At 61.9% G+C, this 114273-nt stretch carries 105 protein-coding genes, 2 tRNA genes and 1 riboswitch (1 of these 108 running past the window's edge); of the genes, 47 read left to right on the plus strand and 60 right to left on the minus strand.

Going from position 1 to position 114273, the window contains the following annotated elements:
- Together CHU95_RS16550 and CHU95_RS16555 are read right to left on the minus strand one after the other, a co-directional pair.
- Positions 1-780, minus strand: partial view of a GNAT family N-acetyltransferase gene (locus CHU95_RS16550; RefSeq protein ID WP_094457450.1) — the 5' portion only. Its footprint begins 39 nt before the window's first position; the window shows 780 of its 819 coding nt (coding positions 1-780); the start codon lies at positions 778-780; the stop codon falls past the left edge of the window.
- A gap of 387 nt (positions 781-1167) precedes the next feature.
- A complete protein-coding gene (locus CHU95_RS16555) occupies positions 1168-1590 on the minus strand; it encodes a Ros/MucR family transcriptional regulator (RefSeq protein WP_094457451.1) in 423 nt (140 codons plus the stop codon).
- A gap of 91 nt (positions 1591-1681) precedes the next feature.
- Here CHU95_RS16555 and CHU95_RS16560 point away from each other — a divergent pair, with 91 nt between their 5' ends.
- The gene (locus CHU95_RS16560) at positions 1682-1936 is read left to right on the plus strand and encodes a sulfurtransferase TusA family protein (protein WP_094457452.1); all 255 of its coding nucleotides are present in this window, start codon (positions 1682-1684) and stop codon (positions 1934-1936) included.
- Between the two features lie 5 nt (positions 1937-1941).
- Here the strand turns inward: CHU95_RS16560 and CHU95_RS16565 are convergent, their stop codons facing one another.
- A complete protein-coding gene (locus CHU95_RS16565) occupies positions 1942-2406 on the minus strand; it encodes a GNAT family N-acetyltransferase (RefSeq protein WP_245838345.1) in 465 nt (154 codons plus the stop codon).
- A gap of 18 nt (positions 2407-2424) precedes the next feature.
- On the minus strand, positions 2425-3117 hold the full coding sequence (gene tsaB, locus CHU95_RS16570) for a tRNA (adenosine(37)-N6)-threonylcarbamoyltransferase complex dimerization subunit type 1 TsaB (RefSeq protein WP_094457454.1): 693 nt from the start codon (positions 3115-3117) through the stop codon (positions 2425-2427).
- A gap of 110 nt (positions 3118-3227) precedes the next feature.
- On the opposite strand from tsaB, the gene ddpX reads away from it, so the two are divergent.
- Positions 3228-3803 (plus strand): D-alanyl-D-alanine dipeptidase, encoded by a 576-nt coding sequence (gene ddpX / locus CHU95_RS16575; protein ID WP_094457455.1) that lies wholly within the window; start codon positions 3228-3230, stop codon positions 3801-3803.
- On the opposite strand, the gene truA is transcribed toward ddpX, so the two are convergent.
- Positions 3734-4537: a tRNA pseudouridine(38-40) synthase TruA gene (truA, locus tag CHU95_RS16580; protein ID WP_094457456.1), complete on the minus strand. Its 804-nt coding sequence runs from the start codon at positions 4535-4537 to the stop codon at positions 3734-3736. The two genes, ddpX and truA, sit on opposite strands and share 70 nt — an antisense overlap.
- Before the next feature lie 155 nt (positions 4538-4692).
- On the opposite strand from truA, the gene CHU95_RS23090 reads away from it, so the two are divergent.
- The gene (locus CHU95_RS23090) at positions 4693-5352 is read left to right on the plus strand and encodes a calcium-binding protein (RefSeq protein WP_094457457.1); all 660 of its coding nucleotides are present in this window, start codon (positions 4693-4695) and stop codon (positions 5350-5352) included.
- Between the two features lie 17 nt (positions 5353-5369).
- On the opposite strand, the gene CHU95_RS16590 is transcribed toward CHU95_RS23090, so the two are convergent.
- The 3 genes from CHU95_RS16590 to CHU95_RS16600 all read right to left on the minus strand — a co-directional run bounded on the left by CHU95_RS16590 (position 5370) and on the right by CHU95_RS16600 (position 7397).
- Positions 5370-6203, minus strand: a complete 834-nt coding sequence (locus CHU95_RS16590; RefSeq protein ID WP_094457458.1) for a carbon-nitrogen hydrolase family protein — start codon at positions 6201-6203, stop codon at positions 5370-5372.
- 5 nt (positions 6204-6208) lie between these two features.
- Complete coding sequence (grxC, locus tag CHU95_RS16595) at positions 6209-6478, minus strand: glutaredoxin 3 (RefSeq protein WP_094457459.1); 270 nt, start codon at positions 6476-6478, stop codon at positions 6209-6211.
- 103 nt (positions 6479-6581) lie between these two features.
- Positions 6582-7397 carry a ComF family protein gene (locus tag CHU95_RS16600; RefSeq protein WP_245838348.1) on the minus strand — a complete coding sequence of 272 codons (816 nt, stop codon included), beginning with the start codon at positions 7395-7397 and terminating at the stop codon, positions 6582-6584.
- A 174-nt stretch (positions 7398-7571) separates the two neighbouring features.
- Between CHU95_RS16600 and CHU95_RS16605 the strand changes: the two genes are divergently transcribed.
- Positions 7572-7847 carry an usg protein gene (locus tag CHU95_RS16605; protein WP_094457461.1) on the plus strand — a complete coding sequence of 92 codons (276 nt, stop codon included), beginning with the start codon at positions 7572-7574 and terminating at the stop codon, positions 7845-7847.
- Between the two features lie 2 nt (positions 7848-7849).
- Here CHU95_RS16605 and CHU95_RS16610 read toward each other — a convergent pair whose 3' ends face one another.
- Entirely contained in the window at positions 7850-8725 is an 876-nt protein-coding gene (locus CHU95_RS16610) for a hypothetical protein (RefSeq protein WP_094457462.1), read from the minus strand.
- Between the two features lie 81 nt (positions 8726-8806).
- Positions 8807-9676, minus strand: coding sequence for a hypothetical protein (locus CHU95_RS16615; protein WP_094457463.1), 870 nt, complete (start codon positions 9674-9676; stop codon positions 8807-8809).
- 150 nt (positions 9677-9826) lie between these two features.
- Between CHU95_RS16615 and CHU95_RS16620 the strand changes: the two genes are divergently transcribed.
- On the plus strand, positions 9827-10486 hold the full coding sequence (locus CHU95_RS16620) for a glutathione S-transferase family protein (protein WP_094457464.1): 660 nt from the start codon (positions 9827-9829) through the stop codon (positions 10484-10486).
- Between the two features lie 4 nt (positions 10487-10490).
- On the opposite strand, the gene CHU95_RS16625 is transcribed toward CHU95_RS16620, so the two are convergent.
- The 4 genes from CHU95_RS16625 to CHU95_RS16640 form a co-directional block, all read right to left on the minus strand.
- On the minus strand, positions 10491-11114 hold the full coding sequence (locus CHU95_RS16625) for a Smr/MutS family protein (protein ID WP_094457465.1): 624 nt from the start codon (positions 11112-11114) through the stop codon (positions 10491-10493).
- Positions 11111-11728, minus strand: a complete 618-nt coding sequence (locus CHU95_RS16630) for an LUD domain-containing protein (protein ID WP_165772229.1) — start codon at positions 11726-11728, stop codon at positions 11111-11113. The genes CHU95_RS16625 and CHU95_RS16630 overlap by 4 nt, the downstream gene beginning before the upstream one ends.
- A complete protein-coding gene (locus tag CHU95_RS16635; protein WP_094457467.1) occupies positions 11721-12842 on the minus strand; it encodes an LUD domain-containing protein in 1122 nt (373 codons plus the stop codon). Before CHU95_RS16635 ends, CHU95_RS16630 begins: the two co-directional genes overlap by 8 nt.
- Positions 12843-12963: 121 nt before the next feature.
- On the minus strand, positions 12964-15324 hold the full coding sequence (locus CHU95_RS16640; RefSeq protein WP_165772230.1) for a PAS domain-containing sensor histidine kinase: 2361 nt from the start codon (positions 15322-15324) through the stop codon (positions 12964-12966).
- Between the two features lie 218 nt (positions 15325-15542).
- On the opposite strand from CHU95_RS16640, the gene hslV reads away from it, so the two are divergent.
- Together hslV and hslU are read left to right on the plus strand one after the other, a co-directional pair.
- Positions 15543-16103, plus strand: a complete 561-nt coding sequence (gene hslV, locus CHU95_RS16645; RefSeq protein WP_094457468.1) for an ATP-dependent protease subunit HslV — start codon at positions 15543-15545, stop codon at positions 16101-16103.
- Entirely contained in the window at positions 16103-17425 is a 1323-nt protein-coding gene (hslU, locus tag CHU95_RS16650) for an ATP-dependent protease ATPase subunit HslU (RefSeq protein ID WP_094457469.1), read from the plus strand. The genes hslV and hslU overlap by 1 nt, the downstream gene beginning before the upstream one ends.
- A 103-nt stretch (positions 17426-17528) precedes the next feature.
- Here hslU and CHU95_RS16655 read toward each other — a convergent pair whose 3' ends face one another.
- Entirely contained in the window at positions 17529-19133 is a 1605-nt protein-coding gene (locus CHU95_RS16655) for a phytoene desaturase family protein (protein ID WP_094457470.1), read from the minus strand.
- On the minus strand, positions 19133-20308 hold the full coding sequence (locus CHU95_RS16660) for an aromatic ring-hydroxylating oxygenase subunit alpha (RefSeq protein WP_094457471.1): 1176 nt from the start codon (positions 20306-20308) through the stop codon (positions 19133-19135). The genes CHU95_RS16655 and CHU95_RS16660 overlap by 1 nt, the downstream gene beginning before the upstream one ends.
- 152 nt (positions 20309-20460) lie before the next feature.
- On the opposite strand from CHU95_RS16660, the gene CHU95_RS16665 reads away from it, so the two are divergent.
- On the plus strand, positions 20461-21105 hold the full coding sequence (locus CHU95_RS16665) for a TetR/AcrR family transcriptional regulator (RefSeq protein WP_094457472.1): 645 nt from the start codon (positions 20461-20463) through the stop codon (positions 21103-21105).
- Here CHU95_RS16665 and CHU95_RS16670 read toward each other — a convergent pair.
- Positions 21086-22465, minus strand: a complete 1380-nt coding sequence (locus CHU95_RS16670) for an L-serine ammonia-lyase (RefSeq protein ID WP_094457473.1) — start codon at positions 22463-22465, stop codon at positions 21086-21088. The two genes, CHU95_RS16665 and CHU95_RS16670, sit on opposite strands and share 20 nt — an antisense overlap.
- 154 nt (positions 22466-22619) lie before the next feature.
- Positions 22620-22708: riboswitch (glycine riboswitch) on the minus strand.
- Positions 22709-23186: 478 nt separating this feature from the next.
- On the opposite strand from CHU95_RS16670, the gene CHU95_RS16675 reads away from it, so the two are divergent.
- The 4 genes from CHU95_RS16675 to CHU95_RS16690 all read left to right on the plus strand — a co-directional run bounded on the left by CHU95_RS16675 (position 23187) and on the right by CHU95_RS16690 (position 26762).
- A complete protein-coding gene (locus CHU95_RS16675; protein ID WP_094457474.1) occupies positions 23187-23693 on the plus strand; it encodes a hypothetical protein in 507 nt (168 codons plus the stop codon).
- On the plus strand, positions 23690-24874 hold the full coding sequence (locus tag CHU95_RS16680; RefSeq protein WP_094457475.1) for an efflux RND transporter periplasmic adaptor subunit: 1185 nt from the start codon (positions 23690-23692) through the stop codon (positions 24872-24874). Before CHU95_RS16675 ends, CHU95_RS16680 begins: the two co-directional genes overlap by 4 nt.
- Entirely contained in the window at positions 24871-25437 is a 567-nt protein-coding gene (locus CHU95_RS16685) for an ABC transporter ATP-binding protein (protein ID WP_245838351.1), read from the plus strand. Before CHU95_RS16680 ends, CHU95_RS16685 begins: the two co-directional genes overlap by 4 nt.
- 122 nt (positions 25438-25559) lie before the next feature.
- On the plus strand, positions 25560-26762 hold the full coding sequence (locus CHU95_RS16690; RefSeq protein WP_165772231.1) for an ABC transporter permease: 1203 nt from the start codon (positions 25560-25562) through the stop codon (positions 26760-26762).
- Positions 26763-26831: 69 nt separating this feature from the next.
- Here CHU95_RS16690 and CHU95_RS16695 read toward each other — a convergent pair.
- Both CHU95_RS16695 and CHU95_RS16700 read right to left on the minus strand, forming a co-directional pair.
- Positions 26832-26908: transfer RNA gene (locus tag CHU95_RS16695), tRNA-Pro, on the minus strand.
- A gap of 265 nt (positions 26909-27173) precedes the next feature.
- A complete protein-coding gene (locus CHU95_RS16700) occupies positions 27174-28196 on the minus strand; it encodes a polyprenyl synthetase family protein (RefSeq protein ID WP_094457477.1) in 1023 nt (340 codons plus the stop codon).
- Between the two features lie 158 nt (positions 28197-28354).
- Here CHU95_RS16700 and CHU95_RS16705 point away from each other — a divergent pair, with 158 nt between their 5' ends.
- The 8 genes from CHU95_RS16705 to CHU95_RS16740 all read left to right on the plus strand — a co-directional run bounded on the left by CHU95_RS16705 (position 28355) and on the right by CHU95_RS16740 (position 35937).
- Positions 28355-28570: a putative signal transducing protein gene (locus CHU95_RS16705; protein WP_094457950.1), complete on the plus strand. Its 216-nt coding sequence runs from the start codon at positions 28355-28357 to the stop codon at positions 28568-28570.
- The gene (locus CHU95_RS16710; RefSeq protein ID WP_094457478.1) at positions 28567-29313 is read left to right on the plus strand and encodes a tRNA1(Val) (adenine(37)-N6)-methyltransferase; all 747 of its coding nucleotides are present in this window, start codon (positions 28567-28569) and stop codon (positions 29311-29313) included. Before CHU95_RS16705 ends, CHU95_RS16710 begins: the two co-directional genes overlap by 4 nt.
- A gap of 157 nt (positions 29314-29470) precedes the next feature.
- Positions 29471-30256 carry a S49 family peptidase gene (locus tag CHU95_RS16715; RefSeq protein ID WP_245838353.1) on the plus strand — a complete coding sequence of 262 codons (786 nt, stop codon included), beginning with the start codon at positions 29471-29473 and terminating at the stop codon, positions 30254-30256.
- Between the two features lie 52 nt (positions 30257-30308).
- Positions 30309-30563 (plus strand): hypothetical protein, encoded by a 255-nt coding sequence (locus CHU95_RS16720; RefSeq protein ID WP_133065552.1) that lies wholly within the window; start codon positions 30309-30311, stop codon positions 30561-30563.
- An 88-nt stretch (positions 30564-30651) separates the two neighbouring features.
- Entirely contained in the window at positions 30652-31704 is a 1053-nt protein-coding gene (gene ubiA / locus CHU95_RS16725) for a 4-hydroxybenzoate octaprenyltransferase (protein ID WP_094457481.1), read from the plus strand.
- Complete coding sequence (locus CHU95_RS16730; protein ID WP_165772212.1) at positions 31679-32347, plus strand: class I SAM-dependent methyltransferase; 669 nt, start codon at positions 31679-31681, stop codon at positions 32345-32347. The genes ubiA and CHU95_RS16730 overlap by 26 nt, the downstream gene beginning before the upstream one ends.
- A gap of 91 nt (positions 32348-32438) precedes the next feature.
- Positions 32439-33953, plus strand: a complete 1515-nt coding sequence (locus tag CHU95_RS16735; protein ID WP_094457483.1) for a UbiD family decarboxylase — start codon at positions 32439-32441, stop codon at positions 33951-33953.
- Positions 33954-34467: 514 nt separating this feature from the next.
- Positions 34468-35937, plus strand: coding sequence for an ABC transporter substrate-binding protein (locus tag CHU95_RS16740; protein ID WP_165772232.1), 1470 nt, complete (start codon positions 34468-34470; stop codon positions 35935-35937).
- 57 nt (positions 35938-35994) lie between these two features.
- On the opposite strand, the gene CHU95_RS16745 is transcribed toward CHU95_RS16740, so the two are convergent.
- Positions 35995-36714, minus strand: coding sequence for an RlmE family RNA methyltransferase (locus CHU95_RS16745; RefSeq protein WP_094457485.1), 720 nt, complete (start codon positions 36712-36714; stop codon positions 35995-35997).
- Between the two features lie 88 nt (positions 36715-36802).
- On the minus strand, positions 36803-37921 hold the full coding sequence (locus tag CHU95_RS16750; protein WP_245838355.1) for a Ppx/GppA phosphatase family protein: 1119 nt from the start codon (positions 37919-37921) through the stop codon (positions 36803-36805).
- A gap of 216 nt (positions 37922-38137) precedes the next feature.
- On the opposite strand from CHU95_RS16750, the gene CHU95_RS16755 reads away from it, so the two are divergent.
- Positions 38138-38211, plus strand: a tRNA-Gln gene (locus tag CHU95_RS16755).
- Positions 38212-38446: 235 nt separating this feature from the next.
- Here CHU95_RS16755 and CHU95_RS16760 read toward each other — a convergent pair.
- From CHU95_RS16760 to CHU95_RS16770, 3 genes are all read right to left on the minus strand, one after another.
- Positions 38447-40324, minus strand: coding sequence for an ABC transporter ATP-binding protein (locus CHU95_RS16760; RefSeq protein WP_165772233.1), 1878 nt, complete (start codon positions 40322-40324; stop codon positions 38447-38449).
- Positions 40325-40850: 526 nt separating this feature from the next.
- Entirely contained in the window at positions 40851-41078 is a 228-nt protein-coding gene (locus tag CHU95_RS22145) for a hypothetical protein (RefSeq protein ID WP_133065553.1), read from the minus strand.
- 240 nt (positions 41079-41318) lie between these two features.
- Positions 41319-43877, minus strand: a complete 2559-nt coding sequence (locus tag CHU95_RS16770; RefSeq protein ID WP_094457488.1) for a glycoside hydrolase family 3 protein — start codon at positions 43875-43877, stop codon at positions 41319-41321.
- A gap of 666 nt (positions 43878-44543) precedes the next feature.
- Between CHU95_RS16770 and CHU95_RS16775 the strand changes: the two genes are divergently transcribed.
- Together CHU95_RS16775 and CHU95_RS16780 are read left to right on the plus strand one after the other, a co-directional pair.
- Positions 44544-47519, plus strand: a complete 2976-nt coding sequence (locus tag CHU95_RS16775) for a TonB-dependent receptor (RefSeq protein ID WP_165772234.1) — start codon at positions 44544-44546, stop codon at positions 47517-47519.
- A gap of 111 nt (positions 47520-47630) precedes the next feature.
- The gene (locus CHU95_RS16780) at positions 47631-49130 is read left to right on the plus strand and encodes a tryptophan halogenase family protein (protein ID WP_094457489.1); all 1500 of its coding nucleotides are present in this window, start codon (positions 47631-47633) and stop codon (positions 49128-49130) included.
- Positions 49131-49133: 3 nt separating this feature from the next.
- Here CHU95_RS16780 and CHU95_RS16785 read toward each other — a convergent pair whose 3' ends face one another.
- A complete protein-coding gene (locus CHU95_RS16785) occupies positions 49134-50108 on the minus strand; it encodes a magnesium transporter CorA family protein (protein ID WP_094457490.1) in 975 nt (324 codons plus the stop codon).
- 128 nt (positions 50109-50236) lie between these two features.
- On the opposite strand from CHU95_RS16785, the gene CHU95_RS16790 reads away from it, so the two are divergent.
- The 4 genes from CHU95_RS16790 (at position 50237) to CHU95_RS16805 (ending at position 52339) form a co-directional block, all read left to right on the plus strand.
- Positions 50237-50812 (plus strand): septation protein A, encoded by a 576-nt coding sequence (locus CHU95_RS16790; protein WP_342744747.1) that lies wholly within the window; start codon positions 50237-50239, stop codon positions 50810-50812.
- On the plus strand, positions 50809-51264 hold the full coding sequence (locus CHU95_RS16795; RefSeq protein ID WP_165772235.1) for a MaoC/PaaZ C-terminal domain-containing protein: 456 nt from the start codon (positions 50809-50811) through the stop codon (positions 51262-51264). The genes CHU95_RS16790 and CHU95_RS16795 overlap by 4 nt, the downstream gene beginning before the upstream one ends.
- Positions 51265-51345: 81 nt before the next feature.
- Positions 51346-51846 (plus strand): GAF domain-containing protein, encoded by a 501-nt coding sequence (locus CHU95_RS16800; protein WP_094457493.1) that lies wholly within the window; start codon positions 51346-51348, stop codon positions 51844-51846.
- Positions 51847-51994: 148 nt separating this feature from the next.
- The gene (locus CHU95_RS16805; protein ID WP_094457494.1) at positions 51995-52339 is read left to right on the plus strand and encodes a hypothetical protein; all 345 of its coding nucleotides are present in this window, start codon (positions 51995-51997) and stop codon (positions 52337-52339) included.
- Positions 52340-52417: 78 nt separating this feature from the next.
- Here CHU95_RS16805 and CHU95_RS16810 read toward each other — a convergent pair whose 3' ends face one another.
- From CHU95_RS16810 to sdhC, 4 genes are read right to left on the minus strand one after another with little or no spacing between them, the layout of a single operon-like run.
- Positions 52418-53200, minus strand: coding sequence for a succinate dehydrogenase iron-sulfur subunit (locus CHU95_RS16810; RefSeq protein ID WP_094457495.1), 783 nt, complete (start codon positions 53198-53200; stop codon positions 52418-52420).
- A 25-nt stretch (positions 53201-53225) separates the two neighbouring features.
- A complete protein-coding gene (gene sdhA / locus CHU95_RS16815) occupies positions 53226-55016 on the minus strand; it encodes a succinate dehydrogenase flavoprotein subunit (RefSeq protein ID WP_094457496.1) in 1791 nt (596 codons plus the stop codon).
- Positions 55017-55020: 4 nt separating this feature from the next.
- Positions 55021-55419, minus strand: coding sequence for a succinate dehydrogenase, hydrophobic membrane anchor protein (sdhD, locus tag CHU95_RS16820; RefSeq protein ID WP_207762527.1), 399 nt, complete (start codon positions 55417-55419; stop codon positions 55021-55023).
- An 8-nt stretch (positions 55420-55427) separates the two neighbouring features.
- Positions 55428-55826: a succinate dehydrogenase, cytochrome b556 subunit gene (gene sdhC / locus CHU95_RS16825; protein ID WP_094457497.1), complete on the minus strand. Its 399-nt coding sequence runs from the start codon at positions 55824-55826 to the stop codon at positions 55428-55430.
- Between the two features lie 258 nt (positions 55827-56084).
- Between sdhC and CHU95_RS16830 the strand changes: the two genes are divergently transcribed.
- Positions 56085-56843 carry a GNAT family N-acetyltransferase gene (locus CHU95_RS16830; RefSeq protein WP_165772236.1) on the plus strand — a complete coding sequence of 253 codons (759 nt, stop codon included), beginning with the start codon at positions 56085-56087 and terminating at the stop codon, positions 56841-56843.
- 3 nt (positions 56844-56846) lie between these two features.
- On the opposite strand, the gene CHU95_RS16835 is transcribed toward CHU95_RS16830, so the two are convergent.
- The 6 genes from CHU95_RS16835 to CHU95_RS16860 are packed head-to-tail and all read right to left on the minus strand — an operon-like array spanning position 56847 to position 62684.
- On the minus strand, positions 56847-57848 hold the full coding sequence (locus CHU95_RS16835) for a cobalamin biosynthesis protein CobD/CbiB (protein WP_245838407.1): 1002 nt from the start codon (positions 57846-57848) through the stop codon (positions 56847-56849).
- Positions 57849-57905: 57 nt separating this feature from the next.
- Positions 57906-59198, minus strand: coding sequence for a heme biosynthesis protein HemY (locus CHU95_RS16840; protein ID WP_094457500.1), 1293 nt, complete (start codon positions 59196-59198; stop codon positions 57906-57908).
- On the minus strand, positions 59198-60358 hold the full coding sequence (locus CHU95_RS16845; RefSeq protein WP_094457501.1) for a COG4223 family protein: 1161 nt from the start codon (positions 60356-60358) through the stop codon (positions 59198-59200). The genes CHU95_RS16840 and CHU95_RS16845 overlap by 1 nt, the downstream gene beginning before the upstream one ends.
- 3 nt (positions 60359-60361) lie before the next feature.
- The gene (locus CHU95_RS16850) at positions 60362-61057 is read right to left on the minus strand and encodes a uroporphyrinogen-III synthase (protein ID WP_094457502.1); all 696 of its coding nucleotides are present in this window, start codon (positions 61055-61057) and stop codon (positions 60362-60364) included.
- Positions 61054-62004 (minus strand): hydroxymethylbilane synthase, encoded by a 951-nt coding sequence (gene hemC / locus CHU95_RS16855; RefSeq protein WP_094457503.1) that lies wholly within the window; start codon positions 62002-62004, stop codon positions 61054-61056. Before hemC ends, CHU95_RS16850 begins: the two co-directional genes overlap by 4 nt.
- A 56-nt stretch (positions 62005-62060) precedes the next feature.
- Positions 62061-62684 carry a glutathione S-transferase family protein gene (locus CHU95_RS16860; protein WP_094457504.1) on the minus strand — a complete coding sequence of 208 codons (624 nt, stop codon included), beginning with the start codon at positions 62682-62684 and terminating at the stop codon, positions 62061-62063.
- A 155-nt stretch (positions 62685-62839) separates the two neighbouring features.
- Between CHU95_RS16860 and tsaD the strand changes: the two genes are divergently transcribed.
- Entirely contained in the window at positions 62840-63910 is a 1071-nt protein-coding gene (gene tsaD, locus CHU95_RS16865) for a tRNA (adenosine(37)-N6)-threonylcarbamoyltransferase complex transferase subunit TsaD (RefSeq protein WP_094457505.1), read from the plus strand.
- On the opposite strand, the gene CHU95_RS16870 is transcribed toward tsaD, so the two are convergent.
- Both CHU95_RS16870 and zapE read right to left on the minus strand, forming a co-directional pair.
- Positions 63907-64131 (minus strand): ribbon-helix-helix domain-containing protein, encoded by a 225-nt coding sequence (locus CHU95_RS16870; protein WP_094457954.1) that lies wholly within the window; start codon positions 64129-64131, stop codon positions 63907-63909. The genes tsaD and CHU95_RS16870 overlap by 4 nt on opposite strands.
- A gap of 55 nt (positions 64132-64186) precedes the next feature.
- Entirely contained in the window at positions 64187-65305 is a 1119-nt protein-coding gene (gene zapE, locus CHU95_RS16875; RefSeq protein ID WP_094457506.1) for a cell division protein ZapE, read from the minus strand.
- Between the two features lie 160 nt (positions 65306-65465).
- Between zapE and CHU95_RS16880 the strand changes: the two genes are divergently transcribed.
- Complete coding sequence (locus CHU95_RS16880; RefSeq protein WP_094457507.1) at positions 65466-66260, plus strand: substrate-binding periplasmic protein; 795 nt, start codon at positions 65466-65468, stop codon at positions 66258-66260.
- Here CHU95_RS16880 and CHU95_RS16885 read toward each other — a convergent pair whose 3' ends face one another.
- Positions 66261-67043, minus strand: a complete 783-nt coding sequence (locus CHU95_RS16885; RefSeq protein WP_165772237.1) for a substrate-binding periplasmic protein — start codon at positions 67041-67043, stop codon at positions 66261-66263. It abuts the gene before it with no gap.
- A 179-nt stretch (positions 67044-67222) separates the two neighbouring features.
- On the opposite strand from CHU95_RS16885, the gene CHU95_RS16890 reads away from it, so the two are divergent.
- Entirely contained in the window at positions 67223-68452 is a 1230-nt protein-coding gene (locus CHU95_RS16890) for a DUF2336 domain-containing protein (protein WP_133065555.1), read from the plus strand.
- A 192-nt stretch (positions 68453-68644) separates the two neighbouring features.
- Here CHU95_RS16890 and CHU95_RS16895 read toward each other — a convergent pair whose 3' ends face one another.
- Positions 68645-70348 carry a methyl-accepting chemotaxis protein gene (locus tag CHU95_RS16895; RefSeq protein ID WP_094457510.1) on the minus strand — a complete coding sequence of 568 codons (1704 nt, stop codon included), beginning with the start codon at positions 70346-70348 and terminating at the stop codon, positions 68645-68647.
- Between the two features lie 179 nt (positions 70349-70527).
- On the opposite strand from CHU95_RS16895, the gene pdxY reads away from it, so the two are divergent.
- Positions 70528-71388 (plus strand): pyridoxal kinase PdxY, encoded by an 861-nt coding sequence (pdxY, locus tag CHU95_RS16900; RefSeq protein ID WP_094457511.1) that lies wholly within the window; start codon positions 70528-70530, stop codon positions 71386-71388.
- 82 nt (positions 71389-71470) lie between these two features.
- Positions 71471-71875 (plus strand): hypothetical protein, encoded by a 405-nt coding sequence (locus tag CHU95_RS16905; RefSeq protein ID WP_094457512.1) that lies wholly within the window; start codon positions 71471-71473, stop codon positions 71873-71875.
- Positions 71876-71897: 22 nt separating this feature from the next.
- Here the strand turns inward: CHU95_RS16905 and CHU95_RS16910 are convergent, their stop codons facing one another.
- The 4 genes from CHU95_RS16910 to CHU95_RS16925 form a co-directional block, all read right to left on the minus strand.
- Positions 71898-73997, minus strand: a complete 2100-nt coding sequence (locus tag CHU95_RS16910) for a TonB-dependent receptor (protein WP_094457513.1) — start codon at positions 73995-73997, stop codon at positions 71898-71900.
- A gap of 104 nt (positions 73998-74101) precedes the next feature.
- Complete coding sequence (locus tag CHU95_RS16915; protein ID WP_133065556.1) at positions 74102-75391, minus strand: pentapeptide repeat-containing protein; 1290 nt, start codon at positions 75389-75391, stop codon at positions 74102-74104.
- A 159-nt stretch (positions 75392-75550) separates the two neighbouring features.
- Entirely contained in the window at positions 75551-75811 is a 261-nt protein-coding gene (locus CHU95_RS16920; RefSeq protein WP_094457515.1) for a hypothetical protein, read from the minus strand.
- A gap of 43 nt (positions 75812-75854) precedes the next feature.
- Positions 75855-76190, minus strand: coding sequence for an Mpo1-like protein (locus CHU95_RS16925; protein WP_094457516.1), 336 nt, complete (start codon positions 76188-76190; stop codon positions 75855-75857).
- 154 nt (positions 76191-76344) lie between these two features.
- Between CHU95_RS16925 and CHU95_RS16930 the strand changes: the two genes are divergently transcribed.
- Both CHU95_RS16930 and gpmA read left to right on the plus strand, forming a co-directional pair.
- Complete coding sequence (locus tag CHU95_RS16930; RefSeq protein ID WP_094457517.1) at positions 76345-77373, plus strand: aspartate-semialdehyde dehydrogenase; 1029 nt, start codon at positions 76345-76347, stop codon at positions 77371-77373.
- A 183-nt stretch (positions 77374-77556) separates the two neighbouring features.
- Positions 77557-78246, plus strand: coding sequence for a 2,3-diphosphoglycerate-dependent phosphoglycerate mutase (gpmA, locus tag CHU95_RS16935; protein WP_094457955.1), 690 nt, complete (start codon positions 77557-77559; stop codon positions 78244-78246).
- Positions 78247-78293: 47 nt separating this feature from the next.
- Here the strand turns inward: gpmA and CHU95_RS16940 are convergent, their stop codons facing one another.
- Complete coding sequence (locus tag CHU95_RS16940) at positions 78294-78482, minus strand: DUF1192 domain-containing protein (protein WP_094457518.1); 189 nt, start codon at positions 78480-78482, stop codon at positions 78294-78296.
- A gap of 85 nt (positions 78483-78567) precedes the next feature.
- On the opposite strand from CHU95_RS16940, the gene CHU95_RS16945 reads away from it, so the two are divergent.
- From CHU95_RS16945 to CHU95_RS16970, 6 genes are all read left to right on the plus strand, one after another.
- The gene (locus tag CHU95_RS16945; protein ID WP_094457519.1) at positions 78568-79563 is read left to right on the plus strand and encodes an NAD(P)H-quinone oxidoreductase; all 996 of its coding nucleotides are present in this window, start codon (positions 78568-78570) and stop codon (positions 79561-79563) included.
- Positions 79564-79749: 186 nt separating this feature from the next.
- Positions 79750-80352, plus strand: a complete 603-nt coding sequence (locus CHU95_RS16950) for a DUF1013 domain-containing protein (RefSeq protein ID WP_094457520.1) — start codon at positions 79750-79752, stop codon at positions 80350-80352.
- A gap of 115 nt (positions 80353-80467) precedes the next feature.
- Positions 80468-81475 carry a TIGR00266 family protein gene (locus CHU95_RS16955; RefSeq protein WP_094457956.1) on the plus strand — a complete coding sequence of 336 codons (1008 nt, stop codon included), beginning with the start codon at positions 80468-80470 and terminating at the stop codon, positions 81473-81475.
- 131 nt (positions 81476-81606) lie between these two features.
- Positions 81607-81954, plus strand: coding sequence for a hypothetical protein (locus CHU95_RS16960; RefSeq protein WP_094457521.1), 348 nt, complete (start codon positions 81607-81609; stop codon positions 81952-81954).
- Positions 81955-82054: 100 nt separating this feature from the next.
- Positions 82055-83491: a M16 family metallopeptidase gene (locus tag CHU95_RS16965; RefSeq protein WP_094457522.1), complete on the plus strand. Its 1437-nt coding sequence runs from the start codon at positions 82055-82057 to the stop codon at positions 83489-83491.
- Positions 83488-84897, plus strand: a complete 1410-nt coding sequence (locus tag CHU95_RS16970) for a M16 family metallopeptidase (RefSeq protein WP_094457523.1) — start codon at positions 83488-83490, stop codon at positions 84895-84897. The genes CHU95_RS16965 and CHU95_RS16970 overlap by 4 nt, the downstream gene beginning before the upstream one ends.
- 80 nt (positions 84898-84977) lie before the next feature.
- Here CHU95_RS16970 and purF read toward each other — a convergent pair whose 3' ends face one another.
- Genes purF through radA form a run of 3 tightly spaced genes read right to left on the minus strand, consistent with a single transcriptional unit; the run spans position 84978 to position 88628 of the window.
- Positions 84978-86429 (minus strand): amidophosphoribosyltransferase, encoded by a 1452-nt coding sequence (purF, locus tag CHU95_RS16975; RefSeq protein WP_094457524.1) that lies wholly within the window; start codon positions 86427-86429, stop codon positions 84978-84980.
- Positions 86430-86489: 60 nt separating this feature from the next.
- Positions 86490-87215: a CvpA family protein gene (locus CHU95_RS16980; protein ID WP_094457525.1), complete on the minus strand. Its 726-nt coding sequence runs from the start codon at positions 87213-87215 to the stop codon at positions 86490-86492.
- A 12-nt stretch (positions 87216-87227) separates the two neighbouring features.
- Entirely contained in the window at positions 87228-88628 is a 1401-nt protein-coding gene (gene radA / locus CHU95_RS16985; protein WP_094457526.1) for a DNA repair protein RadA, read from the minus strand.
- Positions 88629-88914: 286 nt separating this feature from the next.
- On the opposite strand from radA, the gene CHU95_RS16990 reads away from it, so the two are divergent.
- Positions 88915-90156, plus strand: a complete 1242-nt coding sequence (locus CHU95_RS16990) for a threonine ammonia-lyase (protein WP_094457957.1) — start codon at positions 88915-88917, stop codon at positions 90154-90156.
- 43 nt (positions 90157-90199) lie between these two features.
- Here CHU95_RS16990 and CHU95_RS16995 read toward each other — a convergent pair whose 3' ends face one another.
- Entirely contained in the window at positions 90200-90595 is a 396-nt protein-coding gene (locus tag CHU95_RS16995; RefSeq protein ID WP_165772238.1) for a dihydroneopterin aldolase, read from the minus strand.
- Positions 90596-90768: 173 nt separating this feature from the next.
- On the opposite strand from CHU95_RS16995, the gene CHU95_RS17000 reads away from it, so the two are divergent.
- Entirely contained in the window at positions 90769-91296 is a 528-nt protein-coding gene (locus tag CHU95_RS17000) for a hypothetical protein (RefSeq protein WP_094457528.1), read from the plus strand.
- Positions 91297-91359: 63 nt separating this feature from the next.
- Here the strand turns inward: CHU95_RS17000 and CHU95_RS17005 are convergent, their stop codons facing one another.
- Both CHU95_RS17005 and CHU95_RS17010 read right to left on the minus strand, forming a co-directional pair.
- On the minus strand, positions 91360-93384 hold the full coding sequence (locus CHU95_RS17005; protein ID WP_094457529.1) for a putative bifunctional diguanylate cyclase/phosphodiesterase: 2025 nt from the start codon (positions 93382-93384) through the stop codon (positions 91360-91362).
- Positions 93385-93671: 287 nt separating this feature from the next.
- Complete coding sequence (locus CHU95_RS17010) at positions 93672-93866, minus strand: hypothetical protein (protein ID WP_094457530.1); 195 nt, start codon at positions 93864-93866, stop codon at positions 93672-93674.
- A gap of 286 nt (positions 93867-94152) precedes the next feature.
- On the opposite strand from CHU95_RS17010, the gene pabB reads away from it, so the two are divergent.
- Positions 94153-95619 carry an aminodeoxychorismate synthase component I gene (gene pabB / locus CHU95_RS17015; RefSeq protein WP_094457958.1) on the plus strand — a complete coding sequence of 489 codons (1467 nt, stop codon included), beginning with the start codon at positions 94153-94155 and terminating at the stop codon, positions 95617-95619.
- Positions 95616-96365: an aminotransferase class IV gene (locus tag CHU95_RS17020; RefSeq protein WP_094457531.1), complete on the plus strand. Its 750-nt coding sequence runs from the start codon at positions 95616-95618 to the stop codon at positions 96363-96365. The genes pabB and CHU95_RS17020 overlap by 4 nt, the downstream gene beginning before the upstream one ends.
- Positions 96366-96380: 15 nt before the next feature.
- Here the strand turns inward: CHU95_RS17020 and CHU95_RS17025 are convergent, their stop codons facing one another.
- The 7 genes from CHU95_RS17025 to CHU95_RS17045 form a co-directional block, all read right to left on the minus strand.
- On the minus strand, positions 96381-97628 hold the full coding sequence (locus tag CHU95_RS17025) for a cytochrome P450 (protein WP_094457532.1): 1248 nt from the start codon (positions 97626-97628) through the stop codon (positions 96381-96383).
- A 91-nt stretch (positions 97629-97719) separates the two neighbouring features.
- A complete protein-coding gene (locus CHU95_RS17030; protein ID WP_094457533.1) occupies positions 97720-100617 on the minus strand; it encodes an SAM-dependent methyltransferase in 2898 nt (965 codons plus the stop codon).
- Complete coding sequence (locus tag CHU95_RS22550) at positions 100614-100757, minus strand: hypothetical protein (protein WP_165772239.1); 144 nt, start codon at positions 100755-100757, stop codon at positions 100614-100616. The genes CHU95_RS17030 and CHU95_RS22550 overlap by 4 nt, the downstream gene beginning before the upstream one ends.
- Before the next feature lie 345 nt (positions 100758-101102).
- Complete coding sequence (locus tag CHU95_RS17035; protein ID WP_094457534.1) at positions 101103-102542, minus strand: nucleoside hydrolase-like domain-containing protein; 1440 nt, start codon at positions 102540-102542, stop codon at positions 101103-101105.
- A 342-nt stretch (positions 102543-102884) separates the two neighbouring features.
- Entirely contained in the window at positions 102885-103277 is a 393-nt protein-coding gene (locus CHU95_RS17040; RefSeq protein WP_094457535.1) for a VHL beta domain-containing protein, read from the minus strand.
- Between the two features lie 137 nt (positions 103278-103414).
- Positions 103415-103759: a hypothetical protein gene (locus CHU95_RS22150; RefSeq protein WP_133065557.1), complete on the minus strand. Its 345-nt coding sequence runs from the start codon at positions 103757-103759 to the stop codon at positions 103415-103417.
- 262 nt (positions 103760-104021) lie between these two features.
- Positions 104022-104510, minus strand: coding sequence for an Lrp/AsnC ligand binding domain-containing protein (locus CHU95_RS17045; protein WP_094457536.1), 489 nt, complete (start codon positions 104508-104510; stop codon positions 104022-104024).
- A 132-nt stretch (positions 104511-104642) separates the two neighbouring features.
- Between CHU95_RS17045 and putA the strand changes: the two genes are divergently transcribed.
- Together putA and CHU95_RS17055 are read left to right on the plus strand one after the other, a co-directional pair.
- Positions 104643-107759, plus strand: coding sequence for a bifunctional proline dehydrogenase/L-glutamate gamma-semialdehyde dehydrogenase PutA (gene putA, locus CHU95_RS17050; RefSeq protein WP_094457537.1), 3117 nt, complete (start codon positions 104643-104645; stop codon positions 107757-107759).
- 262 nt (positions 107760-108021) lie between these two features.
- On the plus strand, positions 108022-108744 hold the full coding sequence (locus tag CHU95_RS17055) for a response regulator transcription factor (protein WP_094457538.1): 723 nt from the start codon (positions 108022-108024) through the stop codon (positions 108742-108744).
- 15 nt (positions 108745-108759) lie between these two features.
- On the opposite strand, the gene CHU95_RS17060 is transcribed toward CHU95_RS17055, so the two are convergent.
- The 3 genes from CHU95_RS17060 to CHU95_RS17070 form a co-directional block, all read right to left on the minus strand.
- Entirely contained in the window at positions 108760-110313 is a 1554-nt protein-coding gene (locus CHU95_RS17060; protein WP_094457539.1) for a SpoVR family protein, read from the minus strand.
- Positions 110310-111632, minus strand: a complete 1323-nt coding sequence (locus CHU95_RS17065; protein WP_094457540.1) for a YeaH/YhbH family protein — start codon at positions 111630-111632, stop codon at positions 110310-110312. Before CHU95_RS17065 ends, CHU95_RS17060 begins: the two co-directional genes overlap by 4 nt.
- Positions 111633-111704: 72 nt before the next feature.
- Positions 111705-113654 (minus strand): PrkA family serine protein kinase, encoded by a 1950-nt coding sequence (locus CHU95_RS17070; RefSeq protein ID WP_094457541.1) that lies wholly within the window; start codon positions 113652-113654, stop codon positions 111705-111707.
- Positions 113655-114273: the final 619 nt, after the last annotated feature.

Genomic DNA, 114273 nt, shown 5'->3' on the forward strand with positions numbered 1-114273 from the left:
GTACTTGTCGGTCATCATGTCCGTCTTCACGACGATGGAGACATCTGTGGTGTTGAACTGATGGTCCACGACCGCGCCTTCGCCCACAAAACCACCCAGCCGCAGATAGCCCTTGATCAGAGCCGGCACTTCATTGATGCCCCGGCGCGGGTCGATCTCATGCTCTTCCATCATCGCCATTTCGACATAGCGGTGGGGCAGGGCCACCGGGCGCAGCGCCGGCGGGGCCAGATGATGGTAGTAGAGGTAAGATAATGGCAGAGCCAGCGCCTTAGGATCGGTTCCTGGCAAGCTGGCACAGCCAAACATCAGCTTGATGTCATAATGGGCTGAATAGGCGGCGATACCACGCCAGAGCAACTGCATGGTGCCGCGGCTACGGTAATTCAGGTCCACGCAGGAGCGGCCCAGTTCCAACACTTCGCCGGGATATTCCTCAATCCGCGAGATGTCATATTCATCGGACGAGTAGAAGGACCCGGCGCGCGCCGCCGTGGCCCGGCGGATCAGCCGGTAAGTGCCGACCACGGCGTCACTGCTGCTGCCAAGGCTGCGGTCGATGACCAGCAGATGGTCGCACAGCGTATCGAACATGTCGAAGTCACGCCGTTGCGCGGCCATGTCCGCCGATGGCTTTGCCGCCATCTCCTCATAGAAGACGCGGTAGCGCAGGCGCTGGGCTGCTGTGACCTCGGCGGCGGTCTCCGCCAGACGAACCTCGAGATTGCCAGCGCGCAGTTCGCCGGAAATCAGGGCATCGGTGGAAATGATGTCAGCCATGCTCTCACATATTCTGGGTAGCCGGCACGAGACGGAAACGACCATCCTTGCCATCTGTCCCGCTTTCACGGGCAGCGGGCGCCGCAGTCACCGCCGTCATGCATTGGCATAACACGAACTGCGGCAAGCCGGTCAACCCACTGTGTCACAGGGCAGGGGCCGATCACGAAAGTTTCATGCCCCTGTCCCGCAACTATCAAAGATCTGCGGGGGTATGCGGGTAGGTGCGGCACGGTGCCATGCACAAATCACATTGGTAAAAGCGGTCATAGCCCGCGTTTCGACACATGATCCGCAGCCAGCAACGGGCCCGGAACGAGAAAGGGGCGACCCGGCAGGCCGCCCCTCTTCCCCTCGACCCGTCCGCCCGGTGGCGGGAACGGGACTTTACTCGTCGTCGCCAGCGCGGCGGGCGCGGGTGCCCAGACCAATCTGCTTGGCCAAGCGCGAACGCTGCTTGGCATAGTTCGGGGCGACCATCGGATAGTCGGGGGGGAGGCCCCAACGGTCACGATATTCTTCCGGTGACATATTGTAGGCCGTCTTCAGATGGCGCTTCAGCATCTTCAGCTTCTTGCCGTCTTCAAGACAGACGATGTATTCCGGCGTCACCGACTTCTTGATGGCAACGGCCGGCTGCGGCTTCTCGCTCTGTACCACGGGCTCTGTGCCGATGTTGGCCAGAGTCCTGTAAACTTGGTCAATCAGCGCCGGAAGATCGGTGATTGCGACTGTATTGTTCGAGACATGGGCCGCGACGATTTCCGTCGTGAGAGACAAAAGTTCGGGCGAGGAGGATGCGTTGGTCATGTATCATTGCTCCAACCAAAAAACTCGTTCGTGATATAAGTCTTATCTCAATATCATGCAATATCGATTTGGCAGAATATCAAAGGAATCGATGCTCGTGACAACCGTACCAGACCAGTTTCTCGACATAACCGCGCTTGTATGTCCGATGACATTCGTCAGGACGAAACTTGCCGTGGAACGGCTTGAGCCTGGTCAAGTCCTTGAAGTGCGTATGAATTTCGGCGAACCATCGCGCAATGTTCCGGCCAGTCTACGCGAACACGGCTATGTCGTTGCGGATCCGCAACCGGAGAATCCCGCGAGTCCGGACGGGGTTCAGCGGCTTTTGGTCAAGAAGCCTTAACCAACTCACTCTAGATCCAGGTCAATGGCCATGACGTTTGCGTCAATCGATTGGCCGCCATGCTGATAATAACCGCGCCGCTGGCCGGCACTTTGAAAGCCACACAAAGCATAAAGGCCGATTGCCGCTGTATTTGTGACAGCCACTTCTAGGAAACAGCGCGTCACACCCTGTTGCGCCAGATAGGACAGGCCCTGGCGCAGCAGCGCCTTGCCCCCCCCCTTGCCCTGCGCGGCGGGATCGGTGCCCAGGGTCAACAGCTCCCCTTCATCCAGAACATGCCGCCAGAGTGAAAGGGCCAGCGGTGTTCCTTGCACCGTCAGGATAAAGCCGGCTGTTCCGGGGGTGGCCAGCAATGACGCAAAGGCGCTCGCCGGCCATGCCGGGCCCGACAAGGCGGGATCGGCAAAGGCCCGTGCATGCAACTCCGCAAGTATTTCCGCATGGACCAGACCCGCAGGCACAATCATCGGATTGTCCAGCATGGCTCAGCCCTGCTTCGACAAGGTCACGTCGGGTGGACGCAGATAGAATGGATCGGCGACACGGTTGGCAATGCCAACCGCGTTTTGCCCGGCGGCGATCCGGGCCGTGGCAATGGCTTCTGCCGCACCTGTCGTCTCCACCACGGCCACATGGCCCGCCCATGGCCCCAGGGCCGCAGCCGCCCGCGCCGCTGCATCGCCCACGATCAGCAGCGGCGCGGGCGGAAGGTGGGCGGCCGCATAGGCCGCAAGGTCGGCTGGCAGCACGTCCGCCGGCGCGTCAAGGGGAGCGAGGTCGTCGGCAAAAGGCTGCAAAAAAAGGTCCTCACGCCGGCTCTCGATCGCGGCCAGCAGCGTGTATCTCTGCCGGACAGCGGGGTCCAGTCCGTGGACCGCAGCCTCCAATGTCGTCACCCCGACCAGCGGACAGCCGGCAGCCAATGCGAAGCCCCGCGCAGCGGCCAGCCCGACCCGCAGGCCCGTGAAGGTCCCAGGCCCCACGGTCACCCCGATACGCGACAGGTCGGAAAAGCTCTTTCCGGCATCGGCCAGTACGGTCTGAACCATGGGTACCAGCTTTTCTGCCAGCCCACGCTGCATGGTTTCCGCTCGTACAGCCAGGGTCTGCTGCGACCTTTGATCCCACAAGGCGACCGCGCAGGCGCTTGTTGCCGTATCCAGGCCAAGCGTGATCATGTGCTGCTGCTATGTTTCATCTGTTCCCTCACCCGCCGGCCCTTCAACAGCATGTGCCTAAGTGAAGAGTTGTTGGTGTAAGGTTGTCACCGCAATCACAAAGGGCACGCATGTTTTTCGTTACCATTGCCCCACCGGCATTTGATGTCGATCTTGATCTTCGCTATGCCACGGCGGACAATCTGACGGGAAGGCCGATCTTTGCGCGGCCGCTCTGCCTGCTGCATCCGGACGCCGCAGTGGCGCTGGGCCGTTCCATTCGCCTCGCCTCCGCCCAGGGACTGAGGTTGAGGATCTTTGATGGCTACCGCCCGCCTTCTGCGCAATGGGCATTGTGGACGGCGTTGCCTGACCCGACCTTCATTGCCGATCCGCGCACGGGGTCCAGCCATGGGCGCGGCGTGGCCATCGACCTGACCCTGGCCACACCCGATGGCACAGTGCTGGAGATGGGGACCGATTTCGACGATATGCGACCCCTTGCCTATCACGCTGATACCAGTATCAGTGTGGTGGCCCAGCGTAATCGGGCCTTGCTGCTGGGCATCATGGCGGCGGCGGGGTGGCAGCATTACGCCTATGAATGGTGGCATTACCAGTTGCCCGCCGCGGCCGCTTATCCGTTGGTTGAAGACGGGGCGCTGGGGCCGCCGCTTATGGGTTCGGGGAAGTCATCACCAGGGTAATAGGCGCGGGTGAAATAAAGTCCGTCGGCCGGGGCTGTTTGCCCTGCCGCCGACCGATCGCGCGCTGCCAACGCTGCCGATACATCGTCCGCATCCCAGCGGCCTTCACCCACCATTTTCAGTGTGCCGACCATGTTGCGCACCTGGTGATGCAAAAACGACCGGGCACGCGCCACGATCCTCACCTCTTCTCCCATCCGGCTGACCGTCAGTTCCGCCAGGGTTTTAACGGGACTGGCCGCCTGGCAGAGCGAGGCGCGGAAACTGCTGAAATCATGCCGGCCAATCAGGCGCTGGGCTGCCATATGCATGGCTTTTTCATCCAGCGGGTGGCTGATCAGCCAAGACCGTCCTGCATCCAGCGCCAACGGCGCTCGCCGGTTGGTGATACGGTACAGGTAGGATCGACCGATGCAGGTGAATCGGGCGTGGAAATCAGGTTCCACTGCCTCTGCTTTCAGGACGGCAATGGGATTGGGTTTCAGATGGAAATTCAAGGCGTCCCGCACCTTGTCTGCGCTGACCGGCTTTTCCAGATCAAAACTGGCGACCATGCCAGTGGCATGCACACCGCTGTCGGTGCGCCCGGCGGCATGCACGGTCACCACCTCCTGTGAGAACCGGGTCACTGCCTCTTCCAGACAACCCTGGACGGAGGGGCCATGGTCCTGTCGCTGCCATCCCAGAAAGGATGTGCCATTGAACTCGACCGTGATTTTCCAGCGTTGGGACATGGGTGCGGAGGCCTTCACTGACAAACGGCCCCAGCGATGCAACCGGTAGCGGCCTCCGTCAACAGGCTTTTCTTTCCCATGATGGCGGTCACAGTGGTAAACAGAAATACCGGATATAAATATCGCCCATACCATCGGAAGGGGAAACCGCGATCATGGCGAGAATTGAAGCTTTTTCCGAGGCGGTGGGGCAGGGTTTTGCACAAGCGTTGCTGGAGGTGACCGTCAAGAGCCTGGGCGACCTGTTTGTGGGACTGGGTAAGGCGGCGGTGGATGGCGTGCGCAACCTCAATCTGCAGCCGCAGATGGGCACCTTATTCGCCGACCGGCTGAACGGGACTGATGGCAATGATGTGATCAGCGCCGGATGGGGTAATGATACCGTGCGCGGTGGCGCCGGCACAGATCTTATCGACGGCGGCAAGGGCGATGATGTGCTGGATGGCGGGGCCGGGTCCGACATCTTGACCGGCGGGTCGGGTCGTGATCGCTTTACCTTTGCACTGTCCGATCTGCGCGCCGGCGACCGCGATGTACTGATCGATATCGGCAAGGGCGAGCGGGTGGATTTCGACGTTGCCGGCGAAACGGCCCTGCGCATCAATGGCACGGCCCTGTCGGCCCTAACGGCGGATACGGCGCTGCCGACCTTTTTGCTGGCGGGCACCACCAACATTGCCCAGATCAATGGCCATATTGTCATCGATCTGAATAATGATGGCCGCTACGATGCCGCGCAGGACCATACGATCATCATTCCGGACGGGCTGTCGGTCCGCTATGACGCAGGGGCTGACTGGTTCGTCATTGCCTGAGCAGCGGGGCGCCGCCGTTAAGGTCCCGTGAAGCGGCGGTCATGAAGCAGGCTGGGCACCATACGCCGTGCCTCTTCCACCTTGGAGAGGTCTAAGTCGGCCAGGATCACGCCGGGTTCTTCGCCCGCATCGGCCAGTACCTCTCCCCACGGGCTGATGATGACGGAATGGCCATAGGTCCCGCGCCCGCCATCATGGGTGCCGGTCTGGGCCGGCGCCAGAACGAAGCACCCTGTCTCAATTGCACGAGCCCGCAGCAGCACATGCCAATGGGCACGGCCCGTAGGCACGGTAAAGGCGGCGGGCACGGTGATGATGCTGGCGCCAGCCTTGGCCAGGGCGCGGTAAAGATAGGCAAAGCGAACATCGTAGCAGATGGACAGGCCCAGCCCACCCCAGGGTGTGGCCGCCACGACCGCCTGTTCACCGGGGCGGTAGGTGGCGCTTTCGCGATAGCTCTCACCCCCCGCCAGATCCACATCGAACATGTGGATTTTGTCGTACCGTGCCGTGATCTCGCCGTCGGGGTTGATCACAAAGGCGCGGTTGGCCACGCGCCCGTCGGGCAGCAGACAGCCCAGCGTGCCGGTCATGATCCAGGCCCCGGTTTCACGTGCCAGATCGCGGAAATGCCGAACGCCAGGATGGTCTTCCTCCGGCTTCACGCGGGCCAGGATATTCTCCCGCCCCTGCACCATCAGGGACACATTCTCCGGCAGGCAGACAAGCTGCGCGCCCTGGGCCACTGCCTGATGCACAAAGGCGCCCGCCTGTTCCAGGTTCGGCAGGATTTCCGGCCCGGCATTTACCTGAACCAGGGCGACACGGACGCTGGTGGGGCTGTCACGCATGCCGATCAGGCCCCGATGCCCAGCAGCGGGTCCAGTTTGCCTGCCTTGTCCAGCGCATGGGTATCATCGCAGCCGCCAATATGCTGCCCGTCAATGAAGACCTGCGGCACGCTGGTGCGGCCGCCGGCACGGTCTGTCATTTCCGAGCGGCGGGCCGGTTCGGCCATCACATCAATCTCGATATACTGGACGCCCTTGCTGTCCAGCAGGCGCTTGGCACGGGTGCAATAGCCACACCAGGGGCTGGTATAAATCTCGACCTTGGGCGCGCTCATCGTGACACTGATCCTGCATTCATGAAGATTTGCTGACGATACTATGAAGGTGCCGGGACCGCCGGCAAAGGGCAAGGTCTTGCAAGGCACCCTTGTTGAAGACTCAGCCTGCTTGTTCCCCTGCCTCTTCCAGGGTCACGGGTTTCACGACCCGCGACAGGGTCAGCACATCCACCGCACGTGCCCCCGCCCGGCGCAGGGTGCGGGCGCATTCGCCTACCGTGGCCCCTGTGGTGAACACATCGTCGATCAGCAGGATACGGGCATCCTTAACGCGGCCCGCACAGCGCGGGTTGATGGCGAAGGCGCTCTGCACGTTGCGGGCCCGGCCCTTTGCCGTCAGACCGCCCTGGCTAGGCGTGGCGCGGCGACGGATCAGCAGGTCGGGAATGGCCGTTCGTCCGGTCAGCCGTCCCAGTTCCAGGGCCAGCAGTGCCGACTGGTTGTAGCGGCGCTTCAGCAATCGCCATCGGTGCAACGGCACCGGAACAATGATGACATCTGATTCGAGCAGAAGAACCGCCCCCGCCCGTGCTAGCCATTGCGCAAAGGCCGGGGCGCAGTCGGTCCGATCCCCATGCTTGAAACCTAATACCAGTGACCGGCTGGCATTATCGTACACGAAGACTGATCGGCAACGGTCGAACAGGGGTGGGCGGGCGAGGCAGGCGCCGCAGACCAGATTGGTTGCGCCGTCACCTGTGAGATCATAGTCGAAGGGCAGGCCGCAGCGGGCGCAATGCGGGGCTGAAATGAAACCGATCCCCTGCCAGCAGGTGGGGCAAAGCGCGCCCGCCACACCCACCTCCACCCCGCAGCACAGGCAGCGGGGCGGCAGGACAAGGTCCAGCAACCGGGCCATACCGCTGCGCAGATGCGGCCACATGTCACCCAGACGTGTAGAAGCAGTATGAAACATGCCTTCAGGTTAACAGCCCCGCCGCCCGGCGGCAAGAAGACGAGTTTGGCAGCACTTAGCTGACCCGGCTGCTAATTCATTGATAATAAACATACTATTCACAAATCTGAAAAATGATGGCAGCCTCTTTTTGTGGGGCGGCTTGACCGCTCCGGATGTGCGGAAGGAGGTCGCATGATCATTTCCCAGTCCACCCTATCGCGGCAGTTGCAGGATTACCGCCTGACCACGGCTGAAATCCTTTATCATATGCCCGATCACCCCGGCCTGTTGCAGACCTATGTCTGGCAGGAACTTGATTTAGCGCCGCGCTACCCTGTGCTGCGCCAATTCCTAGATTTCTGGAGCCGCAATCTGGATGGCAAGCTGCATTCGGTGCGCGTGGCCAACCTGGACCTGATCAGCCCCGGCAGCCTGCGCCATGTGGACGCGCTGATGACCCTGCAATAGGATCAGGGCTGTGCGGCGGCTGTGTCGGTCAGGCGGCGGGCGATCATGCGGCGTTGCCGGTTCATATGGGTATCTACCGGCGCCTGATAGAGGCCGCGCAGCAGGGATTTATCCCATTCCGTTAGGGTCAGGGTGGCCTTCTGTCCAGATTGGAACAGGTTCAGGATGCTGGGCAATGGGGTTTCAGCATCGGCAGCGAAGCCCCCCATCACCCGCAGGCCAACATGGTCCGCCACGGCGGAAAGCGGGAGGCCACGCAGCGCGCCGGCGTCCAGAACGATCATGGTCCGGAACAGCTCGATCCGCGTCTGCTTGCCCAGTCGCGAAAGGCTGCCGGGTGCTGCGCGAATGGAACTGGCACTGGAGAGGGGGCCGGCCATGTCCAACGCATCGGGCGTATTCCCATACTTACCGTTTATCACGGTCACATGCCACATCCGAACGGCCCTATCCTGGACCAGTGCCTTGCGAACCTGGGCGATTGGTGTGGGCTTAAACAGCCGTTCCTGGCGTTCCAGCATCAGATCGACCAGCCGGTCGGGCTGGTCGGTCAGCAGCACGACGACATTGGGCCGGCAATCCGATGGTGGTGCGGGCATTTCAACCAGCTCGCTCACTGTCTGCATATGGCGGTGGAATACCCGCTCCTGCGCCGCGCTGAAGCCGCGATAGGCGACACAGATCGGGTGGTGCCAGCGGGCCAGTTGCCGTTCGCGCGTATCCGGCAAGGCTTGCCCCACAAAGGCCGCGATCTCCATTTCGTCGGGGGCCTCCACGATGATCTCGGGCAACAGTTCGGGCGATGGTGCCTGTGTTATGGCCAAGGCCGTCGCCGGCAGCAGCAGGGCAAAGCAAAGCGAGAGCCAGCGACCGACCATGTGTGATCTCCTTAAGCGGGAAATAATTTGGTATTTGTACAATTATCAGGATATATAGACCTGTCTGATCGGCGGGGCCGGTCAGGGCTGTGCAGCGGCTGTGTCGGTCAGACGGCGGGCGATTTGCCGGCGCTGGGGATCGATATGGCCAGAGACGGGAGCAGCATAGAGTTCGCGCAGCAGGGCACGGTCCCAATCTGTCAGGTTCACCGGCTGCGGACGCTCACCCTGAAACAGATTCAGGATGGTTGGAATCGTCGCCTGCTGGGTATCGGCCGCGAAGGCTCCCATCAACCGCATCCCGACATGACTGGCCACGCTTTCCACCGACTTGCCAGCCAAGGCCGGACGGTCCATTACCACCATAGCCCAAAGCAGGTCGGTGCGCATGATCTTGCCGAGCCGTGAGTTCTCGGGTGGACCGCGACGTTGCTCCACGATGGGATTGCCATATTCGTCCTGTTTCTGTGGGCCATTGTTCAGCGCCCCCGTCTTGATCGTCGTATACCAGATGCGGACGGCATGCTGCTCTCCCAACGCGGCGCGGACATCGTCGGTGGAGGCTGGCCGGAACATATAGCCATAGCGCTTCATCATCCTGTCGACCAACAGGTCCGGGTCATCGATCAGGATGATGATGACATTGGGCCGGCAACCAGAAACCGGTGCTTCGAGGCCGCCAATGGCCGCTATGGACTGTATCTGTTGCTGGAAACGCTCTGCCATGGTTGGGCTAAAGCCGCGCATGGCAACGCATAATGGGTTATGCCAGCGCGCCAGCTGGCGATTGCGGTTTTCCGGTAAAACCTGTCCCACGAAGGCGACAATCTCCTCCTCTCCCGGAGCCTCCACCACAATTTCAGGCAGCAGGTCGGGCCGTCCGTCCTGCGCCCGTGTCGGCAGTGCCAGCAGGGAAAGAAGAAGCAGGGACACACAGCGGCGGCTTGGCATGTGGGTGTATCCATTAAGGTTATCTTTATTATAGTCCTACAACCCAGTGCACCTGTAAACCTGTCCGATCGGCGGAGGCGGGGTGCCGCGATGCTTTCCCGCCGGCTTCCAGCGGCGCATGATGGGACAAAGCCATCAGAAGGAAGCGCCATGATCGATCTCTACACCGCCGCCACGCCTAACGGGCACAAGGTCTCCTGCACGCTGGAGGAACTGGGCCTGCCCTACACGCTGCATGTTGTGTCGCTCGCGAAGAACGAGCAGAAGGAACCCTGGTTCCTGGCCATGAACCCCAATGGCCGCATCCCGGTGATTGTGGACCGGGCGGAAGAGCATACGGTGTTCGAATCGGGTGCAATTATGATCTGGCTGGCGGAAAAGACAGGTCGCCTGATGCCCACCGACGCCAAAGGCCGTTCACGCGTTCTGCAATGGCTGATGTTTCAGATGGGCGGGGTAGGGCCGATGATGGGGCAGGCCAACGTCTTCCACCGCTATTTCCCGGAAAAGATCCCCGCCGCCATCGACCGTTACCAGAAAGAAGCCAAGCGGCTGCTGACCGTGCTGGACGGAAGGCTGAAGGATCATGAATTCCTGGCCGGTGATTTCTCCATCGCCGATATCGCCAATTGGTGCTGGGCCCGGACGCATGACTGGTCAGGCGTGGCCATTGATGACTTGCCGCACCTGTCACGTTGGATCGCCCAAATTGATGCCCGACCTGGCTGTGCTGCTGGTCTGCAAAAGCCGCCCAAGAATGTGACGGCGGCGGAACTGGTGCAGTCGGCGCAGAACATCGTCGTGCGCTGAAGGCTCACCCCTCGCGGCGGCGCTTCAACAACACATAATAGGCGCCGCCGCCGCCATGTTGCGGTTGGGCTTGATGCACGGACAGAATCAGCGGGCTGATGTCCGCCTCGCGAAGCCAGCGCGGCACCGACAGGCGCAGCACCCCTTCTCCCCGGGGCATCTGGCCCTTGCCGGTGATGACCAGTACCATGCGCCGGCCCATCACATGCGACCGGCGGACAAATCCGATCAGGGCTTGGTGGGCCTCGCTCTGTGTCAGGCCATGCAGGTCGATGCGTCCATCAATGCCCATCCGGCCCTTGCGCACCTTTTCGTCGGTGCGCTTATCAACCCCGGCGACACGGCCCAGGGTTGACGGTGCCAGTTGGACACTAACCTTGCCCTTTTCCTTCACCGGCACCTTGCGCAACAGTTCTGCCAGACGGTCGGCTGGCGCCTGGACCGGGGCCGCGGGCAGGGGCGGAAGGGTGCGCACTGCGGTTACGGCCGGCGCCGCTGTAACCGGTCGGGACGGCTTCGCCGGGGTGGGGCGGCGTTTGCCGGCAATTGGCGTGGCATCGCGCACCACCAGCCGCCATAATTCCAACTCGGCGTCGGTTGGGGCCTTGGGACGACGGTGATCATTCATGGAAGGGCGGCGTCCGGTTCGCCCACCAGGATGACATGCAACTGTCCGTCGCCGGCCCCTGTGGCCAGACACACACGGGATGGCATGCCAAGCCCTCTGGCCTGCTGGCGGATCGCCATGCCATGCCAAGCATCGTCAAGCGTGCCAACAATATGGTGCAAGGGCAGGATCACGATCTGTAGGGGCGGCAGGAGCAGCAGGCCAGCGGCCTGATCGGACCCGCTGGGTATCACCAGCGTCCCTGTCTCCGCAACGCCGGCCAGCGCCGCACTGACGCCGACCTGATCCCCGGTTCGCGCAACGCCGAAGCTCAGCGTCAGACGCGGCCGCCGGTCCCAGGGGATCGCCCGAAGCCAGGGACTACCGGCTACCCGCACGGTTGCGGGCATCCCAAGGGCCTTCAGATGGTCGGCCACCGCATGGGGCACGCGGGCTGTGTCGGCCACCCGCTCGACACTGGCACCGGCGGCGATGGCACGCTTTCCGAACTGCTCAATCAGGCCCAGGTTGGTCAAACCACCAGCCATGCTGACCAATGGGCGGCTGTCGGCCACCGGCCCCATACCCGCCACGGCTGTGCATACCCGCGTCAGGATCTGTTTTCGGCTATCCATGACCGGCATCCCGCCACCGCGCCTGAAAGCTGCCCCCACGCCGCTGCAAACGGCACAGCATGGAGGTTGCCCGGCGATACAGAACCGGGAAACGCGATAGGGTCCGCCAGATCCAACCGGCACGCTGAGCCAGGCCGGGAAGTGCTGCCATACTAGCGTCCAGCAGATCAGTCCGACCATTGTCCAGCAGGACCAGATGGAAATGATCCGGTCCGTCCGCCTCGTCGGTGGCGCGCGGGCCCGTAGCGAACAGTACCCGGCTTGGTCCATCAGACCCTTGCGGCAAAACCTGAAGAATCTGCCCGGCATCGGACAAGGTGGCTGCGATCTGGTCGATGGCCGCCACCACGATCTGGCAGCGGGCCAAAAGAAGATGCGCCTTGCCATCGCTGGGAAGAATGACGGCACTGCCGGTTTCTGCCACAAGAAAAAGGGCGCCGGAAATGCCGATCAGCGGAACGGACATCATTCCCGACCCGGTCATCCCATCGCGCGCCAGGGCCTCCTCCAGCCCGATCTCTATCAGCAGGGGGGAATGGTCCAGCATGGCAGGGCCAATTCCATGGTCCAGGCAGAGCTGCCGGATGAGGGATACAGCGTCTGGACCGTCACTGGCCCAATGGACCCGCCCGCCACTCTCAGTCAGTTGCGCCTCAACCGAGCGCAAATGCTGATCCAAGTGGCGCAGCGTGCGGTCCCGCGTGCGGGTCACCTGCAGTCCCGGCCTGTCCGGGCATGGTTCAGCGTGAGGGGCCAGCAGATCGGCCAGATCATGGCAGCGGGCGGCCATGTGGCGCGCCCGGTCCGCCCAGACGGGATCAACAGACAGCAATGCAGGATAGTGGTCGCGGACCATGGCCGCACAGGCACGATGGGGCACGGCGATGGACGCGCAGCCAGCGAAGGCGTTAATCATGCCCCGTGCCAGGATGGCAGCGCCCTGCCGATCCCCCCGTTCCAGCATGGTACGGCCACAGCATCCCTGCGCCGGAACAGTCACCGTATGGCCTTTCACCCGCAGTTTCTCTGCTGCTGTGAACCCGGCTTCCGGGCAGCACAGATCCACCGGACAAGTGACCAGCAGGCCGGTCGGGTGCGGGTGGGAGGATGGCATAAGTGCAAGGGTTCCGGCTGGTGTCGAAGCCGCCCCAGACTACATGATCCGATACCCGTCCGGGGCGGAAATTACGGCGGGAACAAGCCATTGATCCGCCCTGGGGGCCACCAGAACGGTGTCAGGAAGGCATCTGTGCCGGCAGGCGGCAGCGGATCGTGCTGCCGTTCTGTCCGTCGCTGTCGATCTCCACGCTGCCGCCATGCAGCTCGATGAAACTTTTCACCAGCGAAAGACCGAGACCGGCCCCGGCAGAGCCGCTATTGCCCGCACTGCCGCGTTCAAAACGTTCGAAGACCCGGCTCTGTTCTTCGTTGCCAATGCCAAGGCCTGTATCGGAAACGGCCAGCACCACCTGCTCCGCGTGACGCTCGGCTGACAGGGTTATGCGGCCGCCAGCGGGCGTAAATTTGATGGCGTTGGAGACAAGGTTAAACAACGCCTGCTTCAACCGCTTTTCATCGCCTTGCATGCTGCCGGTCTGGTCTGAGACCTCGACCCGCAGATCCAGCCCCTGTTTACGGGCCCAGTCGCGTGTCAGGCCGGCGACCGAATGCAGGAGTTGCGGGATGTCGAATGTCTCATGTTCCAACACCATGAAGCCGGCTTCGATGGTTGCCAGGTCCAGAATGTCATTCACCAGAGACAGAAGCCGGCGGCTGGCCTCCAGCACACCCTTGGCATATTCCTGCTGCCGGTTGTTGAGTGGGCCGAAATACTGGTTATGCAGTATCTCGGCGAAACCCATGATGGCGTTCAGGGGCGTGCGTAACTGGTAGGAGACATTGGCAATGAATTCCGCCTTAAGCCTGTCGGCAGCTTCCAGTGCCTCGTTGGAAGATCGCAGCGCGGTTTCCACTTTATCGCTGTCGGTCACATCCAGGCAGGAGAACAGCACAGCGCCGTCGGGAAGCGGCACCAGGGCGTAACGCAATACAGATCCGTCCATACGGCGCATGATCCCGGCATCGGCCGCCCGTTCCAGTAAACGGCCAACCAGTCGGTCCCGCTCCGCCGGCCAATCGCCGCCCGGGTCCAGGAAAGGTCGGATCAGTTCGGCCAACCGGGTGGCGTGGGGTTCGCCGCGTACCTGCTCGGCGTCCACCGACCAGACACGCTGGAACGCCGGATTGCAGAGTTTCAGGCGGCCGTCGCCGCCGAAGACGGCGACCCCTTCGGCCAGATTGTCCAGCGTCTCCTGCTGTACCGCCATCAACGTGTTGTAAGAGCTTTCCAAGGCCAGCGTGTGGGTCACATCCTCGGCTACGAACATCAGGCCGCCGAAGGGATGGGGCACAACCAGGGAGCGCAGCGTCCGCCCGTCAGGCAGATGCATCAGTTCTTCCATCGGTTCGATCAGGGAGGTGAACAGACCCACCTGTTGCTTTTTCCACCGCGGGAAATCCGCTTCCTCGGTCAGTTTGCGCCGCGCCCGCAGATCCTCCAGCACCTCCCCAAAAGTCGGTTCATCGGCCAGCCAGCCCGTATCCATGTCCCACAGCCGTGCATAGGCGTGGTTGTGGAACTTGATCCGCATGTCCGGGCCGTAAATGGCTATAGCGGACCCCAATTGGTGCAGCACCTCGCCATGCGCATCAATATGGCGGGTCAGTTCGTCCTTCAGTCCACGTTCGTGGGTGCGGTCTACGGCCATGCCGATCATGCCGCCCTGGGGTAGTGGGATCTCGGTCAGATGATACAACCGGCGATCCCCATCGACGACCAGGAACCGATCCTCGCCCTGGGCTGCGCCCACCTCTTTTGCGCGCATGGCCAGGTCGCGCGGGCCCCCGAAAAGCCCACCACCTGGCAATTCCCGCCCCGTCTCCAGCACCTGCTCCGGCGTGCTGTCCAGAAGATGGGCAAAGGCCGCGTTGCACCAGTCCAGGTCCAGCGCCGCGCCACGCCGCCACAAGGGCAAGGGTAGGGCGGACAGCAAGGTGCGCAGCCGGTCCAGTTCGGCCCCCTGCGCCGCATAGATTTCCTGTCGCCGAACCTGTTCCTGGCCCTGGACCGTGATGTCGCGCAACCAGAGGACATGCAAGGTGACCCCATTCGCCGCTTTTCCGCGCCGGCCGCTTGCCTGGAAAAATTTAGACCCATCGGCCAGCCGCACATTGATCTGAAATGCCTGACCGCTGTCCCGCAGGTGGCGAAAGGAGCCGTGCAGCGCGGCGGCATCGCTGGGCGCCAGCGCATGTTCCACATCATCCAGGCGGCGGACCTGCTCAAGGCCGAGGCACGCTGCAAATCCAGTGGAAATGGCCAGATCGCCGGCCCCACCGATGGCGAACCACGGATCGGGCGAGGCGTCCAGCAGGGCCAGCAGTCGGGCGTTTTCGCCTTCTGCCTCCAGCAGGTCCAGGTCCCGCCCACGGCCCCAGGCCAGCAGGCGAAGGAACATGGCCGCGATGGTGAGCAGCAGTGCCACGGCCATCAGGGCAAGCACCGGCGATTGCGCCTCCCACAGGGGGAGCAGCATCCAACCGATCCCTGCCAGCCCCAGCAGGGCCGCAGCGGCAATCGCGATAACGGGGGCGACAGCGGGCTTCACAAGGACGCAGTTTAGGGGGTGAAATCATTGAAATGCAAGCGGCAGCCGCAGCATCGCCCGCAGGGTGCCACCCCGTCGCGCTTGACTGCGCCCCCGGCCTCCCCACATAGCAGGCAGCGTTTGTATGTCCTTCCAAGTGAGCGGTGATGAGCAGTAATTCAAATCCCCACGACCCGATCCAATGGCATGGCACAACGATCCTATCCGTGCGTAAGGGGGGGCATGTGGTGATCGCCGGCGATGGGCAGGTGTCAATGGGGCCGACGGTGATGAAGTCGAATGCCCGCAAAGTACGCCGTTTGGCCGGTGGGTCTGTCATGGCCGGCTTTGCCGGGGCCACCGCCGATGCCTTCGCGCTGTTTGAACGGTTGGAGGCCAAACTGGAGCAGCATCCGGGTCAGTTGACCCGTGCGGCCGTGGAAATGGCCAAGGACTGGCGCACTGACCGTTACCTGCGCCGTCTGGAGGCGCTGATGGCTGTCGCCGACAAGGATGTTTCGCTGGTTATCACCGGTAACGGCGATGTTCTGGAACCGGAAGACGGCATTATTGGCATTGGATCGGGTGGTTCATACGCATTGGCCGCTGCGCGCGCGCTGATTGATATTGAAAGTTTCGATGCCGAAATGATAGCGCGGCGCGCAATGAAAGTGGCAGCCGACATCTGTGTTTATACCAACCATTCTGTCACGTTGGAGAAGATGTGATGAGTGCCGCCGCTTTCTCCCCGCGTGAGATCGTTTCGGAGCTGGATCGATACATTATCGGCCAGAATGAAGCCAAACGTGCCGTCGCCATCGCACTGCGTAATCGCTGGCGCCGGCAGCAGTTGACGGGCCAGATGCGCGAGGAAGTCTATCCCAAGAACATCTTGATGATCGGTCCTACCGGCGTCGGCAAGACAGAGATTGCGCGCCGCCTCGCCAAGCTATCCCAGGCGCCCTTCGTGAAGGTGGAAGCCACCAAGTTCACCGAAGTCGGCTATGTCGGCCGCGATGTGGAACAGATCATCCGCGATCTGGTTGAAGCCGCCATTGTGATGACCCGCACCCGTCTGCGCCAGGAAGTGGCGGCCAAGGCCGAGTTGCATGCCGAGGAACGGGTACTGGATGCGCTCGTTGGCGAACAGGCATCGTCTGAAACACGAGCGAAGTTCCGTAAACAGTTGCGTGAAGGGACCTTGAACGAGCGGGAAATCGAAATCCAGGTCGCCGACAATGCTGTTCCTGGCCTGCCGACCTTTGATGTACCCGGCATGCCGGGTGCACAGATGGGCATGGTCAATCTGGGTGATATTTTCGGCAAGGCCTTTGGCGGCGGTCGTACCAAGACCCGCAAGATGAGTGTGGCTGAAAGCTACGATCTGCTGATGGCTGAGGAGAGCGACAAGCTTCTCGACAATGAGAAGGTTGTCGCCGATGCCATCCATGCGGTGGAGCAGAACGGCATTGTCTTCCTGGACGAAATCGACAAGATCTGCGCCCGCAGCGAACATCGCGGCGGCGGCGACGTCTCACGCGAAGGGGTACAACGTGATCTGCTGCCCCTGATCGAAGGCACGGTTGTCTCCACAAAGCATGGGGCGGTAAAGACCGACCATATCCTGTTCATCGCCAGTGGCGCCTTTCATGTCGCCAAGCCCAGCGATCTTCTGCCTGAGCTGCAGGGGCGCCTGCCTATCCGGGTGAATTTGCAACCGCTGTCCCAGGCCGATTTCCGTCGTATCCTGACGGAGCCGGAATGCAGCCTGATCAAGCAATACATCGCCTTGTTGAAGACCGAGGAGGTGGACCTGGTGTTCACCGACGATGCGATCGACGAACTGGCACGGCTTGCGGCGGAAATCAACCGCACGGTGGAGAACATTGGCGCCCGTCGGCTGCACACTGTCATGGAACGGCTGTTGGAAGAGATCAGTTTCGCGGCGACCGAGAAAAGCGGCGAGGTGATCACGGTAGATGCCGATTACGTGAAGCGGCAACTTGACGGCCTGTCGCAGAACATGGACTTGTCGAAGTTCATTCTTTGATGGCTTGCTGTCTTGACAGCAGGCGCCGGCGTGCGACCGTGCCCGTCAAGACAGCCTCCTCAAGGTCCGATCCAAGGTCGGTGTGGCTCCACGCAGCCCGACCCTACACTTTGCGTGCATGGATATCAGCGATGATCTCCCGCGCGGCATTGTGGCCGGGTGCGCCGGTGACGCCACCACCGGGATGGGTGCCCGACCCGCACTGGTATAGAGCCTTGATCGGCGTGCGGTAATCGGCATGGCCCAGCATGGGGCGGGCAGAGAAAATCTGGTTAAGGTCAAGGGCACCGTGGAAGATATCGCCGCCGACCAGGCCAAAGGTGCGCTCCAGGTCAAGCGGGCTGTTGATCTGCCGGCCGATCACCGCTGCCTTGAAGTTGGGGGCATAACGGGTAACGGTCTCGATCATCAGATCGGCCACTTCCTCTCGATGGTCATCCCATGATCGCCCGTCAGGCAGGTCCGGGGCCACATGCTGACAAAACAGGCTCGCCACATGTTGGCCCTTGGGCGCCAAGCTGTCATCCAGGGTGGAAGGGATCAGCACCTCCACAATTGGCCGCTGTGACCAGCCATCGCGCCGGGCATCCATGTAGGCGCGGTCCATGTAGTCCAGGCCAGGTGCGATGATGATGCCCGCCGTGTGGTGGGGGGCGCGTGCCTTGCCAGGTAGGGCGGTGAAGTCGGGTAACTCCGAAAGAGCCACATTCATCCGGAAGGTCCCAGACCCGCAGCGCCAGTTGGTGATGCGGCGATGGAACTCCGCCGGCTGGTCATTCGCTGACACCAGTTGCCCGAACAGCAGCCGTGGGTTCAGGTTGGAGACCACCAGCCGGGCGCGCACAGCCTCACCTTTGTCCGTCACCACGCCAGTGGCCCGGCCCTTTTCGACAATCACTTCATTCACGGCGGCGTCGGTGATGATCTCGACCCCTGCCGCCGTGGCAGCCTTTGCCATGGCCTGGGTGATGGCGCCCATGCCGCCGATGGCATGACCCCAAGCCCCTTTTTTACCATTCACCTCGCCGAAAACATGGTGCAACAGCACATAGGCGGAGCCCGGTGTATAGGGGCTGGCAAAATTGCCGACGATGCTGTCAAAGCCGAAGGCGGCCTTGATGGGCATGCTGTCAAACCATCGGTCCAGATAATGGCCCGCCGACATGGCGAACAGGTCCAGCAACTCCCGCTGCAGGTCGATATCCAGCCGGTTCAACCGTCCGCCGACCTTGGCCAGTTTCAGCATTTCCGGTAAGGCCGCGAAGACGCCGCCCTGCACCAGATTGGGCGGGGTCTGCAGGACCATGTCGCGCAACACATCGGCAATAGCGCCCGTCACCCGGTCGTAATCATCCAGCCGGTCGGCATCGCGGGTGGAAAACCGGGCCACTTCCCGCTTTGTCAGGCCGTTGCCACCGGTTTGCAGGCAGCTACCGTCGTCAAATGGCAGGAAATTCGACACTTCCCGTTCCACAACCCGCAGCCCGTGCGCCGTCAACCCCATATCAGCGATGACCTTCGGGTTCAGCAGCGAGACGGTGTAGGAGGCGACCGAATTGCGAAAGCCGGGATGGAATTCCTCGGTCACAGCAGCACCACCCACCACATGCCGGCGCTCCAGCACCGTCACCTTCAGGCCGGCCTGGGCCAAATAAAAGGCGCAGACCAATCCGTTATGGCCGCCACCGATGATTACGACATCGCGCATCAACCCTGTCCTCCTGAATGTCTTCCGCTCCATCCCGGTGGCGGCGCCTGGGGAAGCCTGCTTTCGGGGATCAATGACCGCATGCGTCGGGCGAAGGATCGCAGGCTGACCTCATTGCGACCCAGCGGGCCTGTGACATAGGCGCGGCTGCCCATACCCTGCTGTACCCGTTCGATCAGTTCCTTGTCCTCCAGGCTGACCTGACGGTTGATGCGCCAATTGGCATAACGAACGGCCCGCATTTCCCGCCTGTCATCGGCATGCACATAGGCGATTTCCCGGATCACACAGTCGGTAGGGGAGACCGGTATCCATTGCATAAAATCGATCTGGTCGGGATAGATGTCGAAGGCCTGGTTGGGCCAGAGCTTGAAATAGGTCCACAGGCGCTGCCGCTCCGTCGGCAGGTGTGGAACCGACGGCAGATAGGTCTGATAGAAACGTTCCGACCGGTTCTTGGAGGGGAGATCGACCAGATGGCCCCACATCTTGTCCACCCATTCCTGCGCCTCCAGCCCGTATCCCTGGCCGAACAGCCTGGTCAGACCCGGATGGGCGACGTTGATATGCAGACTATCGGAATAGTTGTCGCCGACATTCTTCCAATTGACCGCGCGCGGTCGCAGGGTGACACGGCCCAGGGGCTGTAAAGCCTCCATCCGATAGGGTCCGATTTCGTGGCTGTAGGGTGCCATCATGGTCGCCACTGACGGACCACCATGATCTTCCAGACGGATGAAGATGAAGCCCTGCCACACTTCATGCTGCACCGGCCGGAGCGGATAATCCTCAAGCTGGAAGTCAGGAAATTCGCGGCGGTGAGGCACCCCGGTCAACCGGCCGATGCTATCATAAGTCCAGGCATGGTAGGGGCAGGTGATGCGCCGGCCGCACTGACCCGCCGGTCCGTCTAGCAACCGGGCAGCGCGGTGGCGGCAGAAATTGTGGAACGCCCGGACCTGTCCATCTTCCCCTCGCAGGACGATGACGCTTTCGCCAAGGAAGTCGAGGCTGTGATAATCGCCCGTATGCGGAATGTCATTCAGATGGCAGACAATCTGCCAGCTACGACGGAAAATTACCTCCCGCTCCACGGCCAGGAAATCGGCGTCACGGTAAATCCAGCCTGGCAGGCTGAGGTCATCCTGCGCGATGGGTGGGGCTTCACCTTGCATCGGATCTGACTCCCTTCATGCTTATTGAACATTCGTGCAAGAGCGCTGATGCTCTGTCAATGACAAGAAGCAGCCCAGCTTGACAGGCTTTGTAGACGACAGGTTGTAAAACTGCATGATAAACAGGTCCCCCGAGGAGAAGGAGGATAGGCATGGTCGCCCGCGTTCCGAAATTTTCGCGCATCCAGCCAGAAATGCGGCGAGAGGAACTGGTGGATGCGACATTGCGCTGTCTGGCACAGCATGGTCATGCCGGTGTTTCGGTCCGCAAGATCGCCGCCGCCGCCGGGGTCTCTATCGGTCTGATCAACCATTATTATCCGAGCGTCGACCAGTTGATCAGCCATGCCTATGAGAAACTGTCGGGAGGTATCGCGGCCCATTTGATGGAAGTGTCGGCGGGCGGTGCCACTCCCCGCGAGAGCCTGTCGCTGTTCATCCGCGAAAGTTTCGGCCCTGGTATCTTCGATCCACCCATGCTGGGCGTGTGGGTCGTGTTCTGGAGCATGGTGCGTCATTCTGCCGATATGCAGGCGGTACAGCAGCGCACCTATGCCCAGTACCGTCAGGTGCTCGAACGGTATCTGGGTGATCTGGCCGGGGACAGCGGGCTGCCGCCGGTGAACATCCAGGCTGCCGCCACGGCCCTGAATGCTCTGTTGGACGGGCTGTGGCTGACTTGGTGCCTGAATCCAAAAGATTTCAGCGTGGAGGAGGGCATTGCCATGTGCGAAGGCTGGGTGGATGCCTTTGCCGCCGGGGCCTTTGCGGCCCGGCTCAACATTCCGGGACGTTGACGGCGAGCCCGCCCAGCGAGGTTTCCTTATAGTGCTCGCTCATGTCTGCCCCGGTCCGTCGCATGGTTTCGATGACGCGGTCCAGTGACACATGATGCGACCCGTCCCCCATCATGGCCAAGCGTGAGGCATCCACCGCCTTGATGGCGCCCATAGCGTTGCGTTCGATACAGGGGATCTGAACAAGCCCACCGATTGGGTCGCAGGTCAGGCCCAGATTGTGTTCCATGCCGATCTCGGCTGCATTCTCGATCTGGGCAGCGCTCCCCCCCAGGGCGGCGACAAGGGCGCCAGCGGCCATGGAGCAGGCCACACCTACCTCTCCCTGACATCCTACTTCGGCAGCAGAGATGCTGGCATTGCGCTTGTACAGCCCGCCAATGGCGGCGGCCGTCAGCAGGAACCGGTGACGGCCCTCCCGCGTGCCGTTGCAAAACCGATCATAATAACGCAGCACCGCTGGCACAACGCCCGCAGCCCCGTTGGTGGGCGACGTGACGACCTTGCCTCCGGCCGCATTCTCCTCATTGACGGCAAGCGCCCAGAGGTTGATCCAGTCCAGCACTGAGAGGGGGTCCGTCAGCATACGTTCTTGTCGGGCGACGAGGTCACGATGCAGGCGCCCGGCCCGCCGCTTCACCTTCAACCCGCCGGGCAGTACTCCATCCTGGCGGATACCGCGATTGATGCAGGACTCCATGGCATCCCAAATCGCATCCAGGCCGGCGCGCACTTCGGCCTCCGTCCGAGTGGCGCATTCATTGGCCAGGATGATGTCGGGGATGGACAGGCCGGTGATGGCGGCGATGGCCAGCAGCCCATCGGCAGTTTCGTAGTAATGCGGGGGTGGGGTAGGGCCGCTGTCGCCGCCCTGGTTCAGCCGCGCCTCATCCTCATCCAGCACGAAGCCGCCGCCAATCGAGTAATAGGTGCGGGCGGCGACCAGAGTGCCCTCAGCGTCGAAGGCCCGCAGCGTCATGCCGTTGGGGTGAAAGGGCAAGCGCTCCGATCCCCGCCATTCGATATCATGGGCGGGATCGAATGCGATTTCCCGAATGCCGCCCAGAGGCAGGCGGTGATCGGTTGCGACGCTGGCAACCAGGGACTCTGCCGCGTCGGGATTGACGTCGGCGGGTTGATGTCCCGCCAGGCCAGTGATGACGGCGCTGTCGGTGGCATGGCCGCGCCCGGTCAGAGCCAGCGAGGCGTACAGCGTAATGGTCACACGGTCGGTATGCGCCAGCCACCCGGTTTCGCCCAGTCGGGCGGCGAAGCGGAAGGCGGCTGTCATCGGTCCCATCGTGTGGGAACTGCTGGGTCCGACACCGATCTTGAACAGGTCGAAAACGCTGATGGTCATGGTATTCCTCGCCCGCCCGGTGAGGGGCAGGGGTCCATGCCCCATCCGTATTCTTGCCTGAGAGCTTCGCCACCGCACACCCTGTGCAGATGGTTTTCTCCTCCGGCGGGGCGGGTGCCGGGGACCGGTCACACGCCCACTCTTCGGATATCGTCAGCCCCATGCGGTTCGGGTGCCTGAGAGATTCCGGGGCGGTTGCTCCTTCGGCGGCGGCCTTGTGCCGCGCTCTCCCGCATGGGTGTTGTGTGATCTGGCCCGAAGCAGGCGTGCCGGTCAAGCCTGTTACCGGTCCCGGCCCAATGATCCGTACTGACCATCGGACCAGGGTCACCATCCGGTGACGCGCGGAACAACCAGGGCCAGGATCATGCCGCGCATGCTCATGCGGTTCGCGTCTCCCTGGCTTTGCGGGCTCGCTTCCAGAACAGGTCCATAAAGCAGAGGGCGCTGGCAATGCTAGTGGCCACAGCAGCACGAGCGCGAACCGGATAGGTTGGAGTGTAGCTGCGTCTAAATTTTCTCTCCAATTGCATATCGGCCTGTGATATTGGTTGAAGAAGGAATCCATATGTAGTGGATATGTAATGAAAAGAACGGATCCGTTAAATAGGAATGGCCATTGCCATTATTTTCGAAATAGTCCTTTAAAAATAGGGGGCGCGTTTGATGTATTATTTAATGTTTAGCTTTGTAGAATAAACATTCCTGGAAAACCAGAGGAATGCCGATGAAATTTTTATGGCTTTCGCTGTTTGTATTTATTGGTGGGGTGGCGATCTTTGGGAATGCTTCGGCAGAAGAATTGCCACCTTCAACAGATGATCAATTTCCATCATTGATGTCGGATCGGTTGTTTGAGAGCGTAGAGCGGAGCACAAAAAAGTTATTCATTGAAAAAAATGGCGAGGAAGAGTATATTCTTATCGAATTTTCGAATGATGATAAGAAAATCCTCATTGAGCGAGAAGTTGTAATTAGTGTGTTACAGTCCTGTCGTTTCTCAGACGACAAGCGGATGGCAGAACGTGCACGTCAACAAGCATCCTCTGCAGGATGGACTCAGCGGCAGCTTAGTTACTTCCAATCTTTGCAAACGGCCTTTGGAAAGGTCTCTTGGGGCTTGCGGGTGTTAATGCCGTGTAAGGAAAAAATGAGAGTGCCCTTCAAAAATAGATATGACAGCTTAAATAGCCAAATCATGAGCATTGGCAGAGGGCACGTGCAGTGACCGAGGCAACATCAAAGTCTAAGCGATTTTCGTTTGGAAGATCATTTTGGGTCAAAATTGGGATTTTTGCAACCAAACTAGTGATTATCTGTTTAGTTGTTGCCTATCTCGTAGGCAGTCGTACGGATGCTGATTATGAAACCGCATCTGTGACGCGCGATAAGTTGGCCTTGAGTGTTTCTGCACTCGGGGTGCTGGAGCCTACGTCGCGTGTAGAGGTGGGTGTTGAAGTATCCGGTCTGGTGCGGACGGTTCTGGTGGATGTCAATGATCCCGTAAAGGACGGACAGACCCTGGCCCGGCTGGATATAGAGCAGTTCGAAATCCAGCGGGAGCAAGCGGTCGCCAATCAGCTCATCGCCGAGGGGGAACTGGCTGACGCCGAGGCGTCATTGCGGGAGACAAAATCCCGCTACGACCGGATGGCACAGCTGCGCCGCCAGGGCCATGTGGCGCAGCAGGACCTGGAGACTGTCAAGGCGGCTCTGGATAAGGCACAGGCCCGCGTAACATCGGCTGAGGGCCGTGTTCGCTTGGCCAAGGCGGCTATCCAATCTGAAAAGCTTCGGATTAACCGGGCGGCCATCCTGTCGCCGATTGATGGTTTCGTCCTGGAGCGGCGCGTGCAGCCCGGTCAGACCGTCACCTCGACTTTTCAGACACCCGTCCTGTTCGTTCTGGCCCGCGACCTGGCAGAGATGTATCTGCGGGCGGAAATCTCTGAAGCGGATATTGGGCGCGTCGCCGTGGGACAGAAGGCGACCTTCAAGGTCGATTCACATCCTGACCGTGTGTTTGAGGCGACGATCTGGCGCGTCGTGAACTCGCCAAGCGGCCGCAGCAATCTGGTGACCTATGAAGCAACGCTGATGGTGAGCAATCATGATCTGGCCTTGCGGCCTGGCATGACAGCTTCTGTTGATATCGTCACCGACACGCTTAACAACGTAGTGACAGTTCCCAATGAGGCCCTTGGGTTCAGGCCGCCGGGAAAGCAAGGTGAGGCCGTGGCGGCCGCCGCTCGCGGTCGAACGGCGCTGGTCTGGATACCTGTTGCAGATGGCGAGCCTGTTTCCCGGCCGGTTGTCCTCGGTCCCACGGATGGATTTCGGACCGCCATTCTTTCTGGTCTGACGCCGGAAGAAGTCCCCTCTGTCATTGTCGCCGCGAAGCGGCAATGACCATGGGCATCGCTTTTCGGCTCAATGCTGTAATACGCCAATATGGTGTCGGCGATGCCGCCGTTCGTGCCCTCAACGATGTGTCGTTGGAAATCAATCAGGGCGAGGTTGTTGCCCTTGTCGGCGCCAGCGGCTCTGGGAAGTCGACAGCCCTCAATCTTCTGGGATGTCTTGACACCCCGACCAGCGGCAGTGTGGAGATCCTTGGTCAGTCCCTGACAGGGCTGAGGCCGGACAAGCTGGCGGCTGTCCGGCGGGACCATATCGGATTTGTCTTCCAGAGCTTTAGTTTGCTGCCGCGCGTGACGGCGCTGGAAAATGTGGCATTGCCCCTGGCCTATCGCGGGGTTGGCGCATCTGAGCGCCGGGAACGCGCCATGGCGGCACTGGCAGCGGTTGGGTTAGAACAACGTTATGGTCATACGCCATCACAGTTGTCCGGCGGACAGCAGCAACGGGTTGCGATCGCCCGCGCGCTGGTCACGCAGCCGCCCATTCTTCTGGCGGATGAACCCACGGGAAATCTCGACTCCGTGCGAAGCCAGGAAATCGTGGAACTGTAATTCGGCATGGCCCAAGAGGCGGGGCGTACGCTTGTCATGGTGACGCATGACCCCGCCATTGCTGCCAGGGCGCCGCGCCGCATCCGGTTCGCTGATGGTCGGATCATCGAGGATCAATGACCTTGAACGACACGCTGTATCTCACGGCCTTTCGGCAGCTTTTGGCCTTCCCCTTACGGACAACCCTGACGGCGCTTGGCGTCGTGATCGGAACAATGTCGGTCATTATCATCACGGTGCTGGGTGATGGCCTGTCGGCGGCGATCGATGATGAACTGGGCGGATTGGGTTTCCAGTTTCTGTCCGTGACACCGGGGGAGCAGGCCAGGGCAGGGGTTATTGATGATGCGCGGCCATTCGACATGCAGGATGTTGACGCCTTGCGGCGGCAGATACCCGGCGTCGCCAGCGTATCGCCGTTATTGTCCCGCCGCCTTTTTGTCACCGTCAGGGGGGAAGCCCGCCGTGTCACCGTTTCGGGCGTAGGGCCGGAGTTCTTTCGCCAACGTCGTTTCGATCTGGCAAGCGGCCGGCTGTTCGACTCATCTGACCTTTCCCGCAGCCTCCCGCTCTGCGTGGTGTCGGAGGATTTTCTTTCCGGTGATGATGACGATGTTCCTGTGCCAACAGGGCTGGAAATCAGAATTGATCGTGCAGTCTGCCACGTTGTCGGGGTCACGAAGAAACAGAGCGTGATTGGCATGGCGGCAGGGAAGGACACGATCTATGTGCCTTTGCCGTTCATGCAGTCGCGGATCGCCGGTGATCGCACGGTCAGTCTGATCCAGATCGAGGCACGTGCCGATTTCCCTGCGGAAGCCGTTATAAAAGATGTTCAGATGCTTCTGCGTGAGCGCCGCAATATCCGTGGCGAAGGACAGGATTTCCGTATTGAGGACATGAATGACATGCGGCAAACCCTGTCGCGTATCACCACCTTGTTGACGGCGACGCTGGGGAGCGTGGCTCTGGTCAGCTTGCTTGTCGGCGGCATCGGTATCATGAATATCATGCTGGTATCAGTGACGGAGCGTACCCGGGAAATCGGCATAAGATTGGCCATTGGTGCCATGCCAAGCCAGATTCTGGTTCAATTCATGATCGAAGCCATGATGTTAGCGATCATAGGGGGGCTATCGGGGGCCGTTATCGGCTTGGCGATCTCCGCCATCGGGTGCGCGGCACTGGGCGTGCCTTTCATTGTCAACTATCAGACCGTTGCCTTGACGGTGGCATTCACAGCGTTGGTGGGCCTGTTCTTTGGCATTCTGCCCGCCCGACGCGCCGCCAGCATGATGCCTGCCGTGGCGCTCCGGCAAGAGTAGCTATCAGAGCCCACATGGCCTTAAATGGAAAAAGCCCCGGTTCGAGATCATCGAACCGAGGCTTTTAACTGGTCGGAGTGAGAGGATTCGAACCTCCGGCCTCTGCCTCCCGAAAGCAGCGCTCTACCAGGCTGAGCTACACTCCGTCACGCTTTCCGCAACCAACCGCCAGGGCTGTCGTTTGCGTGGGCGGCTGTATAGCGTCATCGAACGGCCCATGCAAGCCCTAGATGATGTTTAGCCCGCCTCGTCCGCCCGCATGGCAGCATCGCGCCTGCCGGTCGGTCCGAGCGATATGAAAATGGCCGGAGGGCGAACCCTTCCGGCCTTATCATTTGCCCAGTAATTCGCAGTTTTCGACAGGTCAAAAGCCGCGGATGCGATGCCGGCGCTGGATGGCCTGAATAGCGCTCAGTAATCCCGGTCGACCACGAATTCCAGCACGTCCAGCAGCGCCCGCTTCACGGGGCTGGCGGGGAACAGGCCCAGCGCGTCGCGCGCCACCGACACGTAATGGCGGGCGCGCTCCACACTGTCATGCAGGGCATTATGCTTGGCCATCAGGGCGATGGCCCGTTCCAGGTCGCCGTCGCCCTGGTCCAGGTCCTCCATGGTGCGGCGCCAGAAGGCCCGTTCCTCATCATCGCCGCGACGGAAGGCCAGCACGATGGGTAGGGTGATCTTACCCTCGCGGAAATCATCGCCGATATTCTTGCCCAGCCGCGCCTGTGCCGCCGAATAGTCCAGCACATCATCGACCAGTTGGAAGGCGATACCCAGATTCATGCCGTAAGAGCGCAGCGCATCCTCCTCGGTGGCCGGCCGGCCGGCGACGACGGCGCCAATACGGCAGGCGGCCGCGAACAGTTCCGCTGTCTTGGCCTTGATGACCTCCAGATAGGCTTCCTCACTGGTTGCCGTATCGTTCTGGGTGATCAGTTGCAGCACCTCGCCTTCGGAGATGACCGCGGATGCGTTTGACAGAATGCGCAACACATCCAGCGACCCTGCCTCAACCATCACCTGGAAGGCGCGGGAGAACAGGAAATCACCAACCAGAACAGAGGATTTGTTCCCGAAGACCGCATTGGCGCTGGCCTGTCCGCGCCGCAGGTCGCTTTCATCCACCACGTCATCATGCAGCAAAGTGGCTGTATGGATGAACTCTACGCAGGCTGCCAGCGGCTTGTGCGTTTCGCCCTGGTAACCGCACAACTTAGCAGCGGCCAGCGTCAGCACAGGGCGCAACCGCTTGCCGCCGCTGGCAATCAGATAGCCCGCCAGTTGCGGGATGAGGGCGACCGGCGATTGCATGCGATTGACAATAATGTCGTTCACATCGGCCAGATCCTCGGCTACCAGGGCAACCAGAGTATCGAGCGCATTGGTGTCCGGCTTCCGGCGCTTGGGATCAAGGGTGGTCACGGTGGCCACGGGTCAAGGCTCCATAGCGAGAAGGCGGCATGGTGATAAGCCCGGTTGACGGGCCCGAGGATTGCGGGGGAGCATAGCGGGGAAGGCTGGCGGGTCAAGGCCCAGGCGCGCCCGCGCGGGGCATGCCGGCCTTGAAACTCATAGAGATGGACCAGCCCGTGCAGCCCGTGATCCGCAGTAACGACCCGGTTGAGCTGAGTTTTGCCCAATCCGTCCTGTTCGATGCGGGGATACATTGTGTCCTTCTGGATCAGCATATGTCCGTACTGGAAGGCAGTATCGGCGCCATTCCCCGTCGGCTTTGCGTGGCGGATGACGATCTGGATGCCGCGCGGTCCCTGTTGCGCAATGCTGGATTAGGGGTGACCGCGTGACAGATTGCGGGGAAATCGATCGCACAAGCCTGCTTGGTGGGCGCGTCACTTTGTTCCAGCCGGTCACAGGGTATCGTGCGGCCATTGACCCGGTGCTTCTGGCGGCATCCGTGCCCGCGCGGATCGGGGAACGTGTTTTAGAACTGGGGTGCGGGACAGGGGCAGCGTTGTTGTGTCTGGCAGCACGATTGCCCGGCCTGGACGTTACCGGCCTGGAAATACAGCCCATGGCTGCCGACCTTGCCCGGCGGTCGGCGGCAGAGAGCGGGCTTAGTACCAATGTCCGCGTTCTGGAGGGCGACGTCGCGGCGATGCAAACGGAACTGTACCCCAACAGCTTCGATCATGTGATGAGCAATCCGCCATACTGGCCGGCCGGTCGCCACACGCCGTCGCCCAATACCCACAAAGCCCTCAGCCATGGGGATGCAGCGGGTGACCTGGATGTGTTTGTGCAGGCCGCCCTGCGTCTTCTGAAGAGTCGGGGCCGGCTGACGGTGATCTTCCCAGCCGAACGGTTGGACTATCTTCTGTCACGCCTGACCGGCCGGTTCGGCGATATCCGCATCCTGCCGCTCTGGCCGCGTTCAGGGGTGCCGGCAAAGCGGGTCATCGTCACCGGCCGGCGCGACGCCAAGGGGCCGCTCGTGCTGTTGCCAGGTCTGGTCCTGCATCAGGATGGGCAGGGATATACGCCCGCAGTGGAAGCCATCCTGCGGGATGCCGCCGCATTGCCGGTCTGATCATCGCCCCTTCGTCAACCGACCAGAACCCCGCCTTGCAGCTTTGCAATGGTCGGACCTACCGCTGGCGCTATGTCGTCCCCATCTCCGGCAAGGGGACACGGATGAAGGGTGATGAGATATGCTGCGACGGTTGAAAAGACTTGCCGGATTGCCAGTGTCGCCCCTTGTTTCGGTGCTGCGTCTTTCCGGGGTGATCGGTGGTGGCCGGCGGGGGCTGTCTCTGGAAACGCTGGAGGGCCATATTGCCGAGGCATTCGCGCCGTCGGGCCTTGCGGCCGTGGCACTGTCGATCAACTCGCCCGGCGGTTCACCGGTGCAGTCGGCCTTGATCGCTAGACGTATCCGGGCGCTGGCGGCGGAAAAATCCGTACCGGTTCTCGCCTTTGTTGAGGATGTCGCTGCCAGTGGGGGCTATTGGCTGGCCTGCGCGGCCGATGAGATCACGGCACATGGCTGCTCGATCATCGGTTCGATCGGCGTGGTTTCTGCTGGTTTCGGCTTTACCGGTTTGATCGAGAAGTTGGGGGTGGATCGCCGGGTCCATACGTCCGGCGCTTCAAAATCCATGCTGGACCCGTTCCAGGTGGAAAAGCCCGCAGAGGTCGCGCATCTGCAAAGCCTTCAGGCGGAGATGCATGAGGCATTCAAGCAATGGATCCGTGAGCGTCGCGGGGGGCGGTTGGCCGCCCCGGAGGCGGAATTGTTTGACGGGGCCTTCTGGGCCGGTCAGCAATCATTGACGCTGGGATTGATTGACCGGCTGGGCGATATGCGCAGCACCTTGCGGGAACGGTTTGGTGAAAATGTCATCATTCGTCTGGTTAACCCGCCGCGCGGACCGGGGTTGGGCCGGCTTATCGGCCTGGATGCCGGATCAATCACGGATGGGGTGATCGACAGCCTGTCTGAACGGGCGATCTTCGCGCGGTTTGGCATGTGATTTCACTTGCCCCGCCCGCCAGCTTTCCCCAATTGTGACGCTCATGATATCCTTGTCCAAAATTATCACCCTGGTCGGTATTCTGGCCATCGTCTGGTTCGCGTTCCGTCTGCTGGGTAAGGTCCAGCGGCAGCGAGCGGAGTCGTTACGCCGTCATGGCGGGGTCAAGGCGAACCCCAAGGGCGGCCCCCGTGCCCGTGAAAAGACCGACGCCGCCGACACGCAGGAAATGGCGAAATGTTCTGTCTGTGGTGTCTATGTGGCCGCTGGCAGCGGCCGTTGCGGCACACCGGGATGCCCACGCTGACCTGTTTTCGGGACAGGCGCCGCCGAACCTGCGCCGGCCTCATCCGCCCCTAGGCGCCAGCGTGGGGAAACGATAAGATAAGCGGACCATGACGCACGCTTCCGACACAAATGCCGGCCACACGGATATCCGGGCGGGCGACTGGATCGACCGGCACTTGCCGGTGGCATGGCGCCCTTATGCGCGACTGGCGCGACTTGATCGGCCCATTGGCACATGGTTGCTGCTGTTGCCCTGTTGGTGGTCTATTGCATTGGCAGCACCGGCGGGGGGCTGGCCGGACCTTTGGCTGATGCTGCTGTTCGGGATCGGTGCTGTCATTCTGCGCGGTGCCGGGTGCACCCTGAATGACATTCTGGACCGTGAACTGGACGCACGGGTAGCGCGCACGAAGGTGCGTCCGATCCCCAGTGGCCAGGTTACGGTAAAGCAGGCCATGCTTTTCCTGGTGGCCCAATTGCTGGCGGGATTTCTCATCCTGATCCAGCTCAACATGTTTGCGATTCTTCTGGGTGCGGCATCGCTGCTGCTGGTGTGTGCCTATCCGCTGATGAAACGCATCACCTGGTGGCCCCAGGCTTTCCTCGGCCTCACCTTCAACTGGGGCGCGTTGCTGGGCTGGGCGGCTGTACGGGACGAACTCGGCTGGCAGCCGATCCTACTCTATATCGGAGGTATCCTGTGGACGCTGGGCTATGACACAATCTATGCCCATCAGGATCGGGAAGATGATGCCCATGTCGGGATCAAGTCCACAGCCTTGCTGTTCGGTAATGATTCGCGGCGTTGGGTTGGCGGCTTTTATGCCGGGGCCTTTGTTTTCTGGCTGCTGGCGCTAGAACCGACAGGCATGTTCTGGGGCATTATGGTTCCGCTGCTGGTGACCGGCGCCTTGATGGTGATGCAGGTGCGAGGCTGGGACATGAATGATCCTGCGGATAGCTTGGCGACCTTCAAAGCGGCTCGATTTGTGGGCATGGCCCTGCTGGTCGCGATCATCGTGGGTATCGCCAGTCTTCCGTCAGCCTCGAACGGCGGCGGCGGCGTTGCGCCAGGTGGTCATCGCGGCCTGCCCAAACCCTATATGCAGCAACCAATGCTGCAGATGGCCGATCTTGCCACCGCCATCAGCCGCCGCTGATCCGGAAGCCTTCATCCGTGCCCATACGGCCCCGGGCCCTGTGCCGTTGCGCCCGGATATCATCTTGTGGCAGGCCACGGAGATCACGCCGATCTGGCACGCCACGGCCGATTGGCTGGAACACCATGCTGTTCCACCCCCTTTTTGGGCCTTTCCCTGGGCCGGCGGACAGGCAATCTCGCGGCTGATCGCCGACGAGCCCTCGCTAGTGGCCGGCAAGAGGGTTGTGGATTTTGCCGCCGGTTCTGGCTTGATCGCCATTGCCGCTGCGAAGGCTGGGGCAGCGCAGGTCACGGCATTGGATATTGATCCGTTTGCCGGTGCGGCAACGTTGTTGAATGCAGCGCTCAACAAGGTAAGGGTTCGCACCCTAGTTGCGGATATGATCGGACAGAAACTGCCCGGAACCGATATCATTCTCGCTGGCGATGTTTGTTACGAACAGGCTTTCGCCGAAGCGGCGTTGGCATGGTTTCGTGACCTGGCGCGTGCCGGGATCACGGTTCTGGTCGGCGATCCCGGTCGTGCCTATTTGCCATCGCAGGGTTTGTGTCGGTTGGCCAGTTACGATGTGCCAACCAGCCTGGAACTGGAGGATAGGGACGTCCGCCACACGGATGTCTGGCGAGTGCCGATGGATTGATGGGGGGCGCGACGGGCTGCCCGCTTGACCAAGCGCCCCCCGGCACCGATGTTGAGGCGCAACCCGATACCGGAATCTCCAAAGGCCCATCATGCCCTATGCCTCGCTGCGCGACTTCATGGCCCGCCTGGAACAGGAAGGACGACTGGTGCGGGTCAGAGAACCCGTTTCCACTGTGCTGGAAATGACGGAAATCCACACGAGACTGCTGGCGGAGAAGGGGCCGGCGGTGCTGTTCGAGAATGTCATTCGTGAGGACGGAACGCGCAGTCCCATGCCCGTCCTTATCAACCTGTTCGGCACCGTGGAGCGTGTAGCCTGGGGCATGGACCGGGAGCCGCACGAGTTGCGCCAAGTCGGCGAGACGCTGGCCTTTCTGAAGCAGCCAGAGCCACCGCGCGGCCTGAAGGAAGCCTTTCAGTTGCTGCCACTGGCCAAACAGGTGATGGCGATGCGGCCCGGCACCGTTTCGAAAGCGCCGTGTCAGGAGGTGGTGCTGAAGGGGGACGATGTGGATTTGTCGATCCTACCTATCCAGTCCTGTTGGCCCGGCGAACCGGCCCCGTTGATCACCTGGCCCCTGATTGTCACCAAGGGGCCGTCTGACAGTCGGGAGGATAACTTTAACCTTGGCATCTACCGCATGCAGCGCTTGGGCCGCAATAAGACCATCATGCGGTGGCTCAAGCATCGTGGCGGCGCACAACATCATCAACGCTGGAAACAGTCAGGCAAGCGGGAGCCGTTGCCCGCCGCTGCTGTGCTGGGTGCCGATCCGGGCACCATCCTGGCTGCTGTGACGCCGGTGCCGGATACCCTGTCAGAGTATCAATTCGCGGGGCTTCTGCGCGGCAAAAAGGTGGATCTGGTCGAATGCAAGACCGTGCCGCTGAAGGTGCCGGCGACGGCCGAAATCGTGCTGGAAGGGTATGTCAGCCTGGACGAATATGCCGATGAAGGACCCTATGGTGACCATACTGGCTATTACAATTCGGTTGAGCCGTTCCCGGTCTTCACTGTCACTGCCATTACCATGCGCCGTGACCCGATCTACCTTTCCACCTTCACTGGACGCCCGCCGGACGAACCCAGCGTGCTGGGCGAAGGTCTAAACGAGGTATTCATTCCGCTCTTGCAGCAGCAGTTCCCAGAGATCGTAGATTTCTGGCTCCCCCCGGAAGGTTGTTCCTACCGGATTGCCGTTGTTTCGATGCGGAAGGCTTATCCGGGCCATGCCAAGCGCGTGATGATGGGCGTCTGGTCGTTCCTGCGTCAGTTCATGTACACGAAATGGGTGATCGTGGTTGATGACGACATCAATGCACGTGACTGGAAAGATGTAATGTGGGCTGTCAGTACCCGCATGGACCCGGTGCGCGATATCACCATGATCGAGGGCACACCAATTGACTACCTGGACTTTGCCAGTCCGGAGTCTGGCCTGGGCGGCAAGGTCGGCATGGACGCCACCAACAAGCTGCCCCCCGAAACCCATCGCGAGTGGGGCGAAAAGCTGTTCATGGATCAGTCTGTTGTGGATAAGGTAAGCCAGATGTGGAGCCGTCTGGGCCTTCCAGGCAGCGGTAAACCCATTTGGCGAGGCTAGGGCAGGGCAGGCCGCAGGCGGCCTGGAGCGTCTGACATACGCGAGGTCGTTGGTCTTCGGATAACCCCCGTTACAAGGGATGTTACGCGAGATGATCCTGCCCATGACGGCAGTACGGTCTTTGTGTGTGCTGCGGTCATCAGGTTCGTGTGAGATTTCATGACGCGGGTGACAGAGGTGAATAGTTACAGGCGAACCTGTTGAACTTGTCGTCTTCTGTACCGCGACGGAAAAATGTATAGTCGCCTGGGCACATCCGAATGCGGGCGAGCCGTCGTGGGTTCGTCTTGCATAGCGCTATCGGGCGCATGGACGGCTTGATTTGGGCGGGACTGATCGGGTCCTTGCCGGGACTGGAATGATGGTGTCATCGGGAAGGGTCCGTTTGGAAAGACAAGGCGTGTGGGGCGCTGACCGTCCCCGGCTTTCCCTGATCTGGACGCTTACATTTCTCCTGGTGCTTTTCCTGGCATCGTCTGTATCGGCAGCCGAACTGCGGATCGGGGCCCCCGATTTGCCGCGTAGTCCTGACCCCCATTATGGTCTCAATTGGGGTGATCGGCTCTATTACAACCAGGTCTATGAGGGGCTGGCTGAAACCGACGGCCACACGAAGGTCCTGCCGGCCCTGGCTGAAAGTTGGGAACGGACAGATGATGGCTGGCTGTTCAGGCTGCGCAGAGATGTCCGGTTCCAGAATGGCCGCCCGCTGACGACCCGCGATGTGATTTTCAGCCTGTGCCGGGCCCGTAATCTGCCGGATGCCCCCCGCACCTTTGCCAAGGCTTTGGGCAATGTCGGGGCGTTGACGCCGCTTGATTCCCATCACTTGTTGGTCCGGTTGTTGGACGGTGACCAACGGTTCCCGCTGGGCGTTGCCACCATACCTGTGGTGTCGGCCCCCGTCGGTGCGCAGTGGCGGTTTGCATCACCAGACTGCGAGGGGACTGGACATATTGACAGCGCTGCCTTTGCCGATCCGAGCTTGCGGGCCGGTACAGGTCCCTATCAGATGACGGAGTTCACAACCGACCGTGTGGTCCTGTCTCGCAATCCCAACCATCGTGACAATCGTCAACCCTGGGCGCAGGTTGAATTGCTGCGATTGACCGAGAGCGGGCTGATCCGTGGCATTCTCGATCGGTCCGTCGATATCGTCTATGCCCCGCCTCTGGCCGCAATGGAGTTCGTGGATGCGAAGGGTGGGGTGAATTTTCATCTGATGTCATCGACATCCATCACCTTTCTTCAGTTCAACTGGCGGACCCCAGCACCGTCCCCCCTTCAGGATGTGCGGGTGCGCGAGGCGATCCGCCGTGCCATCCCGCGCGATGTGTTGTCACGCCGCTTCATGCCCGGTTTGGTGACCCCTGCCGGTCAGGTGGCCCTGCCCGGTGCCCCTGACCGGTCGCCCAGCATTCCCGATGATGAATATGACCCTACGGCGGCACGGCGCCTTTTGGCCGAGGCAGGTTATCCCGAAGGGATCAGTATCCGTATGCTGGCCAGCCCATCACAGTATAAGGTGGCCAAAATTCTCGCCTTGTTCCTGACCAAGGCCGGTATCACCACCGACGTCCGGGAGGATACGGCGGATCAGGTCGTCGCTCGGCGTCGGGCCGGTGACTATGACCTCTATTGTTTGGGCCGCATCTACAACGCCGCCGACATGCCTGAGACGTTACACACGCTGCTAGGTGGACCGGGGGCCGGTCTGTTGGCTGGGGACCGGAACTACGGCGGTTATGCCGACCTCGCGTTCGATCGGCTGGTGGCCGATGCCCGTGCTGCCCGCACGGAGAGAGCCCGCGACATGCTGGTGCGCAAGGCGGCTGAGCGTGCCTATGCCAATGTGGCCTGGATACCGGTTTTCCATACAAAGAGCGCCTGGATTACGCAGTCGCGGGTACGTATGCAGCCCCGTCTTGACCGCTCGCTGCGCTTGAACGAAATCAGCCTCGTCGAAACGGCGGGATCGCTGTAACGGTCACCATCCGGTGAAGCCCCGGGACCCTTTTGTCCTTGTCAACGGGGTGTGGGGTTATTCTTCGACTGGATTGGCGGCGGTGATACCGCGGAATCCCATGGCCACCAGGTATGTCTCGCTGCTGTCTTGCCGGCTGGCAGCGGGTTTGGCATGGCGAACGCTGGCGAAGTCCTTCTTCATCTGGGCCAGCAATTCACGCTCGGCCCCGCCCTGGAACAGCTTGCAGATGAAGGTGCCGCCCGGAGCCAGCACTTCAACTGCAAATTGATAGGCCATTTCGGCAAGGCCGGCGATACGCAGATGATCGGTCTGGGTATGGCCAGTGGTGTTAGCGGCCATGTCCGACATCACAATATCCGCTGGTCCCTGCAGCAGAGCCTTCAGACGGGACGGTGCTTCCGGGATGGTGAAATCCATCTGGAAGGTGGTGGCGCCGGGTACCGGTTCCATCTCCAGCAGGTCGATGCCGATCACCTGTCCGGTACCGCCCTTGTCCGATTTCGATTTCTCCACGGCGATCTGGGTCCAGCCGCCGGGGGCGGCCCCCAGATCCACGATGCGCTGCCCACGTTTCAAGAAACCGAATTTCTCATCCAGTTGCAGCAGTTTAAAGGCGGCGCGGCTGCGAAAACCGCGCTTCTTGGCTTCAGCGACATAGGGATCGTTCAACTGTCGTTCCAACCAGCGGGCCGACGACACCGATCGCCGCTTGGCGGTCTTCACGCGCACAGCCTGATTGCGGCCGGTGGGGATGTTGCCGGAGGACTTGGTCATGGGGAAACGCCATCAAACGATAAGGAAGATCAAGCGGGTAACATCGCTGTACTGGCAGGCGCTGACAAGCGGCGGCTGGTCAACCCAGCTAGCCGCGTCGCCGCCGGTGCCGGGCCGCAGCGGCCAGTTCACACAGGATACCCTCCCGCACACCCCGGTCAGCGATTCGTAACTGCGGCACTGGCCATTGCCGCCAGATTGCATCCAGGATGGCACAGCCCGCCACCACCAGGTCGGCCCGGTCGCGGCCAACGCAGGGCTGTCCGGCCCGACCGATATAGTCCAAGCCTAGCAACGTCTCCGAAATGGATCGCGCCTTGTCCCGATCCAGGAAGGCGCCATCAACACGGCTGCGGTCGTAGCGGGCCAGCCCCATCTGGATGCCGGCCAGGGTGGTCACAGTGCCGGACGCGCCCAACATCTGGACCCGCCCCTCCGCCACGGCCTTGGTGATGGAATTGCGGGTGTCAAAATCCCCCAACCTGTCGGCTACCCTGTCCATCATCCGCTGATAGTCATGTGGGCAGACCCGGTCGCCGCCATAGGTCTCCGTTAAGTTCACCACTCCCAACGGCACCGAGATCTGGTCGATGACACGCGGGCGGCCCCGCACCAACTCGGTCCAGATCAGTTCTGTCGACCCACCGCCAATATCAAAAACCAGCGCATAAGGGATGGTGGCATCCAGCAGCGGGGCGACACCGGCCAAGGCCAGGCGGGCTTCTTCCTTTGGGCTGATGATCTCAATCGACAGGCCGGTTTCGTCCTGCACCCGGTTCAGGAATTCCTCGCAATTATCGGCACGGCGGCAGGCTTCGGTCCCCACGGCGCGCAGATGGCTGACGCCCCGCCGCTCCATCTTGGACCGGCAGACCTTAAGGGCCTGGACCGTTCGCAGCATGGCATCGTCACACAGCCGGTCGCTGCGTGTCAGCCCCTCACCCAAGCGGACGATGCGGGAAAAGGCGTCAATGACCCGGAAGCCCTCGCGGCAGGGTTTGGCGATCAGCAGACGACAATTGTTCGTCCCCAAATCCAGGGCGGCCAGCACCGGTACGCGATTGACGCAGGCAGTGTCGGCCGTGGGGATTTCCGCCCCACCTGGCGCCGGGTCCACCCCGGTTCTGCCTGCCGCACCATTATCCACGTCGCCTGATCCCTTATGCTTGCCGCTTTCCGCCCTGCAACGGATAGGGGTGATATTCAATACACCGTCACCCTATCGTAACCGATGCCCGCCCGCCCGCAAGCGCCGTTCAAGCAGCCCTTCCTTGACCTCCAGTGGACAGGGCAGGGAGCATGGGCATGCACCCTCTTATGCATTTTTATGTGAAGAAAGGGGTTCACAACCCCGGAACCCGATGCTATAAGCCCGCCCACCCCGACGGAAGACGCGGTCCACACCGCGAAATGCCGGATCGGATGGGGGATCGTCTAACGGTAGGACAGCGGACTCTGACTCCGCCAGTCTAGGTTCGAATCCTAGTCCCCCAGCCACCTTTCAAAGGCGCCCGACTTGGTCGAGGCGCTTTTTTATTGTCTGCGCTCAGCTTGAAAAATAGGGAGCGGACCCCGTCGATCCGCCCCCTGCGAGCGACCCCGCCTCAGCCGCAGGGTCTGCTTTACAGTGCCTCACCCGCCGGCGCCGCTTCCGCGGCCGGGCTTACGTGGCACGTACCGCGCGACGGCGGTCGCCGCCATAGCCAGCTCTGCCCGTCCGGCTTCGCTGTCTTTACTCCGCCGCCGCCAGGAAACCGCCCGACTGCCGGTGCCAAAGCTGGGCGTACCGCCCCCCCAAGGTCAGCAGTTCATGATGGCTGCCTTCCTCCACCACCTGACCACCTTCCAGATACAGAATACGGTCCATTTCCGTGATGGTGGACAGGCGGTGGGCGATGGCGATCACGGTGCGGCCTTCCATCAGGGTCCACAGCGCCTCCTGGATCAGATGCTCCGACTCGCTGTCCAGCGCACTGGTTGCCTCGTCGAGGACCAGGATAGGGCTATCCTTCAACAGGGCGCGGGCAATGGCGACCCGCTGCCTTTCGCCGCCCGACAGCTTTACGCCTTGCTCCCCCACGATCGTGTCGTAGCCGGTCGGACGCTTCATAATGAACTCATCCGCATGGGCCTTCACGGCGGCGGCGCGGATTTCGTCCAGGCTGGCGCCCGGCTTGCCATAGGCGATGTTCTCCCCCACCGTGCGATGGAATACGCCCGGCTGCTGCGGCACCTCTGCCACCGCCTCGTTCAGGCTTTGCAGCGTGACATGGGCGATGTCCTGGCCGTCGATCAGCACGCGCCCATATTGCGGGTCATACTGCCGACGGATCAGCTTAACGAGCGTACTTTTGCCGGCACCTGAGCGGCCGACCAGACCCACCTTCTCCCCTGGTTTCACGGTCAGGTTCAGGCCGTTAAAGACCTTGGTCCCATCAGCAAAGCTGAAATGCACCTCCCGCAGCTCAATCCCGCCGGCCCGCACGCGCAGCGGCGGGGCGCCCACCGTGTCGGTGATTTCATGCGGGGCCGACACCAGATCCAGCGCCTCTGACAGCGTGCCCAGTTCCTCAAAAAAGGACAGCATGCGATCCGACAGGTGCCAGACGGTGTTGGAGATCTGAAATGCCAGGGTGAAGACCAGAGTAAATTCCCCGATGCTCATCCCGCCCGCCATAGTGCGGTCGATCGCCACCCAGACCAGGGCCCCCAGCAGGGCCACGATGGACAGCATCTGGAACAGGCGCATCACGACCAGGAACCAGCGCAGCCGGCGGGACCGAAACCGTTCCTCATTGATGTAATGACCCAGGAAGGAACGTTCGAACAGGGTGCGGGCGAAGCCGCGGATCAGGTCGGCATTGGTAATGGCATCGATGATGCGGCCCGAAGAACTGGAGACCGCCGCGCTCATCGTTTCGGACAGGGTAAAGCAATGCCGGGCCAGCCAGCCGGAGACCGCGACATAGACCAGCATCCATCCCGCCAGCACGGCAGAGAAGACCGGTGAGGCCGTCCAGAGCAGGGCCAGTGCCACCGTCAGCAGCACCAAGACCCGGATCACATCCCACATCAGGATTTCGATCACGCCCAGAACGGCGTTGGCGCCCTGCTTGACCTTCTGCCCCAGCTTGCCCGCGAAATTATCCTGAAAATAGCGGGGGCTGTGGCCCAGCAACCAGGAGAACATGCGCTTCTGCGCCAAAGCCCGGATGGAGGGCGAGGTGTAGATATCGACGATCTGATAGACGCGGTACATGCCCATGCTGCCCAGCCAGATGGCCAGCAGCATGACAAACCAGCCCATCACGCCCAGTCCCAACACATCATTGGCGGGCGCCCCACCGGTCGCCTGAGTCAAAGCATCGACCACGGCCTTCAGGGCATAAGGCTCAAACGCTTCAATCCCCTGACCGATGACAACGGCCAGCATCATCAGGGTCAGACGGCCGGCAAATTTCTCGCGCACCAATCCCCAGATGAAGGTAAAGGGCTTTGGCGACAAGGGCTTTGGCGGCTCCTGATCCTCCCAGGCGAAATCCTGGTCCTGACGCTCCAGACTATCAATACGCACCGCGCGCATCCCGGCGCGCAACATGGCGGCAAACATCTTCCACCCCATCTCCGGCGCCGGGCTCTCCCTGCACCGCACAATACATCCGATATCGGAAGTGATGCGGTATGGTTAGGATTCTGTCAACGGGGAAAAAACTTTCCCGACGCATCAAATGGGCTTGGGCGTCGGGGCCTGTCGGGCAGGGGCTGGAGGGCGCTGAGGGGTGTGAAACACCCTGGAACGAAGTGTTCCCGCTATTTCGGAGGTGCGGGGGTGGCAGCTCCGAAAGAACGGCGTTCATGCAACACCATGAAACAGAAACAAGGGGGGTGTTTCAGCAGAGACCGTCCGTCCCAATGATCGGATCGACGGCTGGTCCTTTATCGCCAACGTGGCCATGCCGATCTGTCCCCCACAACCGCGATGGGCCAAAGCCCGCAGGTCGCCCCGGAGGATGGTGGGCATGATGACAAAGGCATGAAGGGGGTGTTGATTGTACAAGTCTAGCAGGGTGCAGCCGGAAAGTCAGCAATTGCCGGTATCCCCGTGACCCTTCGCCCCCGTAACGGCCGCGTGCTGGTTACTGGTCCACGGCGGCTTCGGCATAGGCCTCGGCTGGGCGTTGGGGGGTGTAGTAGTAGCCGGATTCCATCTTTTCCCGCTCCGCATGGGCGGCGATGCGGTCGATGATGGGCAGGGACCAGGCGGCCGCCAGCAGGCCCGTCCATAAGGCCACGACCATGACGCGATCGGCCATTTTTTTGGCCCTGGCGCCAGTTTTTGGGCTGCTGGCAGTGACGCTGGACATTTTTGCCTCCATGACCTCCTGGTACGCCCAGGCGGTGCATCAACTATGCCAATCATTCTTTGCCGGCTTCTTAACGGGCGGGTGCCCGACCGGCGGCAAGGCTGTGACATTGTTGGGGCAGAATCCGCTGAAAGAAAAAAAGGCCGCCCGGTTGGGGCGGCCCGAAGTGGGGTGACAAGAAGAGAGAGAACCGTCGCCGTCCCCACCCGTGCCGGCGGGGACGAAACGGGTCCACCGGGCTCACTTGGCCGGGCAGACGGCGTTGCCCGGATCGGCGTCCAGCTTCAGATCGGTGACCGTCAGGCCCAGCCGACCCTCGGTGCTGATCACCACGGGTGCTTCGATGGTCGCCATCCGCGCCCCAGCGGCGGCGAAGCATTTCAGGGAAATCTTGGTGGTCTGGAAGCTGCCCGGCTTGGCGTCGGTCAGGATCTTGGTTAGGTCCAGATCGGCGCGGCAATCAGGGCCGCAGACCATGGAGAGCATGGCCTTGCCTGTCGGGGCCTGATCCACGCGGTAGCGCAGCGACAGGGTGACATCACCGTTCGACTGCCGCGACAGATCGACCGCACGGCCGGAAATAATGAACGACCCACGGCCCGTCCCGTTCCAGGTCAGTTGTTTGGCATCTTCCTGGGCGGCCACATCGACCGACTTCAGGTCCACGACTTTGCCAGGGCTGGTGCCCGTGGTGGTGGTGACGCGCAGGTCGCCCACCTGATCGGCGATGGCCAGCGACCAAGGAGCAGGAGCGCCGCCACGACGGAAGAACACGCCGGTGGAAGACCCGGAGCCGGGGGGAACGCCACTATTCTCTGACAGGGCCGCCAGATCACCCTTGTCTTTGTATGTCAGGCCATAGCCATAGGCGAACAGGGGGTCATAATTGGCATCACCCCGGTTCAGCGGCGTCTGCACGGCGGTCTTGGGCCAGGAGAAGGAGAGTTTGCCGTTGAAGTCATACTTCACCTTGCCGTCCGCACCCTTGAACAGGACGTCGGCGACACCATTGCCTTCGCTGCCCGGCAACCAGGCGGCGACGAAGGCATCGGAGGCGTTGATCTCCGGGTTCACCCACATGGGTCGGCCCGACAGGAAGACGGCAACGGTGGGGATGCCCTGCGCCTTCAGTTTCTTCAGCAAGGCCAAGTCGGACTTGTCGCCCGGCTGATATTCCAGCGTCTCCACATCGCCCTGGAATTCGGCATAGGGTTCCTCGCCAAACACCACGATGGCGACATCGGGCTTGTCCTTGAAGACCCCCGCCTTGTCATAGGTGACGGCGCCGCCGGCCGCACCCACCGCTTCCTTGATACCGTCCAGAATGCTGGTGGCACCGGGGAATTCATCGTTGCGGTTGCCGGTCCCCTGCCAGGAGATGGTCCAGCCGCCCGCCTGCTTGCCGATATTGTCGGCCCCGTCACCGGCAACCAGCACCTTGGCCTTGGGCGACAGCGGCAGGATATTGTTCTGATTCTTCAGCAGGACCAGCGATTTGCGCACCGCTTCCCGCCCGACGGCACGGTTTTCAGCGCTGCCCAAGGTGGAGATCGCAGGGACATCCTTGCGGTCCTTCGGTGCCGGCTTGTCGAACAGGCCGGCATGGAACTTCACACGCAGGATACGCCGCACAGCATCGTCCAGGCGGGCCATCGGGATGGTCCCGTCCTTCACCTGTGCCAGCGTATTCTTGTACAGCAGTTCCCAACTGTCGGACGCCATATACATGTCCAGACCCGCGATCAGCGAGGTCGGGCAGTTGAACTTGGTACAGCCCGGCACCTGATCATGGGCATTCCAGTCACCAACGATGAAGCCGTTGAAGCCCATCCGCCCCTTCAGCACATCGGTCATCAACTGCTTGTTGCCGTGATGCTTGATGCCCTGCCAGGAGCTGAAGGAGGTCATGATGGTCAGCACACCGGCATCAATGGCGGGCGGATAGCCAGCATTGTGCAGGCGGATCAGTTCTTCCTCCGTGATCTTGGCGTCGCCCTGGTCACGCCCGCCATCGGTGCCGCCATCGGCCAGGAAATGCTTGGCAGTGGCCACCGTGCGGCCCGGCTTCATCCAGTCCTTGGAGCCGATGACACCCTGAATCCCTTCCACCACAGCACCGGCATAGGCGGCCACGATCTCCGGATCCTCGGAGAAACCTTCGTAGGAACGGCCCCAGCGATCATCGCGCACCACCGACAGGGCCGGCGCGAAGGTCCAGTCGATGCCGGTGGCGGCCATCTCGCGCGCCGTGACCTCGCCCGTACGCCGCAACAGATCGCGGTCGCGGGTGGCGCCCAATCCAATATTGTGCGGGAAGATGGTCGCCGAGCCGATATTGCCGTGACCATGGACCGCGTCAACGCCGAAAATCACGGGAATCTGTACCCGGCCCGGCTTCTTTTCCATGGAAACCCGGTAGAATTCATCCGCAAGGTCCAGCCAGGCCTGCGCAGAGGCACGGTCATCGCCGCCGGGACCGGAATTACCACCCGCCAAGATTGATCCCAGCGGGTATTTGCGCAGATCTTCGGGCTTAATCGTGGAAATATCGCCCTGAATGGTCTGGCCGACCTTCTCTTCCAGGCTCATCTGCGCCATCAGCGCATCAATCTTTTTCTCAATCGCCGGATCGATCAGGCGCGGAGTCTGGGCAGCGGGCCATTTCTCTGGATGCAGGGTCTGCGCTGGTGTTGCCGGACTGTTCGCGGACAGGGCCACGCCCGCAGGCAGGGTGCCCAGCAGGGCAATCGCGCTGACAAGGCCAAAGGCGCGGGTCAGGCGCGCGGTTCGCTTCGACATCACTCTAGCATCCTCCCAATCTGCGTTCGTTGTCGCGCCGAAGCCGGAAAAGGCGGTCCTTGGCGCGTTTTGTATCTGACATCGTTGTCAGATGAAATGACATCAACCTCACGGGCTGTCAACGCCCAACTCGTAGAATTTTTCGGATTGCCTGACCATTGCCGGCGCGGAAGCCCGCAAAAGGATGGACACCGAATATGTCAACGCTGTCAGTGCTGCTGTCCCATGGGCATCCGGAAGGTCGGATCGCCCTGGAACGGGTTACCGCTACCACAAAACCGCCATCGTGTGCAAAGCGTTAGCGGGAAGGTGGGGTGCAGGCATGCCGAATTTTGTAAAATCAATTGGCAGCGATGTCAATTGCGGTTCGGCGCCGTAGAACGAATGATAAATTTGCTGCAACAGCGAAAAAATGGCGGAATGCAGCGGTATTCAGTGAGCCGCCATTGTGGTGGTTAAATCATGACAGCGTTATCAAATGCTATTGACTGCGCTGTCAATCTTCTTCAAGGTAGGCGCCGGACGATCAATCAATCCAAAAAAGGCGAATTCGTCCGGAGCCGCGAGGGAGGAGGTAAGAATGGACCCACCAAAGGTGCGTCCCCTGGGGGGGATTAAATAAAGCAAAATGCCTTAATCGGCTTAAGTCCTTACGGGAGGAAAGAGATGTCAGTCAAGCTCAAATCTGGATTCTATCTGAGCGGCGTTGCCGCCATCGCGCTGGCGACCGCCATGCCCGCCCTGGCGCAACAGGCGCCGGCGCAACCGTCCGATGCGAGTGTGTTGGACGAGATCATCGTGACCGGGTTCCGCGCGTCGCTGGCCAACGCGCTGCAAACCAAGCGTAATTCCAACGAAATCCTCGAGTCCATCACCGCCGAGGACATGGGCAAGTTCCCCGACCAGAACATCGCGGAGAGCCTGCAGCGCCTGTCGGGTGTGCAGATCGACCGTGACAATGGCCAGGGCACCAAGGTCCGCATTCGCGGTCTGGACCAGAATGTCACGCTGCTGAATGACGAGATTTTTCTGACCGGTCTGGAGATTTTCACGCTGGGTGAAGGCCAGACTCGCAATAATGACAGCCTGGAAGGCGTGCCGTCGGAACTGCTGGGCGGCGTCGATGTCTATAAGTCGCCGAATGCCCGCCTGTTAGAAGGCGGCTTGGGCGGCACGATCAATCTGAAGACCCGCAATCCGCTGGTCCTGGACCATGGCTACACGATCGCCGGTAACGTGCGTGGGGCGAAATCGTCCGGCGCCGATGGCGGCTGGAAACCGTTGGGCGCTCTGGCGGTCGGTTACAACTGGGAAGACAAGGCAGCCTTCATTGCCACCCTGTCCTATGACAAGCAGAACAGCCAGACCGATGTTCTGGGTGGCCAGAATCGCGGCAACTGGCGCTTTGCCGACCGTGGTGACCGGGCGACCGTCACCAAGAACTATTATGCCCCGGAATATCGGTATGTCACTGACCGCGAGCAGACCCGCGAGCGGATTGGTGGCTCGCTGGCCGGTGCGGTGCAACTCTCCGACAGCGTTGAACTGTCGGGTGAATGGTTCCATTCCGAACTGGACATCCTGACGTCGGAAGCGTCGCTGAAATTCCCGTTCGCCATCGAAAGCCCCGGTCTGGACACCACCCGGCCTTATACGATTGACGAGAATGGTGTGCTGATCAACGGCACCATCATCGCGAATTCGGCCGAGGCCATTTCCTATGTCCAGAATTCCAAGATCGACAGCGACAATTTCGGCCTGAAGCTGAAATATGACGATGGCGGCAATTTCCGGGGCTCCCTGCGGGGCGCCTATGCCATGGCCGATCTTTTCTCGGACAGCGCCAACAACGACGTCCGCTATACGCAGTATGGCGTGCCCACCGCCAATGCCGCCAGCCCGACCGGTTTCAGCCACCGTCCGGCCAACCCAGCGGCACCGGCCAATTACCGTTTCAACTACACCAACAATAACGGCACCTTGCCGTCTTTCAGTCTGGCGACCACGCCGGACCTCTACACCAACCCGGCCTATGGCTATTTCAAGTCACACTGGGTGTTCGGTGATCGCGCCGATCTGGAGAATTATTCGCTGCGGGCCGATGGCGAATATGATCCGGAGTTCATCGCCGATGGTGGCGTCACGCTGTTGACCGGTTATCGCTATGCCTCGCGCGATGTGGATTACACCCGTGGACGGTACCTGGCCAACCTGAGCAGCCGTGGCGAGTTGGACGGCACCCGCTTTGGTCAGAAATGGACGCCCTATGGCTATTTCATGGATGGTGCCATCGGGTTCAAGTCGTGCGAGTTGCCGGCTGGCACGCCCGGCATCCCGGCCCGCTGTAACAACCGTTTCGGCAATTCCCCGCCGGTCCTGACCCCGTTCCAGACCTTCACCGGGTCCGCGGGTCGTGTGGAAACCATCAACAATTTCTTCTCTTCCGGCGACATGGTCGGTGGCAAGATCCTGGTGCAGGATCGCAGCCAGATGAAGAATGGTGCGGAATGGATCCAGTCCCTGTATCCGACCCTGCCGTTCGCCTTCTATGAGGAGCCGCTGGAGAGCTTCCGCGTCAAGGAAAGCACCCATTCAGGTTATCTGATGGCCGACATTGGTGGTCCGGGCGATGGCTACCATATCAATGTCGGCGCCCGCCTCATCCACACCAACCTCACTGTCTATCAGAACCGCGCCACCGATCCGGACCCGGTCTATCTGGGCACCGATAGCTGGAACGGTGTGTTGCGTGACAGCGAGACGGTCGCGAACGAGCGGTCCTACACGGACATCCTGCCCAGCTTGAACATGGTGTTCGACCTGGATGAAGGCCAGAAGGTGCGCTTCGCCGCCTCGCGCGTTGTTGCCCGCCAGAACCTGTTCGATCTGGGCCGTGGTTTCCGCGTGGATTTCACCCGCAACCCGACCACCAACCTGTTCCAGGCCACAAACGGTTCGGCGGGCAACCCCGACCTGGATCCGTTCCGGGCCTCGCAGTTTGACCTTGGGTACGAATATTATTTCGGCACCCAGGGTCTGGTGTCGGCGGTCGGCTTCTGGAAGGAAGTGGACAGCTTCATCGGTACCGAGACGCGCCCCGAATTCGTCATGGACCAGGCCGGCGGTCGGCAGACCCCGATCCAGCGTCCCGTCAATGGCGAGGGGGGCCGGATCAAGGGCTTCGAACTGGGGGCTCAATATGCGTTTGACTTCGGTGTCGGGTTTAACGTGAACTATACGTTCTCGGACAGCAAGTCGCCGATTTTCAACGACTTCGATAGTGGCTTGCCCATTCCCGGTGTCGCCAAGCACGCTTTTAACGGTCAGGTCTATTACGAGTATGAGGGTCTGGAGGCGCGCGTCTCCTATACTTGGCGTAACAAGTCGTTCGCAGGCAATTTTGGCTTCGGCGACGGCGCGGTCAACCGCACGCTGGGTATTTGGAACCGCGCCTATGGTCAGTTGGACGCCCAGATCGGTTATCAGGTCACCGAACAGATCGGCCTGACCCTGGAAGCGGTCAACCTGACCAAGGAAGACCAGAGCCAGTATCTGCAGTTTGATAACCTGCCCTTCACCTATGGCTCCGGCTCGCAGCGCATCATGGCGGGTGTCCGGTTCAAGTTGGGGGGTGGTGAGTAAGTCAGGCTCAGTGCGTATTGCCCCTCCCCCGAGCAGGGGGAGGGGTTTTTAGAAATATGCTCAAAGAATAAGGCGCCAAGAATGGCAGCCATTGCGGGAGGAACACGGGTCATGGCGGGCAATCTTCCGGGCAGTATCCTGATTGTCGGGGGGGGAACGGCCGGGTGGATGGCCGCGGCCGCGCTGGCCCGTGCTGTCGGGCGGCATACCCGTATCCAACTGGTGGAAAGCAGTGCCATCGGCACTGTCGGGGTTGGGGAGGCGACGATCCCCGCCATTCGCGGCTTTAACCATATGCTGGGCCTGGATGAAGCAGATTTCCTGCGCTTCACCCAGGGGACCTATAAGCTGGGCATCGAGTTTCGTGACTGGACCCGGCTGAACCATTCCTATTTCCATCCGTTCGGGGTGCATGGCGCCAGTCTGGACGCCAATTACACGCACCAGTACTGGCTGCGCCTGAATGCCATGGGCGAGGGCGGTCGGTTGGAGGATTATTCGCTCTGCACCATCATGGCAGAGCAGGGCCGCTATATGGCGCCCGTCACGGATCCGCGTAACATCATGTCGGTGGTCGGGTCGGCCTATCATTTCGATGCCAGCCTTTATGCCGATTATCTGCGCCGCTATGCCGAACGGCTGGGCGTTGTCCGGCTGGACCGCAAGGTGGTGGATGTGGCCCTGCGCGGGGAGGACGGGTTTGTTGAGGCGGTGATCTGTGAGGGGGGAGAGCGGCTGGCCGCTGATTTCTTCATCGATTGCACCGGGTTCACCGGCCTGTTGATCGAAAAGGCACTGAAGGCCGGATATGAGGACTGGACGCACTGGCTGCCCTGCGACCGGGCCTGGGCCGTGCCATCTTCAGGCGATGGGCGCATCACGCCCTTCACCCGCTCCACCGCGCGTGAGGCCGGGTGGCAATGGCGCATTCCCCTGCGCCACCGGGTGGGCAATGGCCATGTGTTCAGCAGTGCCCATGTCAGCGAGGAACGGGCACGTGAGGTGCTGCTGGCCAATCTGGACGGGCAGCCGCTGGCCGACCCGAAGCTGCTGCGCTTTGTTACCGGGCGGCGCAAACAGGCCTGGGTGAAGAACTGCCTGTCGCTGGGGCTGGCGTCCGGGTTCCTGGAGCCGCTGGAAAGCACGTCGATCCATCTGATCCAGACGGGCATCACCAAACTGCTGGATTTTTTCCCCGGACGGCAGATCGACGGGGCGGAGGTGCGCGAATATAACGCCCTGGCGCAAGGGGAGTTCGAGGCGGTGCGGGACTTCCTGATCCTGCATTATCATGTCACGGAACGGTCCGACAGCAGCTTCTGGAACCATTGCCGGACCATGGACATCCCCGACAGCCTGAAAAGCCGGATCGAGCTTTTCCGCCGGCGGGGGCGGGTATCGACACGGGCCCGCGCCCTGTTCACCGATACAAGCTGGATTGCGGTGATGATCGGGCAGGGGATCATGCCGGAAACCTATGATCCGCTGGTCGATCTGCACCCGGTGGCGGCGGTGCGGGAGCGGATGGGGACCATGCGGGCCCGCATCCGGCAGGCGGCAGACGCCATGCCGACGCATGAGGCGTTCCTGGGCAAGCAGGCGGCGGCGTGAGGGTTACAACCAGCCCCGCCGCTTGAAATACAGGAATGGCACGATGACCGAGATCACCATCAGGGCGATGGCCAGCGGATAGCCATAGGGCCAGTCCAGTTCCGGCATGAAATGGAAATTCATGCCATAGATGCTGGCCACCAGGGTCGGCGGCAGGAAGACCACGGCTGCGACCGAGAAAATCTTCACAATGTTATTCTGCTCGATCCCCACCACGCCCAGCAGCGCGTCCAGTTGGAACGCGATGTTGGAGGAGAGGAAGGCGGTATAGTCGGCCAACGACTGCGCATCCTGGCTGAGTGTCTTCAACCGGGCGCGCAGCGCCTTGTCGTTGATCAGCTCGCGCACCGTGCCGGTGAAGGCGATGATGCGGGTCAGCGTGACAAGGCTTTCGCGTGCCTTGGCCGTCAGATCATGGGCACGCGCAATCCGTTTCAGCAGCCGGTGCTGCTCGTCGGAATTGAGATGCCCCTGATGTTCCTCTATCAGCAACTCGCGGGCGACGGCCGTCACGTCGCGGCCCGCCCCTTCCAGTACGTCGGCGATGCGGTCCAGGATGGCGTCCAGCAGGGAGATGAAGGTGGATACGCCATTTTCCAGCTTCACGCTTTGTTTCGTCACCTGATTATGAAAGCCGTAGAAGGGCTTGGGATCATCAAAGCGTAGCGTGATCAGTGTGTCGCCCGTCAGGACAAAGGTGATGTCCATGGTTTCCGGCACGGGCGCATCGGCACGGCACAGCACCGTCGCTGTCATGAAGGCGCCACCGGCCTCGCGGTAAAGACGCGAGGATAGCTCGATCTCGCGCATTTCTTCGCGAGTCGGCAATTCGATGCCAAAAGTCTGTTCCACCAGTTGCCGGTCGGCCGTGCTGGGGGTGTTCAAGTCGATCCAGCAGGACTGTCGCAAGGCCTCTGCCGACGGCACACCGTCCAGCGGTTCGTTGCGACCTTCGACTATGCGGTAGGCACGTATCATCGGCCCTCTCTCCCGCGTGAACTGCTGCTGTTCCTATGGGCTTTACCGTTTCCGATCGCCCTGGGGAAGGGCGTTTTCGTCGCGGACGCGATAAACAGTGGCTGGTACTCCGCGCCGGTTCCGGGTACATGCTGTGCCCTATGAATCCGATGCTGAAACTCGCCCTGGAAGCAGGTCCCCTGGCCCTGTTTTTCGTCATCAACACCCGCTACGGTCTGATGGCCGGCACAGGTGTTTTCATGGTCGCCACCACTGTGGCATTGACCGTTAACTGGCTGCTGGAACGACGCCTGCCGGTGATGCCGCTGGTTGGTTGTTTTTTCGTGCTGGTGTTCGGTGGGCTGACGCTGCTGCTGAACGATGAATTGTTCATCAAAATCAAGCCTACAGTTGTTAATCTGTTGCTGGCGGCCTGTCTGTTCATCGGCATGGCGTGCAAGCGCAACCTGTTGAAGGTGGTGCTGGGGGCGGCATTGGACCTGACGGATGAGGGCTGGCGTATCCTCACAGTGCGCTGGGCCTGGTTCTTTGTGCTGCTGGCCGTATTGAACGAGATTGTCTGGCGCAATTTCGGCACGGAAATGTGGGTTAACTTTAAGGTGTTCGGCATCATGCCGTTGTCGCTGATTTTCTCCATGGCGCAGATCCCGGTGATCATGAAGCATCAGCGGGCCGAGGATGGCAGCGATACGGCGGCATCGTGACGGGTGAACGTAGCTGGTTCGACGATCTGGTCGTGGGCGAGGTGCAGCGGTCACGCACCCTGACCGTAGACCGCGACGCGATGCTGGATTACGCCCGCCGCTACGATCCCTGGGATTTCCATGTGGATGAGGCGGCGGCGACCCAGAGCCATTTCGGCGGCCTGATCGCCAGTGGCGGTTATACGATCTCGCTGTCCTATATCCTTGGCCATGAAACCATGGCCAAGGATGGCAAACCCTGGGCCTTCCTGGGCGGGTTCGACTGGCAGTTGAAATTCCAGAAGCCGGTCAGGGCAGGGGATGCGTTGACCCTGACCGACACGATTCTGGAGCTGACGCCGTCGCGCAAGGGCGGGCGGGGCATCGTGAAGTTCCGCCGGGAAATGTGGAACCAGGCGGGTGAGGTCGTGCTGTCGATTGACATTGTAGGGCTGGTGGCGTCACGGGGCTAATCCCCTATCCCCCCGCATAGGCTGTGTTTTATCAGGCCACTTGTTAACCTTGATGCAACGCAGCAATCAAGGAAACCGACCATGGAACGTGCCCGCGCCGCCCTGACCGCTTTTCGTGCCAACCCGGACACGCTGGACGATCTTTATCGCGCCATTTGTCAGGATATTGTGGAGCATGTCGGGTCCAGCCGCGCGTCCATCTGGCTGTTCAACGGCGTGAAGGACGCCATCACCAGCCAGTGCCTTTTCGACAGCCGCGACGGTACTTTCAGCAGCGGTGTCACCCTGTCGGAAGATGATTTCCCGCAATATTTCGACGCTATCAAGCGCGACCTGAAGATCGTCGCCCCGGATGCCGAGCACCACCCCGCCACATCCTGCTTTGACGAGATCTACTTTACGCCGTTGGACATTCGCTCCCTTCTGGATTTTGTGATCCTGGAAGGCAGCAGCCCGGTGGCCGTGTTGTGCTGTGAGCATTGCGGGACCATCAAGGATTGGACCGACGCGGATGTAAAATACCTGCACCAGATGTCGGCCGTGCTGGGCATGACGTTCAAGGTGCGGGCCAAGGCAGGGTGAATGGCACCATCCTGTTACAATTCCGAAGCGCGGTATGTTCTCCATTTCGCAATGAATTCAGTTGGTAACGGTGGGGTAACGCTGCTTGCAGTGGCCCCAGCAGCCCTTCCATGATCCCCCCGGTTCTGATCCAAACGGGGGATTTTTTATGTCGCGCCTGGTCCGTGCATCCGCATTCGCCTTTCTGACCCTGTCCGCCGGCGGGTTGTTGGGGGCCTGTTCCATCAATGTCAATGACGGGGAATATGAGCATGGCAAGTACCATGCGCCCCGTACCGCCACCGACATCTGCCGGCGGGAAGTGGACCGTTCGTTCGGCGACCGGTATCGCATCGCCTTTGACCTGCCGGAACTGTCGACCAATGGCAATGTGCAGTCGGTGCAGCAGCCCTTCACCATGGCCAGCCGCAAGGACAGTTTCGAAGCACCGCAGCGCCGCACCCTGCGCTGCACCATCACGGATGGGGTGCTGACGCAGGCGGTGCCGAACTGAACGGTTCTGGCACTGGTGATGAAAAAGGCCGCCGGGAGCGATCCCGGCGGCCTTTCCTTTTCCAACCCTCCGCGCCGATCACGCGGCGCGGGCGGCCATCAGCTTCTTGATTTCGGCGATGGCCTTGGCGGGGTTCAGACCCTTGGGGCAGGTCTGGGTGCAGTTCATGATCGTGTGGCAGCGATAGAGGCGGAACGGGTCCTCCAGCGCGTCCAGACGCTCACCCGTCATTTCATCGCGGCTGTCAGCGATGAAGCGATAGGCCTGCAACAGCACCGCCGGACCGAGATAGCGGTCGCCATTCCACCAGTAGCTGGGGCAGGAGGTCGTGCAGCAGAAGCACAGGATGCACTCGTACAGACCGTCCAGCTTCTCCCGCTCTTCCGGGCTTTGCAGCCGTTCGCGGGAGGGGGCGGTGCTCTGCGTCTGCAGCCAGGGCTTGATGGAGGCCAATTGCGCGTAGTTCTGGTTCAGGTCGGGGACCAGATCCTTCACCACCGGCTGATGCGGCAGCGGGTAGATCTTGACGTCGCCCTTCACCTCGTCGATCGGCTTCAGGCAGGCCAGCGTGTTGCGCCCGTCGATATTCATCGCGCAGGAGCCGCAGATGCCCTCACGGCAGGAACGGCGGAAGGTCAGGGTGCTGTCCACATCGTTCTTGATGTGGATCAGCGCGTCCAGAACCATCGGACCGCACTTGTCCAGGTCGATCTCGTACTTGTCCTCACGCGGGTTGGCGCCCGAGTCCGGATCATAACGATAGATGCGGAAGGTGCGGGTGCGCTTGGCATCCGCAGAAGCCGACTTGATGGTCTTGCCGGGCACGACCTTCGAGTTGGCGGGCAGGGAGAATTCAGCCATGGATGAAGCCCTCTCAGATCGTGACTTAGTAGACGCGCTTCTTCGGCGGGAACACTTCCACCTCGTTTGTCAGGGTGTAGAGATGGACGGGGCGGTAATCGATGGTCGACTTGCCCGTCTCATCCACCCAGACGGTGGTGTGCTTCATCCAGTTCTCGTCGTCACGCTCGCTGTAATCCTCACGCGCATGGGCGCCACGGGATTCCTTGCGGTTGGCACCCGACGTGATGGTGGCGACGGCCTGGTACATCAGATTGTCCAGTTCCAGCGCTTCCACCAGATCGCTGTTCCAGATCATGGAGGTGTCGGTGACCTGCACATCCGGGCGCTTGGCCCAGACCTGCTTCATCAGTTCCACGCCTTCTTCCAGCACTTCACCGGTGCGGAACACGGCGCAGTTATTCTGCATGATCTTCTGCATTTCCAGGCGCAGATGGGCCACGCGGGTACCGCCCTTGGCAAAGCGGGCCTTGTCCAGACGGGCCAAGGCCTTGTCCGTGCTGTCGTTGGAAATGGTCTTGTGCGGGGCACCCTTTTCCACAATCTCGGCCGCGCGGATGGCGGCGGACCGGCCGAACACCACGAGGTCGAGCAGGGAGTTGGAGCCCAGGCGGTTGGCGCCATGCACCGACACGCAGGCCGCCTCGCCGATGGCCATCAGGCCGGGCACGACCTGATCGGGATTGTCGGCGGTGGGACGGATGACCTCGCCACGATAATTCGTGGGGATGCCGCCCATGTTGTAATGCACGGTCGGCAGAACCGGGATCGGCTCCTTCGTGACGTCCACACCGGCGAACACGCGGGCACTTTCCGCGATGCCGGGCAGGCGGGCATGGATGACTTCCGGGGCCAGATGTTCCAGGTGCAGGTGGATATGGTCCTTGTTGGGACCGACACCGCGCCCTTCACGGATTTCGATGGTCATCGACCGGCTGACCACGTCGCGCGAGGCCAGATCCTTAGCGGACGGGGCGTAACGCTCCATGAAGCGCTCGCCGGCGCTGTTGGTCAGATAGCCGCCTTCGCCGCGCGCACCCTCGGTGATCAGACAGCCGGAGCCGTAGATGCCCGTGGGGTGGAACTGCACGAATTCCATGTCCTGGAGCGGCAGGCCGGCGCGCAGCACCATGCCGCCACCGTCGCCCGTGCAGGTATGGGCCGAGGTGGCGGAGAAATAGGCGCGACCATAGCCACCGGTGGCCAGAACCGTCTGGTGACCGCGGAACCGATGGATGGTGCCATCGTCCAGGTTCCAGGCCAGCACGCCGCGGCACGCACCTTCCTCGTCCATCAACAGGTCGAGGGCGAAATACTCGATAAAGAATTCAGCATGGTGGCGCAGGCTCTGCTGATACAGCGTATGCAGCATGGCGTGGCCGGTACGGTCAGCCGCCGCACAGGTGCGGTAGGCCTGACCCTTGCCATATTCGGTGGTCATGCCGCCAAAGGCGCGCTGGTAGATCTTACCCTCAGCCGTCCGGCTGAACGGCACGCCCTGATGCTCCAGCTCGATGATGGCGGGGATGGCCTCGCGCACCATATACTCGATGGCGTCCTGGTCACCCAGCCAGTCCGACCCTTTGACGGTGTCGTACATGTGGTAGCGCCAGTCGTCATCGCCCATGTTGCCGAGCGCCGCCGAGATGCCGCCCTGGGCGGCCACAGTGTGGCTGCGGGTGGGGAAAACCTTGGTGATGCAGGCGGTCTTCAGCCCCTTTTCGGCCATGCCGAAAGTGGCGCGCAGGCCGGCGCCGCCAGCGCCGACGACAACCACGTCATATTCGTGGTCGATGATCTTGTAAGCGGTCGCCATGATGTCAGGCTCCGAAAGCGATCTTCAGGACGGCAAAAGCGCCGGCGAGGAACAGGGCCAGGGCCACCATTTTGGTGGCACCGATGGCGAAAACCTTCGCCAGCTTGCCATGGATATAGTCCTCGTAGACTTCCTGCATACCGTATGCGGCATGATGAAACAGAAAGCCCAGGAACAGGACGGTCAGAATGACCGGGCCGGGCTGCTTGAAGGTGGCGACCACCTGTTCATAGGGCGCGCCGATCAGGCTGATCACCAAGGTGATGAACAGGATGGTCAGCACGGCCAGAGCGGCGGATGCGATGCGGTAGCCCAGCCAGGCCTGTGCGCCCGTCTTGGCAGAACCCAGGCCGCGAGCGCGACCGATGGGGGTGCGGAAGCTGTTGGTGTCGTTGGCCATCATGTCCCCCGTCAGGCCGCGAAAGCCGCGACCCAGGTCACCAGGGTCGCCAGGATGGCGCCGCCAATGACCAGCTTGGCGCTGTAATAGGATTGCCCCAGGGTCAGCATCCTGGCCCCGTCCCAGATCAGGTGGCGCAGGCCATTCAGCAGGTGGTACCACAGCGCCGCCGTCCAGCCGAACATCAGAACCAAGCCGATGGGCGAGGCGATGAAGCCGCTGGCTGTTGCGTAGGCTTCCGGACCTGCGGCGGCGGCGGCGAGCCACCAGACCAGCAGCAGCGTACCAACGGTCAGCCCCACGCCGGTGATGCGGTGGGCGATGGAGGTCAGGGCCGGCAAGGGCAGCCGGTAGACCTGCAGGTGAGGGGACAAGGGCCGTTGCCGCTTGGCCGCAGGCGTGTCGGTCATTTCTCTTTCGTCCTTGGTGCTGGCCGGGGTTTACCCACGCCCTCCCCCCGCCAAGGGAGCTGACGTCCGATGGCGGGACCACCGGCGGCTTATGAGACAAAGAAATCGCCCGAGTGACTTACGCCGAACCCCCGGTCTCGTCAACGCTTCGGCACTGCGGTATTCGTGGTGTCCGCCCCCCGACCTTGGCATGGCCTGCCTGTTTTTCAGCATGGCAGCATGTGGATCGTTCATTTTGGGCTCAAGGATTGCCAGTTCATGCTGTCGCCCGATCAGATCGACGATATCGCCCTGCTGGAAGACCTGTCGATGACGGCTTGGCCAGCACCGCGGCGTATCCTTCACCGGGGCTGGGCGCTGTATTTTGCGGCGGGGCATACGGGCCGGGCCAATTCCGCCAATGCGGTTGTACCGCTGCGCGCCATCGACGATGCCACCATCGACATGGTGGAGACGGAATATCGCCGTCAGGGGTTACCACCGCAATTCCGTCTGACGCCACTGTCGCCGCCTGATCTGAGCGTGCGGCTGGCAGGGCGCGGCTATCATATTGCCAGCAAAAGCCTGGTGTTGTGCCGGTCCCTGGATGAGATTGCCCTTGGGACGCCCGATGCAGCGGTGCGGGTGCAGGACAGGCTGGACCAAGCCTGGATGGCGGCTTATCGCCGCATGGTGCCGGTGCCCGAGGCGGAAATGCCGGCCCTGCTGTCCATTCTGAATGCTATTGCCGCGCGTCCGCGCTTTGCAACCCTCTGGCAGGATGGGGAGCCGGTGGCTGCTTGTCTGTCGGTCCTGGACCGGGGATGGGCCGGTTTCTACAAGGTAGCGTGCCGTCCGGACCGGCGCGGGCAGGGCTTGCCGCGCCGCCTGATGACCGACATGCTGGCGCGAGCGGCGAGGGAAGGGGCCGTTGGCGCCTATCTCCAGGTCGGGGCTGACAATGCGCCCGCGCTGGCGCTGTATCGTCGGCTGGGCTTCCGTCACCTGTATGATTACGCGTATGCCAAGCGGGGCTGAGCGTCAGTAAGCGGCGGCCAGCCCGGACAGCACCACCAAACCCGCGGCAATCAGGGCGGCGATGGCGTAAAGCGCCATGGCGGCGCGTAGGTCGCGCGGGGTGGCACGGGCACGGCCACTGCCCAGCCAGGGTTCCTTGACCACACGATCGCCTTCCCGCCGAGGGCCCGCAACCGACAGGTCCAAAACCCCGGCAAAGGCGGCGATGGGCAAGGCATCGGCGCCCATTGGGTGGCCCTTTGCCGCCTTCACATCGCGCAGGCCCTTGATGGCGCTGGCGCGCGGCACAAAGGATGCGGACAGCAGGATTACCAGCGCCGCGATCAGGGCGGCCGGCAGACCCAGCAGGGAAGAGAGGCGCCGGGCTAGGGCCCCAAAATGGGCGTGACGGGGCGTGTCATGGCCGATGACACGGACAGTCCCATCCATCGCCGCCCAGGCCAGTAACCCGGCCAGCCCGAACAGCGTGTAGAACAGGGCAGGTGCCACCACCCCATGGGTCAGCGCCCGGGCTGCCCCTTCCACGGCCGCCCGCAGGGTGCCATGATCATCCAGGCTCCAGAGTTGACGGTCGGTCAGGGGGCCAACGGCCTGGCGCGCAGCTTCCACATCCCTACCCTCCACCGCCACGACGGTGCGACCCATGGCGCCCCAGGGCAAGCGCAGGGTCAGACAGCGGGCCAGGATCAGCAGTTCGACAAAACCGCCAGCCGGGATGTGGCGCACCAGCACCGACAAACAGAAGCCGACCAGCCCCCCCAGGACCAACAGCAGCAGGGTCACCAGCGACCCGCGTGCCCGACGGACCCCATCGCTGCGGTCGATCCTGTTCAGACGCCGGTCATAGAGTGCCACGGCACGGGCCACCAGGTCTGCCGGTCCCGGCATGAACCGGCGCAGCCACGCGCTGTCACCGATGCAAGCGTCAACAATCAGGGCGATCACCAGCAGCAACAGGGCATCCACCCCGCCGGAATAAGGCAGCAGCATCAGAGGGGTATCCACACGCAACGACGCATGATCCTAGCCTTTCGCAGGGGCGCCGCGAAGCCGGAAACCGTCTCAGGCTCGTCCCAGCTTTGGCCAGGTGATCGTGTCGACCGATCCACACTCGTCACAAACAGCGTGCCAGTCGCTGTGACTGGTGCCGCAACTGCTGCAGCGCCAGCGCGGATCGGCGGCGGCAGAGAGGGCCTGATTCTGGAAAGCCTGGGTTTCCGGCCCTTCGCCCTTCTCCACGCGGGCTACATCGGCCAGTCGGCGATAGACGCGGGTGGTCGGGGCCTGTTCGCGGACCTTTTCCAGATGACTGCGCGCCACACCCCATAGTTTGGCGGCGATGGCGGCCTCGGCCAGGGCGAAGTGCGCGTCTGCCTGACCGGGTTTCAGGGCCAGCAGTGCCTCATACCGCTTTACCAGCGACAACGGGTTCTGGTCTGCGGCGCTGTCCCCCCAGGCCCTAGCCAGATCGGGATGTGGTGAAAGGCGCCAAGCCTGTTCCAACACCTTGGTAGCCTTGGCATGTTTGCCGGCCTTGGCCAGCAGGCGGGCCAGCAGGGATGCCGCCGGTACACGGCCAGGGTCCATGTCGAAGGCAGCCTGTGCAGCCTGCAGTGCCGAGTCGGGCCGTCCCGAGGCATGGGCCTGACGCGCCTCTTCAATTAACAACGCAGCCCGGCGATGGCCGGCGTCTGCCTTGGGCAGGGCCTTGACCTTCTGCGCCTTGGCCAGGGTGGCGTCGGCTTCAAGCCAGTTGCCGCCGCCAGCCTCCAAGTCCGCCAGAGCCTTGGCCGGCCAATCGGCCTTGGGCCGCAATTCCAGGGCACGGCGCGCATGTTCCAGGGCCGCTGCGCGGTCGCCGCGATCCTGTGCCTGGGTCAGCAGCACACGTCGCGCCGCCAGTTCGGTCGCCGGTTTGTCCAACATAACCTTGTAATATCCGGCTGCCGCGCTCTCATCCCCGCGCAATTCGGCCGCCCGTGCCGACAGAGGCAGGGTCAATGAGGGTTCACGCAGCAGCTTCTCCGCGGCCTTGGCGGATCTGGTGGCGATATCGGCATCACCGGCTGTTGCAGCCACCCAGCCCTGGGCCAGCGCGCGAAAGCCGCCCTCTCGCCGGCTGGCATGACGGCGGCGGCCCAGCGCGCCTGGCCCGTTACGCAGGATGCGCCAGGCCCGGCCCAGGGTCGCCGCGATCCATGCGGCCAGCAGCACCAGGATGGCGGCAATGCCTACGGGCATCTCTGCCACATGGTCCAGCCATTCGATGGTGACACGACCCGGTCGTTGGGCCAGCCATACAGCGGCGGCGACGAGGATGCCGATTTTCAGAAAAAAGATCAGGGATTTGCGCATCAGCGGCTCTCCCCGTCAGCAGCCCTGTTCGGGGCAGAGCCTGTCATGCGGGTCAGTGACAGGTCGGCCAAGGTGGCCGCTGCCGCCTCGGCGGCCATGCGGGCCTGCGCCAGTTTCAGCCATTCGACGGCGGGGCCGGCGGCATGGGCCGGCAGCATCTCCATCTCCTCCACCGCGCGCGGCAGGTCCCCCGCCAGCAACGCTGCGTCCGCCCGCGCCAGCACCGCGTCGGCATCATCGCCCGCCACCTCGCCCGAGGCACGGCGGACGGTGATGATGCTGGTCAGGCGGCCCAACACACGCTCGGTCCATTCAGCCCCCTCCCGGTCGCGGTCGGCGCGCAGGACAGCGGGTGCCAACAGGCGAAAACGTTCCCGCAATTCTATATCGCCGGCCAGACCGGTTTCCGCAGAGGCCGACAACGGGGCCAGCAGGTCTTGCAGGCCCGTGTCATTGGCAGCCAGGGCCTGGGCAGCCCGCAGTTCACGCGCATAGGGACGACCGGCGGTCAGCGCCGCCTGCAACTGCCCCACGGCAATGATCAGCGCCTCGCCCACGGCGCCCATCTGGCGGCGGGTTTCCAGCATGGTCAGGCGGGGGATCACCTCCGCTGTCACTTCCTCCAGCGTCTGTACCCGATTGTTCAGCGGGGTCAGGTCGACCGGTGCCATCTTTTGGTCTTCCAATGCCGCGATCCGGTCGGCAAGTGCTTCATTCGCCGCGAGGTCGGCGGCAGGGGGCGCCGTATCGGGCGGTAATGTGATCTGTTCACGCGCGACAATCGCCGGCCCGCCTGCCAGCCGTGCCTCCAACGCATCCTGTCGTTGGCTAAGGCTGTCCAGTGTGCGGCGCAACGCCTGCTGTTCCGTTTCCACGGCGTTCAGGCGCAGGGTTAAGGGCGAGAGGTCGGCAACGGCAAGCGGCGGTGCCGTATGGTCGCGCCAGTACCCGTATCCCGACAGGCCCACCGCTCCCAGCGCCAGCAGCAAGGCAGTACCGCCCAGCAACCCGTTGCCGCGCCTGGCAGCCGGGACCGGGCTGGCGGTTGGGCTCAGGTTGGGCATGACGGGCTTGGCCGCCGCCTTCTCGGCGTTGGCCGCGATCTCGCGTTCCAGGTCAGCCAGGCTGGGGCCTTTACCCGTCTTGTCACTGTCGCTCATTCCTCAACTCCCCTTCACCGCCGGCAGCAGGGCCAGCAGGCTGGCCGCATCGGGCTGCGCCGCCACATGGGTTTCGCTGAACGCGAACCCTTCGGCGGCGCGCGCCACGGCGGCCGAAATGCACAGGGCTATCAGCCCGCCCGCAGGCGCCGACAGCCCGGCCTTTTGTGCCAACGTAACAAACACGCGGGCCGTGCGCGGTGAAAAAAGCGCCACATAGGCCACCCGCCCCGCACGCAGGGCCGTCACCGCTGTATCGGGCAGATCATCTACCGGCACCGCGCGATAGACAGCAATTCTTGTGATTTCCACGTCAGCGGGCGAAAGTTCCCCCGCCACATCCTCACCCGACAGGTGCAAGACCCGTGGTCCCCGACCCGACAACAGCCGGGACAAGGAGGTCACATCCCCGCCAGCGGCATAGACCGCCTGGAACCCCAGTTCATGGGCCAGTGCTGCCGTTCGTTCGCCAACGGCATAGACGGGCAGGGTGCGTTCAGGGCTGCGTAAAGCCAATTCCCGCAGACCATTGGCAGAGGTAACGGCGACAGCATCGAACCCTGTCAGGTCAAGGACGGGCCCCGGCACCGGCGCAATGGTCAGCAACGGGGCCATCACGGGATCATAACCCAGCGCCCTTAGCGCTGCTTCTGTCTCCGACGCCCCCGGTTCCGGCCGGGTGACCAGAACGCCCGTCACACCACCGGCCCGTCAGGGTTGATCCCGTCAAAGAAGGCGGCGGGCAGCTTGGATTTCAGTTCCTGCCCCGCATCAATGCCCATGGCCAGCGCTTCGTTCCTGTTGCCGGCGCGACCCGTCATGAACCATTGCTGCCCATCAGGCCGGATGACCAGCGCCTTCAACGACATGGCGTCACCATTGATCAGGGCCAGGGCCGCGATGGGCGTGCGGCAGGACCCGTCCAAAGTGGCCAGCACGCCGCGTTCCGCCGTCACCCGCAATTCCGTTTCGGCACAGTTCAGCGCACGGACATAGGCATTGGTGCGGTCATCACCGATGCGGGTTTCGATGCCGATGGCGCCCTGCGCCACCGCCGGCAGCATCTGTTCTTCCGACAGCACGCCTGTGGCCTTGTCGACCAGACCCAGCCGGTTCAGCCCCGCCATGGCCAGCAAGGTGGCATCCACCAGCCCTTCCTCCAGCTTGCGCAGGCGCGTCTGCACATTGCCGCGCAGTGCTGCGATACGCAGGTCGGGCCGGCGCATCAGGACGATGGCTTGGCGGCGCAGGCTGGCCGTACCGACCAGGGCACCCTCGGGCAGGTCATCCAGGCTGGCGGCCTTGGGGCTGAACCAGGCGTCGCGATGATCCTCGCGCGGCAGATAGCAGGTGATGGCCAGCCCATCGGGCAGGGCTGTCGGCACATCCTTCATCGAATGCACCGCCAGATCGACGGAGCCATCCAGCAGCGCCTGCTCAATCTCCTTGGTGAACAGCCCCTTGCCGCCCGCCGCACTTAAGGTGCGATCCAGGATGCGGTCGCCTTCGGTCTTGAAGGTGACGATCTCGACCGCCCCCGCCTCCGCCAGTTCCGGGAAGGCAGCGGCCAGACGGTCGCGGGTTTCGTGGGCCTGCGCCAACGCCAAGGGGCTGCCGCGCGTGCCGATGCGGAGAAGGGCTGTCATACCTTCCTCAATACCGCTTTCGGGGCCTTGGGGGAAGCGGCCCGATGAAAAAGCCGTTAACCCTTATCCCCCGCCTGCGCCACCGCCCGCTGGTACGCCGGGCGGGCCTGCATGGCCGACAGCAGGCGCGTGATGTTGGGGTGGGTGGCCGCCGTGACGCCGGCGCGCATCACCGACACTTCCAGGGGGAAGCTCATCATGATGTCGGCGGCGGAGAATTCAGCACCGGCGAGCCAGGGGGAACGCCCCGCCTCCTTCTCCACATAGTCCAGATGCAGGTTCACCTGCTCCTTGACCATGCCCCGGATCGGCAGGGCCAGCAGGCCCATCTTGTCCGCGATCAGCTTCAGCAGAAGCTGCGGCATCAAAGAGCCTTCGGCGTAATGCATCCAGTAGCGATAGCGCCAATGGGCGTCAGCATTATCGGCGGCAGGGGCCAGATGCGGGGCGTGGTGGGCCAGGAGATATTCGATGATCAGGCCGGTTTCGACCAGGACCTTGCCATCCACCTCTACGATGGGCAACTTGCCCAGCGGGTGAAGGTCACGCAGGGCGAGCGGCGCGCGCATGGTCTTTGTGTTCCGACGGTGCCGTACGATCTCGTAGGGCACTCCCATTTCCTCCAGTAGCCAAATCACGCGCAGCGACCGGGATATATTCAGGTGGTGAACGCGGATCATGGTGATGCTCCTGTGGAACGGGTCTTGCGGGAATAGCACGGGCGTGCGGTTTGTCAATCAACACCCCGCTCCTTCCCGGCATATTCGCCCCTGCCATGGCTGCAATGTCCCGCCGCCCTTGCCGCCGGGCCGGTGGACGCTTAGGTTCTGGCCCCATGAAAGTCCTTGGCATCGAAACCAGTTGTGATGAAACCGCCGCCGCCATCGTCGAGGATGATGGCGAGGGGCCGGGTCGTGTCCTGTCCAATGTGGTGTTAAGCCAACTGGACGATCACCGCCCCTATGGCGGCGTGGTGCCGGAAATTGCGGCCCGCGCGCATCTCCAACATCTGGATCGGCTGGTGCGTCAGGCCTTGGATGAGGCGGGCCTGGGCCTGTCGGACCTGGACGGTATTGCCGCCACCGCCGGGCCGGGCCTGATCGGCGGGGTGATGGTGGGGGTGATGACGGCCAAGGCCATGGCCGCCGTGACGGGCCTGCCCTTCATGGCCGTCAACCATCTGGAAGGCCACGCCCTGACGGCCCGGCTGACGCATGGGGTGACCTTCCCCTTCCTGCTGCTGCTGGTTTCCGGCGGCCATTGCCAGTTGCTGGCCGTGGAGGGTGTGGGACGGTACCGCCGTCTGGGCACCACCATCGATGATGCAGTGGGCGAGGCCTTTGATAAATCCGCCAAGATCATGGGCCTGGGCTATCCCGGCGGCCCGCTGATGGAAAAGGCAGCAGCAGGTGCTGCCGACCCTGGGCGCTTCGACCTGCCCGTGCCCATGAAGGGTCGGCCCGATTGTGATTTCAGCTTTTCCGGCCTGAAGACCGCCGTGCGCCGGCACGTTGAAAATCTGGGCGGCACCCTGACAGACGCCGACCGTGCCGATCTGGCCGCGTCTTTCCACCAAGCTGTGGGCGACAGTCTGATTGACCGCTGCACCAAGGCGCTGAAATATTTCAAGGAAGCTTTTCCCGACGGTAAGACCCTGGTGGTGGCCGGCGGGGTGGCCGCCAATCAGGTGCTGCGCGCCCGCCTGATGGATCTGTGCCGGCGCCACCGATTCGACTTTGTGGCTCCGCCGTTGGGCCTGTGTACGGACAATGGCGCGATGATCGCCTGGGCCGGGTTGGAAAGGTTGCGCCTGGGTCTGACCGACGGGCTGGATTTCGCTCCGCGCCCGCGCTGGCCCCTGGACCCCGGCGCCAAGGCAGCGCCCTTTGCCGGGGTCAAAGCCTAGACCGGCTTGCTGCCAGGCGGCCGGAAGGCGGCCAGGATATGGACGCGCAGGGCACTGGACAGGTTGCCAGTGCGGGTCGCATCCACCCGTTCGATCAGGGCGTTGACCGACAGGCCCTCAGCCGCTGCCAGCTCCTTCAGGGCATCCCAGAATGGGGCTTCAAGGGTGACACTGGTCGGGTGGCCAGCAATCATGACGGAGCGTTTGCGGACCTCGGTCATCATACAGTTCCTTCAAGGGACGGGCGCCGCCGTCCGGCCTGTTGGTGTCGTCCGCTCAGGTCAGATGCTCCCGCGCCAGATAATCCTGGCTCTGCATTTCCATCAGCCGGCTGACCGTGCGCTGGAATTCGTAGGCGTGGGTGCCCTCGGCATAAATACGCTCCGGCGCGACCTCCGCCGCGATGATGGTATTCACCTTGTGCTCATACAGGGCGTCGATCAGGGTCATGAAGCGCTTGGCCTCGTTGCGCAATGCTTCCGGCAGACGCGGCACCCGGTCGATCAGGACCGTGTGATAATGTGTGGCGATGGACAAATAGTCACCGGCGCCTAGGGGACGGGCGCAGAGCTCGTCAAAGGTGAACCAGGCGACACCTTTGGCGCTGCGCGGCACCTCGACCTTGCGGCCTTGCACCGTCAGGGAGGTGGTAGTGGCTGCTGCCCCGTCGGTCAGGTCGGCAAAGGTGTCGGCCATGGCCTGTGCCGTGGAAGGACCCAGCGGGTAATGGTAAACCTTGGCTCCCATCAAGCGCGCCAGACGATAGTCGCGCGCCGAAGCCAGATGCAGCACATCCAGCCTGTCCTTCAGCAGGGCAATGAAGGGCAGGAATAACGGGCGGTTCAGCCCGTCCTTGTACAGGTCATCGGGGGGCCAGTTGCTGGTCGCGACCACAACAACCCCCAGATCGAACAGGGCGGTAAACAGACGGCCCAGGATCATCGCGTTGGTGATGTCGGTGACGTGGAATTCATCGAAGCAGAGAAGCCAGCCATCGGCCGCGATCTCCTTCGCCACCTCGACGACCTCTTCCCCCGGTTTCACCCGGCCTTCGCTGCGCATTGCATGCATGCGTTCATGCACCTTCAACATGAAGGCATGAAAATGCACACGGACCTTATGTTCCACCGGTGCGGTTTCATAGAACAGGTCCATCAGCATGGATTTGCCGCGACCGACATCGCCATAGATGTACAGACCCTGCGGGGCAGGGTCGGGGCGTCGGGCAAGGCCCAGGCGGGCACGCCAGCCGGTAGGGCCCGTGGCGGGACGATAGCCCTTCAGGGCATGCCAAAGGCTTTCCAGCTTTTCCGCCGCCAGTTCCTGCGCCGGGTCCGCCTTCAGCGTGCCGGTGCCGCGGCGGGCGCGGTAGACGGAAAGAGGGCCGTCGGTCATGGCGCGATCACAAGCAAGGTCAATGACTTCACTGCCCACTGGTAAAGGGCGCATTGCCATCTCGCAAGTGCCGCAACCTGGACCCTGATCTGTGGCTTCCTCGGGTATGCGGAAATTGGTCGTTACATTTTAAACAAATTCGTGTGAAATTCTCCCCGTCATGAATGTGTCAATCCGCCTCTTTCTGGCCGCGCTTGCGGTCGTTTTTGTGTTGGCCGGTGCCGTTGCGCCTGTTCGGGGCGAGGGGGCGTCTGCCTGCATCCTGCGCTTTGCCTGGACCGAGTTCCCGCCCTATCAGACACTGGGCGCAGATGGGAAGCCATCCGGGATTGATGTGGATCTGGTGAACGAAATCGGGCGACGCATGCCCTGTGCCATCCAGTGGGAACTGGCCCCGCGTCCGCGGGCAGTCCTGCTGGTCCAGGAAGGCAAGGTCGATGCCGTGGTCGGTGTCGCCCGCACGGCAGAGCGCGATACGTTTGGCATCTATTCTCCGCCGGTGCGGGAGGGGCGTAATGTCCTGATCGTGCGCAAGGGGGCCACGTCACGCTTTGCCTATGACAGCCTGACGGCGCTTGCCGGCAGCGCGTTCCGTCTGGGTGTTGTTTCCGGTAGCCGTTATAGTCAGGAATTCGAGGATCTGACCCGCAGCGGGGCGCTGGCTGACAATGTCATTCCTGTTCAGAACGGGGAAAGTGCCATGGCCATGTTGATGCGGGACAGGATCGACGGGTTCCTGGACGGGCACCGCACCGCCCTGTCCCGCGCAGCGCAACTGGGCCTGGCGGATGAGATCGAAGTGCATCCGATGTTCGTGAGCGAACACAAAGCGTATGTGCTGTTCAGCCGCGCGGCTGCTGTCGATCCTGCCCTGATAACCCAGTTCAACGCCGTGCTGTTGGGCATGCAGGCCGATGGCACCCTTGCCCGGATCATGACCAGTTACGGAAGCTGATCAACGCGCATTGGCCATCACGGGAGCCCAGTCGCCCAGCCCGTAGCGGGCCAGAATTCGTGACAGTTTGCCGGATTTGCGCAAACTCTTGATCCCGGTATCCAGCCTTGCCGCCCGTGCCGTGCCGTTGTTTCCAGGGGCAAAGGCGATATAGAGCGGTGTACCCCCATCGATGGCCTGCATTTCAACCAACCCGTCAATGCCTTCGGCCACCAGCGCGAATTCTGCCACGTTCATGTCCTCAATCACCACATCGACACGGCCAGCCAGCAGCTTCTTCAGGTTTTGGTCAGTGACATCTTCTCCGGCTGCCAGTTCCAGCCGGCTGGTGTCCCCGGCATGGGCTTTGATGTAATCGTCCAGCACTTTTCCGTATGAATAGTCGAGAACAGCCGCCAGACGCTTGCCCTCCAGGCTGTTCGCATCGGTGTAGCGCCATTGGTCCCCGCGTCGGACAATCATCACATTGGTGGTGAGGCCGATGCTTTCCTGACCAAAAACCAGCCCGTCCGCGTCGGCGATCGTTGCGCCCGCCACCGCATCGATACGGCCGGCGCGCGCCTCCTCAACGGCGCGGGTCCAGGGCAGAAGTTGGTAATCCAGCCCGCTTTCATCGGCGAAGATTTCCTGCATGATCTCTACCATGTAGCCGGGTTTGTCTGCCACCGGCTCACAATTATAGGGGCACCAAGCATCGGCGCGCAGGCGGATCGGTTCGGCGGCGGCGGCCGTGCCGCCCAGCACCGAGATCATGATCAGAAGGGCCATGCAAGCACGCATCATCGTTGCTCCATTGATCCGGTTTGTTCGCATCTGCGGTGGTGATTTAGCAGTTGCAACATCCTAGCAGCGGAATGTTGCGGCTTTCCTGTCGCTCCAGTGCGGAAGCAAGTTGAAAGCCGGCCAAGGATAGGGGATCGTGACGCCATGTCTGTCGTTGCCCCACCCAGCCCCTGTGCGTGATGAAAGACCGGCCCGATACAGCGTTGCCGGCCGAGGCCTATGAGCGGGCGAAGGAACTGGCGGTCAGGGGCGACCCGGCACAGCGGGCAGAATTGGCCCTGCGCCCGGAAACGCCGCCGGAACTGCTCTATTATCTGGCCGACGATGATGAAGCGCTGGTTCGTCGCGCTGTTGCTTTTCGCACCGAAACGCCGGTACAGGCGGCGCCGCGGCTGGCCCGCGACATGGATACCGATGTACGGGTGCTGTTATCGCGCAAGCTGGCCCGCGCCCTGCCGCACCTGACCGGGGCTGAACATTCCGCGATCCGCGATCTGGCGCATCATGCCCTGACGATGCTAGCCGCCGATCAGGTGGTGCGGGTCCGCGCCGCCCTGGCCGGAGCCTTACGGGACGTGGCCTCGGCCCCACCCGGCCTGATCGCACAGCTCGCCCGCGATGTGGCACGGGAGGTGGCGGAACCGATCCTGCGCGGATGTGTCAACCTCTCAGATGACGAACTGGTTTCGATCATCGCCGCGCAGCCAGTGCCATGGGTGCTGGAAGCCATAGCCCGGCGTGATCATGTCTCCGCGCCGGTCGCCGAGGCGGTGGCCGCCACAGGAGACCCGGTGGCCACCGCCAGCCTTCTGGCCAATCCGGGGGCGGCCCTGTCTGACCGCACCATGGGCCAACTGATGGAGAAGCCGCTGGCCGCCATAGACATGTCGCGTACGACGGCCAAACCGCTGCTGCCCCCGTCGCTGCTGGGCAAACTGGCCCGGATTGTTGAGGACAGCATTCGCGGTGAACTGGCCGGGCAGGGTTTTGACAAGCAGGACCGCCAAGAGGTGGTCGAGGTCACACAGCGGCGTCTGGATTGGGCACGCGACTATGTGAAACGCGAGCCGCCGGATGCCAAGGCGGCCCGACTGAAGGCGGAAGGCAAGCTGGACGAGGCGGCCCTGTGGGATGCGCTGTCCTGGGGGGATAAACCCTTTGTCCGCGAAGCGCTGGCGCTACGAGCCGATCTGCCGTCCGAACTGGTGCAGCGTGTCATTGATACGCAGAGTGCGCGGGCCATCACGGCGCTGGCCTGGCGGGCAGGCCTGTCGATGCGTTGTGCCCGGCTGTTGCAACTGAAATCAGGCCTGCCGCCGACCAAACTGCTGAATGCGCGGCATGGGGTGGAGTATCCGATGAACGAGGCTGAGATGCGCTGGCAACTCGGCCTGTTTGGGGTGGAGTAGGGCGCGGAAGACCATGTGGGCGCAGTGATGGTGACCGCCAACGCGCATGGCCGTCCGGTTCCCCATGCGCCTGTGCTGCGTTCATGGTGTGGCCTAGCGTGGCCTGGACAGCACCATCGACCATCGACCATCGCTGCCGGAGCGGTTTTCCGGGTTCAGGAAAACCGCTCAGCCCACCCCGTCTCCGCCGCGTTAAGCGCCCGCCCGCACCGATGCCAGGAACCGGTCCACCTGTTGCCGCAGCGTGCCGGCATGGTCGGTTAACTCCGCCGACGCTGTCAGCAACTGCTGGGATTCTGCGCCGGTACGGCTGGTGCCCTCGCGGACATCGACCACAGCCATGGTGACCGTTTCCACCCCGCCAGAGGCGTGGCGGGCGCTGCGGGCGATTTCAGTGGTGGCCGCGTTCTGCTCCTCCACGGCGGAAGCGATGGCGATGGAGATTCGGTTCACCTGTTCCACAATCGTGCCGATCCCTTTGATCGCGTTCACCGCTTCGCCCGTCGCGGACTGAATTTCGGCGATACGCTGGGCGATATCGTCGGTGGCACGGGCTGTCTGGCTGGCCAGTGATTTCACTTCCGACGCCACAACAGCAAATCCCTTGCCGGCCTCTCCAGCGCGGGCAGCCTCGATGGTGGCGTTAAGGGCCAGAAGGTTGGTCTGGCTGGCAATATCACTGATCAGGCCCAGCACCTCGCCAATACGGTCAGCCTTGGTCGACAGACCATCCACGATGGCATTGGTGCGGGCCGCCTGTTGTGCAGCCTGACGTGTGCGCTCGGTACTCTCGTCGATCTGGCGGGCAATTTCCTGGATGGAGCTTGCCAACTGGCCGGCGGCGGTGGCCACGGCCTGTACATTGTCGGTGGCCTCTGTAGAGGAACTTTCCACGGTATCGACCTTCTCCGCCGCAGTGGCCGCAGTGGTCAACAGCAGTTCGGCGGATTGGCGCACCGTGGTGGACGAGGTGCTGACGGCTGCGACGACAGCGCTCACCTCATCTTCAAACCGGCGGGCGAGGGCCTGCATTTCAGCCTGACGGGTCTGTTTGGCGCGTTCCTCAGCGGCCGCCTGTTCGCGGCGCAAGGCATCGGCTTCCAAGGCATTGTGTTTGAAGACCTCAACAGCGCGGGTGATCTCCCCCACTTCGTTTGCCGTTTTGTTCGCCGGGATTTCCGTGGACAGGTTGCCATCAGCCAGCCGCAGCATGGCATCGGTCAGCCGGCGCAGCGGGGCCAGCGAATTCACCGTCCACCAGGCCATACCGCCACCCAAGGCCAGGCAGAAAGCGCAGACAATCAGCATCAACTCTGAAAAGCCACGGGCCTGGGCGCGTGTTTCATTGCCGATGAGGCCGTTGTCACGCTCTTCTTTGTCGATAAAACGATTGATCCGGGCCAGCCATTCAGACAGGTCAAGGCGCACCGTGGATAGCAGCAACTCCCGCGCTTCGGCGTCCTGTCCAGCCTGCCGCAATTCGATCACCTTGTTGATGCCAGGCAATGTCTTGGCTTCAATCTCCTTGATCGCATCCAGGATCTGCCGTTCCTCGGGCAGGATATCGCCGCGGGTCGCGAACATCTCATCCATGGCTTCGGCCGAAATGGCGTAGGCGGCTTCCAACCTGCGGATTTCGGCAACGACCAAGTCAATCTTACTGGTATCCACCAGGACAACATCCCGCAGGGCGATGGCGCGGTCATGGACGGAGCCACGGAAATTGATGGCATGGCGCTGTTTGACGCCGTTGACCTCGTTGATTTTGGTCAGACTGTTATCGATCAGGCTGACCTTTTGCACCCCTATGCCTGTCAGCAGGACAAGCAGTGCCAGCAACACGCCAAAGCCGATCAGCACACGGGTTTTGATCGTAGCATCACGCAAAATGCGCATGGAACGCTCTCTTCTCGCAACAATGAGCCCGGATGGGCAAAATCAGCCTGCAAACTGATAATGAATCTCAGTACGGCACAGTGATGCGCCGCACAGTCACTCCGTCACGGATTTGCCATTGCAGCCCTGTCGCGGGCCGGCGTAGCAAGAAACATGGCTAACCTTGAAAGGGGGAGCGAGTGCGGACCATCCTGACCATCCAGTCGCATGTCGCCTTTGGGCATGTTGGCAACCGTGCTGCTGTCTTTCCCCTGGAAAGGCTGGGTTTTGATGCCATTGCCATCAATACGGTGCAGTTTTCCAACCATACAGGCTATGGCGCCTGGACGGGCATGGTGCTGCCGCCCGACCATATTGCTGATGTCCTGCATGGTGTGGAGGCGCGGGGGGCTCTGGCAGCGGTGCATGCCGTGCTGACCGGCTATATGGGGGATGCAACCCTGGGCGATGTCGTCCTGTCCGCGGTGGCCCGGGTGAAGCAGGGTAATGGGCAGGCAATCTATTGCTGCGACCCGGTGATGGGCGATGTCGGGCGTGGTTTTTTTGTGCGGCCCGGTATTCCGGAATTTTTCCGTGACCGGGCTGTGCCGCAGGCCGACATCATCACCCCCAACCAGTTCGAGCTGGAATATCTGACCGGTTGCGCCGTTACCGATCTGCCATCGGCGCTGGCGGCGACGCAGGCGGCCCGGAAGCTGGGGCCGCGCTGGGTGGTAGTCACCAGCCTGACACGCGCCGATGCATCGGATGACCGGATTGAGATGCTGCTGGACGGGCCGGACGGAGCCTTTCTGGTCGCCACACCGCGACTGGACCTGTCGCCCTTGCCCAATGGGGCGGGTGATTGTGTGGCAGCGCTTTTTCTGGCCAAATTCCTGGAAACAGGGGATGGTCAGTTGGCCCTGTCACACGCGGCATCAGCCATCTATGCCGTATTCAAGGCTACGCGCGACGCCGGGCAGCGGGAGTTGCAGATCATCGCAGCCCAGGATCAGTTGGTGCAGCCCGCCCGTTTTTTCAGCGCCAGCCGTGTCAACTGATGTCCGTGAAGGGTGCAGACTTGCCGGGTGTTTCCGGCAGGTCTATTGAATTGAAGCCGCAGCCCGAAGGAGCGCCAAACGGATGTCTCGCCTGACCCTCGCCCCCCTCGTCCTGATCATGGGCCTGTTGTCCGTTCCCGCCACCCAGGCCCAGCCGGTCGCCCAGCGCCCGCCGCAGGGCGAGTTTGGGTGCGAGGTGCAGAAGGACAATCCGTGCCAGGGGCGGGTTGATTTTACCGTGGGCAAAAGTTTTGAGTTCAAAATTCCCGGACCCGGCGATGTGACATTCGAGAACAAGGGCAACAAGCGCTGTGTTCTGGAATATTCCATCACTGAAAGCACATTGGCCGCGACCGGCCGTCAGCTTTCGCTGGGGCCCGGTCAGAATCAGGTGCTGTCGGTGCGCGACCAGGGCGGCATGGTCATCCGCTTTTTCAATCGTGGCATCGGTTCCAACGTGTGCGACCTGACCGTCGGCCTCAGTTGAGGCCGACGGGGGCGCATGGTCGTTAGAAGCCGGCCCGCAGAGACAGGCGGAAATCCCGGCCGGGCTGCGGCAATACATCTTTCAGGAAGGAGGTGGCCAGACGCACCTCTTCATTCGTCAGATTGCGCAGTTCCAGCAGCAGGGTAATGTCCTGGTCGGCAAAGGGATGCCAGTCCATCGAGGCGTTGAACACCAGGGAGCTGTCGGTCGGCAGTTCAAGGGCGGCGGTGCGCTTCTGCTTGTCGGTCCACACCCCTTCGAACCGGGCCGCGACCGTGGCCAATTCCAGGCCCAGCCCGGCGCGGGCCGACAGGGCCGGGATACGCGGCAGGGGTGTGTTGGCGTCACGGTCTGTGGCACGGACATAATCCACACCGCCATCCAGGGTCACCGTCACCTGATCATTGCGCAGCACGGTGGTTTCTGCCTCTAACTCGATACCCCAGAATCGAGCATCAGTGGCAGAGAACTGGGCGACCGGCAGGCCATCCTCCTCCGCACCCGTCAGGCGCTCGTAGATATACTGGTCATAGTCTATCACGAACAGGTTGACGGACCCGTTAACCGGTCCCCCGGACTTCTTTAAAGTCGCCTCCACGCCCAGCCCGGTCTCTTTGCCCAACGTGCTGTCCCCGCGTTCATAGGTGCTGGTGGCCAGATGGGCGCCGTCGGACAGCAGTTCTTCTGCATTTGGGGCGCGCTCGGTACGCGACAGGCTGACCCCGGTCATCCACCCCCCACCCCACTGGCGCGAGGCGCCGGCGGAGACGGACACAGTGGTGAAATCACGGTCGAAATCGACGCTGGATGCCTGCACGTTCTGGCGTTCCAGCCGGACGCCGCCTTCCACGGCAAACGGCGCCAGGTCTAGGCGCTGCAGGGTGAAGATACCCATCTGGTCGGTGTCGCTGTGCGGGACAAAGGCTTCATCGCCGATGGCCTGGAAATCGCGGCTGTTGGCCTGCACGCCGACTGCGCCTGACAGGTTGCCCAGTGCCCGCTGTACCAGCTCAATGCGGCCTTCCCAGCCCTTGTTCAGGAACCGCGTCCCCGTTTCGCTGCCTTCCAGCTCTTTGTGCTTGTAATCGGCCCAGCCGAAACGTACCCGCGTTGTTTCAAACGGGCCCAGGGGCTGGTTGACCTCTCCCATCAGGTCCAGACGGGTCTGCCCGAGATCAATCCGGACCGGACCTTCCTCGCCTTCTTCCTCTGCATGCGTTTCCCCTTCCTCATGCCCGTGGTCGGCATGGGAATGGCCGGCGGAGATGCCGTAATTGCTCTCCAACCGGCTGGCGGAGGCCCCGAAGAAGCCCCAGTCCGCGATGTAGGACAGGCCACTGGTCGCGCCTTTCTGGATCAGGTCACTGTTGGCGACGCGGCCCTCGGCCTCCTCCTCGTCGTGGTCGCCATGTTCTTCGCCCTCCGCATCCCGGAGAATGGCCGATTCCAGGAGACCGGGAACCTCGTAATCGCCGGTCTGGCGATAGAATCCGTCCAGATGCAGGACAAAGGGGCCGTCCAGACGGGCATCCACGCCCGCTGCCAATGACCGCTCGTTCGCGTTGGTGCCGATGCCGATGCGCGCAAAGCCATCCACGCCATCCTTGGGTTCGGCAACGGGGATCCGGCCATCAAGGATATTGATGACGCCACCGGCGGCATTGTTACCATAGAGCAGGGTCGCGGGACCGCGCACGACTTCAACACGCTTTGCCGTGGCAAGGTCCAAGGCAGGCGCATGATCGGGGCTTGTGGTGCTGGCATCAATACTGCCAATGCCACCGGACAGGACACGGATGCGGTCACCGCCCTGGCCGCGAATGATCGGACGGGAAGCGCCAGCACCGAAACCCGTCTGCGATAGACCGGGCAGCCGATCCAATGCCTCGCCCAGGGTCGTCGACTGAGCCCGGTCCAATGCTTCCCCCGACAGGCTGGATGTTCCCTGCAGGATATCGAATCGTTTTGCCCCGATGGGTGAGGCCGTGACGATGATCTCCTCGACCCGGTCATGGGTGGAATTGTCGGCTGCGGGTACCTGCTGTGCCAGGGTGGGAGAGGCGGCAGCCATTCCGCCCATGAGGATCGCCACCAACCCGAGCCGCGACGTAGGTTTGCGCATTGCTGAGCCCTTAAATACGTTATAACGTAACCTTTGATAGGCGCAGTGGGTCGCAGGGGTCAAGCGGCGAAACGGGGTAATCGGCGCGATCCGGGGATGCCGGGTCAGTCGTGTCGGGCCTGCGCGAAGGTGGCGCCGTCCAGTTCCGCGCCGTCCAATTTTGCCCCACGCAGGTCAGCACCGGTAAAGTCAGCGCCCTTGGCGATGGCGCCGCGCAGGTCGGCATTGCGCAGGTCGGCGCCCTGCAAACGCGCGCCGGACAGGCGTGTTGGCCAACGGCGGTCGGGCATATCGGCACTGACCAACGGTGTAAGATTTGCGCCCTGCAAGAAGGCCCCCCCCAGATGGGCCCGTTCTAGATTGGCACCGCGCAGATCGGCGCCACCCATTTGGGTGTCGCGCAGATCGGTGCATTCCAGATCAACCATCACCAGACAGGCATTGGTCCATAGTGACCGGCGCGCCAGGGCATAAGGCATTTTGGCCGCTGTCATGTTTCGTCCACGCAGGTCCTGGCCCATCAGGTCGCGGCCGCTGAAATCGGCCCGTTTACCGCCGCGACCTGCACTCAGTACCCATTCGGCATGGGCGGCCAGCACAAGCTCTACCGGTTCAGCCCCGTTGATCGTGCCCGGCAGCAGCGCCCCCGCCCGTCGCAGGTCGGACATGGCATGCGCGTCGAGAATCGCGCCCCGGAAATTGGCTCCTTCGGCCAGGGCATCGCGCAGAATGGCGTCGGTGAGGACGGCGCCAGCGAAATCCGCCTCCTGCAACTGTGCACCTTGAAGGTTGGCGCCGTCCAGCATGGCACCTTTGAAATTGGCCCCGCGCAGATCGGCGCCGCGCAGATCGACATGGCGCATATTGGCGTCGGTGAAGTCGGCCTTCAGGGTGATGGCGCCATTCATCTTGGAGCCGGTGAAATCGGCATGGGCAGCGATGACAGCAGCCAGATTGGGCACACGCCCGTCAAACGCCTGGGGCAGGGGTTTACCGCCGCGATAAACAGCCAGGATGGCTTCCCGGATATCGGTGTCACGCAGCTTGGCCTTGGTCAGGTCAGCCCCACGCATGGTGATGCCGCGCATATCCGCCTTTGACAGGTCGGCCTGTTGCAGGTTTGCCAGTCGCAGGTCGGCGGCGAACAGATTGGCCCCGGTCAGCCGCGTCTTCACCATTTGCGCCTGATCGAAACGGGACCCTGTCAGTTCAGCGCTGCGCAGATCCATGTTTGACAGGTTGACGCCGCGCAGATCGCACAGAACAAAAATAGCCCGCAGCCCACCGATCCGGCCTTCCATCAGCTTGGTATGGCGGCGCAAGGCCTCCAGCAGTTCCTCCATCGAGGGGCGTCGCCACGTCGGTTCCGCCGATTGCGCTGCCTCCGCTGTCAAGCCGCACTGCCTTCCTGTCAATGATCTGAAAAGGGGGCATCGAGCGCCCGAACCGCACTATGCCAGAGCTTTCCAGGCTTGCACACCGGTGTGTGGCTCTCAAAAGTTCATATCCACAGCTTTTCATTTCAGTGGGTCGGCGCGGCAAGGTTACCGCTATCAGTTCACAAACTTTCGGGCATTGGCCACCATGGTGGAATACATGGTGCGGATGAAATCCGTGGGCCGCAGCCGGCCCAGCGGAATGTTCTCCGAGGCATAGGTGACCAACTCCTCCGGCGGCTTTACTGGCACCACCTCCAGTCCCGATTTGCGCAGACCCTCCACGACGGATTTCGCCTGCTTCATATAATCCTCATTAAAGAAGGACTTGTCGGCGTCCTTGATGGACTGGGCGATGATCTCCTGAATGGACGGCACGCGCGCGTTCCTCGGGCTCTGGACTGTGAAAGGTCAGGGGGAATTAACCATTAATCCCCGCGCGGCGCAATTCCGGCCCCAATCGGCCCGCCACAAACAGGAAAAACATCCGGTAATCAGCGATCATCGACCAGAGCGGATAGGTGAAGGTGGCGGGCTTGTTATGCTCGACCAGGGCATGGGACAGCCAGGCAAAGAAATAGCCCGACAGGGGCATGCCGATCAGCCAAAGCGGGTCCATCGTGGCACCAAACAGGACCAGAAAACCCAGGGCGATGGCGCTCCCGACATAATGGAAACCGCGGGTCAGGGGCTTTGAATGTTCACGCAGGTAGAAGGGCCAGAAGGCCTCAAATGTCTGATATTCACGCTGTGCCATGGCTGCAATCCTCCCGCCACATGGGCGCTTAGGTCATTTTCTTGCCATCTCGCTGCCCAACGCATAAGTCAAAGCGTTCGTCGGGGCTTGTCAAGGTGCCGGATGTTGCGCCACCGCCCCGCTGTTTCATGCCACTGATTTGAGGGCCGGGAAAATGGGTTACAAGGTCGCTGTCGTTGGCGCCACGGGCAATGTCGGCCGGGAGATGCTGCAGACGTTGGCAGACCGGAACTTCCCGGTGGGCGAGGTTGTGGCCCTGGCGTCGGAGCGTTCGGTCGGTCAGCAGGTGTCGTTCGGTGAGGATCAGGTCCTCAAGGTTCAGGACCTGGCCAAGTTTGACTTCTCGGGCACTGATTTTGTGCTCTCATCCCCCGGTGCCAAGATTTCCGCGCAATTTGCGCCGCGCGCCGCCGCCGCCGGCGCCTGCGTCATCGACAATACCAGCCATTTCCGCATGGACCCGGATGTGCCGCTGGTGGTGCCGGAGGTGAACCCGCATCATCTGGCCGGATGGCGCAAGAAGGGCATCATCGCCAATCCTAACTGCTCCACGATCCAGATGGTGGTGGCGTTGAAGCCCCTGCATGATCTGGCCAAGATCCGCCGCGTCGTTGTTTCCACCTATCAGTCGGTGTCGGGCGGCGGCAAGGAGGCGATGGATGAGCTGTTCACCCAGACCCGCGCCATCTATGTCAACGATCCGGTGGAAAAGAAGAAATTCACCAAGCAGATCGCCTTCAACGTCATCCCGCATATTGACGTCTTCATGGATGACGGCATGACGAAGGAAGAGTGGAAGATGGTGGTCGAGACCAAGAAGATCCTTGACCCCGCCATCAAGGTGACGGCGACGGCGGTTCGCGTGCCCGTGTTCATCGGCCATTCGGAATCGATCAATATCGAATTCGAGAACCCGATCACCGCCGACGAGGCCCGCAAGGCCCTGCGCGCCGCCCCCGGCATCTCCGTTGTCGACCATCGCGTGGACGAGGGCTATGTCACCCCCGTCGAAATCGCCGGTGAGGATAATGTCTTCATCAGCCGTATCCGTGAGGATGCGACGGTTGAAAACGGCCTGAACCTGTGGGTCGTGGCCGACAATCTGCGCAAGGGTGCGGCGCTGAACGCCGTACAGATCGCCGAAGTGATGATCCGCGACGGGCATATCGGCCCGGCGGAGTGATTTCTGCAGGATGAGCGATGCGGCGGCCCCAGTGGCCGCCGTTTTGCTTTTGGGGCCAGCGTTGCCATCACCTTTCCGTTCCCCCTGGAACAGACCTTTGTCCGGGTGGTGCCATATGGTAGGACGCTGACCGGCATCGATAACGCCCCCTCCGCCGGGGCCATGCAAAAGGGAATGTGGGAGATGACGAAGCTTGTCCTGATCCGCCATGGTCAGAGCGTGTGGAACCAGTTGGACCTGTTCACGGGCTGGACCGATGTGGACCTGTCGCCGCAGGGCGTGGAGGAGGCCAAGGAGGCCGGCGTCAAGCTGAAGGCGGCGGGCCTGGATTTCGACATCTGCCACACCTCGGTCCTGAAGCGCGCCATCAAGACCAGCAATCTGGCGCTGGAAGCCATGGACCGTATCTGGGTGCCGCAGTTCAAGAGCTGGCAGTTGAACGAGCGCCATTATGGCGGCCTGCAGGGTCTGAACAAGACCGAGACGGCGGCCAAGCATGGCGCCGATCAGGTCAAGATCTGGCGCCGGTCCTACGACATCGCCCCGCCCGTCCTGGCCGAGGATGATGAGCGCCTGCCCGACGCCGACCCGCGCTATGCCGACCTGTCGAAGGAACAACTGCCGCGCACCGAAAGCCTGAAGGATTGCGTGGCGCGCGTGGTGCCCTACTGGACCGACGTGATCGCCCCGCAGGTCAAGGCCGGCAAGCGTGTGCTGGTCGCCGCCCATGGCAACAGCCTGCGCGGTCTGGTCAAGTATCTGTCCGGCATGGGCGATGATGAGATCGTCCAGTTTGAAATTCCGACCGGCAAGCCCATCGTCTATGAGCTGGATGCCGATCTGAAGGCCCTGGACCGGTATTTCCTGGATTGAGCCCCGTTTGCGCCATCGTGGGGATTTTCCCCACGGTGGCCAAGGTTCTATTTCTTGAAGAAGGCCTGGGCAGCGGCCTGTACATCCTGTTTCTCGCGGATCGTGTCGCGCACCCGACGGATTTCCGCCTCCAGTGCCGCGATATAGTCGTTTAGATCCCCGATAGACAGTCCGGTCAGATCCACCGGCTTGGTTGGTTTTGGGGTCGGCAGCAACTCATCCAGGTCGAAAGCCATCGGTTCCCTCCCTATCTTTTCGGGTCGGGGTACTTTGCGGTATTGCGGCCCCGACTGCCACAGCGATCATTAAGGAACCTTTGCCATGTCCCTGCCCAGCCAGATGCGCGCCGTGGAGATCACACAGCCCGGTGGGCCGGAGGTGCTCTCGCTCACCACCCGCCCTGTGCCAGTGCCGGCAGCGGGCGAAGTGCTGATCCAGGTGGCGGCGGCTGGTGTCAACCGGCCGGATGTGGTGCAGCGTCAAGGGCTTTATCCGCCGCCGCCCGGCGCCAGCGACCTGCCGGGGCTGGAAGTATCGGGGACGATTGTGGCTCTTGGTCCCGGCGTCACCGACTGGCAGGTGGGGGACAGGGTGTGTGCCCTGCTGGGCGGCGGGGGATATGCTGAATATGCCACGGTAGCAGCGGGGCAAGTGCTGCCGGTGCCCGATGGGTTGGATATGGTCCAGGCCGCAGCCCTGCCTGAAACCGTTTTCACCGTCTGGACCAATGTCGTGGAGCGGGCTGCCCTGTCGGCTGGGGACAGCTTCCTGGTGCATGGCGGCACATCGGGCATCGGTACCATTGCCATACAAGTAGGGAAAGCGCTGGGTGCCACGGTTTTTGCCACCGCTGGCGGGGTTGACAAGGTAAGAGCCTGCCGCGATCTGGGGGCCGACCACGCGATTGATTACAAGACCCAGGACTTTGTGGCGGTGGTCAAGGAGATCACCGGCAAGCGCGGCGTGGATGTCATTCTGGACATGGTGGGCGGAGATTATTTACCCCGCAATATCGAGTGTCTGGCCGTCGATGGCCGGCATGTCTCGATCGCATTTCTGCGCGGGCCCAAGGTGGAACTGAACCTCGCACCGGTCATGCTTAAACGCCTGACCCTGACCGGGTCCACCCTGCGGGCGCGGTCGTCAGTGCAGAAGGCGGCCCTGGCAGCGACTGTACGGGACAAGGTCTGGCCGCTTGTGACGGCCGGCAAGGTGCGCCCGGTCATTGCCACGACCTTCCCGCTGGAACAGGCGGCAGATGCACATCGGCTGATGGAAAGCTCTGCCCATATCGGAAAGATCATGCTGGTTCTGTAAGCCTGCTGCCTGTTTGGTAAAAAATCCCGTGGCTTGTCCCGTGCCGGGACGCTATAGGTGATGCGTCGTTGACTTGTCCGTCCGGTTGGCTGCGCGGGGCCCCTCCCGCGCGCGACGGGCGGCTTTTGCGTTCATGGATCGATTTGCTACCGGCCCGATGGTCGGCAAAGCGTTTGAGGAGGAAGCATGGCACTGCCCCTGATGCCGAAGGCCACCGCCGTGTGGCTGGTCGAAAATACCAGCCTGACCTTTGAGCAGGTCGCGGAATTCTGCGGCATGCATGAGCTTGAGGTGCAGGCCATCGCCGATGGCGAGGTGGCGGTTGGCATGGTCGGCCGCGACCCAGTGGCCGGCGGTGAACTGACGGCGGAAGAGATTGCCCGTGTTGAGGCCAATCCCAACCTGAAACTGAAGATGCGCCATCAGGACCTGCCGCAGCCGGTGGCCCGTTCCAAGGGCCCGCGCTACACACCGGTCACCAAGCGTGGCGACAAGCCCGATGCGATTGCTCACCTGCTGAAGGCCCATCCGGAATTGTCGGATGCACAGATCTGCAAGCTGATCGGCACGACCAAGCCGACCATTGCTGCCGTTCGTGACAAGACCCATTGGAATTCCGCCAACATCAAGGCCCGTAACCCTGTGCTGCTGGGTCTGTGCAGCCAGCGCGAGTTGGATGCCGCCTTGGAGCGGGCCCGCCGTGGCCGTCCTGAGCTGGAAACCCCTGAAATGGACGCGGTGGACGAGGATATGGACCCGACGCTGGCCGAGGGTGATCAGGAAGACTGAGCGGTACCTTGCGTTCATCGGAAATTGGCCGGCTTCCCTTGTGAAGCCGGCCTTTTTCTTTTCAGGCGTTGGTACGATATCCTGCTTCTCGACGGCTAACGCTATGGGGGGTGAAATGGTGCAGTGGTTCTTCCATAATGATGACGAGCGTGTAGGCCCCCTGGAAGGGCAGGCGGCCCTGGATTATGTGCGTGCCCACCCCGACGCATTCTGCTGGCGCCATGGAATGGCCGAGTGGCTGCCGGTGCGGGCGGTCGCAGAACTGGTGCCGCAAGACAGCCCGTGGGGAACGGCTGGGGCGCCCCCGCCCCCGCCGCGCGGCGGCGCCCGTTATTCCCGTGCCGACCGGATCGATTTCAAGATCCACGGGCAGGAAATGCAGTTTGTGGAGGTTGAACTGGACCCTGGCGAAAGCGCCATCGCCGAAGCGGGGGCCATGGTCTACAAGGACCCGTCGGTGGAGATGCACACAATCTTCGGCGATGGCAACGAGTCGGGCGGTTTCCTGGATAAGCTGATCGGTGCTGGCAAACGGGTGTTGACGGGAGAAAGCCTGTTTACCACCGTGTTCACCCAGGCGGGCCAGGGCAAGGCCCGCGTAGCGTTTGCGGCCCCGTTTCCGGGCACGATCCTGCCGCTGAACCTGGCAGACCTTGGTGGTGGCCTGATTTGCCAGAAGGACAGTTTCCTGGCGGCAGCCAAGGGGGTGTCAGTGGGCATCCATTTCCAGCGGCGTGTCCTGACCGGACTGTTCGGTGGTGAAGGTTTCATCATGCAGAAGTTGACCGGCGACGGTTGGGTTTTCGCCCATGTCGGCGGGGCCGTCATGGAGCGGCAGTTAGCAGCGGGTGAAGTGCTGCATGTGGATACGGGCTGCGTGGCCGCCTTTACGCCCGATATCGACTTTGATCTGGTGCAGGTGGGCGGGGTAAAATCCGTCCTGTTCGGCGGCGAAGGCCTGTTTTTTGCCACGCTGCGCGGTCCGGGCCGGGTCTGGATTCAGTCATTGCCGTTCTCGCGGCTGGCGGGTCGGATGCTGTCAGCGGCCGTGCCGGGCGCCGGCAAGGGAGAGGGCAGCGTCCTGGGGCCGCTGGGTGAGTTTGTTATGGGGGGCAAACGCTGAACTTTGCGGTCGAACCGTGGTTCTGTGCGAATGGATAGCTTGCGGTGCCGAAGACATCGCGACAGGGTGACGGTGTGACCGGGCCACCGCCGTTCCGGTTGATCATGACCGACCGGTAAGAGGACGTCACAATGGGCATCGTCATCCCTTTTCCAGGCGCCGCAGAACCTTTCAGCCGGGCGGTGACACTGGCCGATCAATTGGTCGATGTTACGGCAGGCCTGCCCCTGCTGGTGCATGCGGTTGATGATCTTGGTCGGTCAGCGGAAAGCCTATGCCGCACGCTTCAAGGTGGGTTGATGGCCATGAACCAGGCATTTGGTCAGGCCTTGCGGGTCAATGCCGCGCATCACCAGATCCAGGTCGAAGCGCAGGCAGCGATTGATCTGGCCGCCACCAACCCGGAGGCCGCTGCCGCGCGGCTGACCGAACTGCGTGCGGATTATGCGCGACTGACGAGCCCGGACTTTCGCGCCTGACGCGTGGATTACAATGCGTTCACCTTAATTCCATTGGCTTTCCATCCACCCCGCGCCAGAGTGTGGCCCATGTGCCCCGAGCCGGGAGGAAAGAAGCCTCGTGAACCAGAATGCACGTCCTCAACAAAGCCGCCGCTGGCGCCTGCTGGCGGCCGGCGTCGTGTTGTCGGCTTTTGTCAGCCTTGCGGCTACCCTGCCGTCTGCCGCCCGCGTCTTTGATCCGGAGACCTTCACCCTGAAAAATGGGATGCAGGTGGTGGTGATCAATAATCCCCGTGCCCCGGTCGTCAGCCATATGGTCTGGTATAAGGTGGGGTCGGCAGATGAGACGCCGGGCAAATCCGGTCTGGCCCATTATCTTGAGCATCTGATGTTCAAGGGCACAGACAAAATGAAGCCGTCAGAGTTTTCCCGCACGGTGGCCCGCAATGGCGGGCGCGACAACGCCTTCACCGCTTATGATTATACGGCCTATTTCGAGAATATCGCCCGTGACCGCCTGGAACTGGTCATGGGGATGGAGGCCGATCGGATGGTGAACCTGCGTCTCACCGATGAGATTGTTCTGCCTGAACGTCAGGTGATTCAGGAGGAACGGCGGCAGCGGACCGAGAATGAGCCGGCATCGCGCCTGTTCGAGCAGATGTACAGCCTGCTGTTTGTGCACCACCCCTATGGCACCCCCATCATCGGTTGGATGCATGAAATTGAGAAATTGACCACCCAGGACGCCCTGGATTTCTACAAACGTCATTATGCGCCCAACAATGCCATCCTGGTGGTGGCGGGCGATATCACGGCCAAAGAACTGAAGCCGCTGGCGGAGAAGACCTATGGTCAGATCGCACCAGTGGACAATATCCCAGCGCGTGTGCGGGTGACCGAACCCCCCACCGAGGGTGCGCGGCGCATCACCCTGACCGATGATCAGGTGCGCCAGCCCAATTGGACCCGGATGTGGCGGGCCCCCAGCTATAATGCCGGGGAGAAACAGCATGCCTATCCGCTGGAAGTGCTGGAAAACATTCTGGCCGATGGGGCCACCTCCCGGCTGTACCGGTCGCTGGTGGTGGAACAGAAAATCGCGGCGGGGGTGAACCTGTCCTATAATGCCTCTGCTCTGGACCTTGGCACCTTGTCCATTTCCGCCACCCCAGCTCCTGGGCAGGATGTGGCCGCCATGGAGGCGGCCATTGACGCCGAGTTGGCGAAACTGCTGTCAGGCGGTGTAACCGATGCCGAAGTGGCATCGGCCAAAGTCCGCCTGCGTCGCGACGCGATCTTTGCCCGCGACAGCCTGCAGGGTCCGGCCTACGCTTTTGGTGTCGCGCTGACCACCGGGCAGACGGTGGCCGATGTGGAAGCGTGGCCCGATCGGATTGCAGCGGTTACCCGTGAGCAGGTTGAGGCAGCCGCCCGCCATGTTCTGTCTCAGGGTAACCATGTCACCGGCATCCTGATGCCCGCCGAACCGGCGGCGACCGCCGCTTCGGCGCCGCCGACTGCCGCGCCGGCCACCGTCGGGGGAAGCAAATGATGGATTTTACCAAGATGATCCACCGCGCCGGTCTGTTGCTGCTGGCTGTCGTCGCCATGCTTGTCCCCAGCCTGCCTGCCGCCGCCGTCGATATTGAAAAGGTGGTTAGCAAGGGTGAGATAGAGGCCTGGCTGGTCCGGGACACCAAGAACCCAATCATCGCGATGCAGTTCGCGTTTGAAGGCGGAACGGAGCGTGATCCGGCCGATAAGCTGGGCCTCGCCATTATGGTTGCCAGCACCATGGATGAAGGGGCAGGGAACCTGGACAGCCAGGCATTTCAGGGCAAGCTGGATGAAAACTCCATCACCCTTTCCTTTAATGCCGGTCGTGACGCATTCGTTGGCCAGTTGGTCACCTTGCGGGAGACAAAGGACACGGCCTTCGATCTGATGCGTTTGGCCCTGACCCAGCCGCGCTTTGACATGGAAGCTGTCGAGCGCATCCGCGGACAGTTGCAGACCAGTCTCCGCCGGTCACAAGCCGATCCCAGTTACTGGGCGCAACTCGCCTTTGGATATGCCTTATTCCCCAATCATCCCTATGGTTTGCCACAGCGCGGCTTTACCGAAACCCTGGCGGCCATCACCCGTGATGATCTGGTGCAGTTCGCCCGTACCCGCCTGTCCCGGCAGGGCTTAAAAGTCGCCGTTTCGGGCGATATCACCGCCAAGGAACTGGCGCCGCTGCTGGATAAGCTGTTCGGTGCGCTGCCGGTCAAGGCCACACTGGCGCCGGTGGCCGATGTAACGCCTGCCGCGCAGGGAAAGACCATTCTGGTCCCCCGCCCCATTCCGCAGACTGTCATGGTTCTCGCCCATAGCGGTCTGGATCGGTCGGACCCGGACTGGTATGCCGCGACCATCGTGAATTATGTCCTTGGCGGTGGTGGCTTCTCCTCCCGTCTCATGGACGAAGTCAGGGAAAAGCGGGGCCTGACCTATGGTATCGGGTCCTCGCTGCAAAGCTTTGACCATGCCAACCTGATCACTGTCAGTGGCTCGACGGTCAATGAGAAGGCAGCGGAGGCCATTTCGGTTACGAAACAGATCTGGGGGGAAGTGGCCAAGAATGGGATTACGGAGGCCGAACTGCGTGATGCCCAAACCTATCTGACGGGGTCGTTCCCGCTGCAGTTCACCAATAACGGGGCGATTGCCGGTCTGTTGTTGCAGGTACAGCGTGATGATTTGGGTATCGATTTTCTGAACAAGCGCAACGACCTGCTGAATGCCGTAACCATTTCGGATGTGAAACGTGTGGCGGACCGCCTTCTTGACCCTGAGAAACTGACCACGGTGCTGGTCGGTCAACCGGTGGGGATTGAGCCCACAGGAACCTTTGTCATGCAGGGTCAAAAAATCGGGATTGTGGGTCCAGAGGCGCTTTTGGACCAACCCAAATGATCCCTCTGCCATAAGCAGAAAAGAAAAGGGGCGGCCAATCAGCCGCCCCTTTGCGTTCTGACGGGCTGATGGCGTGCCGTTCAGGCGCGCTTGGCCCCGATATAGGCCACATCACTGCGGCCCGTATCGAAATCGGTCAGCGGGATCGGGTATTCGCCGGTGAAGCAGGCGTCGCAATATTGCGGCAGATCGCCATCGCGCTTGGCATGGTCCAGCGACTTGTACAGCCCGTCCAGCGAGATGAAAGCCAGACTGTCGGCATTGATGAAAGAGCGCATTTCTTCCACCGTCATGCGGTGGGCGAGCAGCTTTTCCTTTTCCGGCGTGTCGATACCGTAGAAACAGGGATGGCTGGTCGGCGGGCTGGAAATGCGCATATGCACTTCCTTGGCGCCGGCATCGCGCATCATCTCAACGATCTTCACCGATGTGGTGCCGCGAACAATACTGTCATCCACCAGAATGATGCGCTTGCCCTCAATAAAATGCCGGTTGGCATTATGCTTGAGCTTCACGCCCAGGCGGCGGATTTTGTCCGTTGGCTGAATGAAGGTGCGGCCGACATAATGGTTGCGGATAATTCCCAGATCGAAGGGAATACCGCTCTCTTCCGCGTAGCCCAGGGCCGCCGGCACACCGGAATCCGGCACGGGGATCACCAGGTCAGCGTCGATATGGCTTTCGATGGCCAGTTGCGCACCGATCTTCTTGCGCACGCCATAGACAGAGTGCCCTTCCATGAAGCTGTCCGGGCGGGCGAAATAGATATACTCAAAAATACAGAATTTGGAGCCGGTCTGCTGGAACGGGCGCAGCGACTGCACGCCGTTCTTGTCCAGCACCACCATCTCGCCCGGCGCGATATCGCGCACATACTCGGCGCCGATAATGTCCAGTGCCACGGTCTCAGAGGCCAGCACATGGGTATCGCCCAGACGGCCCAGGACCAGCGGACGCACACCATGCGGGTCACGCACGCCCACAACCTGATCCTTGGCCATGCAGACCAGGGAATAGGCACCCTCAATCTGACGCAACGCGTCCACCAGACGGTCGATGACCGAACCGTTACGGCTTGTCGCCATCAGATGGATGATGGTCTCGGTATCGGAGGTCGACTGGAACAGGCAGCCGCGGCGCACCAACTGCCGGCGCAACTGCATGGCATTGGTCAAGTTGCCGTTATGGGCCAGGGCGAAGCCGCCGAACTCAAACTCTGCGAAAAGCGGCTGCACATTGCGCAGCGAGCGTTCGCCGGTGGTGGCATAACGCACATGGCCGATGGCGATGTCACCGGTCAGGTTGCGCATAACCGTTTCGCTGCCAAAGATATCCCCGACCTGGCCCAGGGCCCGATGCTGGGGGAAATCCTGACCGTCGAAGCTGACGATACCTGCCGCCTCCTGACCGCGATGCTGGAGCGCATGCAGGCCCAGCGCCACAAGCGCCGCTGCATCCTGGGGACCGTACACACCGAAGACGCCGCACTCCTCGCGCAGCTTGTCGTCGTCGAAGGGATGGGTCGTGAGCATGGGCAGGGCGCCTTTCGCGGGGAAGATGGTGTCCGGTGGGGTCGTGTTCTAAGGCCCGGTTCAGCGTTGGTCCCCTTCGGGACGTCGATCCGGTTGGTCTGGTTGCGGCTGATCGGTGCTTTTGATCACCTGGTCAAGACGACCAAGATCTTCGGCATTATAGCCGCGATCCGTCTCCGGCACAGCCGCGTTCCCCGCAGATGTGGGGCGCGGATTGGCCAGTCGTTCCAGGGTGCGTCGCGCGTTCTCGGCTTCCTCCAGCCGCTGTTGGGCGCGTTGCGCCTCGCGCTGCGCTGGGGACAGGTCGGCATTGGGCAGGAAGTCGCGCAGAATGTCGGCACCGGTTTCCAGGAAAGGGCGCGACTTCGCCTCGCGTAGCCAGACCGGTTGTTCCGGCCAGAGCCAGGCAGCAAAAAGAAAAGCCAGCGACACCAGCACCGCACCCCGCACCACCCCGAAGGCAAAGCCCAGCGACCGGTCGATGGCCGAGAGGCTGCTTTCCTGCACCTTGCCGGAAATGGTGCTGGTCACCACCGAGAGCGCGATCAGCGACAAGGTAAAGACGCCGAGAATGGTGACGCCATCGGCGACATATTGGGTGCTGATATAGGTGCGGGTGTAGGGCGCTGCCGCCGGAAACAGCCAGAGGGTGGCCAGGGCCGCACCAATCCAGGCGGCGACCGACAGCACTTCGCGCACGAAACCGCGCGCAAACGCCATCAAGGCCGAGATCAGCAGGACGGTGACGACGGCAACGTCAACGGGGTTCAGGCTGCTGCCTTCCATGCGGCTTCCCCCTCAATCCCGGCTGCGTGGCGGGCGCGGTGGTGCGTCCGCCTGGAACAATGGCAACAGATCGGACAGATGGTCCAGTTCGATACGCCGCAACCCTTCCGCCGAACCATCGCCGCGCGACCGGCGCGGCTGTGGCATCAGGGCACGGTTGAAGCCCAGTTTGGCGGCTTCCTTCAAACGCTGGTCGGTCTGGCTGACCGCGCGGATATCGCCCGACAGGCCGATTTCGCCAAAAACAACAGCATCGGCCGGCACCGGTTCCCCCGTCAGGGAACTGATCAGGGCAGCAGCAACCGCCAGATCGGCAGCGGGTTCGGAGATTTTCAGGCCGCCGGCCACCGACAGGTAAACATCGTTGGCCCCGATGGCAACGCCGCAACGAGCCTCCAGCACGGCCAGAACCATGGCGAGGCGCGACGTGTCCCAGCCCACGACGGCCCGCCGCGGCGTGCCCAGCGGTGAGGGGGCAACCAGGGCCTGCACCTCCACCAACACGGGTCGTGTCCCCTCCAGCCCGGCGAAGACCGCGGTCCCGGTAATGTCGCGGCGGCGGTCGGCCAGAAACAGTTCGGACGGGTTCGGCACCTCGACCAACCCATCCTCCCCCATTTCGAACACGCCGATTTCATCGGTGGCCCCGAAACGGTTCTTGACCGCGCGCAGGATGCGGAACTGGTGCCCGCGCTCCCCTTCAAAATAAAGCACGGTGTCGACCATATGTTCCAGGACGCGAGGGCCTGCGATTTGCCCATCCTTGGTCACATGGCCCACGATCAACAGGGTGATGCCCTTGCGCTTGGCCACCCGGATCAGTTCCGCCGAACAGGCCCGCACCTGGGCCACGGTGCCCGGCGCGCTGTCCAGATTGTCGATATACATGGTCTGGATCGAATCGATCACCGCGACCTGTGGCCCATCGGCGGCTTCCAGGCTGGCCACGATATCGCGGACATTGTTGGCTGATGCCAATTGGACGGGTGCGTTCGCCAGACCCAGACGGGATGCGCGCATGCGCACCTGATCGACCGCTTCCTCCCCGCTGATATAGGCGCAGCGTGTGTCCTGGGCCAGGCAGCAGGTTGCCTGCAGCAAGAGGGTGGATTTGCCGATGCCGGGGTCACCGCCCACCAGCAGGGCCGAGCCATGGACCAGACCGCCGCCGCAGACGCGGTCAAATTCCTGGATGCCCGTCATACGACGGGGCGCATCGGCCGGGACACCAGAGAGAGCAACAAATTCGATCTTGCGCCCGCCGCCGGCCTTGCCCAGCCCCTTGGGCATGGCATCGGCCACCTGCTCTTCGACAAGTGTGTTCCATTCACCGCAAGCGTCGCACTTGCCCGACCATTTGGGGAAGCTGGCGCCGCAATTCTGGCAGACATATTTGCTGGTGGCGCGGGCCAAATTCGTCCTGGCTCCAGGGGTGGTGACGCGGCCCCTATATAGACATTGAAAGGCCGGCTGGGGAGACCTTCATAACACGATTGCAACATGCGCAGGGACCTTCGCACAGGGCCTATGCCTGACGGGTGGGGAGCCGCCTATCTGTGCTGTGAAAAATCGTCTCGTCAGCAACGGTTGGGCGTGAGAGCAAGGGAGTTGAGAAGTGCCTGGACCTGAACGGGCACCATCGGTCGCGTCACCGCAGGATGACGGGGCCGCACACGCCATGTCCAAGGAGACAGCAATCATGACCACCGAGTCCCCCGCCCTTGCTGTGACGCTGGCCGATATCAAGGAGGCCGCGCAGGCCCTGGCCGGCCATATCATGGAGACGCCCTGCGTGCCGTCGCGCACCCTGTCGCATCTGACGGGAGCCGAAATCTGGGTGAAGTTTGAGAATTTGCAGTTCACGGCAGCGTTTAAGGAACGCGGCGCGTTGAACAAGCTGCGCAAGCTGACCACGGCGGAACGGGCGCGGGGTGTGGTGGCCATGTCGGCCGGCAATCATGCGCAGGGTGTGGCCTATCATGCCGGACGTCTGGGTATACCCGCCACCATCGTCATGCCAGAAGGCACCCCCTTCACCAAGGTGGAACGCACAGAGGAACATGGGGCACGGGTCGTACTGAAAGGGGCGGTCCTGGCCGAGGCGGCGGCGGAAGCCGAGCGCCTGAGCCAGGAAGAAGGCTTGGTCTTTGTGCATCCTTATGATGATGTGGATGTCATCGCGGGGCAGGGCACGATCGGCCTGGAAATGCTGATGGCGGCCCCGCATCTGGATACGCTGGTTGTGCCGGTGGGCGGCGGCGGGCTGATCAGCGGTATCGCCGTGGCCGCCAAGGCCCTGAATCCGGCCATTCGGATCATCGGCGTCGAGGTGGAAGCCTACCCGGCCATGGTCCAGGCCCTCAAGGGCGAACCGATCCAGGTGGGTGGCGACACTATCGCAGAAGGCATTGCGGTGAAGAATGTCGGTGCCAAGACATTGGAGATCTGCCGCGCCCTGGTCGATCAGGTCGTGCTGGTTCCTGATGTGGCGGTGGAAGAGGCCGTGGCCTTGTTCTTGAACATCGAGAAGACCGTGGCGGAAGGGGCGGGTGCCGCAGGGCTGGCGGCGGTCCTGACCCATCCGCAGATGTTCCAGGGATCGAAGGTCGGTCTGGTCCTGTGCGGGGGCAATATCGACAGCCGCCTGCTGGCCCAGGTGATCATGCGCCAGTTGGTCCGCGAAAGCCGCCTGATCGCCGTCCGTATCGCCATCCCGGACCGGCCCGGCGTGCTGGCCCGGATCACCGGTCTGGTGGGTGAAGCCGGTGGCAATATCATCGAAGCCTCGCACCAGCGCCTGTTCACGACCACCACTGTCAAGGCCACCGACATCGACCTGACCATCGAGTGCCGATCCAAGCGCCATGCCGAACGCGTCCTGGAGACGCTGCGCACACGCGGCGGGTTGCAGGTGCAGGTTCTGGCGGGCGGGGTGGAGTGATATGGAGCCTGTCAGGTGAGTGCGCGCTCCGCACAGCCTGTCTTCACGCCGCCCGCACAATCTCCACGCCCACGGCTTCACATTCCTCGAAAGCGTCGAGTTTTTCGAGGCGAATCAGGGCGGTCAGGACGCGGTTGGGGGACAGCAGGGCCGCAGCCAGCCGTTCGGCCAGGCATTCCAGCAGATTGGTATGGCCTTCTGTCACGATGCGGCTGGCCGTTTCCACAAGGGCCGCATGGGTCCAGGGGGCGGGGTCGTCCGGCGCCAGGGCCAGTTCCAGGTTGAGGCGCAGGCGCTGTGGCTTCACATGTTCGTAATCATAGATGCCGATCAGCGTCGTGACCACCAGATCGCGCACAACCAGCACCACCTGTCCGGCGTCGCGCGGCGGCGCGGCGGGGGCGGGGTGGGGCACGGGGCGGAGCTGCGGCTGCGTCATGCGCCTTCGTCTATCATTGGGACCGGGTGGCGGCAAGCGACGGGGACGCCGGGGCAGACCCGACGCTTTCACGGGCGGACGGCCTTTAGAGCCCATCCTTTCGGTGCGGTGGTGCTTCTTGCCTTCGAGAGATAGAGTGCGCGACACTCAGTCAAAGGCATACGGGGACACTCATGCGTTACGAACAGGATGCGGCACAGAGGGCGACGGTATTGCGACATTTGTCGCAATCGCTCGCCGGTGCTGTCGCCCTGTTTGAAAAGCATGAGCATGTCAAGCTGGCCACCTTTCCGGATTTTAAGAAAGCGCGCGCCCGCTATCTGGAAATCCAAGCATTGATCTTCACCATTACCGACAAGGCGGAGGAAGCGCCCAATCGTGGAGTTCCGGCCGATCTGAAAGGATGGTTGATCCGCATGCGGTTGCGCGGCATCGCCAGCTTCACCCGCATGAGCCTCAGTTTCTTCCGCGACCCGCCGGAGCTGCTGATCCATGCGCTGGGTGCTTATGACATCCTGCAAGAGGAACGCGACGGGCTGATGAGCCTGCTGAATGATTTTGACATGATGCTCATGGAAGCGGCATTGGACGACAAGACCTCCATGGAACTGGACAAGGTCCGGGGCCAGATGGAGGAGATTGTCGTACTGCTGGACAAGCATCTAAAGGGCGCGCCAGCGGCGCTGCGCACCTTCGACTGATCGACAACACCAGGACACAGCGTCCCGATGGGTAGAACTTATCAGGGGCTGGCGTTTCAGTGCTTATCCCGCGGCGCGGGCCCGTTCGACCAGGAACCGGTCCTCAAATTCAGCCGCAGGCAGGGGACGGGAGATCAGGAACCCCTGGATCGTCTGGCACCCCATGTCGCATAGCCAGTCCCGCTGCGGCTCCGTCTCCACCCCCTCTGCCACAATCTCCAGACCCAGGCGTTGACCCAGTTCGAGAATGGTGGCGGGGATGGCCACATCGTGCGGCACCGTCTGCATAAAGCCACGGTCGATCTTCAGCACTGTCAGCGGAATACGCCGCAGATGGGAAAGGGAGGAATAACCCGTGCCAAAATCATCAATAGCCATGCCGACGCCGATGTCGCGCAGGACCCGCAGCATGGCGAAGTCGCCCGTCGCCGCCGTCATGGCCACGGTTTCTGTAATCTCAAGCGTCAGCAGATGTGCCGGCAGCCCGGATTTGGCCAGGGCAACGCGGACACGGTTGGGAAAATCGGCATCGGCCAGTTGCCGCGGGCTGACATTGATGGCGACCGGCAAATCACCATGCTGGCGCCGCCAAGCCGCGGCTTGCCGGCAGGCTTCCCCCAGGACCCAGTCGCCGATCGGGCCAATCAGTCCCGTTTCTTCCGCCACCGGGATAAAATCGCCGGGGGCGACATAACCCTCGTCGGTCTTCCAGCGCAGAAGCGCCTCTGCACCCCGCAGAAGCAGGCTGCGCGGGTCCATCTTGGGTTGGTAAAACAGTTCGAATTCGCCGCGCAGTTCAGCCGCGCGTAACCGCGCCTCGGTCCGCAGGCGCGACATGGCCTGTTCCGACATTTCAGCCGAAAACATCCGCCAGCACCCGGTGCCCGCGGCCTTGGCGGCATACATGGCGACGTCGGCACAGCGGAGGATCTGCCGCGCGTCCTGTCCGTCACTGGGCCACAGCGAGATGCCGATAGACGCACTGGGATGCAGTTGATGGCCATCCAGATCCAGCGGTCGGGCCAGGGTCGCCAGAATACGATCCGCGACCTGAATTGCCTCTTTCGGTTCCCGCACTTCTTCGACCAGCACCAGGAATTCATCCCCGCCCAGGCGTCCAACCGTGTCAGAATGGCGCAGCGTTTCGGCAAGGCGCTGGGCGATACCTTGCAGCATACGGTCGCCCATATCATGCCCGAGGCTGTCATTCACATGCTTGAAACGATCAAGGTCGAGGAACAGCACTGCCAGCCCCCGCTTCGTCCGCCGTGCCCGCGACAGCGCATGTTCCAACCGTTCCAGCAGTAGTGCGCGGTTGGGCAGTTCAGTTAGCGGGTCACGGGTGGCCAGTTGCCGCAATTGCCCCTGGCTTTCATCCAGCTTATCCAGTGTTTCGTTGATCCGTTGGGTCAGACGGCCCAACTCGTCCCGTTCATGCCCTGGTGGCACCGTCACCCGGGTATCACGGGGATTATCCGGGTCGATGCCGGCCACCGCCTGTTCCAGTTCTACCAATGGCCGGGTCAGGAAACGGTGAAACACCCAGGTCAGCATCAGGCCCAGCAGAATATTGCGCACCAGGCCGCCCAACAAGGAAGAGCCGACAAAGGCGATGTAGTCAGCGGACACCAGCGCCATGTCGAGATCAATGCGCAGAAGACCGATCGGGGGTTTTTCCCGGCCATCATCCTGTGGACGATAAAGAATCCGGGTTCCGCGTGCCAGATCGCCGAAAACCAGCCGCCCGATGGTGCTGTTGCCCGCTGTGCTGGCGGGCAGGGCGCGATGGTGCGCCCAAAGAGGCTGGTCATCGGAAATCCGGATTTCGATGCCGGCGATGGCACCAATTGACAGCGCCGAATTGCCGATTTGCTGAGCCAGCGCCTCGTCCACGTTCCAGGCGGCCGCAGCAGCGCTGCCTTCCATCAGGTCGAGCATCTGTTCGACCAGTTCACTGGCCTTGCCCCGTTCACGCCATGTTGCCCAGGCGACTTCCAGCCCGCTTAGGAACAGCCCGATGATACAGGCAGCCAGGACGGCCCGCGCCGCCTGTCTTGCCGCCAAAGAATTGCCCAGCCCCTTCAGCATCGCCCTCCCCGGAGGCTTCGCGTCGGCCGTTTATCCGGCGACACCGTTCAGGTCCCCGTAAGGGGTAGCATGACAGTATTGCGGTAATTCGCGGTCGCCATCATGCCCGAAAACCGGTCGGACTGTACAAGCAATTATTGGGCAAGCGGTCAGAACTTCGCCAAACAACTTTTGCGTCATTACCTCAAAGATTTCTTCTTCCTTTTTTCGCAGCAAAACAAAAAGGGCCGGCCCACTGGGCCGACCCTTTGATAGACAAACGCAGTGTCCCGGCAGGGGCCCGCTGGTTAGGAAGCCGTTTTCAGCTTGCGGAACTGTGCCCACATGGGTGAGGGATTCTTGTCCAGGTCAAACGCGCGGGTGTTCTTGGGGTCCAAACCCTGGCGGCGGCATTCCAGCGCGAAGATGTTGGTGTTGGCCGGGTCCAGGCCCAGTTCGGTGCAGGCGGTATTAAAAGCGTTCTGGAAATCGGCGCTGCTCATCTTGTCACCTTCGCAGGTTGAACGATCTTCGGGTCCATCGGGCCGGTCCGGTGTCGGTCAACAGCTCCAGGCCGTCTTCCTTCACGCATCGCAGCATCGCCGGCCATTACGGCCGAATTGCGAAGCCTTTGATCCAAAACGATGGCATTCACATGATCAGATCAAATCATCGGGGTATCTGTTGCAACAGCGAACAATGCATAGCGGACCCTTTTGCGTCGCGGGATGATTGTGTGCTGCCCAGGCCCCGGTTGTTGAATGGACCGACAGCGATTATGGTCCGGTCATGAGCACACGACCCTTGCCCTTTGTCCTAGCGTTGGACCTGCCCGATCCGCTGGCGGCGTTTGCCGTCCTGGCGGGGGAGAGGGGCGCTATGCTGCTGGATGGCGCAGCAGCGGAGGGGGCGCGTGCGCAGTACACGATTCTGGCTGCCGATCCGTTCAGTTGGATCGAAGCGGCCAGCGACGGCACCGTGAGGCGTGATGGAGCCCTGCTGTCGGTGGACCCCTTCACCGCACTGGAACAGGCACTCGTACCGTTTTCTCGGCCGGTTCCCCCTGGCCTGCCCGCCTTTACCGGCGGCGCAGTCGGGGTGATGGGGTATGAGTTGGGGCGTCATCTGGAACGGTTGCCGACCCCGCACCGCACCGGTATCCATCTGCCCGATATGGCCTTTGGCCTGTATGACACGGTCGCAGTGATCAGTCATGCCGAGAATCGGGCCTGGGTACTGTCGGGGGCAGAGCGCGAGGCTGATGAGGCGTGTCGCCCTGCCAGGGCCAGGGTGTTGGCCCAGGCGCTGCACGATCGGCTTACCGCTGCCCCGGCCTTGGCGCGCGACACGGGCGACGGTCTGTTGCGGCGGCCCGGTTGGGGGGCCGAGCTGTCGCCCGCTACCTATCGTGACCGTGTCGTGCGTATTCTCGACTATATCCGGGCCGGTGATATCTATCAGGCCAACATGACCCAGCGCTTCCTGGGCCGATTGCGATCCGGAGTGACCGCCTGGGATGTGTATCGCCGGCTGCGCCCCCGGACGGCAGCGCCGTTTTCTGCCTATTTGAACCTGGGACAGGGCCGGGCAATTGCGTCGGGATCGCCGGAACGGTTTTTATCGCTGACCGCCGGTGGCGCCATCGAAACGCGGCCCATCAAGGGCACCCGCCCCCGCCATGCCGATGCTGCGCGCGATGCGGCCCTGGCTGCCGAACTATTGTTGTCGGAGAAGGACCGGGCGGAAAATCTGATGATCGTGGACCTGCTGCGCAATGACCTGTCGCGGGTGGCGCAGATCGGATCGGTAAAGGTGCCCAGTCTGTGGGGCCTGGAAAGCTACCGCACCGTGCATCACCTGACCTCTGTCGTCACGGGCCGGTTGAAGCCGGGCCTGGGCCCCGTCGATTTGTTGCGCGCCAGTTTCCCCGGCGGGTCGATCACCGGCGCGCCCAAGATACGGGCCATGGAGATCATCCATGAGCTGGAACCTGCCCGGCGCGGCCCCTATTGCGGATCGGTAATGTGGATCGGCTGGGATGGCGCCATGGACAGTTCCATCATCATCCGTACCGCCGCGATGTCGGGCGACAAGGTGCAGGTGCAGGCGGGCGGCGGCATCGTGGCCGACAGCGAGCCGGAGGCCGAGTATCAGGAGAGCCTGACCAAGGCCAAAGCCATCCTGACCGCTCTGGACCCCGCCATGGCCTGGCCCCCCGCTATTGCGGCGGATGAGGCGGGGGAGCAGGCGGCATGAGTGTCATCTGGCTGAACGGTGATTTTGTGGCTGCCGAAAAGCCAGCTCTGTTGGGCCATGATCGCGGTTTCACCTTGGGTGACGGCCTGTTTGAGACCATCGCCGTCAAAGCCGGCGTGCCCCTGCGTCTGGATGCCCACCTGAAACGCCTGCGCGACGGGGCAGACTTTCTGGGCTTGGCTGTGCCGGCGTCTGACCAGGCCCTGCACGACGCCATTCTGGGTCTTCTGGGGGCGAACGGCATGGGGGGGGAAGCAGCGGTGCGTCTCACCCTGACCGCCGGTCCCGGCCCACGGGGCCTGCCACGGCCAGAGGTCGCCGCCCCCACCCTGATGCTGGCTGCCGGCCGTATCCCGGCAGAGGCCCCGCCCGCGAAACTGATTATCGCACGGACCACCTGCCGCAACGAGAAATCACCCTTGTCGCGGCTGAAAACGCTGAACTATCTCGACAGTATCATCGCCCGGCGGGAGGCGGTTGCGCGCGGGGCCGATGATGCCGTGATGCTGAACAGCCAGGGGCGCGTGGCGGAAGCCACCGCCGCCAACCTGTTCTTGTCGCTGAACGGGCGTTGGGTCACGCCGGCCGTGGCCGAAGGCGCCTTGCCTGGCACCATGCGCGCGGCGCTGATCAAGAACTGGCGGGCGGAGGAACGGGCGGTGACCGTGGAGGAACTGCGCCGCGCCGACGACATGGTCCTGACCAACGCGCTGGGCCTGCGTAAGGTGGCGCGGGTACTGGGTTGATGCCCTATCGGCGTGTCATCTGGCGCGATAGGTCAGGCTGTCATCCACGGCAAAAGACACAAGACAGCCGCGATGGCCGGTTGGCAGACGGTCCCGCCGGCAAAGGATGATGTGGCTGTCATCCGAGCAGATATATTTCACAGCCTCTTCCAGCAGGGACAGAGAGAACCAGCGACCGGGGCATAGTCGTTTTCCCATGCCGAACGGCAGGTAGCGGAAGCCTTTGGCCGCATCGGGGTCCAGAAAACGCTCTGGCATGAATTTGCGGGGCATGTCCCAATGATCCGCCTTGCGGTGTAGCGCGTAAGTGGAGATCACGAATTCGCCGGATGCCCCCACAGGACACTTGCTGTCTTTTCCATCCGACACTTGCTCGTAGCCGAATTGCCGGAAGGGTGGATAAAGCCGCAGCACCTCCATCACGAAGCAGCGGGCGAAATCAGGATCATCATGGATCTGCCGTTGGTACTGGGGTCGGGCCGCCAGACAGAGCAGTGCCGATCCCAGCGCGGAGGACAGGCTGAAGGAGGCGACCAGCATGCTGGTCACTTCGCCATTCACCTGCGCCTGGGTCAGCTTGCCCTGGTTGCGCAGGTCCAGCAGCGTGGACAGCCATGACCCCTCACGCGGGACCGCCTGTACTGCGATCAGTTTTTCCAGTTTCTGAGAGATGCGCTGCATGTAGCGCGTGCGCCGGAAAAACAGCCATTCCAGAGCATAGAGCAGCGGGCGCAGCAGAAGCCGGTGCAGGTTCAACGAATACATCAACCCTTCCAGCACCATGGGCCGGGTCGCATGCCGGAAACGGGTCTTGCGGATATAATCGTCCAGAGGTGGAAGAGGATCGATCTTCAGCACCTTGTCCAGCATCGCGCGGTAGGTTTCCCGGATCAGTTCGTCCGAAACATTCACCGTCACCGGTCCTGAACCGGGGGCCGGCGTGGGCAGGGCCGCTGTCAGGATCGCCCGCGCCATCGTTGGTGTGGTGCCATCCATGGGAAGGTGGGGCAGGAACAGCGGCTTCAGCCAGCGGACATGGTCATCCTCGCTGACCACCAGGGAATTCCGGCTGAGATGGAATTCCGCAATCATGGTTCGGACCAGCCGCGAGCGTGTGAAGCGTGTGCGCGCATATTCCGCGATCCGGCGAGGATCGGAACTATACTCAACACGCAGCCGACCCAAGGGCGATTGATAGTACCCGTCCTTCACGCGCGACTGAAACAGATCGACAATGGTCTTGCTCAGGGGCGGAGGTTTCATTGCCTGCTCTTTATGCACAGTGAACGAGTGCCGGATTGGCCGAGGGAGACATTCCCGTCTCCCCCGACCGATCCGTTCCGGGTGACGCCCGTCAGCGATCAAACAGACGCTTGAAGCGCCGCTTGGCCAGCCCCAGGGTGGCCGCGCGATACGTCAGATAAACCCTCAAGGACAGTTTCAGGATACCGTAGCGCAGCACATAGGGCAGGGGGATGCGGGCAAACCCGCCCAGACCATAGCGGTACACCGCCTCCACCAGCTCTTTATCCGTGTAGGTCGTGACCTTGCGGTTGATCAGGTCGGCCGACGCCATGTCGTATAGCGACTTGGCCAGATCATGTTCGCCCAGCTTCACCAGCTCGGTGATCGGGTGCAGATGATCGGACCAGAATTGCTGCCATTCGGCGTCACTGGACCGCGCCACGATCTGCGGGGCCACCTTGTAGTAGAGATTGACCGCCGACCGTTCCTTGTCGGTCTGCATCTTCTTGTCACGCAGGAAGCGGGCCAGCGTCAGTGGTTCGCAATCATCGGGCAGGCCGCGTGTACGCACCGCCGCGGTGGTCAGGAAGCAGCTGGCATCATCCTCGTCATTGTCATCATTGTCGTCGTTATCATCGTTGTCGTCATTGTCGTCGTCATTATCATCATTGTCGTCGTTGTCATCATCGTCATTGTCGTCGCCGTCGGGATTATCTTCTTCATTGAACTGGTTGGCTTCGTCTGGCGGCACTTCCCCGGCGGCGGCTTCCTCATTCAGGGCGTTGCCTTCCCCAAACAGGTTCTGGTAGGCGGCGCTGAGGTAGTTATAGCCAAGCTTTGCCAGGTACTTCATGGCTTCGAACACAACCATGACGGAAACGCCGATGGCGATGGCCTTGGCAACGGCCGCCCATTCGGAGTCCTCCTGTTGGGACTGTGATGGTTTCGGCGGGTCGGAGGCGCTGCCTTCGTTGCCATACAGGTTTGGCGAACTCGGCTTTGTTGTGCCCGTTGTATAATAATAACCGAACAGGTTGGCGCCCGTGTAGGTATTGTCCGAATACATCTGGTTGTACCACCACTGCATATAGATCAGCAGCGTGTAGCTCCCGATCGTCGCCGTAAAGGTACTGTTCAGCGGGCTGAAGGTGGCGGGTGCGGTCGTGCCCTGGAAGGTGATGGTCGACCCATCCGATGAAATGGTCAGGGTCGCAGTGGTTGAACTGTTGAGCGTGCATTGGTAATCGCCAGCCCACAGGCTGGGTGAATCCAGTCCGCTTGGTTGCAACGACGCGCTGGACGAGTAGACACTGCGCCGACCGGTGGAATTGATGGCCGCCCCACCCGAGGAGGATGTCAGGGCAACGGTGACATTGAAATCAGTCGTCTGCACGCCGCCGGGTGGCACAACAACGCATGAGGACAGGACGATCGAGCCGTTATAGGGAAATGCCGCCGAGCTGCCGACAAAGAACGTGCCGGTAGTGTTGTTGAAACCACAACTGCTGGTGATGTCGACCAGCGGGATGGTCGATGTCGCCACCTTTAACTGCCAGGCGCCATTGTTGCTGCCCAGCGTGACATAGATGCTGGCATCGCCGCTGGAAGTGAAGGTCTGGTAGGACCCATAGGCCACCGACGGGGAGGTGCCGAAAGGCGGATAGGTGGTCAGACCATTGCTGCTGGTTGTCGTCGTGGCATTGGCCGTCAGGGTCGTCGACTGGGTCGTGCTGGGTGACGTGCCATCAATGGTGCCGCCGGTCACCGTGGCAATGGAGTTGTAGACGTCCTGCGTTGTAACCTGGGTATATCCATCATTGTTGATGAGCGTCTGAACCGCCGCATCGGCATCGGATGCGGACCCGCCTGCGGCCAAGGCGTTGTAATAGGTGGTGTAAAGCGTGGCGCTGGTGTTGTTTTCCAGCAGGCTGTTCAGATAGTCGTTGGCATTGTCTGTCGAACTGTCCGTCGAACTCGCCGTGGTGGCATCGGCCGTCGCAAAATCGGCGGTGGTCGGGGCGGTGGCGGTCAGGGCAGCGGGGTTGCGTTTAGAAACGCTGGACACCCGGCCCATCGACCGCGAGAGCACGGCCTGTGTTTCTGCCTTCGACAGGGTCGGATAGGCGCGCAGTGTCTTGCGCGGGTTCTGCTCAAAATGCCGCAGCACCCGTGCATCGGTCGCCAGATCGGAGACCAGCTTTAATAACGCGTCACTGGACCGCCGTTCGAAATACCCCTCTGGCAGCTTGTGTCTGGCAAGGCTGTCCGCCGCACGTTTTGTCTTTTCTGTATTGGCGGTCTCCCACAGGGTGGGGCCGACCGACTGGGTTGCGCCGACCTTGCCATAGCCAGCGGCCTTGACCCGATCTTCCGCAGCGCCCAACAGGGTTTTGGGCGGCAGGTACAGGGTGCTGACGCCCGAAATATGCGCCTTCTGCGCGTCGGGGTTCAGCAGATCCGACAGTTTCAGGTCGATACGGGAGGGAGCGAAACCAGGATAATTGGAGGCACGGTAGATGGTGCAATCATGATCGCCCTGGTAATCATCCAGCAAAGCCTGGATCAGAAGACTGAGATTCTTTTTGCCATAACCATTAAAGTCGAACTTGCTATCGGCGAAGGCACCGATCTGCATCATGATGACTTGGCTGGTTGTGTTTAGCGGGCGTTTTCGGATGTAATAATCCGTTGCGTCTAGAATCTGACAGCCATTGCGTGATGGGTCCACTTCCAGATCAGCAAAGACACAATCCATGGTGGTGATGCCGGGATAGATAATGGCTTCGCACCCGTCCTGGCGCGCCTGATAAACCACGCGGCGGACCGCCTTCACAAAGACGCTGGGATGGCCATAAAACACGCCGCAGACGGATTCCCCGGCCCGGACACTTTTCAGTATGGCCTCTGCCATCTGCATATAGGTGATGTTGCGGCGTTTCCCCGTGCCATAATACTTATAAAGATCATGGCAATTTTCGTTCAGAGATCGAATAAAGGCAGCAGTCACGCCATCAGCGGCGTGATAAATACACGATCCGCCGCCTTTATCTCGGCCACGGACTCCATCGTCATATGCGCAATAGATTTCAGACCGGTTCCGACAAAGGCGACACGGCCTTTGCGGGGATTGTTGGTATCGGCGGGCATTTGGCGGGTCTCCTCACGCTATATCGGGATGGCAAGGGGGATCGCGGCGTGCTGTAGCAGCACACCTTCGCAGGGCAATGTGGAAATCAGTTGAGTTGGTGTTAGACTAATACCACTACAGGAATATCACCGCAATGGATGCGAAAGACATATGACTAAAAATTCCATAAAAGTCATTTAACTGACATTTATACGCACCGAAATGTGCCCTCGTTTCGCCATCAAACTGGCCAGCAACGGCGGCCCACCGCCTGTGTGGCAGGCGGATTGGCGGGCACCAGACATGATAAGGGGCCGTTGCAGCCTTTGCGGCACCGGCCCCTTGTCACATGATTAGGGGTGAGTTTAGCCGCGCGGCACGACGGTCACGATCACCCGCCGGTAGCGTGTCAGCGCGGGCGTGCCCTTATCGGAAACCGCGGCGATGAAATGGGCAGTTTCCGGCTTCGTCACCATCGGCGCGCGGAAGGTGACACGGTAGATATTCTCTGCCCCTTTGGCCGGGATCGGCTGTTTCCAGCTACCCACCTCCGGGTAATGGAACCAGAGATAGGAAAGGCTGTCGCCGTCAGGGTCGCTGCTGCCCTTGGCACTGAGCTGAAAAAGCTCCCCAGCGGTGACGGTCAGGCGGTCGGCATGGTCCAGCGCGGCAACAGGCGGGTGGTTGGCCTTGTCCGGCGGCTGCGTGGTCCAAGCAATGCGAGCCGCGAAATCATTCTGGAACGCATCGCGCCAGCGCCAGATCGTGGCTTGGAAATGGCTGTAGCTGCGCGGACCTTGCTTCACTGGCCGACCATAGGGGTTGGCGATATAGGGCGTGACATTGTCGACGGCGTTGGTCCAGATGGGGCGGGTTTCCTGTTCCACCGGCACACCGCCATTGAAGCCCTTGGGGTCGGTGGCCTCCAGCGCTGGGGTATAGAGTTCATAGCGCCCACCCCAGCCACCCCAATCCGGCCGTTCAGGGTCGGACAGGCCGTTGGGGATCAAACCCAGGAAGGCGGGGGTATCCCCCTCCATGCCGTAAGCGACGTCAGGATAGGTGGCGCCCAGAGGACCCTGGTTCTGTTGGATATTGCGGGTGATCCAGTCGGTAGAGACGGTGGTGTTATCCAGCCCCTCAACCGCGTTAAACATTCCCCCCCAAGTCGCAGCGGCATAGCTGCCGGGACTGACGATATAAAACAGGGTAGGGAATGTGCGGCGAATCCAGGCCCCCGCATCATCCTGGTCAGAGATGGTATAGACGCGCAGCTTGGCCACCAGCCGCGACAGCTCTGCCGGCGATCGTGTCGCCTTCAGGGTCAACAAGGCCTGCGCCAACGTATTAGCCCCACCCCAGACCGACACCCAGAGCGGGCGCGGGTCGGCGTTATCCAGCGCGGCGATGATGCGTTTTGCCCCCTCACTATCCTTGCCCGGCCCCGTCGCCGCCATGCCATAGGCCGGTTGCCCTGCATGCACCAGCATCGACAGGCTGTCCGCCGTGGGATACCCCGCCGCGTGACGCAGCAGGTTGGGTTGCACCTGCCCATAGGCGGCAATGGTTCGATGGATAGAATCAGGATGAATTTCGGTGCGCATGTGGATGGATGTGGTGGCGATCAACGCCTCAATATCCAGTTCGTTGGCATAGAGCAGCAACCGCACCAGCGACTGCGCGTCATCGGGTTCATTCTCAATATCGGTCAGGACGATCAGGCGCGCCTTCGTCACCGGTGGCGTTGCCATTGCCGGCACGGACAATAACCCAGCCAGCACAACGCCCATGGCAACACGCTGCATCCACGACGCCATTTTCCATCCCCGTTTCCGCCCAAGTTCATGCCAGGCGGGTTAGCGCTATCATTGCGGGCCAAGATACAGGGTGGAGCGGTGGAGGGCTAGTGGGTTGTAGAGGCGTGCCTTCGTGCGGGCCCCGCCAGCGGGTGCCGGCTGCAACCGCTTGGGTTGCGCGCAACCGAACCAGATACGCTGTCGGTTGATCAGCAAATGAGCCGAGTTATCGCTTGACCATGCAGAGCCAAAAAGCGGCATCCTGATCGGATGCCACCTTTTGTCTATTCTTGGGGCGCCCACATCGGCTCAATGCTGGCTCAATGCCGGGCGCCACCGGAAACTCCAGGCTTACTCCACCTTGCAGGCCTGCTGCTCGTAAAGGAAACCCTGGCTATCCAATTCTATTCTCATTTTGCAGGTCGTGTTGACCTGCGCGGGCCGAATAGGGCCAAGGCAAACTGCCCCTTCAGGGGTAAATGCTTCCAAATACCAGATATGGCCGACATAGCTGTCGAACGCCGCCGTCTGTTTGGGTTGTAGGGTTGTATAATGTGTCAGGACACCTTCAAAATCGGCCCACAGCACGTTGATCTGGCTGGTCGTGGCATTTTGCAGGCTCATTCCCGCCTTGGTTCGTGTTTGCGGAGATGGCTGTTGTTGATTATCGCACTGCTGGGCATGAGCCGATGAGGCAGCGATGACAGAGATTGCCATCGCGCAGGCAACGAAAAATCCACGCATATTGACCCCCCAATTGGATGAACTGTTGTTGTCAGTTAATGAACATGCCGGGTCGCCCGGTGTTTAATGGCCAGGTGCGCAGTAACACAGGTAATTTTTTGAAACGGCGCATCAGACCTTCCGGACGGCATGAGGCATCACCCGTCCATTCCCACCTTTTTGACCTGCCCATTGACCGACTCACCGGTATTGGGGTCTTGGCAAGAACATCCCGAACCCTCCGGCGATGAGGCCGGACAAAGCAATGTATAGGTACGGGCGGGGGCGGCACAACTCGCCCTTATTTGAAGATTATCAGCATCAATAGCTTCGGCGGGGCCGATATCAGCAGCAGCCCCGTCATCGGGTTTGCAGGCAAGAAACGTGATGCCAGCACTATTCGTGACTTGGTTACATTGTGCCGGGCTGCCAGTTTCTTGTGCGGAAACAGAAAAAGCAAAACTGCTCAACGTCAAGACCGCAAAAAGAGACATTCTCGACATGATGAGTGCTTTCTTAACTGTGGCTTATTCTTACCTTTTTACCATGATTTTTTGTGGTAATCAACATGCCCCGATTGGTGCCACTCAATGCTGAACAGCGCTGTATGCCAACTAGTCATGAGCAACACTGTTCTTCCAAGCTAGTTCGTTGGCGCCGGCGCCAAGCCGGGTATGGCTACACAGGCACCCCAGGCCATTGTTCAGATCAATCTTTGGTCGTTCTCAGCCTGCCATTCCCGTACTGGCCCATTTGCGCGCGCCCCTATCGACCCGGCACGGGCACGACATGCGTGTTCTTCACCTCTTCCATCACCATATAGGTGTGGGTCTGGGCGACGCCTTGGATCGAGGAGAGTTTGTCACCCAGGAAGGCGCGGTAGGCGGCCATATCGGCGACGCGGACCTTGATCAGGTAGTCGAAGCCGCCGGCCACCATATGCGCCTCCTGGATCTCATCGAACCGGCGGACGGCCTCGGCGAAAATCTGGAAGACGTCGGGGGTGGTGCGGTCCAAGCGCACCTCAATAAAGGCCGCGAGTGACCGGTCCAGCAACTCCGGGTCCAGCAGGGCCACATACTGGCGGATGAAGCCATCCCGCTCCAGTCGGCGCACCCGTTCCAGGCAGGGCGTGGGGGAAAGGTTCACCCGCCGGGCCAGTTCCACGTTCGAAATCCGGCCATCTTCCTGCAGGATGCGCAGGATGTTCTGGTCGATACGGTCGAGCTTCGCGGTTGCGGAATCGGCAGGCATGACATTCTCTGGCAAAAGGTCGCAATGGCCGGATGATATCCTGTCAAAACCCTTTATTTGGAGAAAAATCGTCCAGCGAATTTGCCATACTCCGAGCAATTCAAAACCCCAGCTTTTCTCGGAGTTACGGCAATGTCCGGCACCGTCCTGAATGACCTGCGCAAGGCCAAGCATGCCGATGAGGTCACTGTCGTCACCGGCCTGCTGCGCAGCCATGGCCTGACCGCGGCGGAACGTACTGGCATCCATGACCGGGCGGTGGCGATTGTGGAGGCGGCGCGGCTGCGTCGGCGTGAACTGGGGCCACTCGATAACTTCCTGCAGGAATTCGGCCTGTCGAATAATGAGGGCATTGCCCTGATGTGCATTGCCGAATGCCTGCTGCGCATCGCCGATCCGGAGACGGCAGACCGCCTGATCGCGGAGAAGATCGCGCAGGGTCAATGGGATGCGCATCTGGGCCGCAGCGACAGCGCCTTTGTCAATGCCGCCGCCTGGGGCCTGATGCTGACGGGCAAGATCACCGATCTGGAACGCGGTGGGGAGCGGGATGCCGGCAATTTCCTGAAGCGTATGGTGGCGCGGTCGGGCGAAAGCGTCATCCGCACCGCCATGGGTCAGGCCATGCGCGTCATGGGCAGCCATTTTGTCCTGGGCCGCACCATCAAGGAAGCCATGGGGGAGGCCCGCAAGGCCCGGCCCCTGGGGACCGTCCATTCCTATGATATGCTGGGCGAGGGCGCGCGCACCTGGGAACAGGCGACGCGCTACCTGGATGCCTATGTGAAGGCCATCGACGCCGTCGGGGCAGAGGCCGCCGGTCGTGGCCCGGTGGCGGCACCGGGCGTGTCGATCAAGCTGTCGGCCCTGCACCCGCGCTATGTCCAGGCACAACATGCGGACGTGATGGCGCGGCTGGTCCCCGCCGTGAAGGGGCTGGCGCTACAGGCCAAGCGCTGGGACATCAACCTGACCATCGATGCCGAAGAGGCAGACCGTCTGGAACTGTCGCAGGATATCCTGTCGGCGCTGGCCAATGATCCCGATCTGGCCGGGTGGAACGGGCTGGGTCTGGCCATCCAGGCCTATTCCAAGCGCACGCATCTGCTGGTTGACTGGCTGGTCGATCTGGCCCGTGCCGCCGGTCGTCGCTTGATGGTGCGTCTGGTCAAGGGGGCCTATTGGGACACTGAAATCAAGATGTCCCAGATCGCGTCGCACCCGGATTATCCGGTGTTCACGCGCAAGGCGGCGACGGACCTCTCATATCTGGTCTGCGCGCGCAAGATGCTGGCCGCCAAGGACGCAATCTATCCGCAGTTCGCCACCCACAATGCCTATACGATCGCAGCCATCCTTCATCTGGCCGGCGATAACCGCGACCTGGAGTTCCAGCGCCTGCATGGCATGGGCGAGCTGCTCTACACGGCAGCGCGTGAGGTTCTGCCCGCCTTCCCGCGTGTGCGCATCTATGCGCCGGTGGGCACGCATGAGGACCTGCTGCCCTATCTGGTTCGCCGTCTGCTGGAAAACGGTGCGAATAGCAATTTCGTCAACGCCTATATGGACCCGGAGGTGCCCGTCAGTGACGTGGTTGCCGACCCGGCCGCCTTCCTGGAGAACAATGGCATGCTGCGTCATCCGCGCATCCCCACCCCCGCCGACATCTATGGGTCGGAACGTCCCAATTCCAAGGGGTTCGACCTGACGGCGCCCGAGAAGGTGGCAGCACTGACCGAGCAGATGCAGGCAGCCCTGGCCCGGAACTGGACGGCGGGCCCCATCGTGGGCGGGGTCGAACTGTCGGGTCCCACCCAGCCCGTGACCGACCCCGCCAACCGGGCGCGCACCGTTGGCACCGTGGTTCTGGCCGACAGGCAGGCCGTTGAACGCGCCCTGTCCCTGTCGGTGGCCGCCCAGAAGGCCTGGGACCGGGAAGGGGCCGATCACCGCGCCGCCTGCCTGGACCGCGCCGCCGACCTGATGGAAGCCGACACCCCGGCCCTGATGGCCCTGCTGGTCCGGGAGGCAGGCAAGACCCTGCCCGACGCCATCGCCGAAGTGCGCGAGGCCGTGGATTTCTGCCGCTATTACGCCGCTCAGGCCCGCAGCGGGCTGAAGCCGGTGCTGCTGCCCGGCCCGACGGGGGAGCGCAACGAGTTGCACCTGACCGGCCGCGGCACCTTTGCCTGCATCAGCCCCTGGAACTTCCCGCTGGCCATTTTTGTGGGTCAGGTCGTGGCGGCCCTGGTGACCGGCAACGCCGTGATCGCCAAGCCCGCCGAACAGACCCCGCTGATCGCGGCGGAAGCCGTTCGCATGCTGCACAAGGCCGGTGTACCGGGCGATGTCCTGCATCTGCTGCCGGGTGATGGCGCGACGGTGGGTGCCGCGCTGGTGGTCGATGCGCGCATCGCCGGTGTCTGCTTCACTGGTTCCACCGAAACCGCCCGCCTGATCAACCGCAGCCTGGCCGACCGTGACGGCGCCATTGTGCCGCTGATCGCGGAGACGGGCGGCCAGAACTGCATGATCGTGGACAGTACGGCTCTGCTGGAGCAGGTGGTGGATGATTGCGTCACCTCGGCCTTCCAGTCGGCGGGGCAGCGTTGTTCGGCCATGCGCGTCCTGTTCGCACAGGAAGAGATTGCCGACAAGCTGGCCGACATGCTGGCCGGGGCCATGGAGCTGATCCGTCTGGGCGACCCGATGGATGTGGCGACCGATGTTGGCCCCGTCATCGACAATGACGCCCGTGACATCCTGATTGCCCATGCGCAGCGTATGGATGGTGAGGCACGCCTGATCAAGGCCGTGACCGTGCCGGATGCGGTGCAGAACGGCACCTTCTTCGGTCCGCGCCTTTACGAGATTGACGGCCTGTCGCGTCTGAAGCGCGAGGTGTTTGGCCCTATCCTGCATATCGTGCGCTTCAAGGCAGCGGAACTGGACAAGGTGGCGGCAGAAATCGCGGCCACCGGTTATGGCCTGACCTTCGGGGTGCATAGCCGCCTGGAAGGCCGCGCCCAGACCCTGTTCAAGACGCTGCCGGTGGGCAACACCTATATCAACCGCAACATGGTGGGTGCGGTGGTCGGTGTGCAGCCCTTTGGTGGCCAGGGTCTGTCAGGCACAGGACCCAAGGCTGGCGGTCCGCACTATCTGCACCGCTTCGTCACGGAAAAGACGCTGACCGTCAACACGACGGCGTTCGGCGGCAATGCTTCGCTTCTGGAACTGGGGGCGTAAACCGACCCGCCGGGGGGCAAGCCCCGCCCTCCGGCCTGGGTGACGGAAACATCGACAATCAGATGTTTTCGTATTCAATAAGAATACAACTTAAGACAGCAATCTACCTACCGCACCGTTGGGCGGTGGTCTCCCATGCGGGGGATCATCGCCCAACGGCTTCATTTTTCTGCGAAAAAGAGCTATAGCCGGAAGAACGTTCTACGCCGGGCGCTGTTTCCGCTCCGGCATCCCGCACCCGCTGGATGGAGTTCCGTTCCGGATGTCCGAGATTGCCGACGCCCCGCTGGTTCTGATTGTCGAGGATGAGCCGGCAACACGCGCTTTGCTGGCCGGTTATTTCCATGAGGCCGGCTTCCTGGTGGCAGAGGCGGAGAACGGCAAGCAGACCCGTGAGGTCATGCTGCGTCAACCGCCTGATCTAGTGCTGCTGGATATCGAACTGCCGGACGAGGATGGGTTCAGCCTGGCCCGGTCCATCCGCGAAATTTCCAATGTTGGGATCATCATTGTCACCCAACGGGCCAATGATGGCGACCGCGTCTTCGGGCTAGAGACCGGCGGCGATGATTATGTGACCAAGCCGCCCAACCCGCGTGAATTGCTGGCCCGTGCTCGCAACCTGCTGCGCCGAACCCATCCCAGCAAGATGTACAAGGCGGAAGGGGCGGTGCGCTATTTTGCCGGCTGGACCATGGATTTGGCCCGCCGCCGCCTCGTCGATCCGGCTGGGGTCGAGGTACGGGTGACGCGCGGTGAGTTTGAGCTGTTGGGTTTGCTGGTTCGGTCTGGTGGGCGGGTGGTGACCCGCGATCAGTTGATCGACGCGGTCAGCGGCACCGACCGCAACCCGAATGACCGTACCATTGATGTGCTGGTCAGCCGCCTACGCCGCAAGATGCAGGACAGCGGTTCGCTGGACGTCATCGTAACGGAAAAGGGGCTTGGCTACCGGCTGGCGGCAGAGATTACCGATCAGCCGTGAGTGGCGGGGCGGGTGTTACCCACCCCCCAGCACAACCCTCGGGCTGACATTGATGCGGCGCAAAGGGGTGCCGCCGGGTGCTTCCACTTCAGCCAGGACCACCTCATACCCCCAAAGGTCCGCCAGATGCTGGATGACCGAGCGGGCTTCCTCCTCGTCCAGCAGAATCTGGTTCATCACGTGATGTTCGAGCATCAGTTTGCGGTCACCGACCAGATCGACATCGACGATCTGGATATCGGCCTCTGCCCAGGCGATGTCGTATTGCCGCGCAAGGGCTTGACGCACGGCGCGGTAGCCGCGTTCGTCGTGGATGGCTGCCACCTTCATTTCGGGGTCCCGCGCATCATCGGCGACATGGAACAGCCGGAATTTGCGGATCAGGGCCGGTGACAGGTACTGCAGGATGAAGCTTTCATCCCGGAAATTGGCCCAGGCATCGCGCAATGCGCCCATCGGGTCGCCCTTGCCCGCGAGATCGGGGAACCAGTACCGGTCTTCCTGGGTCGGGTGGGTCACCATACGCTCGATATCCTGCATCATGGCGAAACCCAGGGCGTAAGGGTTAATGCCGCCATAGCGCCGATCATCGAAGTCCGGCTGGAACACCACATTGGTGTGGCTGTGCATCGCCTCCATCCAAGCCCCGTCGGTCAGGGCACCGCGTTCATGCAGGGTCGACAGAATGCGGTAATGGCAATAGGTGGCGCAGCCCTCATTCATCACTTTGGTCTGACGCTGCGGATAGAAATACTGTGCCACGTGCCGCACGATGCGCAGCACTTCCCGCTGCCAGCCCTGCAAGCGGGGTGCCTTCTTTTCCAGGAAATAGAGGATGTTCTCCTCCGGCAATTCCAGCAGGGTCCGCCGCCGGTCCCGGTTGGACAGCGGGCTGGGGCCACCGGCCTTGGTGGGAACGGTGCGCCACAGGTCATTGAAGGTCGCTTCGGCATGTTCCAGCCGTTCGCGCGCACGGCGTTCCTCGTTCCGCAGGTCGGGTCCGCGGCGGCGGGGATAGCGGTGGACGCCGTGGTTCATCAAGGCATGGGCGGCATCCAATACCCGTTCGACCATGGCATGGCCATACCGTTCCTCGCACTGGCTGATATAGGATTTGGCGAAGGACAGATAGTCCAGGATGCCGTCGGCATCGGTCCATTGTTGGAACAGGTAGTTGTTCTTGAAGAAATGGTTATGGCCGAAGGCGGCATGTGCGATCACCAGCGTCTGCATCGTCATGGTATTTTCTTCCATGATGTAGCTGATGCAGGGATTGGAATTGATCACGATCTCATAGGCAAGACCCCGCTGGCCCTTGCGGTACATCGCCTCGTCCCGAGCGAAATGCTTGCCGAAGGACCAGTGCTTGTAGAAAAGCGGCATGCCGATGCTGGAATAGGCATCCAGCATCTGTTCGGACGTGATCACCTCGATCTGGTTGGTGTAGCAATCCAGGCCCATCTCCCCCAACGCCACCTTTTCGATGGCATCATAGACACGGCGGACCTTGTCATAGTCCCAGTCGGCACCCGTGTAGAGCGGGGCGGTCTCAAAGGCGGTCAGGGTCATGCACTCACCTCCGCCGGTTGCCCGGCCTTGTCCTTGGCGAACAGTTCGCGGAAGACGGGGTAGATTTCCTTGCGTTCGGTCACGCGCCGCATGGCCAGCAGGCCGCCGGCATTGATCTGCTTATAGGTACGCCACAAGTCGGTTTCGCGTGGCCCCCCGCCATAGGGCAGGCCTGGGCTCATCCCCTCCTGCCCCACCTCCAGATAGGCGTAATATTGGCAGTCGGGCAGGATGAAATCGGTCATCAACTGCGCTGTCTTGGTGTTGTCTGACAGCGCATTATCGCCATCGCTGGCCTGGGCCGCATAGATGTTCCATTCCGCCGGCGGGTAGCGTTCCTTGATCACCCGCGCCATCTCCTCCAGTGCCGTCGATACCACGGTGCCGCCGGTTTCGGCGCTGTAAAAGAAGGTTTCCTCATCCACCTCCGCAGCCTTGTGCGTGTGGCGGATGAAGACCACGTCCACATGCTTGTACCGCCGCGACAAGAACAGATAGAGCAGCATGTAAAAGCGCTTGGCCAGATCCTTCATATGTTCTGTCATGCTGCCCGATACATCCATCAGGCAAAACATCACAGCCTGGGCCGACGGCCTTGGCGTGGCCGTAAACCGGTTGTAGCGGACATCGACCGGGTCGATATAGGGGATGCGCTGGGTTCGTTTCAGCGCCTCTGCCAATGCTAGTCGTGCCTGTTCCAGACGGTCGCGGTCGCGGCCCGTCCGTTCCAGATCGTCGATTTCCTGGCGCAGGGCCTTGATCTCATCCCCTGTGGGGCGGTGAAGCGCCATGCGGCGAGCCAGCGAATTCCGCATGGTGCGCACCAGATTGAGGTTGGCCGGTGATCCCGCCACCGAATAGCCCGCACGGTGCCAGTCCATGGCATCGGTAACCGCCAGCTTGCGCTTGGCCAGGTCGGGCAGTTCCAGATCCTCAAGGAACAGGTCGATGAATTCCTCGCGGCTCAACACAAAACGGAATTCATCCTGGCCGTCGCCATCGTCCGCTCCCTGATTGCCCCCACCCCCGCCGCCACCCTGTGGTGGGCGTTTGATCTTGTCGCCCGACATAAACTCCTTGTTTCCGGGAACGACATAGTTGCGGTGCCCGCCGGTGGAGGATCGGCGCAGGGTCGGCTCGCGGATGCCATCTGGCGCGATGGTGATATCGCCGCCCATGTCGATGTCGCGGATACCGCGCTTGGCCGAGGCGTCGCGCACGGCCCGCATCACCTGTTCCTTGGCACGCCGCAGGAAACGTTGGCGGTTGGCCAGACTTTTGCCCGACGGATTGAGACGTCGGTCGACAATGGTGAACAAGGTTGCACCGTCCTTTCGATGAGGGCCGAACCTTTCGCCCTTCCCCCGTAACAGTGGGGGAAGGGCGTTTCCTCACCCCGCCTGTTTCACCCGCATGTACCATTCGACCAAACGCCGGACCTGTCGTTCGGTGTAGCCGCGGGCCATCATGCGATTGACGAACTCACTGTGTTTTTTCTCTGTCTCGCTGTCCTTCTTGGAACCGAAGCTGATGACGGGCAGCAACTCCTCCACCTGACTGAACATCCGCTTCTCGATCACATCGCGCAGCTTTTCATAGCTGGTCCAGGACGGGTTGCGGCCACTGTTACCGGCCCGCATCCGCAGGGCAAACTTCACCACCTCATTGCGGAAATCCTTGGGATTGGCGATGCCGGCCGGCTTTTCGATCTTGGTCAATTCCTGGTTCAACAGGTCGCGATTTAGCAACTGACCCGTGTCGGGGTCCTTGAAATCCTGATCCTCGATCCAGGCATCGGCATAGTCGACATAGCGGTCGAACAGGTTCTGACCATAATCGTGATAGCTTTCCAGGTACGCCTTCTGAATCTCGTTGCCAATGAACTCGGCATAACGGGGTGCCAATTCGCCCTTGATGAACTCCATGTACTTCTTCTCCACCTCGTCGGGGAATTGTTCCCGCTTGATGGATTGTTCCAGGATGTACATCAAATGGACGGGATCTGCCCCGACCTCGGTATTGTCATAGTTGAAGGTGCTGGCCAGGACCTTGAAGGCGAAGCGGGTGGAGATGCCATTCATCCCTTCATCCACCCCAGCCGCATCCTTATATTCCTGCATGGTCTTAGCCTTCGGGTCCGTCTCCTTCAGGCTTTCCCCGTCATAGACCCGCATCTTGCTGAACAGGTTGGAATTGCCATGGTCGCGCAGGCGGGACAGGACCGTGAAGCGTGCCAGCATTTCCAGTGTCGCAGGCGCACAAGGCGCACCCGCCAGTTCGGAGGTCTTGATGAGCTTTTCATAGATGCGCTGTTCTTCCACCACGCGCAGGCAATAGGGCACCTTCACCACACAGATACGGTCGATGAAGGCCTCGTTATTTTTATTGTTCTTGAAGCTTTGCCACTCCGCTTCGTTGCTGTGGGCCATAATCACGCCCTGGAAGGGCAAGGCGCCGATATTTTCCGTGCCGATATAGTTGCCCTCCTGCGTGGCGGTCAGCAGCGGGTGAAGCATCTTGATCGGGGCTTTGAACATCTCCACGAATTCCAACATGCCCTGGTTCGCGCGGTTCAGGCCGCCGGAATAGGAATAGGCGTCGGGATCGTTCTGGCTATAGAGCTCCAGTTTGCGGATATCGACTTTGCCGACCAGGGATGAGATGTCCTGATTATTTTCATCCCCCGGTTCCGTCTTCGAAATGCCGATCTGGCGCAGGCGCGACGGCCGTAGCTTCACCACCTTGAAACGACGGATATCGCCGTCGAACTCATCCAGCCGTTTCAGGGCCCAGGGGCTCATCAGGCCGGTCAGGCGGCGGCGGGGAATGCCAAACTTTTCCTCAATCGCCGCACCCATGGTCACGGGATCGAACAGGCCCAGCGGGCTCTCAAAAACGGGACTGATCTGGTCGCCGGCCTTCAGGGCATAGATCGGCTTGTCTTCCATCAGCGCTTTCAGACGTTCAGCCAGCGATGATTTGCCACCGCCGACGGGACCCAGCAGGTAAAGCACCTGCTTACGTTCCTCCAGCCCTTGGGCCGCATGACGGAAGAACCCGACGATCCGCTCAATCGTTTCTTCCATACCAAAGAACTCGGCAAAGGCCGGGTAGACCTTGATGGTCCGGTTCATGAAGATACGGGCAAGGCGCGCATCCTTGGCGGTATCAATCACCTCCGGCTCGCCAATGGCCGCCAGTAGCCGTTCGGCCGCACTGGCATACATCAGCGGATCAGCGCGGCAGCCTTCTAGATATTCCATCAGCGACATTTCGATGTCGCGACGGCTTTCATAGGTGCTGGCATAGCTGGCAAACAGGTCTGTGACCAGACTGCTCATCGGCACTCTCCTTCCTGGCGACCGGTCAGTGGGCGAAAAGGCGGGCATGGACCAACCATGCGTGACCTTGTCCGACCGGTTGGGAACAGCGGAATACGGTGGCGGTCGATCTGAAGCCGGGCCTCCCGGCCCTGCGCCCGTCGCGGCGGCGTTTTGGCCTGCCGGCGGGTCGTTCTTGTCGTCATCAGCAGAGAGACGCAATGGCACGAACCAGCCAGCCACACGGGCAAGGCCGATCGGAGCGATCGGTTGTTTCCGTCAGCGCTGGTTTTCCCGTCACCCATTACCGCCTCTCCCAATTCCGGGCATCAATCGGCAATCAAGCTGCTGGTACCAAACGAATGATCAATCGTAACGAAACCGAACTGACGCAAAGCATCATCTTCCCCGATTGGGGCAGGCCAATGGCATAGGGACGTATGCCGAAGCACCTGCCCGTCCGGGCGACCGAGTGGCGTTCGGCGCCAGCCCGTTGGGGGGAACCGCCCCCGAATTAACCCCCGCTCATCCACGCATGGGGCCATTTCCACAGCATGACCTGAAAGCGGGCCGTCGGTCAAAGCATACGGGTGTACCATCTGCTGAATAGTTAACGACCCAAGCAAATCCGACATTGCCT

The sequence above is a fragment of the Niveispirillum lacus genome (genome assembly GCF_002251795.1).
GTDB lineage: Bacteria > Pseudomonadota > Alphaproteobacteria > Azospirillales > Azospirillaceae > Niveispirillum > Niveispirillum lacus.

Excerpts from the sequence above, each read along its gene's own strand:
- CHU95_RS16635 (WP_094457467.1), bottom strand. The coding sequence starts at position 12,842 with ATGCCATCCTCCCACCCGCACCCGACCGGCCTGCTGGTCACTTGTCCG.
- CHU95_RS17040 (WP_094457535.1), bottom strand. The coding sequence starts at position 103,277 with ATGCGTGGATTTTTCGTTGCCTGCGCGATGGCAATCTCTGTCATCGCT.
- sdhD (WP_207762527.1), bottom strand. The coding sequence starts at position 55,419 with ATGATGGCCAACGACACCAACAGCTTCCGCACCCCCATCGGTCGCGCT.
- CHU95_RS16990 (WP_094457957.1), top strand. The coding sequence starts at position 88,915 with ATGACCACCGAGTCCCCCGCCCTTGCTGTGACGCTGGCCGATATCAAG.
- CHU95_RS16950 (WP_094457520.1), top strand. The coding sequence starts at position 79,750 with ATGGCACTGCCCCTGATGCCGAAGGCCACCGCCGTGTGGCTGGTCGAA.
- hslV (WP_094457468.1), top strand. The coding sequence starts at position 15,543 with ATGAGCAGTAATTCAAATCCCCACGACCCGATCCAATGGCATGGCACA.
- CHU95_RS16745 (WP_094457485.1), bottom strand. The coding sequence starts at position 36,714 with ATGACCAAGTCCTCCGGCAACATCCCCACCGGCCGCAATCAGGCTGTG.
- CHU95_RS16960 (WP_094457521.1), top strand. The coding sequence starts at position 81,607 with ATGGGCATCGTCATCCCTTTTCCAGGCGCCGCAGAACCTTTCAGCCGG.
- CHU95_RS16660 (WP_094457471.1), bottom strand. The coding sequence starts at position 20,308 with ATGCAAGGTGAAGCCCCACCCATCGCGCAGGATGACCTCAGCCTGCCA.
- CHU95_RS16665 (WP_094457472.1), top strand. The coding sequence starts at position 20,461 with ATGGTCGCCCGCGTTCCGAAATTTTCGCGCATCCAGCCAGAAATGCGG.
- CHU95_RS16930 (WP_094457517.1), top strand. The coding sequence starts at position 76,345 with ATGGGTTACAAGGTCGCTGTCGTTGGCGCCACGGGCAATGTCGGCCGG.
- CHU95_RS16890 (WP_133065555.1), top strand. The coding sequence starts at position 67,223 with ATGAAAGACCGGCCCGATACAGCGTTGCCGGCCGAGGCCTATGAGCGG.
- CHU95_RS16980 (WP_094457525.1), bottom strand. The coding sequence starts at position 87,215 with ATGGAAGGCAGCAGCCTGAACCCCGTTGACGTTGCCGTCGTCACCGTC.
- CHU95_RS22150 (WP_133065557.1), bottom strand. The coding sequence starts at position 103,759 with ATGTCGAGAATGTCTCTTTTTGCGGTCTTGACGTTGAGCAGTTTTGCT.
- CHU95_RS16995 (WP_165772238.1), bottom strand. The coding sequence starts at position 90,595 with ATGACGCAGCCGCAGCTCCGCCCCGTGCCCCACCCCGCCCCCGCCGCG.
- CHU95_RS16810 (WP_094457495.1), bottom strand. The coding sequence starts at position 53,200 with ATGGCTGAATTCTCCCTGCCCGCCAACTCGAAGGTCGTGCCCGGCAAG.
- CHU95_RS16775 (WP_165772234.1), top strand. The coding sequence starts at position 44,544 with ATGTCAGTCAAGCTCAAATCTGGATTCTATCTGAGCGGCGTTGCCGCC.
- CHU95_RS16605 (WP_094457461.1), top strand. The coding sequence starts at position 7,572 with ATGATCATTTCCCAGTCCACCCTATCGCGGCAGTTGCAGGATTACCGC.
- CHU95_RS17055 (WP_094457538.1), top strand. The coding sequence starts at position 108,022 with ATGTCCGAGATTGCCGACGCCCCGCTGGTTCTGATTGTCGAGGATGAG.
- CHU95_RS16685 (WP_245838351.1), top strand. The coding sequence starts at position 24,871 with ATGACCATGGGCATCGCTTTTCGGCTCAATGCTGTAATACGCCAATAT.
- CHU95_RS16925 (WP_094457516.1), bottom strand. The coding sequence starts at position 76,190 with ATGGCACAGCGTGAATATCAGACATTTGAGGCCTTCTGGCCCTTCTAC.
- CHU95_RS16940 (WP_094457518.1), bottom strand. The coding sequence starts at position 78,482 with ATGGCTTTCGACCTGGATGAGTTGCTGCCGACCCCAAAACCAACCAAG.
- CHU95_RS17005 (WP_094457529.1), bottom strand. The coding sequence starts at position 93,384 with ATGCTGAAGGGGCTGGGCAATTCTTTGGCGGCAAGACAGGCGGCGCGG.
- CHU95_RS16895 (WP_094457510.1), bottom strand. The coding sequence starts at position 70,348 with ATGCGCATTTTGCGTGATGCTACGATCAAAACCCGTGTGCTGATCGGC.
- purF (WP_094457524.1), bottom strand. The coding sequence starts at position 86,429 with ATGCTCACGACCCATCCCTTCGACGACGACAAGCTGCGCGAGGAGTGC.
- CHU95_RS16590 (WP_094457458.1), bottom strand. The coding sequence starts at position 6,203 with ATGCGTGACAGCCCCACCAGCGTCCGTGTCGCCCTGGTTCAGGTAAAT.
- CHU95_RS16780 (WP_094457489.1), top strand. The coding sequence starts at position 47,631 with ATGGCGGGCAATCTTCCGGGCAGTATCCTGATTGTCGGGGGGGGAACG.
- CHU95_RS16610 (WP_094457462.1), bottom strand. The coding sequence starts at position 8,725 with ATGGTCGGTCGCTGGCTCTCGCTTTGCTTTGCCCTGCTGCTGCCGGCG.
- hemC (WP_094457503.1), bottom strand. The coding sequence starts at position 62,004 with ATGACAGCCCTTCTCCGCATCGGCACGCGCGGCAGCCCCTTGGCGTTG.
- CHU95_RS16970 (WP_094457523.1), top strand. The coding sequence starts at position 83,488 with ATGATGGATTTTACCAAGATGATCCACCGCGCCGGTCTGTTGCTGCTG.
- CHU95_RS17060 (WP_094457539.1), bottom strand. The coding sequence starts at position 110,313 with ATGACCCTGACCGCCTTTGAGACCGCCCCGCTCTACACGGGTGCCGAC.
- CHU95_RS16760 (WP_165772233.1), bottom strand. The coding sequence starts at position 40,324 with ATGTTTGCCGCCATGTTGCGCGCCGGGATGCGCGCGGTGCGTATTGAT.
- truA (WP_094457456.1), bottom strand. The coding sequence starts at position 4,537 with ATGTCCCAACGCTGGAAAATCACGGTCGAGTTCAATGGCACATCCTTT.
- CHU95_RS16785 (WP_094457490.1), bottom strand. The coding sequence starts at position 50,108 with ATGATACGTGCCTACCGCATAGTCGAAGGTCGCAACGAACCGCTGGAC.
- putA (WP_094457537.1), top strand. The coding sequence starts at position 104,643 with ATGTCCGGCACCGTCCTGAATGACCTGCGCAAGGCCAAGCATGCCGAT.
- CHU95_RS16945 (WP_094457519.1), top strand. The coding sequence starts at position 78,568 with ATGTCCCTGCCCAGCCAGATGCGCGCCGTGGAGATCACACAGCCCGGT.
- CHU95_RS16910 (WP_094457513.1), bottom strand. The coding sequence starts at position 73,997 with ATGCGCAAACCTACGTCGCGGCTCGGGTTGGTGGCGATCCTCATGGGC.
- CHU95_RS16860 (WP_094457504.1), bottom strand. The coding sequence starts at position 62,684 with ATGATCCGCGTTCACCACCTGAATATATCCCGGTCGCTGCGCGTGATT.
- CHU95_RS16905 (WP_094457512.1), top strand. The coding sequence starts at position 71,471 with ATGTCTCGCCTGACCCTCGCCCCCCTCGTCCTGATCATGGGCCTGTTG.
- CHU95_RS16735 (WP_094457483.1), top strand. The coding sequence starts at position 32,439 with ATGCCCTATGCCTCGCTGCGCGACTTCATGGCCCGCCTGGAACAGGAA.
- CHU95_RS16805 (WP_094457494.1), top strand. The coding sequence starts at position 51,995 with ATGTCGCGCCTGGTCCGTGCATCCGCATTCGCCTTTCTGACCCTGTCC.
- tsaD (WP_094457505.1), top strand. The coding sequence starts at position 62,840 with ATGAAAGTCCTTGGCATCGAAACCAGTTGTGATGAAACCGCCGCCGCC.
- zapE (WP_094457506.1), bottom strand. The coding sequence starts at position 65,305 with ATGACCGACGGCCCTCTTTCCGTCTACCGCGCCCGCCGCGGCACCGGC.
- CHU95_RS16830 (WP_165772236.1), top strand. The coding sequence starts at position 56,085 with ATGCTGTCGCCCGATCAGATCGACGATATCGCCCTGCTGGAAGACCTG.
- sdhC (WP_094457497.1), bottom strand. The coding sequence starts at position 55,826 with ATGACCGACACGCCTGCGGCCAAGCGGCAACGGCCCTTGTCCCCTCAC.
- CHU95_RS16955 (WP_094457956.1), top strand. The coding sequence starts at position 80,468 with ATGGTGCAGTGGTTCTTCCATAATGATGACGAGCGTGTAGGCCCCCTG.
- CHU95_RS16565 (WP_245838345.1), bottom strand. The coding sequence starts at position 2,406 with ATGATTGTGCCTGCGGGTCTGGTCCATGCGGAAATACTTGCGGAGTTG.
- CHU95_RS16840 (WP_094457500.1), bottom strand. The coding sequence starts at position 59,198 with ATGCGCAAATCCCTGATCTTTTTTCTGAAAATCGGCATCCTCGTCGCC.
- sdhA (WP_094457496.1), bottom strand. The coding sequence starts at position 55,016 with ATGGCGACCGCTTACAAGATCATCGACCACGAATATGACGTGGTTGTC.
- CHU95_RS16790 (WP_342744747.1), top strand. The coding sequence starts at position 50,237 with ATGCTGTGCCCTATGAATCCGATGCTGAAACTCGCCCTGGAAGCAGGT.
- CHU95_RS23090 (WP_094457457.1), top strand. The coding sequence starts at position 4,693 with ATGGCGAGAATTGAAGCTTTTTCCGAGGCGGTGGGGCAGGGTTTTGCA.
- CHU95_RS16555 (WP_094457451.1), bottom strand. The coding sequence starts at position 1,590 with ATGACCAACGCATCCTCCTCGCCCGAACTTTTGTCTCTCACGACGGAA.
- CHU95_RS16630 (WP_165772229.1), bottom strand. The coding sequence starts at position 11,728 with ATGGATAGCCGAAAACAGATCCTGACGCGGGTATGCACAGCCGTGGCG.
- tsaB (WP_094457454.1), bottom strand. The coding sequence starts at position 3,117 with ATGATCACGCTTGGCCTGGATACGGCAACAAGCGCCTGCGCGGTCGCC.
- gpmA (WP_094457955.1), top strand. The coding sequence starts at position 77,557 with ATGACGAAGCTTGTCCTGATCCGCCATGGTCAGAGCGTGTGGAACCAG.
- CHU95_RS17025 (WP_094457532.1), bottom strand. The coding sequence starts at position 97,628 with ATGAAACCTCCGCCCCTGAGCAAGACCATTGTCGATCTGTTTCAGTCG.
- CHU95_RS16885 (WP_165772237.1), bottom strand. The coding sequence starts at position 67,043 with ATGATGCGTGCTTGCATGGCCCTTCTGATCATGATCTCGGTGCTGGGC.
- ddpX (WP_094457455.1), top strand. The coding sequence starts at position 3,228 with ATGTTTTTCGTTACCATTGCCCCACCGGCATTTGATGTCGATCTTGAT.
- hslU (WP_094457469.1), top strand. The coding sequence starts at position 16,103 with ATGAGTGCCGCCGCTTTCTCCCCGCGTGAGATCGTTTCGGAGCTGGAT.
- CHU95_RS16670 (WP_094457473.1), bottom strand. The coding sequence starts at position 22,465 with ATGACCATCAGCGTTTTCGACCTGTTCAAGATCGGTGTCGGACCCAGC.
- CHU95_RS22145 (WP_133065553.1), bottom strand. The coding sequence starts at position 41,078 with ATGTCCAGCGTCACTGCCAGCAGCCCAAAAACTGGCGCCAGGGCCAAA.
- CHU95_RS17010 (WP_094457530.1), bottom strand. The coding sequence starts at position 93,866 with ATGAGCAGCGCCGATTTCCAGAACGCTTTTAATACCGCCTGCACCGAA.
- CHU95_RS16675 (WP_094457474.1), top strand. The coding sequence starts at position 23,187 with ATGCCGATGAAATTTTTATGGCTTTCGCTGTTTGTATTTATTGGTGGG.
- CHU95_RS16845 (WP_094457501.1), bottom strand. The coding sequence starts at position 60,358 with ATGAGCGACAGTGACAAGACGGGTAAAGGCCCCAGCCTGGCTGACCTG.
- ubiA (WP_094457481.1), top strand. The coding sequence starts at position 30,652 with ATGACGCACGCTTCCGACACAAATGCCGGCCACACGGATATCCGGGCG.
- CHU95_RS16600 (WP_245838348.1), bottom strand. The coding sequence starts at position 7,397 with ATGTTTCATACTGCTTCTACACGTCTGGGTGACATGTGGCCGCATCTG.
- pabB (WP_094457958.1), top strand. The coding sequence starts at position 94,153 with ATGAGCACACGACCCTTGCCCTTTGTCCTAGCGTTGGACCTGCCCGAT.
- CHU95_RS17070 (WP_094457541.1), bottom strand. The coding sequence starts at position 113,654 with ATGAGCAGTCTGGTCACAGACCTGTTTGCCAGCTATGCCAGCACCTAT.
- CHU95_RS16615 (WP_094457463.1), bottom strand. The coding sequence starts at position 9,676 with ATGCCAAGCCGCCGCTGTGTGTCCCTGCTTCTTCTTTCCCTGCTGGCA.
- CHU95_RS16640 (WP_165772230.1), bottom strand. The coding sequence starts at position 15,324 with ATGCTGCTCCCCCTGTGGGAGGCGCAATCGCCGGTGCTTGCCCTGATG.
- CHU95_RS16870 (WP_094457954.1), bottom strand. The coding sequence starts at position 64,131 with ATGACCGAGGTCCGCAAACGCTCCGTCATGATTGCTGGCCACCCGACC.
- grxC (WP_094457459.1), bottom strand. The coding sequence starts at position 6,478 with ATGAGCGCGCCCAAGGTCGAGATTTATACCAGCCCCTGGTGTGGCTAT.
- CHU95_RS17045 (WP_094457536.1), bottom strand. The coding sequence starts at position 104,510 with ATGCCTGCCGATTCCGCAACCGCGAAGCTCGACCGTATCGACCAGAAC.
- CHU95_RS16655 (WP_094457470.1), bottom strand. The coding sequence starts at position 19,133 with ATGCGCGATGTCGTAATCATCGGTGGCGGCCATAACGGATTGGTCTGC.
- CHU95_RS17035 (WP_094457534.1), bottom strand. The coding sequence starts at position 102,542 with ATGCAGCGTGTTGCCATGGGCGTTGTGCTGGCTGGGTTATTGTCCGTG.
- CHU95_RS17000 (WP_094457528.1), top strand. The coding sequence starts at position 90,769 with ATGCGTTACGAACAGGATGCGGCACAGAGGGCGACGGTATTGCGACAT.
- CHU95_RS17020 (WP_094457531.1), top strand. The coding sequence starts at position 95,616 with ATGAGTGTCATCTGGCTGAACGGTGATTTTGTGGCTGCCGAAAAGCCA.
- CHU95_RS16800 (WP_094457493.1), top strand. The coding sequence starts at position 51,346 with ATGGAACGTGCCCGCGCCGCCCTGACCGCTTTTCGTGCCAACCCGGAC.
- CHU95_RS16880 (WP_094457507.1), top strand. The coding sequence starts at position 65,466 with ATGAATGTGTCAATCCGCCTCTTTCTGGCCGCGCTTGCGGTCGTTTTT.
- CHU95_RS16770 (WP_094457488.1), bottom strand. The coding sequence starts at position 43,877 with ATGTCGAAGCGAACCGCGCGCCTGACCCGCGCCTTTGGCCTTGTCAGC.
- CHU95_RS16625 (WP_094457465.1), bottom strand. The coding sequence starts at position 11,114 with ATGAATGATCACCGTCGTCCCAAGGCCCCAACCGACGCCGAGTTGGAA.
- CHU95_RS16560 (WP_094457452.1), top strand. The coding sequence starts at position 1,682 with ATGCTCGTGACAACCGTACCAGACCAGTTTCTCGACATAACCGCGCTT.
- CHU95_RS16620 (WP_094457464.1), top strand. The coding sequence starts at position 9,827 with ATGATCGATCTCTACACCGCCGCCACGCCTAACGGGCACAAGGTCTCC.
- CHU95_RS22550 (WP_165772239.1), bottom strand. The coding sequence starts at position 100,757 with ATGCCCGCCGATACCAACAATCCCCGCAAAGGCCGTGTCGCCTTTGTC.